Below are 92,312 nucleotides of genomic sequence, written 5' to 3'. Positions count from 1 at the left end.
CCCTCGTACTGGATGTACTTGGGCTTGTGCCCGGTGCGGCGAGAGTGCGTGCCGGGCGTCGCGACGGGGCGAACGTTGCCTGTCGCGGCACTAGCTCGTCACCACTGGACCGTCACCAGGAAGGCCGCCGGGATGACCACGACCGGGACCCGCGAGGCCGAGGACCGCGTCTTCGCCGCGCTCGCCAACGCCGTCCGCCGCGAGGTGCTGCGGCTGCTGCGCGAGCGCGGGCCGCAGCCCGTCCAGGCCCTGGCCGACCACTTCGACATGCGGCGCCCCAGCCTCTCGGAACACCTCAAGGTGCTCCGGGAGGCCGGTCTGGTCTCCGAGCAGCGCTCCGGCCGGCAGCGCATCTACCGTCTGGAGGCGGCCCCGCTCGCCGAGGTGCAGGACTGGCTCCATCCGTACGAGCGGTTCTGGCGCGACCGCCTGAAGGGCCTCGGCGAACTGCTCGACCACATGCCCGACGATGACCACCCATGAACGCCGACGACCGCACCACCATCCGCGTCGACCAGTACTTCCCCCACCCGCCCGCCAAGGTCTGGCGCGCCCTCACCGACCCCGGACTGCTCGCACGATGGCAGATGCCCGGCGCGGAGGGCTTCCGGCTGGAGGCCGGACACCGGTACCGGATGACCTCGGTCCCCCGGCCCAATGCCCGCTTCTCCGGCGTCGTCGACGTGCAGGTTCTCGCCTACGAAAGCGAGCGGATGCTGTCCGTCCGCTGGACGGATGCCGATCCGGCCAATCCCGCGGACTGGACCATCACATGGACGCTGGAACAGGAAGGGCGCGGTACGCGTCTCTTCCTAGTGCACGAAGGATTCGATCCGGACGATCCGGCGCAGCTGACGGCAAGGAAGATCATGGACGGGGGCTGGCGTTCGCATGTCCTACAAGCCCTGGGGCAGACGCTGCAACAGCTTCGGTGAAACGGTCGGTAAAGCACTCGTCAAAGCTGTAACCGGAGGAACACCCCCCGTGCACGTGCATCTGCCCATGCATCTGCACGTGAACGGGGTTATGATCCGGGTCAGTTGACCACCGCATCTATGGCCTCAACAGCCAAGTGCACCACCGGGGAGCGACCTGTGGACCGCGACGTTGACGGCGTGTACGGGGGGTACGACGTGTACAACGGCATGGCTGCCACGCAGCTGGACGGAGTGGCCTGGCAGAAGAGCAGGCACAGCAATTCGCAGGGCTCCTGCGTGGAGTTCGCCCGGCTGCCCGGGGGAGACGTCGCGGTGCGCAACTCGCGCTTCCCGGACGGCCCCGCGCTCGTCTACACGCGCGCGGAGATCGAGGCGATGCTGCTGGGCGTCAAGGACGGCGAGTTCGACCACCTGATAGCCGGCTGATCCGCCCGCACCGGCCGGCCGACCTGCTCGCATCCGCGGAAAGCGCTTGCACGGACGCGCGTAGAAACGCGGCGTCAGGTGACGCCGCGTTTCGTCATTCGGCCGGCTGGAGCCGGAACAACGCCCAGACGACCTTGCCGTTGAGGGTGCCGGCAAGCGGATGCCAGCCCCAGCTGTCGCTGAAGGAGTCGACGAGGAACAGGCCGCGGCCCGACTCCGCCGAGAAGTCCTCCGAGTCGCGCGCGACCGGGGTGTCATGGCTGGGATCGCGCACCGCGCACACCAGCCGCTCGGTCCACCGCATCAGGTGCAGCCGCACCGGCGACGTCTGGTCCTGGCACCGCCCGGCGTCGCCGGGAAGCGCGTGCCGCAGGGCGTTGGTCACCAGTTCGGAGACCACCAGGCATATGTCGTCGAAGCGGTCGCCCACGTCCCACTGGTCGAGCGTCCGGCGGGTGAACACACGGGCTTCGCGCACGGCTTCGTAGCGGGCGGGCAAGGCGCAGGAGGCGGCGCTGGACACGGCCGCGGGATCCAGCGGCGGAAGGCCCTGCCGTAACGGCTCGAGCATGGTCGATCCATTCGTCCCCATGCGAGGCACTCCCGGGAATTCGCGGTCGTTGCGATGCAGCGGTGGCGCTGCACCATGGTTTCGGATGCGCACAGCAGATGCAAGGGCAGATGCACGTGCACGAGACCGAATTGAGCCGCCCCGTACCGCTTGTAGGCCATTTTTTCCGCCAACCTCATCCACGTCCCACACCTCTCTCTTGCAACTTCCTGTGCCAAATCAATGGCGTCTTTCCGTTTCCGTAACCGGACGAGTACTGCTCGAAGTGATTTAGTGGCAGACTGCGGCCCCTGAAGACGGTTGGGGAGGCTGGCGAACGTGAGCGCGGGAGAGCCGGGATCGGTGGTGCGGCGCATGCTGCTCGGATCACAACTCAGGCGACTGCGTGAAGCGCGGGGGATCACGCGCGAGGCGGCGGGCTACTCCATCCGTGCCTCCGAGTCGAAGATCAGCCGGATGGAGCTGGGCCGGGTGAGCTTCAAGACGAGGGACGTGGAAGACCTGCTGACGCTGTACGGCATCACGGACGAGGCCGAGCGCGAGTCCCTGCTCTCCCTCGCCAGGGAGGCCAACGTGGCCGGGTGGTGGCACAGCTACTCCGACGTGCTGCCGAGCTGGTTCCCCACCTATGTGGGCCTGGAGGGCGCGGCCTCCCTGATCCGGGCCTACGAGGTGCAGTTCGTGCACGGCCTGCTCCAGACCGAGGAGTACGCCCGCGCGGTGGTGCGCCGCGGTATGAAGGGCGCGAGCACCGCCGACGTCGAGCGGCGCGTGGCGCTGCGCCTGGAGCGGCAGAAGTACCTCGTCGCCGAGAACGCCCCCGACTTCCACATCGTGCTCGACGAGGCCGCCCTGCGCCGGCCGTACGGCGACCGCGAGGTGATGCGCGGGCAGCTCCAGCACCTGATCGAGATCTCGGAGCGGTCCAACGTGCGGCTCCAGATCATGCCGTTCAGCTTCGGCGGCCACTCGGGCGAGAGCGGGGCCTTCACCATCCTCAGCTTCCCCGAGTCCGACCTGTCGGACGTGGTCTATCTGGAGCAGCTGACCAGCGCCCTCTACCTGGACAAACGCGAGGACGTCGCCCAGTACGAGCAGGTCCTGAAGGAGCTCCAGCAGGACAGCCCCGGACCGGGCGAGAGCCGGGACCTGCTGCGGGGACTGCTCCAGCTGTCCTGACCCGAGGCCCCCTTGACATCTCATGACGTCGTATCCCCAGGTGGCACCCCAACTCACCGGAATCACAAGTACGATGACGTGTGATCAGTCTCATCGGACCGTGAAGTTGATCGGGTGTCTGTCTCGACTGCTTCGGCAGCAAGGGATCGAGGGATCACATGTCGTCCTGCTTCACCGACCTGGCTCAGCAGTACATCGACGGTGAGTGGCGCCCGGGCACCGGCTCCTGGGACATCATCGACTTCAACCCGTACAACGGCGAGAAGCTGGCCTCGATCACCATAGCCACCACCGACGAGGTCGACGAGGCCTACCGGGCGGCCGCCCGCGCCCAGCGGGAATGGGCCGAAACCAACCCCTACACCCGCCGTGTCTTCTTCGAGAAGGTCCTGCGCCTCCTGGAGGAGCGGGAGGCCGAGATCACCGAGATGATCATCGCGGAGCTCGGCGGCACCCGTATGAAGGCGCAGCTGGAGCTGCACCTGGCCAAGGAGTTCCTGCGCGAGTCGGCCCAGTTGGCGCTGCGTTGCGAGGGCCGGTTCCTGCCGTCGCCGGTCGACGGCAAGGAGAACCGTCTCTACCGCGTCCCGATCGGCGTGGTGGGTGTCATCAGCCCCTTCAACTTCCCGTTCCTGCTGTCGGTCAAGCCGGTCGCCGCGGCCCTCGCCCTCGGTAACGCCGTGGTCCTCAAGCCGCACCAGGACACCCCGATCTGCGGCGGCACCCTGCTCGCCAAGCTCTTCGAGGACGCGGGCCTGCCGCCCGGCCTGCTGAACGTGGTGCTCACCGACATAGCCGAGATAGGCGACGCCTTCATCGAGCACCCGGTGCCCAAGCTGATCTCCTTCACCGGCTCAGACAAGGTCGGCCGGCACATCGCCACCGTGTGCGCCGCACAGCTCAAGCGCACGGTCCTGGAACTCGGTGGCAACAGCGCGCTGGTGGTGCTGGACGACGCCGACATCGACTACGCGGTCGACGCGGCCGTCTTCAGCCGGTACGCCGACCAGGGCCAGGTCTGCATGGCCGCCAACCGCGTCCTGGTGGACCGCTCGGTCGCGGACGAGTTCACCGAGAAGTTCGTCGCCAAGGTCAGAACGCTCAAGACCGGCGACCCGAGCGACCCGCAGACGCTCATCGGCCCGGTCATCAACTCCCTCCAGGCGAACACCATCTCCGCCGCGATCGACCAGGCCGTCGCCGAGGGCGCCACGCTCCTGGTGCGCGGCTCGACCACCGACAACCTGGTGGAGCCCTCCGTCCTGACGGACGTGCCGTCCGGCTCCTCCCTCCTGCACAAGGAGATCTTCGGCCCCGTAGCCCTGCTCGTCCCCTTCGACGGCGAGGAGGAGGCGGTCCGCATCGTCAACGACACGCCGTACGGCCTGAGCGGCGCGGTCCACACCGCGGACGTCGAACGAGGGGTGTCCTTCGCCAAGCGCATCGACACCGGCATGTTCCACGTGAACGACGGCACGATCCACGACGAGCCGCTGGTCCCCTTCGGAGGCGAGAAGCACTCCGGGATCGGCCGGCTGAACGGCGAGACGACGCTCGACGCCTTCACCACGCTGAAGTGGATCTCGGTGCAGTACGGGCGGAGCGTGTTCCCCTTCTAGGAACCCTTGAGGACAGAACCTGACCGCAAGGGTCCCTAACGTCGTCGGTGTCAGGCAGCAGGAGCCAACCCGATGAAAGGCGGCCGGTCATGGTCACTCACGTGAGCGCAGAGGTGCGGGGCGACGAGCGGGGAGCGCTGCTCTCCTTCATCGCCGAACAGCGCGGCGGCATCCGGCGGGCGGTGCTCGGGCTGACGGACGAGCAGGCCGCGAGCCGGCCGAGCGCGAGTGAGCTGTCCCTGGCGGGGCTGGTCAAGCACGTCGCCGAGATGGAGCAGGGCTGGGTGGCCCGGGCCAAGGGCGAGGCGCCGGCGGTCAAGCGGGACGAGTCGAACTGGCACGAGTGCTTCCAGCTGGTCGACGGCGAGACCCTCGCCTCCCAGCTGGCGGACTGGGAGAAGATCGCCGCCGAGACGGAGGCCTTCATCCGCTCCGTCCCCAGCCTCGACGACACCTTCCCGCTGCCCAACGACCCCTGGTTCCCGCCGGACGCGGCCGTCTCGCTGCGCTGGCTCTGCCTGCACCTGATCCGGGAGACCGCCCGGCACGCGGGCCACGCCGACATCATCCGCGAGTCCCTCGACGGCAAGACGGCGTTCGAGCTGGTAGCCCTCGCCGGAGACTGAGCTCCGGCCGGAGATCCGGCTAGTGGTGGAACCCGGTGGCCGCCTCCTTGTCCCGTGTCAGCGGATGCGGCTGCCGGCGCAGTTCCGGCAGGAGGCGGCCCAGGTCCTCGACGAACATCTCGGCGAGGTCGGTGGAGAAGCCGTTGCGGCACACCACCCGCAGGACGGCCAGGTCCTCCCGGTTCGGCGGGAAGGTGTACGCCGGCACCAGCCAGCCGCTCTCCCTGAGGCGCCGGGAGACGTCGAACACGTCGTACGCCGTGACGTCCTCGCCGGTGGTGAAGGCGAAGACGGGCAGCTCGTCGCCCCGGGTCAGCAGCCGGAAGTCGCCCAGCGCCTCGATCCGGTCGGCCATCTGGCGCGCGACGTCACGCGTGGCCTGCTGCACCGCCCGGAAGCCCTCCCGGCCCAGCCGCAGGAACGTGTAGTACTGGGCCACGACCTGGGCGCCCGGCCGGGAGAAGTTGAGGGCGAACGTCGGCATGTCCCCGCCCAGGTAGTTGACGCGGAAGACCAGCTCCTCCGGGAGGGCCTCCTTGTCGCGCCACAGCGCCCAGCCGACGCCCGGGTAGACCAGCCCGTACTTGTGCCCCGAGGTGTTGATGGAGGCCACGCGCGGCAGGCGGAAGTCCCACACCAGGTCCTCGTCCAGGAAGGGCGCCACCATCGCGCCGGACGCGCCGTCCACGTGCACCGGGACGTCCAGCCCGGTCCGCGCCTGGAGGTCGTCCAGGGCCGCGCACAGGTCGGCGATCGGCTCGTACGACCCGTCGAAGGTGGAGCCGAGGATGCCGACGACCCCGATGGTGTTCTCGTCGCACAGTTCGGCCGCCGCCTGCGGGTCGAGGTGGTACCGGTCGCCCTCCATGGGCACCAGGCGGGCCTCCACCTCCCAGAAGTTGCAGAACTTCTCCCAGCAGACCTGGACGTTCACGCCCATGACCAGGTTCGGGCGGGCGTCCGCGGACGGGTAGCGGTCGGCGTTGCGCCGCATCCAGCGCCGCTTGAGCGCCATCCCGGCGAGCATGCACGCCTCGCTGGAGCCGGTCGTCGAACACCCCACGGCCGCCGCCGGGTCCGGCGCGTGCCACAGATCGGCGAGCATCGCCACACAGCGCCGCTCCAGCTCGGCGGTGCGCGGGTACTCGTCCTTGTCGATCATGTTCTTGTCCCGGCACTCCGCCATCAGCACCCCGGCCTGCGGCTCCATCCAGGTGGTGACGAAGGTGGCCAGGTTCAGCCGGGCGTTGCCGTCCAGCATCAGCTCGTCGTGCACGAGTTGGGCCGCCGTGGTCGGCGGCAGGGGCCCGTCGGGGAGCCGGTGCTTGGGCGGGGCCTCGGTCATCTCGACGACCGGGTTCGCCTCCCCGAAGAAGGGGTTGACGGACATGGGGCGCTCGTCGGGCTTCCCGGTGCCTTTGTGCAGTGCCATGGAGTGCCTTTCTGCCTTTCTGGAGGAACGGGGATCAGCGGATCGGAGTTCCGTCGTCGTGCAGCTGCATCTGGGGCCGACCCGTCACCAGCAGCCAGGCCGGCAGCGAGGCGATGACCAGCAGGGCGACGATCGTCGGTGAGGCCACGAGGACCGCGGCCGTGAACAGGCTCACCCACCCCTGACGGGTGACGGCGAGGAGCATGCCCAGCACACCCGCCGCCACGCCGACCGCCGGCTGCACCCCGGGCACGAGGGCGTGGGCGGTGAGCCCGAAGGCGGAGCCGATGAAGACGGACGGGAAGACCCGCCCGCCGCGGAACCCGCAGGCGGCGGAGACGACCAGCGCGGCCAGCTTCACCACCGTCATCGTCGCGAACTGCCCCGCCGTCCAGCCGTCGGGACTCTTGGCCAGCTCCTCCACCTCCCCCAGCCCCTTGAAGAGCGTCAGATGGCCGCCCAGGGCCCCCAGGAGCCCCAGGACGAACCCGCCGGCGGGAAGGATCAGCATCGGGTGCCGCAGTCGCCAGAAGACGCTGTGGACGAACGGGAAGGCGTACACCGCGCACATGCCGAACAGCGCGGCCAGCGGGGCGACCACCAGCACGGCCGACAGGTCGCCCCAGCCGGGGTGGCCGCTGACCGCAGGCAGCCCGAGGTCGAAGGTGGGGTGGGCCACCAGGTTGGTGGTCATGGCGCCCACGGCGCCCGCGGCCAGCGGTGCGAAGAGGTTGTCCCACAGAGCGCCCTTGAGCTGCCGGCCGGCCAGCGCCTCGGAGAAGACCAGCGCCGCCGCCACCGGCGTGCCGAACAGCGCGCCGATCGTCGCCGCCTCCGCCAGACTCGGCCACACCGCCCCCGGCATCCGCGGCACCAGCCTGCGGCCGAGCAGGAAGGCGAGCCCCACGTTCACCGCGATGATCGGGTTCTCGGGACCGAGGCTCGGGCCGCCCGCCAGCATCAACGCGGTCGCCAGCAGCAGGCTGGGCAGCACCACGGGAGGCAGCACCCGGGCGCTCATCCCCAGGGTGGCCGGATCGGGCCCCGCATGGCCGGGGACCAGCCACACGACGAGCCCCACGGCGATCCCGGTCGCGGTGAGCATGACGAGCATCCACAGCACGGAGTACCGGCCGATGCCCAGCGCGTCGGGCAGCGGCCCCCAAAGGACACCCTGCAACCGCTCGGCCAGTCCGCTCACCAGCTCGTACAGCAGGCTCGCACCGGCGCCGACGACGACCGCGGGCAGGATCAGCGGCAGCAGGGCACGCGCGGGCGTCGCCGGCGGGGTCGGGGGCGCTTGCGGCGCGGTGTCCTGGGCCACCAGCTCACCATAAGTGGGCAAAGCGGGCGGAACATCCCGAAGAAGCGTGGGCTTGCACCTCACGTGGCGTGAGGGCCCAGCCTGGTGGCCTACCGAGAAGGGAGCGGACGAAGTGAGCTATTCAGTGGGACAGGTCGCCGGTTTCGCCGGAGTCACGGTGCGCACCCTGCACCACTACGACGACATCGGCCTGCTCACCCCGAGCGAGCGCAGCCACGCGGGCCACCGGCGCTACGGCGACGCCGACCTCGACCGGTTGCAGCAGATCCTGTTCTACCGGGAGCTCGGCTTCCCGCTCGACGAGGTCGCGGTCCTGCTCGACGACCCGGATGTGGACCCGCGCGCGCACCTGCGCCGCCAGCACGAACTGCTGACCGCCCGGATCGAGAGGCTGAGCAAGATGGCCGAGGCCGTGGAACACGCCATGGAGGCACGCAAGATGGGCATCAACCTCACGCCCGAGGAACGGTTCGAGGTCTTCGGGGACAAGGACCCCACGCAGTACGCCGACGAGGCGGAGGAGCGCTGGGGCGGAACCCGGGAGTGGGCCGAGTCACAGCGCCGCGCCGCCCGCTACACCAAGGACGACTGGAAGCGCATACAGGCCGAGGTCGACGCCTGGAGCGAGCGGTACGCCGCCCTGGTGGGGGCCGGGGAGCCGCCGGCCGGCGAGGCGGCCATGGAGCTGGCCGAGGAACACCGGCAGCACATCGTCAGGTGGTTCTACGAGTGCCCGTACGAGATGCACCGGTGCCTCGCCGAGATGTACGTCTCCGACGAGCGCTTCAAGGCGTTCTACGACTCCATGCGGCCGGGTCTGGCCGAGCACCTCAAGGAGGCCATCCTGGCGAACGCCGCCCGCCACACCGCGTGACCGTCCTGGCCCGGGTTCACTTCCGGGCCAGGACCACCGCCGTCCCGTAGGCGCACACCTCCGTGCCGACGTCCGCCGCCTCCGTCACGTCGAAGCGGAACATCAGCACCCCGTTGGCCCCACGCGCGCGTGCGTGCTCGACGAGCCGCTCCATCGCCTGGTTGCGGGTCTGCACCAGCGTCTTGGTGAGCCCCTTCAGCTCGCCGCCGATCATCGACTTCAGGCCCGCGCCGATCTGGCTGCCCATGTGCCGGGAGCGCACGGTCAGCCCGAAGACCTCGCCCAGTACCTCCTGCACCACGTATCCGGGCACGTCGTTCGTGGTCACCACGAGCACGTCCGGCTCGGGCCCCTGGCCGCCGCCGTAGTCTTCGATTCCCATGGCTCACAGCTTTGTGCCAGTCGCCGCACAGTGCATCCTGGAGGCACCGGTGGAACCTGGGGCGGACACATCGCGTTGATAGCTTTGTGCGGGCGCACAAGGACGCCGCGATCGACTTCACCCCCTCAGGAGCCCGGACCCGTGATGACACTCGCCCTCGGCCCGAGCTGGCTGGACCCCAACTATCTGCTCGACACGTACAGCATCTGGGGCCTGCTCCTCATCGTCTTCGCCGAGTCGGGCCTGCTCATCGGCTTCTTCCTGCCGGGTGACTCGCTGCTGTTCACCTGCGGCCTGCTGATCACGACGAACGACCTGGACTTCCCGCTGTGGGGGGCCATCGCCCTGATCTGCCTCGCCGCGATCCTCGGCGACCAGGCGGGCTACATGTTCGGCAGGAAGGTCGGTCCGTCCCTCTTCAACCGGCCGGACTCCCGCCTGTTCAAGCAGGAGAACGTCACCAAGGCGCACGAGTTCTTCGAGAAGTACGGCCCCAAGTCCCTGGTGCTGGCCCGCTTCGTGCCCATCGTGCGCACGTTCACGCCGATCATCGCCGGCGTCAGCGGCATGCGGTACCGCTCGTTCCTGACCTTCAACGTCATCGGCGGCGTCCTGTGGGGCGCGGGCGTCACCCTGCTCGGCTCCTGGCTCGGCAAGCACGCGCTCGTCCGGGACCACATCGAGACGTTCCTCATCCTGATCGTCCTGATCTCGGTGATCCCGATCGTCATCGAGTTCCTGCGCGCCCGCTCCAAGGGCAAGAACACCCCGCCCGCCGAACAGCACCAGCCGCTCCAGCAGCCCCCCGCCATGGACGACGCGACGACCCGGCTGCGCCGCGTCGAGCCGGCGTACGAGGAGCAGTCCCACGGTCAGCAGCAGCCGTACGGTCAGCAGCAGTCGTACGGTGCCGACGACCAGTACCACGGTCAGCAGCAGTACCCGCAGGACTACGGCCGGCAGCACCCGCAGGGCTACGGTCAGCAGCAGCAGTACCCGCAGGAGTACGGCCGGCAGCACCCGCAGGACTACGACCAGCAGCAGTACCCGTACGACTACAACCAGGGCAATTACCGCCAGTAGCCCTCAGAAGCCTCGCGTCCTCTTGGCCGCCCGCCGTCCCTCCGCGGAGCCGAACCGCAGGAACAGCCGCGAGATCTCCGAGCCGAGGTTCACCCCGATCGCGATGGCCATGGCGAGCGACGCCGCCTTGGCCAGCGACACCAGGCCCTCGTCCACCTTGTTCTGCGCCATCGACAGCAGCCCGAAGTAGGTGGCCGAGCCCGGCAGCAGGGGCCCGATCGCCGCGGTCGTGTACGGCAGGGCGGAAGCGAACCGGTAGCGGGAGAGCAGCTGCCCGAACAGGCCCACCAGGCCCGCCGCCACGGCCGTGGAGGCCACCGGGGAGATACCGCCGACGGAGTGCATCGCCCCGTACACCGACCACGCGACACCGCCGTTGAGGGTCACCGCCAGCACGGTGGACCGTTCCTGCTGGAGCAGCACCGCGAAGGTCAGCGACAGCAGCATCGACGCGATGATCTGGACCACCGGGCGCTTGGCGATGTTCACCGCCGCGTCCGGATCGAGCTGGGCCCCCACCTTCACGCCGAAGTACAGCACCACCAGTACGCCGGTGACGATGCCGACGAAGAAGTACATGACCTCCAGCAGGCGCGCCGAGGCGGTGATGTAGAAGCCGGTCAGCCCGTCCTGCACGCCCGCCACCAGCGCCCGCCCCGGCAGCAGCGCGAACAGCCCACCGGTGATGACCGCGGAGGCCACCACGTGGACATGGGTCACCGTGAGCGCCACGCCGATCGCCGCGGGCGGCATCGCGGCCACCGTGAACTGGTAGAACTCCGGCAGCCCGCGCCCCGCGCACAGCCAGGCCAGCCGGTCGCCGAGCATCGCGCCCAGCGCGGCGGCCACGAACACGATCGCGTCACCGCCGACGAGCAGGGAGGCCGCCCCCGCCAGCAGTCCCGCGGCCCCGGTGAGCGCCCAGCCCGGGTAAGGGTGCCGGTTCCGGCGGATCTCGGCGAGGCGCCGGTAGGCCTCCTCCAGCGAGATGTGGGTCTCCGGGTCCGACAGCTCGTCCACCAGCCGGAAGACGGCCGACAGACGCGTGTAGTCGGTGCCCCGGCGCCGCACCGTCCGGGACGCCGTCACCGGGTCCTCCACCAGGGAGGGCTGGTACGAGATGGACAGCAGCGTGAAGGTCACGTTCGGCTCGCACCGGTCAAGACCGTAGGAGCGGCACACCGCGAACATCGCGGCCTCCACGTCCTCGGCGTTCTCACCGCCCGCGAGCAGCAGCTCGCCGATACGCAGGGTCAGGTCGAGCACGCGCGGGACGGCCGGACCCTCCTCCTCCGCCTTGTGCACCAGCTCCGGCGCGGGCCGCTCCGCCACCGGCATCCGCAGCATCGCCCGCATCCGGTCCTGCCAGGGCGCGTCCTTCACCAGGCTGACCATCGGTATCCCGGTCGCCGGGGTGAAGGCGGGCGGGGCCTGCGCGGCGCTGTAGGTGCGGGGCGTGCTGAACGCCGAGCCCTCCGGCTCGGCGCTCGGCGGCTGCGGCGTGCCCAGCCCCTGGGGCACGGCGAACTCGGACGTCGTCTCGGACTCACCACCCGTCCTGGGCACGGCGAGCCCGGCCGGAATGGCGAACTCGGACGTGGTCTCCGGGTCGTACGAACTTCTCGCCTCGTCCGACCGAGGCTTGCGGTCCTCCGCCTCCGTCACTCCTCAACGCTCCCTGAACGACACCTTCCGTAAAGCTTCAGTATGCCGATGGGCACGCGAACGGGCCGCGCCACCCCAGGAGGGTGCCGCGGCCCGCGATCATCAAACCAGCAGGTCGGTCAGTGACCGCCCTGCTCCTTGAAGCGCTTGTACGACCGCTCGATCTCCACCTCGGCGTCCGTGCGGCCCACCCAGTTGGCACCCTCGACCGACTTGCCGGGCTCCAGGTCCTTGTACACCTCGAAGAAGTGCTGGATCTCCAGGCGGTCGAACTCCGACACGTGGTGGATGTCCCGCAGGTGCTCCACCCGCGGGTCGGTGGCCGGCACGCACAGCAGCTTGTCGTCGCCACCCGCCTCGTCCGTCATCCGGAACATGCCGATCGCGCGGCACTTGATCAGGCAGCCCGGGAAGGTCGGCTCGTCCAGGATGACCAGCGCGTCCAGCGGGTCGCCGTCCTCGCCGAGGGTGTTCTCGACGAAGCCGTAGTCGGTCGGGTAGGCGGTCGAGGTGAAGAGGCGACGGTCCAGGCGGATCCGACCGGTCTCGTGGTCCACCTCGTACTTGTTGCGCGAACCCTTCGGGATCTCGATCGTGACGTCGAACTCCACCGGTGGCTCCTCCATGATCAGCACATAGTTCTGGTGGTTAAGTGTCCCTCACGCAGGTGTGTGATCGCGAAAGGGGCTGGTGGTCGTGCCAGAACTGAGGCCTTGGCGTGCCGCGAGACCGCACGTGGTGCGGATCGCGGAGGCCGTACGACCCCGACTGGCACGGGCCGTGACGGCCGCGAAACCGCGGGTCGCGCGGGTGACGCGGGCCGTGGGACCACGGCTGGCGCGGATCACGCCGCCCGCGTCCCTCACGCGCATCCCGGCGATCTCCCGGCCGACGGCCCTGAAGCCCTGGCAGTACACCGCGGGTGCCGCCACCGCCGGACTGGCGCTGGCGGTCGGTGTGGTGACCGCCGCGGGTCCCTGGGACGCCGACGGTCAGCGTACGGCCGAGCGGGAGCGGGCGGCCGCCCAGGAGCGGGCAGGTGGCACAGATCACGACGACGGCTCCGGCACGCGGGCCGAAGGCCCCCGCCCCGCCCCGAGCGCCGCGTCCGTCCTGACCGGCCTCGGCGGCGCCGCGACGACCGTGAAGTCCGCGCCCGCCGAGAAGGCCGTCAGGGACCTCCTGGGCCCCCTCCTGGACTCCTCCGCGCTCGGCAAGGTCCACACGGCGTCGGTCGTCGACGTGGCCACCGGCAGACGCCTGTACGACGCCGACGCGGACAGGGCCATGACCCCCGCCTCCACCACCAAGATCGCCACCGCCGTCGCCGCGCTGTCCGCCCTGGGCCCCGACCACCGCCTGACCACCCGCGCCGCGCTCCTGCCGGACACCGGGGAGCTCGTCCTGGTCGGCGGCGGCGACCCGACCCTCACCGCCCGCAAGGATCCGGGCGGCTGGGCGAGCCTGCGCACGCTGGCGCACGACACCGCCGCCGCGCTGAAGAAGCGCGGTGTCCACAAGGTCACCCTGTCGTACGACGCCACCCTGTACGCGGGCTCAGAGCTGCATCCCATCGGGGTGAACGACAACCTCGCCCCCGTCAGCGCCCTGATGGCCGACGAGGGCCGCACCGACGACTCCACCAGCGGTCCGGTGACCCGGGTGACCGACCCGGCGGCGGCCGCGGCGGCCACGTTCGCGGGGTTCCTGGCGGACGACGGGATCAGGACGACGTCCCCCGGCCCCTCCAAGGCCACCAGCCGCGCGACGACCCTGGCCGGCGTCTCCTCGCCGCCGCTGTCCGCCCTGGTCGAACGCATGCTGACCAACAGCGACAACGACATCGCCGAGGCCCTGGCCCGTCAGACCGCCCTCGCGACCGGCAAGAGCCCGAGCTTCGGCGGCGGCGCCGCGGCGATCGGCGCCCGGCTGAGCAGACTCGGCCTGCCGGTCACCGGAGCGGACTTCCACGACGGCAGCGGCCTGAACCGCGACGACAGGATGACGGCGGACCTGCTGACCGCGCTGCTCGTCAAGGCCGGATCCTCCTCCCACCCCGAACTCCGCCCCGTCCTCACCGGCCTCCCGGTCGCGGGCTTCACCGGCACCCTGGCCGACCGCTACACCGACGGCGCGGCCGGCGTCGTCCGCGCCAAGACCGGCACCCTGACCGGCGTCAACACCCTCGCCGGCACGGTCGTCGACCGCGACGGCCGCCTGCTCGCCTTCGCCTTCCTGACCTCCGACACCACGGCCCCGACCGAGGCCCAGTCGGCCCTGGACCACACAGCCACGGCACTGGCGGGCTGCGGCTGCGCCCAGTAGCCACCGCGGCGGCCGCGCCTGCCTGCCCGGCCGCGCCCGCCCTGCCTCCTCCGCCGGCAGCAGTTTCCACTCACCCCGGCACGCCGTCCCCGTTGCCGCGGGCAGTCGTTCCGCCGGCACGGACGGCGGCGCCGGGTGCCTTGCGGACGTGCTCCGGCCCCGCCCACGGAAGCACGCCGTACCACCACCCCAGCCCCGCACCCACACCGTCCCCGACAGCCCCCCCGGCCCCGCCGGGCCCGTACGCCCTGCCCCAAGCGGCAGCGCTCACGTACGGTTGACACATGACGAGCATCGGTGCCTCTTCAGGGATGGTCGACTGGAATCTCGCGGTGGCGACCGCGACCCGGCTCGTGCGGCCGGGACCGGAGGTCAGCCGCGACGAGGCCCGGGCCGTCGTCGCGGAGCTGCGCCGCCACGCCAAAGCCTCGGAAGGACACGTCCGGGGCTTCACTCGTATGGAGACCGAGGAGGCCCACGACACCCCCGTCCTGGTCGTCGACCGGCCCGGCTGGGTCCGGGCGAACGTCGCCGGGTTCCGGGAGATCCTCAAGCCGCTGCTGGACAAGATGCAGGAGCGGCGCGGCGACACCCCCGGCGGCGCGGTCCTCGGCGCGGTCGGCGGCAAGGTGACCGGCGTCGAACTCGGCATGCTGCTGTCCTTCCTGGCCTCCCGCGTCCTCGGCCAGTACGAGACCTTCGCCCCGGCCGGCCGGGAGCTGCCGGCCGGCGCGGACGGCGGCGGCCGGCTGCTGCTGGTCGCGCCGAACATCGTCCACGTGGAGCGCGAACTCGACGTGGAACCGCACGACTTCCGCCTGTGGGTCTGCCTGCACGAGGAGACGCACCGCACCCAGTTCACCGCCGTGCCCTGGCTGCGCGACCACCTCGAGGGCGAAATCCAGTCTTTCTTGGCCGAGACGGACGTCGACCCGATGACCGTCCTGGAACGCGTCAGGGAGGCCGCTCAGTCGCTCGCCGGGGGCCGCCCCGAAGCCGAGGAGGACGACGGCGGCCGGTCCTTCGTGGAACTGGTGCAGACCCCGGCCCAGCGCGAGATCCTCGGCCGCCTCACCGCCGTGATGTCGCTCCTGGAGGGCCACGCCGACTTCGTGATGGACGGCGTCGGCCCACAGGTCGTACCGACCGTCGCGGAGATCCGCGAGAAGTTCCAGCAGCGCCGCGCCAAGGGCGCCTCCCGCCTCGACATGGCCCTGCGCAAGCTGCTCGGCCTGGACGCCAAACTCAAGCAGTACCGGGACGGCGAACGCTTCGTACGGGCCGTCGTCGACCAGGTCGGCATGGACGGCTTCAACCGGGTGTGGACCTCCCCCAACACCCTGCCCACCAAGACGGAGATCGCCAAACCGGCGGACTGGGTCGCGCGGGTGCACCGCAAAGCAGAGTCGTGAACCGCCGCGCCGGAGTCGTGAAACGAATCCGGCCGACGGCAGGCGAACGCCCCTCCAATCACCCGTCCGAGGGACCGTGAGCCGTGGGTAGGCGTGCAATGCTCGGGGAACGGCCCGTCTCTGTCACCATTTACACACTCTGAGTGACCGATCTCGGGCTCACCCCCCGAAAACTTCATGAAGGGAACCGGACATGGGTCCCCATCCTGCGGTCGCGGCGATACGCCTGGCGGTCCGCCGCGCCCTGCACGACATCCTCAACGACGTCCACAGCGACGTCCTCGACGACCACCAGAACTCCGGCCCGGCCCCGGACCACACAGCCGCGCGCCCCCCCTCCCCCCTCGTGCTCGTCGCCTGCTCCGGCGGCGCCGACTCGATGGCCCTCGCCTCCGCCCTGGCCTTCGAGGCCCGCAAGCTCGGCATCCGCGCCGGCGGCGTCACCGTCGACCACGGCCTTCAGCCCGGCTCCGACCTGCGCGCCCAGGAGGTCACCCTCAGGCTGCGCGAGCTCGGCCTCGACCCGGTGGAGTCCGCCGCCGTGACCGTCGGCCGCGAAGGCGGGCCCGAGGCCGCCGCCCGGGACGCCCGCTACGCCGCCCTCGACGCCGCCGCCGAACGCCACGGCGCCACCGCGATCCTGCTCGGACACACCCGCGACGACCAGGCCGAAACCGTCCTGCTCGGCCTCGCCCGCGGCTCCGGCATCCGCTCCCTGTCCGGAATGGCCGCGGTCTCGGGGGCCGGCGGCCGTTACCGGCGCCCCTTCCTCCAGCTCGACCGGCAGACCGCCCGCAAGGCCTGCATGGTCCAGTCCCTCCCCGTTTGGGACGATCCTCACAACGCGGATCCCGCCTACACCCGCTCCCGGCTCCGCCACGAGGGCCTGCCCGCCCTGGAGAAGGCGCTCGGCAAGGGCGTCGTCGAGGCCCTCGCCCGCACCGCCCGGCTCTCCCGGGACGACGCCGACGCCCTCGACGCCTGGGCCCGCCAGGCCGAGGCCTCCGTCCGCGACGCCGCAGGCCTGCTGGAGTGCGCCAAGCTGTACGCCCTCCCGCCCGCCGTGCGCCGCCGGATCCTGCGCCGCGCCGCCATCGAGGCCGGCGCCCCGGCCGGTTCGCTGTTCGCCCGCCACATCGAGGAAGTCGACCGGCTGATCACCGGCTGGCGAGGTCAGGGAGCCATCAATCTCCCGGGCAAAGTCGTCGCCCAGCGGCAGGGTGGCAGACTGGTGATCCGGCAAGGCTGAATCCCGTACCCCCCGGAGAAACCGTCCGGCGGTCTCGGGCAGTCGGCGGCCGTAATTGCGGGACGACCGAAAGTGATGCGGGTGGACGCGAAAGACATGGGTGCCGACCTCAAGCAGGTGCTCATCACCAAGGAAGAGATCGACGCGAAGCTGGGCGAGCTGGCCGCGAAGATCGATGCTGAGTACGAGGGCAAGGACCTGCTGATCGTCGGCGTGCTCAAGGGCGCCGTGATGGTCATGGCGGACCTCGCCCGGGCCCTGTCCACCCCCGTCACGATGGACTGGATGGCCGTGTCGTCGTACGGCGCGGGCACCCAGTCCTCCGGAGTCGTGCGGATCCTCAAGGACCTCGACACCGACATCAAGGGCAAGCACGTCCTGATCGTCGAGGACATCATCGACTCCGGCCTGACGCTGTCCTGGCTGCTGTCCAACCTGGGCTCGCGCGAGCCGGAGTCGCTCAAGGTGTGCACGCTGCTGCGCAAGCCGGACGCCGCCAAGGTCGCCATCGAGGTGGAGTGGGTCGGCTTCGACATCCCCAACGAGTTCGTCGTGGGCTACGGCCTCGACTACGCCGAGAAGTACCGCAATCTCCCGTTCGTCGGTACGCTCGCTCCTCACGTCTACGGCGGCTGAGCCATAAAGGGCCCAAGCACGTAAGACGATCGGGAACCCCAGCGGGTTTCTTACCGTTGGAGCATGCAGAGACGGGACAGCGAGCCGTCCGAGCACCTTCAGGCGGCTTCGGGCAACCAGGCTGGGGTACCGTCAGAAGAACTGTCTTATCAAACTCACTATGGCAGGAGGGACGGGGCGACACCGCTCCGTATGGATGGACGTGAAGCGATACTTCCGTGGGCCGGTCATGTGGATCGTGCTGGCCGTCCTTGCCGTGGTCGTGTTGATGCAGGTCGTCGGCTCGTCCGGCGGCTACAAGACGGTGGACACCGGCCAGGTCGTGGCGGCGATCAATGAGAACAAGGTCGAGTCGGCCAAGCTCACCACCGGCGACGAGCAGACCGTCAAGGTCACGCTCAAGGACGGTGTGAAGGTCGACGGCAGCTCGAAGATCCAGGCGAGCTACATCGGCGACCAGGGCGTGGCCATCGCCAGCACGCTGCAGACCAAGTACCAGGACAAGCAGATTCCGGACGGCTACACGGTGTCGCCGTCCAAGCAGAACCCGTTCCTCGGCGTCCTGCTCTCCCTGCTCCCCTTCGTCCTCATCGTGGTCGTCTTCCTGTTCCTGATGAATCAGATGCAGGGCGGCGGCTCCCGGGTCATGAACTTCGGCAAGTCCAAGGCGAAGCTCATCACCAAGGACACCCCGAAGACGACGTTCACGGACGTCGCGGGCGCGGACGAGGCCGTCGAGGAGCTCCAGGAGATCAAGGAGTTCCTCCAGGAGCCGGCCAAGTTCCAGGCCGTCGGCGCCAAGATCCCCAAGGGTGTGCTGCTGTACGGCCCGCCCGGCACCGGCAAGACCCTGCTCGCGCGCGCCGTCGCGGGCGAGGCGGGCGTGCCCTTCTACTCGATCTCCGGTTCCGACTTCGTCGAGATGTTCGTCGGTGTCGGTGCCTCCCGAGTCCGTGACCTGTTCGAGCAGGCCAAGGCGAACGCCCCGGCGATCGTCTTCGTCGACGAGATCGACGCGGTCGGCCGCCACCGCGGCGCCGGCCTGGGCGGCGGTCACGACGAGCGCGAGCAGACGCTGAACCAGCTGCTCGTCGAGATGGACGGCTTCGACGTCAAGGGCGGTGTGATCCTCATCGCCGCCACGAACCGGCCCGACATCCTCGACCCGGCCCTCCTGCGCCCCGGCCGCTTCGACCGCCAGATCGCGGTCGACCGCCCGGACATGCAGGGCCGTCTGGAGATCCTCAAGGTCCACCAGAAGGGCAAGCCGGTCGCTCCGGACGTCGACCTGTCCGCGGTCGCCCGCCGCACGCCGGGCTTCACCGGCGCCGACCTGTCGAACGTGCTGAACGAGGCGGCCCTGCTCACGGCCCGCAGCGACCAGAAGCTCATCGACAACAAGATGCTGGACGAGGCGATCGACCGCGTGGTCGCGGGCCCGCAGAAGCGGACCCGGATCATGTCGGACAAGGAGAAGAAGATCACCGCGTATCACGAGGGCGGTCACGCCCTGGTCGCGGCGGCATCCCCGAACTCCGATCCGGTCCACAAGATCACGATCCTGTCCAGAGGCCGGGCCCTCGGCTACACGATGGTGCTCCCGGACGAGGACAAGTACTCGACCACGCGCAACGAGATGCTGGACCAGCTGGCGTACATGCTGGGCGGCCGCGCGGCCGAGGAGCTCGTCTTCCACGACCCGACCACGGGCGCGGCGAACGACATCGAGAAGGCCACCGCCACCGCCCGCGCGATGGTCACCCAGTACGGCATGACCGAGCGTCTGGGTGCCATCAAGTTCGGCGGCGACAACACCGAGCCGTTCCTCGGCCGTGAGATGGCTCACCAGCGCGACTACTCGGAAGAGGTCGCCGCGCTGGTGGACGAGGAAGTCAAGAAGCTCATCGAGAACGCGCACAACGAGGCCTGGGAGATCCTGGTCGAGAACCGCGACGTCCTCGACAACCTGGTGCTCCAGCTGCTGGAGAAGGAGACCCTGGGCAAGGAGGAGATCGCCGAGATCTTCGCGGCGATCCACAAGCGGCCCGCGCGGCCCGCGTGGACCGGCTCCTCCCGCCGTACGCCGTCCACCCGCCCGCCGGTGCTCTCCCCCAAGGAGCTCGCACTGACCAACGGTGCGAACGGTGCGACGCCGTCGATCAGCACGGTGAAGTCCACGGCGCCGGAGCCCGCCCCGGCGACCGAGTCGTCCCCGGAGGACCGTCCGGAGAGCTGAGGCACTCCCCGGAGCTCGACCGGCCCGGAATGTAGGCCGCGCCCCCCAGGTTTTAGCCTGGGGGGCGCGGCGTTTCACATGCCCGCCGCTGAGTGACGAAGGAACGAGGCTTCACCATGACCGACCCCGTGACGCTGGACGGCGAGGGCTCGATCGGCGAGTTCGACGAGAAGCGCGCCGAGAACGCCGTCCGCGAGCTCCTGATCGCGGTCGGCGAGGACCCGGACCGCGAGGGCCTGAAGGAGACCCCGGCGCGGGTGGCGCGGGCCTACCGGGAGATCTTCGCGGGGCTGTGGCAGAAGCCCGAAGACGTGCTGACCACGACGTTCGACCTCGGGCACGACGAGATGGTGCTCGTGAAGGACATCGAGGTCCTGAGCAGCTGTGAACACCACCTCGTGCCGTTCGTCGGAGTTGCCCACGTCGGGTACATCCCGTCCATCGACGGCAAGATCACGGGTCTCTCCAAGCTGGCCCGGCTCGTGGACGTCTACGCCCGCCGCCCGCAGGTGCAGGAACGACTCACCACGCAGATCGCCGACTCCCTCATGGAGATCCTGGAGCCCCGGGGCGTGATCGTCGTCGTCGAGTGCGAGCACATGTGCATGTCGATGAGAGGTGTCCGCAAGCCCGGAGCGAAGACCATAACCTCCGCGGTGCGCGGTCAGCTCCGTGACTCGGCCACGCGCAATGAGGCGATGAGCCTGATCATGGCGCGATAGCCCGTTCGGTCACGCCACCGGTTCCGCGCCCGGGTGGTTCTCGTCGTCGTCTTCGGGGAGCTTGCAGACCCGCTCCAGGAACAGGGCAGCCGCTATGACGGCGATGCCGGCCAGGACCGAGAAGGCGGCGTAGATGGCCTGGTCGCGGCGGGCGGGGATGTCGAGGAGTTCCAGCAGAAAGACGCCCGTGCCGCCGTACATGCCGGCGACGAGGGCCGCGACCAGCGCGCTGGACTGGCCGAAGACGACCGCGCGGGCGGCCATCAGGGGGTCGACGCCCTTGGCCTCGGGGTCGCGCTCGCGCTGGGCCTTGAAGCGGGCGCGCAATGAGAACGCCGTGGACAGCAGCACCACGGCGATCAGGGCGAGGACGATGGGCGCGGCCAACGGGACGCTGGGCAGGGTCCCGATCGAATTCCACAGGCGGGCGCCCGCCCAGGACAGGACGCCGGCCACGACGAAAACGCCGGCCAGCAACCTGATGCGCAGCTCTCTCACGGTGTCCCTTCAGCTCCAGCGTGCCGGTGTCCAGGTCGTCTTGACCTTAACGACTACTCGGGCAGTCGGAGTTCCAGGTCCCCCCGGGCCGCGACGCCGTCACGGGTGACGGTGCCGAGGAGGTCGACGACCGTTCCGCGGCCGGGCAGCTGGGCGTCGGGGTCCACGTCGTACCAGGGCGCCAGGACGAAGGCGCGCTCGTGGGCGCGCGGGTGGGGCAGGGTGAGGTACGGGTCGTCGGAGGTGACGCCGTCGTACGCGACGATGTCGACGTCGAGGGTGCGCGGCCCCCAGCGCTCGTCCCGTACCCGGTTGAAGGCCTCCTCGACGGCGTGCGCGCGCTCCAGCAGGGAGGACGGGGGAAGCGTGGTCTTCAGGACCACGACCGCGTTGTAGTACGACGGCTGGCTGCCGGGCTCCACGCCCCACGGCTCCGTCTCGTACACGGGGGAGACCGCCTTGATGCGGAGGCCGGGGGTGTCCTCGAGGGCGTCGATGGCGCCCTGAAGGATCTCCAGGCGGTTGCCGAGGTTGGAGCCGAGGGAGAGCACGGCCCGTTTCGGGTTCTGGAGCGTGGTGTCGGCGGCATCGACCTGCGCCACGACGGAGGCGGGCACCGGCTGTACGGTCGGGTCGGTGGGACCCTGCGTGAAGAAAGCGGTCATACTCGGCTCCGGGTGATGGTGACGGTCACGTCGTCGAAGGGGACAGTGATCGGCGCGTCCGGCTTGTGGACGCGGACCTCGACCTCCTGGACGCCTTGGTGCTTCAGGCAGGCCTGGGCGATGCGCTCGGCGAGCGTTTCGATGAGGTTCACCGGCTCGCCCTCGACGACGGCCACGACCTCCTCGGCCACGATTCCGTAGTGCACGGTCTTCGCGAGATCGTCGGTGGCGGCGGCCGACCGGGTGTCCAGCCCCAGCACGAGGTCCACGACGAAGGTCTGGCCCTTCTCGCGTTCCTCGGGGAACACACCGTGGTGCCCGCGGGCCTTCAGGCCGCGCAGCGCGACACGATCCACGCGAATCACTCCTGCAGTCGTCGGACTGTACATGTCCGGGAACACCCCAGACCCCAGCCGTTCCGTACCGTGTGCGGGCGGCACACCGGCCTCGGACGAATCTACCCGCGGACGCGGACAGAGCCAGGCTGCGGGGGCGTGGACCGACGATGGGACCGGGAGGGTTCATCGCGCGTTTCCCCTGCGGAACCCGGTGGCTCACGGGCTGGTAGCCGCACCTACCCGTCAGTTCGTGATTCCAACCACTTCTTGGCCCCTGCGGCCCGCCTACCCACTCAGGCGGGTGTCTCGTCGTCCTCGTCCTCGTCGTTTTCGGCCAGAACGGGGGAGGCGTGGTGGGACCAGAGTTTCCAGCCGGCGGACGTGCGGCGGAAGACGTTGGTGGCGACGACGAGCTGGCCGACGAGAGGCCCCAGCTCCTCCCCGCCCTCCGGCGCGGGGCCTCCGCTGAGGATGTTCTCCGTGCAGGTCACGAGGGCGGTGTCGCCGGTGACGGAGACATGCACGTCGGTGAGGAAGAACTGGATGTAGTCGGTGTTCGCCATGATCAGCGCGTACGACCTGAGGACCTCGCCGCGGCCGGTGAGCACCGGCCAGCCGGGGTGCACGCAGGAGATCACGCCGGAGTCCGCCGGATCGTGGTACGTCTCGTCGACGCCCAGGTCGGACGGGGTGAGCCAGAGCGAGGACAGCTCTTCGAAGTCGCCGCGTTCCATGGCCTCGTAGAAGGCCGTGTTGGCGAGCTCGACCTGCTCTACGTCGGTGTGGGGAGCGCTCACCGCGCCCCCTCCACCGCCCGCGCCACCCGGACCGCGTCCGCCGTGGCGCGTACCTCGTGGACCCGGACGGCCCAGGCCCCGGCCTGGGCGGCGAGGGCGGAGACGGCGGCGGTGGCGGCGTCGCGTTCCCGGGCGGGGGGAGGGGCGCCCTCGGGCCCGGCGAGGACGCGGCCGAGGAAACGCTTGCGGGAGGCGGCGACCAGCAGGGGGTGGCCCAGGGGGCGCAGCCGGTCGAGGTGGGCGAGGAGGCTGAGGTCGTGTCCGGCCCCCTTGGAGAAGCCGAGGCCGGGGTCGACGACGATCCGGTCGGGGGCGATGCCGCCCGCCAGGACGGCCTCCACGCGCGCGTGCAGCTCGTCGACGACCTCGGTGACGACGTCCTCGTACACGCCCTTGACGTTGCCGCCCTGGAGGAAGCCCCGCCAGTGCATGACGACGAAGGGGGCGCCCGCCTCGGCCACCACGGGGATCATCGAGGGGTCGGCGAGGCCGCCGCTGACGTCGTTGACGAGTGCGGCGCCCGCGGCGAGGGCCTGTGCGGCGACCGAGGCGCGCATGGTGTCGACGGAGACGACGACGCCCTCGGAGGCGAGGCCGCGGACGACGGGAATGACGCGCCGCAGCTCCTCGTCCTCGTCGACGCGGGTGGCGCCGGGGCGCGTGGACTCACCGCCGACGTCCACCAGGTCGGCGCCCTCGGCGACCAGGTCGAGCCCGTGCTTGACGGCGGCCGTGGTGTCGAAGAAGCGGCCGCCGTCGGAGAAGGAGTCGGGGGTCACGTTCACGACGCCCATGACCGCGCAGCGGTCCCATGCCGGAAGGCCCGCCACTGTGCCGCGCCCGCTCTGGTTGCTCATACGTTCAGCCTAGGGCCTGCTGGGAAGGTGGCCTCTGCCCCAGCGGGCCCCGGCCCCAGGTCCGGGGCGGGGCCGTCGGGTCCGGTCGTCGTGCGGCCCGGGCGGAAGCCCCTGCTTCGGGGGGGCGGGGCTTCCACCCGGGCCTGTCGGGGTCATGCCGCCCGGACGTCGCGAACGTCGTGTTCCGCGGTGCTGTGGGAGCACGGACGGGCGGCGGCGGTGCGGCGGCGCAGGAAGCGCGGCAGCGGCAGGGCGAGGTTGACGAAGCCCTCCGCCTGCATGGCGGCGAAGCCGATGCGGGGCAGGTCGCCGGAGGCCCGGTAGACCACGAAGCGCGGCTCCCAGCGTGGCTGGAACTTGGCGTTGAACTTGTACAGGGACTCGATCTGGAACCAGCGGGAGAGGAACACCAGCAGTCCGCGCCAGGCGCGCAGCACCGGGCCCGCGCCGATCTTCTCCCCGCGCGCGAGGGCCGAGCGGAACATCGCGAAGTTCAGGGACACGCGGGTGATGCCGAGCTTCGGGGCCGCCTGGAGCGCGGCGACGATCAGCAGTTCGTTCATGCCGGGGTCGGCCGAGCGGTCGCGCCGCATCAGGTCCAGGGAGACGCCGTCGGTGCCCCAGGGCACGAAGTGGAGGATCGCTTTCAGGTCGCCGTACTCGCCGGGCTCGTCGTCCGCCTTGTGTGCGGTGGCGATCAGGCAGTCGCCGTCCGAGGGGTCGCCGATGCGGCCGAGCGCCATGGAGAAGCCGCGCTCGGTGTCGGTGCCGCGCCACTCCTCCGCCGCGAGCCGGATACGGTCCAGTTCGGCCTCGCCGAGGTCACGGATACGCCGTACCCGGGTTTCGTAGCCGGCCCGCTCGATGCGCTTGACCATCTGTCGCACGTTGCGCATCGCGCGTCCGGCGAGCGAGAAATCCGCGACGTCCACCACCGCCTCGTCGCCCAGTTCGAGGGCGTCCAGGCCGGTCTCACGGGTCCAGACCTCACCGCCGGTCTCCGAGCAGCCCATGACCGCGGGGGTCCAGGAGTGGGCCTTGGCCTCGTCCATGAACCGCTCGATGGCGCCGGGCCAGGCCTCGACGTCGCCGATGGGGTCACCGCTGGCGAGCATGACGCCGGACACGACCCGGTAGGTCACCGCCGCCTTGCCGCTGGGGGAGAAGACGACGGCCTTGTCCCGGCGCAGCGCGAAGTGGCCGAGGGAGTCGCGGCCGCCGTGCTTGTCCAGCAGCGTCCGCAGCCGGGCCTCGTCGTCCTCGGTGAGGCGTGCGGCCGGGTGTTCGGGGCGGAAGGCCAGGTAGATGGTGGTGGCGGCGGTGATCCAGCCGAGGGCGCCGAGGGAGAAGGCGACCGTCCAGGAGGTGTTGCCCTGGTAGTCCACTGGGCCCTCGAAGCCGAACAGGCCGTAGATGACGTGGGTCAGCCGATCGGCCAGGCTCGGGTCGCCGACCATCCGGTCCGGGTGGACGCTGACGATGACCAGTCCGAGTGCGAGGGAACCGGCGCCCATGAGGACGAAGTTGGCGAGCGCGCGCCACCGGCTGCGTGGATCGGGCAGGGCCTCGAACTCGTGGCGGTGGCGCAGCAGCGGTACGAGCAGGGCCAGTGAGATCAGCGCTCCGACGATGGAGTGCCGGTACACGAACTGCGCCACCGCGCCGGCCGGCAGCAGCGCCACCGCGGCCCGCCAGGCCCTGCGCTTACGCCGTTTGAGCCCGTGCGCGAGGAGCAGCAGCAGCACGCCCGCGCTGAGCGAGAGGGCCGCGGCGAAGGGACCGAAGGATCCCGGCAGCACCTCCGCGATGGCGTGCATACGGCTGTGACGGAAGCGCGGGAACACGCCCGCGGCAATGTCCAGGAGCCCCACGACCGCGCCGGCCCTGCCGACCAGTGCGGGAACGGCCTCGGGACGCGGACCGCGGACTATACGCCGCGCCCGGCTTGATCGGCTCGGAACCTCGCCCGACATTTCCCCATCTATCCTGACAGACATCGCATCCCGTAGTTCTGCGAGAGACCTTGAGTCCGGTGCCCCTTTCGGGCATCCGGCGACATTGCGCCCTCTAGGACGGTGTCTCGGGGAAGAAGGTTCCTTCCTCGCCGGAAAGCCGGTTCAAAGCCCAAGGAAAGCCCGGGGCAAGCCAGTGCGACGATCGCGTGGGCGAGCTGGGGCGGAAAGCGCAGGCAGGAACAGCTCATGGGACTCACGAGCAACAAAGTGCTGGTGATGGCGATCGTGCTGGCCGTGCTGCTGTTCGTCGGCACGGTCTGGCAGTGGCCGCGGCTGGCGCGGCGCGACTGGCGGACCGTCAGCGGACGGGTCGGGCTGCTCCTCGCCACCCAGGTGGCGGTCTTCGCCTCCGTGGGTGTCGCCGCCAACCAGGCTTTCGGCTTCTACGCCAGCTGGGCGGACCTGTTCGGCCGGGAGACCGCCCAGGGCGTCGTCGTCGACCACGTGGTGGGCGGCGGCAGCGGCGGCCCGCTACAGGTGCGCAGCACGGCGCTGGTGCAGGGGGTGGACGGGAGACGGCCGCAGACCGCCGGGCAGATCCAGAAGGTGGACATCGTCGGCCGTACGACCCATATCCCCACACCGGCGTACGTGTATCTGCCGCCGGAGTACTTCCAGCCCCAGTACCGCACGCGTACGTTCCCCGCGGCCGTCGTCCTCACCGGATATCCGGGCACCGCGCAGGCGCTGGTGGACAAACTGCGTTACCCGCGTACGGCGCAGGAGCTGGCCAAGGACGGGCGGATGCAGCCGATGATCCTGATCATGCTGCGGCCGACGGTGGCACCGCCGCGCGATACGGAGTGCGTGGACGTTCCGGGCGGGCCGCAGACGGAGACGTTTTTCGCCAAGGATCTCCCCGATGCCGTACTGGCCCACTACAGGGTGGGCAAAAAGCCCGGGAGCTGGGGAATCATCGGGGACTCGACGGGGGGTTACTGCGCGCTGAAGCTCGCCATGCACCACCCTGGTGTGTACGCGGCCGGGGCGGGCCTGTCCCCCTACTACAAGGCGCCGACCGACCCCACGACCGGTGACCTCTTCCATGGCGACAAGAAGCTGCGGAATCGTTCCGATCTGTGGTGGTGCCTCAAGAACCAGGCCGCGCCGGACACCTCACTGCTCGTCAGCAGCAGCAAGATCGGCGAATCCAACTACAAGGCCACGCTGAAATTCATAGATCAAGTACGGGACACGAACCTGACCCGGATCTCCTCGATCATCCTGGACAGCGGCGGCCACAACTTCAACACCTGGCGGCGGGAGATCCCGGCGACACTCCAGTGGATGAGCGGGCGGCTCAGTGACCGCTGAAATGTGAAGACTTCGTCATGGCTGTGTTTTTACGGGGTGGGGCGCCAAGGTTCGCCTACTCGCGGTAAGTTTCTGGCCATGCCACGTGGACGTCATCGCCATTCCCCGCCTCTGCACAGGCTGTTGCCTCCGTCGGCGATCGCAGGCGTCTCCGTCGTCTGCGCGCTGGGCCCCTGGGTGTTCTCGGAGCAGACGATGCTCCGCACCCTGGCCGCCGCCGCCGCGGCGACGGCGGTCGTCGGTGCGGTCGTCATGCGCCGCTGGGACATCTATGCGGGCAAGGAGGTGGCCGACCTCACGCGCGCGCGGGCGGGTGACGAGTGGCGGTTCGAGGAGCGGGTCGCCGAACTGGAGACCGACCTCGAGGAGTCCCGTGAGGTGCGCGGGAAACTGGAGAAGCGGCTGCGGGCCAAGCGGGCGGAGCTGGCGGGCCTGCGCAACGAGCACGCCGCGCTGCTGCGGCGGTACGCCACCGCGGAGACCGAGCGGGCCAGTGCGCTGGAGGGTCGGCGGCTGCTGGAGATAGAGGCCGCGCCGTCGTCGCTGGCGCTTCCGCCGGCGGGTGCGGCGGAGGAGGCCGAGGCCGATACCGAGGCCGACGAGTCGGTAGAGCTCGCCGAGGACGCGCCGGTGGCTTCCGGGGCTTCCGGGGTGTTCTCCCCCGAGGGCTCCCAGCTGTTCCTGCGGGCCAGGGTGGCGCTGGCCCGGTTCGGCACCGGTGACGAGGCGCCCGAGGACGAGGCCGTCGCCAAAGGAGCCGCCAAAGGAGCCGCCAAACGGGCCGAAGGCGGTGAAGTCGCCGCCAAAGGAGAGAGCGTCGGCGAGGGCGTGACGGCATCCGCCCCGGAGCCCGCCTCGGAGTCCGCCTCGGAGGACGAGGAACAGGGGCAGCCCGAGGCGGTCGACGGGCACGAGCACGCGGCCGCCGCCACCACCACGACTGCTCCGGCCGAGCCCGCCCCGGCCGCATCCCAGCCCACGGGTCACTTCACGGTGCCGACCGCGGTGGCCGTCGTGCCCGCCGCCGCGCCCGTTCGGCGCCCGGCGGTCGAGGGTGGCTTCGACTTCTTCGGTACGCAGAAGGAGGCGCCGTCCGGCGCGCTGGACGCGGTGCAGAACGAGGACCTCGCCGATGTGGTCGGCCAGGAGGCCCTCGCGCTCCACAAGGCCGAGTCGGAGGCGCACTTCAAGCCCGCCGACGAGGGGTCCCGTGGCGTCGGCCAGGTCATCGACCTGACGGCCCACGACGAGACGGAACAGATCGACATGCAGGGGCTGCGCAGCGCGGCTTCCTGAGCCTTGCCGAGGGCCTGGACCCCCCTTCGGCCTGAACGGCCTCGTCCTCAAACTCCCCCAGAGGGGGCACCCCCAGACGGACTGATAAGAGCGGGCCGCGCCTTCCAGTCGCCCGCGAGGGGGGAGGGGAGCCGTACCTTCCAGCCCACTCGCACGGGTGGTGGGTGGGCATAGGCCCGGGGGTCTGGGGGCGAAGCCCCCAGTGGCGCCCGCCGGCCGGCACGGGCTAGCTCATCCAGCGTTCCGGGCCCGCGTCGCGGCGGCCCGTGCGGGAGCGCTCGGCCTGGGCGTGGAGGAGGGCCGCGGCCTCGCGGGCGTCGCGCAGGCGGGCCGTGACCGTCTTCCCGGCCCCGGTGTCCACGTGGACGTCGGCGAGGCGCCACAGCCGCGCCCAGGGCCCCTGGGTGAGCCGTACGCTCTGGACCTTGGCGTGCGGAACCAGGGAGAGGCTGCGGCGCAGCAGCCCGTGCCGGGCGGCGAAGACGGCGTCCGTGACCGCGATGCCGTGGCCCCGCCACCACACCGGCAGGCACCATCCGGCCCGGCGCGGCGGCCGTACCGGAGCCGAGGGGACCGTCACCCCGGGCAGTGTCCGCGAGATGACCGACTCGGCGACCGCGCGCGGAGCGACCGGCACCAGCACGGAGTTGGACGACCCGGCCACGTACAGCTCCACCCGCACCCACCCCCGCCGCCGCCACAGCAGCGGCTCCACGATCCGTACGCTCTGCACCCGCCCCGGCGGCACCGTCTCGTGCGTGCGGTCGAGCAGCCCGTGGTCGATCCGCAGCCCGTCCGGGGACTCGGCCACCGTCCAGTCGTACTCACCGACGAACCGCCCCACGGTGTGCGCGCCCGCCGCGCCGAGGAACGGCAGCCCGGTGACGAGCACCGTCCACATGTTGTGGGTGGCGAGCCACAGCACGGGCGGGACGACGAGGGCGGCCGCCAAGGAGCCCCACGTGGCGGCCGTCAGCAGCAGCGAGACCGCGAGCTTGTGCGGGGGGACGCGCACCAGCTCCCGCGCCGGCGCCTCGCCCACCTCGCGTGCCGTCTCCGGTGCGAAACCGGCCGCGCGCGCGAGCAGTTCGGCGCGCAGCGCCCGTGCCTCCCCCTCGCCCAGGAAGGCAAGTTCATCCTTTTTGTCGGCTCCCACGACATCGATCCGGAGCTTGGCGACACCGGCCACGCGCGCGAGCAGCGGCTGGGTGATGTCGACGGCCTGGATCCGCTCCAGCCGGATGTGGGCGGTGCGCCGGAACAGCAGACCCGTGCGTATGCGCAGTTCGGCGTCGGTCACCGCGAAGTGCGTGAACCACCAGGACAGGAACCCGTAGAGGGAGGCCGCCGGGACCAGTACGGCGAGCCCGGCCAGCAGCATGGTCGTGGTCAGCCTCGTCAGCTGCGCCTGCGCCTGGTCCGGGTCGTGCGCGGCCCATCCGGCGAGCACGGCGACCGGCGCCCAGGCCCGCCGGAACGGCGTCACGGGGTGCAGCCGCCGCTCGCCGTGCCCGGCGGGTGGGACCTGTCGTATGCCGTCGGCCGCTTCCGGTGCCGTCACAGTCCCGCCGATCGGGCCTCGCCCAGCTCGCTGAGCCGGTCGCGCAGCCGCTCCGCCTCGGCCGGGTCGAGGCCGGGGATGGCCGCGTCGGTCGCGGCGGCCGCCGTGTGCAGCTGCACGCTCGCCAGCCCGAAGTGACGTTCCACCGGCCCGGAGGTCACCTCGACCAGCTGCATCCGCCCGTACGGTACGACGGTCTCCTCGCGCCACAGCACACCGCGGCTGATCAGCAGGTCGTCGGCGCGCTCGGCATAGCGCCAGGACCGCCAGTTGCGGCCGAGCAGCACCCAGCCCCACGCCATCAGGGCCAGCGGCAGCAGCGCGAACGCGGCCCACCCCGGCCCGGCGAGCAGCCCGAGCAGCAGTCCCACGGCGAGCGCCGCCGCTCCCAGCCACAGCACCAGCAGCAGCCGCCGCATCCGCAGCAGGCCCGGGGGCAGCCCCCGCCACACCGGCTCGGCCGCCGTCGCCGCGCCGATTTCCCCGCTCCCCGTCTCCATACGGTCAGCCTACGTAGGGGAGACTGTGTCCATGACGTCCATGACCCCCGCGACCCCCGAGACGGAGACCACGGTCGGGATCGGCGGCGCCGCGGAGAGCACCGACATGGTGCTGAACATCGGCCCCCAGCACCCGTCCACGCACGGCGTGCTGCGGCTGAAGCTGGTGCTGGACGGCGAGCGCATCGTGCACGCGGAACCGGTGATCGGCTATATGCACCGCGGCGCGGAGAAGCTCTTCGAGGCGCGCGACTACCGCCAGATCATCATGCTCGCCAACCGCCACGACTGGCTGTCGGCCTTCTCCAACGAGCTGGGCGTGGTGCTCGCCGTGGAGCGGATGCTCGGCATGGAGGTCCCCGAGCGCGCGGTGTGGACGCGGACCCTGCTGGCCGAGCTGAACCGGGTGCTGAACCACCTGATGTTCCTCGGCTCCTATCCGCTGGAGCTGGGCGGCATCACCCCGGTCTTCTACGCGTTCCGGGAGCGCGAGGTGCTCCAGAACGTCATGGAGGAGGTCTCCGGCGGGCGCATGCACTACATGTTCAACCGCGTCGGCGGCCTGAAGGAGGACCTGCCGGCCGGCTGGGCCGCACGCGCGCGTGCCGCCGTCGCCGCCGTCCGCTCGCGCATGGACGTCTTCGACGACCTGGTGCTCGGCAACGAGATCTTCCGGGGGCGCACCCGGGACGTGGGGACGCTCTCGCCGGAGGCCGTGCACGCCTACGGCGTGAGCGGGCCCATCGCGCGCGCCTCGGGCGTCGACTTCGATCTGCGCCGCGACGAGCCGTACCTGGCGTACGGCGAGCTCCAGGACGTCCTGGAGGTCGTCACCCGGCGGGAAGGCGACTGCCTGGCCCGCTTCGAGTGCCTCCTGGCGCAGACCCACAACGCGCTGGACCTGGCCGACGCCTGCCTGGACCGGCTCGCCGAGCTGCCGCCCGGCCCGATCAACCAGCGGCTGCCGAAGGTCCTGAAGGCGCCCGAGGGCCACACGTACGCGTGGACCGAGAACCCGCTCGGCATCAACGGCTACTACCTGGTCAGCAAGGGCGAGAAGACCCCGTACCGGCTGAAGCTGCGCTCGGCCTCGTACAACAACATCCAGGTGCTGAACGAGCTGCTGCCGGGGACGCTGGTGGCGGACATGGTGGCGATCCTGGGCTCAATGTTCTTCGTGGTCGGGGACATCGACAAATAGGTCCGGTACGTCCGTGACCCCGATCGGCTGGAGCAGCCACCCGAAGTCCCCGAGACCGCCCGGCGCCGTCAGCTCGGCGGCCTCACCGGCGCTCGCCAGGGCGCGTACGTACTCCGCCGGGTCGGTGGACGCCAGCGCGAGCGGGGGGCGCGCGCCCGTGAGGCCCAGGGCGCGCAGGGCCTCGCGCTGGACGAGCAGGCGTGCGCCGGGGAGTGCGCGCGCCGTGGGGTGCGCCGCGCACGCGTCCAGGGCCACATGCGCGGTGATGTCGCACGACCCGTCCGGCACGGGCGCCGTCTCGCGCCCCTCCCGGAAACCGGTCAGCGTCCCGAAGAGCGGACGCGTGTCCGCGGTGTGCGCGTAGTCCACGGCGACCGCCAGCCCCCGCTCCACGCGCGCGACGGCCGACGCCCACGCGGTGTCCCTGGGCAGCCCGATCTCCGCCCGCAGCCCCTCCTCGGGCGGCAGCGGCCACCACCGCGCCAGCCACTCGGCCTCCGCCCCCGCCACCGGCTCCCCGAGCCGCTCGCGCCCGTCCTCCCGCACGAGCACCCGTCGGGGTACGCCCGCCGGGTCCACCTCCGCGACCTCCACGGGTACGTTGTCCAGCCACTCGTTGGCGAACAGCAGCCCGTGGATCCCCCCGGGCGGTTCGCTCAGCCAGGCGATCCGCTCGTCGAGCCCCGCCGGGCGGTCGGCCAGCTCGACGGCGTACCCCCGCGCGCGTGCGGCCACCTCGGCCGGCAGCGCGGCCAGCACACCCGTGACCAGCTCGCCCCGCCCGGCCCCGAGGTCGACGAAGTCCAGCGTCCCCGGCCGCCCCAGCGCCTCGTCCACCCGGCACAGCAGCCGCGCCACGGCCCGCGCGAACAGCGGCGAAGCGTGGACGGAGGTCCGGAAGTGCCCGGCCGGTCCCTCGGGCCGCCGGTAGAAGCCGCCGGGCCCGTACAGGGCCGTCTCGGTGGCCGTCCGCCAGCCCCGCCACTCACCGGAGTTCTCATCCCTCACCGGGACAGACTAGGCGCACAGGTGATCACGTCCTCCACCTTGCGGAGTATGCCGGACGGGAACGGATCGGCCCTCCGGTTGACCCCTGCACACTTCCCGTTTCCCTACTCTGGGTTACGTGCAGCGCCTCTATGACTTCCTCCGCAGGCACCCGACCGGGGTCGACACCTTCTGGGCCGTCGTCCTGTTCGGGATCTCCGGCGTGAGCGTGACGAGCCTCAACGGGGCGCCGGACCACCACGGATCCATCGCCGCCGGGCTGGCCGTCTCCGCCGTCCTGTGCCTGGTCGTCGCGTTGCGCCGCCTCTTTCCGGAGCCGATGCTGCTGCTGGCCGCCGCGGCCGGCCTCGCCCAGCTGATCCTGGACGTCGAGACGACCGTCGCCGACTTCGCCATGCTGGTGATCACCTACACGGTCGCCACGGTCGGCGCCCGCTGGGCCTCGCGGCTCGCCCTCGGCATCAGCCTGTGCGCGGCGACCCTGGCGCAGATCCGCTGGCCGGTCGACGAACCCGCCGGCGTGGCCCGCATCGCGGTCGTGGTGTTCCAGACGGTGCCGTTCGCCCTCGCCTGGGTGCTCGGCGACTCCATGCGCACCCGCCGCGCCTACTTCGCGCAGCTGGAGGAGCGCGCCTCCCGCCTGGAGAAGGAGCGCGAGGCGCAGGCGAAGGTCGCGGTCGCCGCCGAACGCGCCCGCATCGCGCGCGAGCTGCACGACGTCGTCGCGCACAACGTGTCGGTGATGGTGGTGCAGGCCGACGGCGCCGCCTACGTCCTCGACTCCGCGCCCGACCAGGCGAAGAAGGCCCTGGAGACGATCTCCTCGACCGGCCGTCAGGCCCTCGCCGAGATGCGCCGCCTGCTGGGCGTGCTGCGCACCGGCGAGCACCAGGAGAGCGGCGAGTACGTCCCGCAGCCCGACGTCGAGCAGATCGACGACCTGGTCGACCAGTGCCGCAGCTCCGGCCTGCCCGTCGACTTCAAGGTGGAGGGCACCCCGCGCCCGCTGCCCAGCGGCGTCGAGCTCACCGCGTACCGGATCGTGCAGGAGGCGCTGACCAACACCCGCAAGCACGGCGGGCCCAACGCGGGCGCCAGCGTGCGGCTGGTCTACTTCGACGACGGGCTCGGCCTGCTCGTGGAGGACGACGGCAAGGGCGCCCCGCACGAGCTGTACGAGGAGGGCGGCGCCGACGGCCAGGGCCACGGCCTGATCGGCATGCGGGAGCGGGTCGGTATGGTCGGCGGCACCCTGGACGCGGGCCCGCGCCCCGGTGGAGGCTTCCGTATCAGCGTCCTGCTGCCGCTGAAACCGGCGCACTGACGCCGACGCACGCCCCGCGTTGACACCTGTCACGCCCGCGCACGACCCACTCGCCCCACGACCCCGCCGAAGAACGGAAGAGGCCCCCGATGACGATCCGCGTGATGCTCGTCGACGACCAGGTGCTGCTGCGCACCGGGTTCCGGATGGTGCTCGCCGCCCAGCCGGACATGGAGGTCGTCGCGGAGGCGGGCGACGGCGTCGAGGCCCTTCAGGTGCTGCGCTCCGCCTCGGTCGACGTGATCCTGATGGACGTACGCATGCCGAAGCTGGACGGCGTGGAGACCACCCGACGCATCTGCCTGGAGCCCGACCCGCCGAAGGTGCTGATCCTGACCACCTTCGACCTCGACGAGTACGCGTTCTCCGGGCTCAAGGCGGGCGCCTCCGGCTTCATGCTCAAGGACGTGCCGCCCGGCGACCTGCTGACCGCCATCCGCTCCGTGCACAGCGGCGACGCCGTCGTGGCGCCGTCCACCACCCGCCGACTGCTGGACCGCTTCGCGCCCATGCTGCCGTCCGCCGGCAAGGAGCCGCAGCACCGGGAGCTGGAGCGGCTCACCGACCGCGAGCGCGAGGTCATGGTGCTGGTCGCCCAGGGCCTGTCGAACGGCGAGATCGCCGCCCGGCTGGTGCTGTCCGAGGCGACCGTGAAGACCCATGTGGGCCGCATCCTGACCAAACTGGGCCTCAGGGACCGGGTACAGGTGGTGGTCCTGGCCTACGAGACGGGGCTCGTACGGGCGGGCGGGCACGGCTGAGCCATCGCCCTCACCGGGCACGACGGCGTGGTCATCGCCCCGATGACGGTCACCGACTCCGGCCACTTCGCCGAGACCGTCGGCCGCCTGCGCGAACTCGGCCATGACGTACGGCACTTCATGTTGCTCGCCGAACGCGGGACCGTGCTGAAGCGGCTGCGCCAACCGGAGTTCGCCGAGCACCTCTGGACGGACCACCCCGGCGTCCCGGAGACGGCGGGCCGCGTCGCCGGCCTGGTCGGCCTCGCCCTGCGCCCCAACCACGACGGCCCGCTGCGTGCCCGGATGAGGCAGGTGGGCGTGGGGCTGCGGCACATCCGGTTCGACCGAGACCGCCGCCCCCCGCCCCCGTGCCTCGGGGTTACGTCCCTTCCGGCAGCCGGGCCACGAAGTCCGCGACCGCCGTCTTCACGTCGGCCGCCGTCCACTCCAGGCCGGCGGCGCGGACGTTGACCTCGGTCATGGCCAGGCCCGGCGGCCCGCCGCGGTGCCAGGGGCGTGCGAAGAGCAGCGACCCGGTCTCCTCGGCCTGCCGCACCGCCGTCTCGGCGAGTACGTCGGCGTCGTACGGCAGCCACACCTGGAACTCCTGCGTGTGCGGCTCCTCGGGGTGCACACGTGCCCAGGGCACCCCGGCCGCGGCGAACCCCTCGCGCAGCGCCGCGGCCACCACGCGCGCGTGCCGCACGTACTCCGGCAGCCGGGGCAGCTCCCGCTCCAGCCCGACCAGCGCCGACAGGGCGGTGGGGAACTGCTGGAACACCATGCCGCCGTACCGGTGCCGCCAGGTCTTCGCCTCCTCCACCAGCGTCCTCGGACCGGCCAGCGCGGCGCCGCCGAAGCCGTCGAGGGACTTGTAGAACGACACGTAGACGCTGTCGGCGAGCCCGGCGATCTCGTCCAGGGAGCGGCCGAAGTGGACGGTGGCCTCCCACAGGCGCGCACCGTCGAAGTGCACCACCGCGTCACGCTCGCGTGCCGCCGCCACGACCTCCGTGAGCTCCTCCCAGGTGGGCAGCACGAAACCGGCCTCCCTGAGGGGCAGCTCCAGCATCAGCGCCCCGAAGGGCTCCTCGAAGTCGCGTATCTCCGCGGCCGTGGGGAGCCGGGGTTCGTCGGTCACCCGGACCGGGCGCAGTCCGCTCACCCCGGTGAACGCGTTCCGCTCGTGCACCTCGGGATGCGCCAGCGCGTGCAGGGCGACGGTGGGGTCACCGGTGCGGCCCGCCCAGCAGCGCAGGGCCACCTGCTGGGCCATCGTGCCGGTCGGGAAGAACGCGGCGGCCTCGGTGCCCAGCAGCGCGGCGACGCGCTCCTCCAGGGCCGCCACGACGCCGTTGCCGTAGAAGTCCACCCGCTCGTCCAGGTCGTACACCCCGGGCGCCGCTTCCTGAAGCAGCGCGAGCCGATCGCGGATCGTGTGGTGGACACCGTCGTGGGCCAGGACGCGCCGGGCCTGACGGACGGCGGCCGCGCGTCGCTGTCGTATGTCACTCATGGCATCGGATGATGCCGTGCCCCACCATGGCGGGACACCGGATTTACCGGCCCCGGGCCCGTGTGCGGAAACCCACAGCCTGTGGACAACCGACCGGCCCTCGACCCGATAGCGTTAACATGACGAGAAATCGTCCGGTACCCAGAGCGGACTGGAACGGGAAGGCCGTCGTCGCGTGACCACAGTCCACCAGCAAGACTCCAAGGACCGCCCCGCGCGGCTCACCGTCGGCGTCATCGGCGCCGGCCGGGTGGGTCCCGCGCTCGCCGCGTGCCTCCAGCTCGCCGGTCACCGTCCGGTCGCCGTCTCCGCCGTCTCCGACGCCTCCCGGCGGCGGGCCGCGCTGCTCCTGCCGGACGTGCCGGTCGTGCCGCCCGCCGAGGTCCTCCAGCGCGCCGACCTGGTCCTGCTGACCGTCCCGGACGACACCCTGCCCGGCCTCGTCACCGGCCTCGCCGAGACGGGCGCCGTACGCCCGGGACAGCTGCTCGTGCACACCTCCGGGCGGTACGGCGCCAAGTTGCTCGAACCCGCCCTGCGCGCGGGCGCGCTGCCGCTGGCCCTGCACCCCGCGATGACCTTCACCGGCACCCCCGTCGACGTCCAGCGGCTCGCCGGCTGCTCCTTCGGCGTCACCGCGCCCGAGGAGCTGCGGCTGGCCGCCGAGGCCCTCGTGATCGAGATGGGCGGCGAGCCCGAGTGGATCGCCGAGGAGAACCGCGCGCTCTACCACACCGCCCTCGCGCTGGGCGCCAACCACCTGGTCACGCTGGTCGCCCAGTCCATGGAGCTGCTGCGCACGGCCGGCGTCGGGGCCCCCGACCGGATGCTCGGCCCGCTGCTCGGCGCCGCCCTGGACAACGCCCTGCGCTCCGGCGACGCGGCGCTGACCGGGCCCGTCGCACGCGGGGACGCGGGCACCGTCGCCGCCCACGTCGCCGAGCTGCGGGCGCACGCCCCGCAGGCCGTCGCCGGCTATCTGGCGATGGCCCGCGCGACCGCCGACCGCGCGCTCGCCCACGGACTGCTGAAGCCGGAACTCGCTCAGGACCTCCTCGGGGTACTCGCCGACGGGGCGGCCGGCGCCGAGGGGCCCGGCGGCACCGGGGGATCCGGCGGAGCCGACGGCGCCGAGGGGGACGGCCGATGACCGGGACCGGGTCCAAGACCGCGACGGAGGGCCGCCCGGCGACGTGCGCGCCCGGGAACGGAGACCTGCGATGACCGCCGCCCTGCTGAGCACCGCCGCCGAACTGCACGCGCGCGTGCGCCGGGGCCGCCGCGCCGTCGTGATGACCATGGGCGCCCTGCACGAGGGCCACGCCACGCTGATCCGCACCGCCCGCGAGATCGCCGGGCCGGACGGCGAGGTCGTCGTCACCGTCTTCGTCAACCCGCTTCAGTTCGGCGCCGGCGAGGACCTCGACCGCTACCCGCGCACCCTCGACGCCGACCTCAAACTCGCCGAGCAGTCCGGCGCGGACGCCGTGTTCGCCCCCGCCGTGGACGAGGTCTACCCGGGCGGCGAACCCCAGGTGCGCGTCTCCGCGGGCCCGATGGGCGAGCGCCTGGAGGGCGGCTCCCGCCCCGGGCACTTCGACGGCATGCTGACGGTCGTCGCCAAGCTGCTGCACCTCACCCGCCCCGACGTGGCCCTGTTCGGGCAGAAGGACGCCCAGCAACTGGCCCTGATCCGGCGCATGGTGCGGGACCTGAACTTCGGCATGGAGATCGTCGGCGTACCGACCGTGCGGGAGGACGACGGCCTGGCACTGTCCAGCCGCAACCGCTACCTCTCGCCCCGGGAACGGCGCACGGCCCTCTCCCTGTCCCTGGCCCTGTTCGCGGGCCGCGACCGGCACGTCGCCCAGGAGGCGCTGCTCGCGCGGGCCCGCGAGGTGCCCGCCACGCGCGCGCGTGCGGAGGCGCTCAGCGCCATAGGGGAGTCCCGCGCGGCGGCCGACGCGCACGCCGTCGCCAAGGCGGCCCCGGGCGGCCCGGCGGCCGTCCGCGCGGCGGCCCGCCAGGTCCTCGACGAGGCCGCCCGCCTCGACCCGCCGCTCCAACTGGACTACCTCGCACTGGTCGACCCCTCCGACTTCACCGAGATCGGCGACGACTTCACCGGCGAAGCCGTCCTCGCCGTCGCCGCCCGGGTCGGCACGACCCGGCTGATCGACAACCTCCCCCTCACCTTCGGAACCCTCGGAGCCGCCTCGTGACCAGCACAGGCATACGACTGCACGCGCCCGCCCCCGGGTGGTCCATCGCAGCGGACGTGATCGTCGTCGGCTCCGGAGTGGCCGGCCTCACCGCGGCCCTGCGCTGCGAGGCGGCGGGCCTGACCACGGTCGTCGTCACCAAGGCCCGCCTCGACGACGGCTCCACCCGCTGGGCACAGGGCGGCATCGCCGCGGCCCTCGGCGAGGGCGACACCCCCGAACAGCACCTCGACGACACCCTGGTCGCGGGCGCGGGCCTGTGCGACGAGGAGGCCGTACGGATCCTCGTCACCGAGGGCCCCGACGCCGTACGGCGGCTGATCTCCACCGGCGCCCACTTCGACACCGACGACGAGGGCGACATCCACCTCACCCGCGAGGGCGGCCACCACCGGCGCCGGATCGCCCACGCGGGCGGCGACGCCACCGGCGCGGAGGTCTCCCGGGCGCTCGTGGAGGCCGTGCACGCGCGCGGGGTGCGCACGATCGAGAACGCGCTCGTGCTGGACCTGCTGACCGACGCCGAGGGCCGTACGGCCGGTGTCACCCTGCACGTGATGGGCGAGGGCCAGCACGACGGCGTGGGCGCCGTGCACGCCCCCGCGGTGGTTCTCGCGACCGGCGGCATGGGCCAGGTGTTCTCCGCGACCACCAACCCGTCGGTGTCCACCGGCGACGGTGTGGCGCTGGCGCTGCGCGCGGGCGCGGAGGTCTCCGACCTGGAGTTCCTCCAGTTCCACCCGACCGTGCTGTTCCTCGGCCCGGAGGCGGAGGGGCAGCAGCCGCTCGTCTCCGAGGCGGTGCGCGGCGAGGGCGCCCACCTGGTCGACGGCGACGGCGTGCGCTTCATGGTCGGCCAGCACGAACTGGCCGAGCTGGCGCCCCGGGACATCGTCGCCAAGGGCATCCTGCGACGGATGCTGGAGCAGGGCGCCGAGCACATGTACCTCGACGCCCGGCACTTCGGGGCCGACATGTGGGAGCAGCGCTTCCCGACGATCACGGCCGCCTGCCGCGCGAACGGCATCGACCCGGTCACCGACCCCATCCCGATCGCCCCGGCCGCCCACTACGCCTCCGGGGGCGTACGCACCGACTCCCGCGGCCGGACCACCGTCCCGGGCCTGTACGCGTGCGGCGAGGTCGCCTGCACCGGCGTGCACGGCGCCAACCGGCTCGCCTCCAACTCCCTCCTGGAGGGCCTGGTCTACGCCGAGCGCATCGCCGCCGACATCGCCGACGGTCACGCGGCCGAGGGCGACGCGGCCGACGGCCTTCACGCGCGCGTGCCCGAGCCCGTCCCGGACCCCGGGAGGCCGGCGCACCCCCTGCTCGCCCCCGAGGCCCGTTTCGCGATCCAGCGGATCATGACCGAGGGCGCGGGCGTCCTGCGCTCGGCGGAATCCCTCGACAAGGCCGCCGAGCAGCTCCAGCGGCTGCACTCCGAGGCCCGCGACGCCCTCGACGAGAACGGCAAGACCGCCGAGCCCGGCGTCGACACCTGGGAGGCCACCAACCTCCTGTGCGTGGCCCGCGTCCTGGTCGCCGCCGCGCGGCTGCGCGAGGAGACCCGCGGCTGCCACTGGCGCGAGGACCGGGCCGGCCGCGACGACGCGAACTGGCGCCGCCACATCGTCGTACGGCTGAATCCCGACCGATCGCTGGCCGTGCGCACCACCGACACCGCAGACTTCCCCCCGACCCGGCAGCATCAGCGTCCCCAGGAGCAGTGAGTCACGTGAGCACCCCCGACCTTCCCCTCGCCTCGTCCGGCGGTTGCGGCGACGGCTGCGCCTGCGGCGCGGGCGGAGACGAGGGATACGACGAATACACGGAGTGCGGGCTCGACCCCGCGCTCGCGCAGCTCCTGGCCGACGCCGGACTCGACCCGGTGGAGGTCGAGGACATCGCCAACGTGGCCATCCAGGAGGACCTCGCCCACGGCGTGGACGTGACGACGGTCGCGACCATCCCCGAGGACGCGGTGGCCACCGCCGACTTCACCGCGCGCGAAGCGGGCGTGGTCGCGGGCCTCAGGGTCGCCGAGGCCGTGGTCTCCGTGGTCTGCACGGACGAGTTCGAGGTCGAGCGGCACGTCGAGGACGGCGACCGGGTGGCGGCCGGGCAGAAACTGCTGTCGGTCACCACGCGCACCCGTGACCTCCTGACCGCCGAGCGCAGCGCGCTGAACATCCTGTGCCGCCTCTCCGGCATCGCGACCGCCACGCGCGCGTGGGCGGACGGGCTGGAGGGCACCGACGCCAAGGTGCGGGACACCCGCAAGACCACGCCGGGGCTCCGGGCGCTGGAGAAGTTCGCGGTGCGCTGCGGCGGGGGCGTCAACCACCGTATGTCGCTCTCCGACGCGGCCCTGGTCAAGGACAACCACGTCGTCGCCGCGGGCGGGGTCGCGCAGGCCTTCAAGGCCGTACGGGAGGCCTTCCCGGACGTGCCGATCGAGGTCGAGGTCGACACCCTGCACCAGCTGCGCGAGGTCCTGGACGCGGGCGCCGACCTGATCCTGCTGGACAACTTCACGCCGATGGAGTGCGAGGAGGCCGTGGCGCTCGTCGACGGACGGGCACTGCTGGAGGCTTCCGGCCGGCTGACCCTGGACAACGCCCGCGCGTACGCCGAGACCGGCGTCGACTTCCTCGCCGTGGGGGCCCTGACCCACTCCTCGCCGATCCTGGACATCGGCCTGGACCTGCGCGAGGCGGAGTAACGGCCATGCTCCTCACGATCGACGTGGGCAACACGCACACGGTGCTCGGCCTGTTCGACGGCGAGGACATCGTCGAGCACTGGCGGATCTCCACGGACGCGCGCCGGACGGCGGACGAGCTGGCGGTACTGCTCCAGGGCCTGATGGGCATGCACCCGCTGCTCGGCGACGAACTGGGCGACGGGATCGACGGGATCGCGATCTGCGCGACCGTGCCGTCGGTGCTGCACGAGCTGCGTGAGGTGACGCGGCGGTACTACGGGGACGTGCCGGCGGTGCTGGTGGAGCCCGGGGTGAAGACCGGCGTGCCGATCCTCACCGACAACCCCAAGGAGGTCGGCGCCGACCGGATCATCAACGCGGTGGCCGCCGTCGAGCTGTACGGCGGCCCGGCGATCGTCGTGGACTTCGGTACGGCGACGACCTTCGACGCGGTGTCCGCGCGCGGGGAGTACGTCGGCGGGGTCATCGCCCCCGGTATCGAGATCTCGGTCGAGGCGCTCGGCGTCAAGGGTGCCCAGCTCCGCAAGATCGAGGTGGCCCGGCCGCGCAGTGTCATCGGCAAGAACACGGTCGAGGCGATGCAGGCCGGGATCGTGTACGGGTTCGCCGGGCAGGTCGACGGCGTGGTGAGCCGGATGGCGCGGGAGCTCGCCGACGATCCGGAGGAGGTGACCGTGATCGCGACGGGCGGGCTGGCGCCGATGGTGCTGGGCGAGTCCTCCGTGATCGACGAGCACGAGCCGTGGCTGACCTTGGTGGGGCTGCGCCTGGTGTACGAACGGAACGTCTCCCGCATGTGAGAGCACCGACGCCGCCGCTCGGGTGGGTCACTCGCGCCACACCAGGCTCTTATGCCGAGTTTGTCTGATTAGCGCGTATCTTCGGCGCATGCCCACGCCATACGGAACCCGCGGTGGCATGGCGTTCGGTGTGGAGGAGCTGCGTGTGCTCCGCCGCGCTCTCGCCCTTGCCCTTCATCCCGGCCCGGCTTCGGCCGAGGACGTGCAGGAGTGTTTCCGGCTCGCCGAGTCGCTCGACGAGGCGATGCGTGAGGGGGCGAGGTGGCGTGCCTTCGTGAGGGCGGACCTGGCCAGGTTCCGGGCCGCGCTGCCCGGGACCGCCGCCGGTTATCTGGCGCTCCTGGAGGAGGCGCTGCGCGCGGGGTACCGGCCGACGCCCGACGATCTGGCCGCGCTGGGGGCCCTGCGCGGGAATCCGGCCGCGGCGGCCCTGCTCGAGCGGTGCGCCGTGACCGTACCGGCCTGCCGTACGCCGCTGCCGGTCCTCCCGAGGGGCCGGTCCGCGGAATCGGCGGAATCAGGGGAATCGGCGGAATCGGGCGAGGGGGGCACTGACAAGCCCGCCGAGGAGCCCGCCCGGAAACCCGCCCGGAAGCCCGCCGAGCCCGTCACGCCCGCCGCGCCCCGCCCGTCCCGGCCCATTCCGACCCCGGGTGAGGTCTTCCCGCGCCGCAAGCCCGCCCCGCCGTCCGAAGAGCCCTCCCGGCGGCTCGCCGTCGTCTGAGCGCACCCCTGCCGGTCCGGGTGAATCCCCGTGGCTACCCTGGAGGCATGGACTACGTCTCCGCGCTCGTGCCTCCGGTCGTCATGGCCATCTTCTTCATCGGTGTGGTCAGGGTGATCGTGAAGACCCAGGGCGGCGCCGCCAAGGCCAAGGAGGACGCGGCCGTCGACGCCGCCCTCTCGGAGGCCCCCCGCCAGGCCCCCGCCGGCACCGACGCCTGAGAAGGATCGCGCGGCCGGTCGCGACGTGCGCCCCTTTTGTTCGCGTTCACACCGAAACCGCACGTCCCGCACGCCATTGCCGGGATCTCCCACTATTGTTCTGAGGTGTGCCCCGGCCATTGGGAGAACTCGAAGACGCGGTCATGACGCGGGTGTGGAAGTGGAACCGCCCGGTGACCGTTCGAGAAGTCCTGGAAGACCTTCAGCGAGAACGGTCCATCGCGTACACCACGGTCATGACCGTTTTGGACAATCTCCATCAGAAGGGCTGGGTGCGCCGCGAGGCGGAAGGCCGGGCCTATCGATATGAGGCCGTCTCCACCCGGGCCGCCTACGCCGCCGCACTGATGAACGACGCCTGGTCGCAGAGCGACAACCCGGCCGCCGCTCTCGTCGCGTTCTTCGGGATGATGAGCGAGGAACAGCGCCAGGCCCTCAGGGACGCCGTACGCATCGTCCAGGGCCCCACGGATAGCGCCCCGGCGGATACCCGCCCCGATACCGCCGCCCATACCAGCCCCGATACCGGCCCCGATACCGGCGACGAGAACCCCGGCTCGGTGCGGGAGCGCGGCGGGCGATAGCGTCCGCTCATGTCAGCAGAGCGTCCCGAAGTCACCGCAAAAGCCATCACCGTCCGGCGGGCGAGGACCAGCGATGTCCCGGCCGTGCGCCGGCTCCTCGACGTGTACGTCCGTGACCGCATCCTGCTCGACAAAGCGACTGTGACGCTTTACGAGGACATCCAGGAGTTCTGGGTCGCCGAACGCGACGACAACGCCGAGGTGCTCGGCTGCGGCGCACTGCACGTGATGTGGGAAGACCTCGCGGAAGTCCGCACTCTCGCGGTGAAGCCCGGTCTGAAGGGCGCGGGCGTCGGCCACCAGTTGCTGGAGAAGTTGGTTCAGACCGCCCGCTGGCTCGGCGTTCGCCGGGTTTTCTGTCTGACCTTCGAAGTGGACTTCTTCGGGAAGCACGGCTTCGTGGAGATCGGGGAGACACCCGTGGACACCGATGTCTACGCGGAGCTGTTGCGTTCCTATGACGAGGGCGTCGCGGAGTTCCTCGGTCTCGAACGAGTGAAACCGAACACCTTGGGCAACAGCCGGATGCTTCTGCATCTGTGATCATCGGGCATTGCCCACGCGCCCTATGTCCGAAACGCGCATGTTTCCGGTCTTGAGCGGTCCCTGAGTCTCTCCCAGGGGTTTGTGTTTTTCCGGCAAAAGCGGTTTGCTTTCCGACGTACTGCAGTACTGCATATAACAGGGGGGCGGCGAAACGGCGGGCGCCGCACACCCCCGGCCCTATCGTTATCGATGAAAGGAAATCCGGTGGCACAGAAGGTTCAGGTCCTTCTTGTCGACGACCTCGACGGCGGCGAGGCGGACGAGACGGTGACGTTCGCGCTGGACGGCAAGACGTACGAGATCGATCTCACGACCGCCAATGCGGACAAGCTGCGCGGACTTCTCGAGGCCTATGTGAAGGGCGGGCGTCGTACCGGAGGCCGTTCCGCGGGCGGGCGCGGAAAGGCCCGTGCCGCTTCCGGCGGCAGCCAGGACACCGCGCAGATCCGCGCCTGGGCGAAGGAGAACGGCTACGAGGTCAATGACCGCGGCCGTGTTCCCGCGACCATCCGCGAGGCCTACGAGAAGGCCAACGGCTGAGCGCACAGGCGCCGCAGCCGGACCCGGTGACAATGCGTTGCCACCGTGTCCACCAGTCGTACGAGATCGGGGGCGCCCACGCCGCCCCCCAAGGCCGACAGCGTCGGCACCGAGGCCTCGACCTCGCACCCCGGTTCGGGGGGCCGCAGCCATACGGCGGCCCCCTGAAGGACGGCCGGGACGGCAGGAACACCGGAGCCGCCCGGGGAAAACGGTCGGACTCCGGTGGAAGTCCGCTCGGGAGGAATGGGCGCCTCCATGTGCCCGTCCGCGCCCAGCGCCACCAGATCCAGCGCCAGCGCGCCCCACTCCAGCCAGTCCAGCAGCCCCGGTAGTTCCTCGGCGCTGCCCGCGGCCACCAGTAGCCGCATCCGGTCGCCCCGCACGGCCACCGGAGAGCCCGGCCCCAGGCGTCCGAGCGCGGCCACGCCCGCCTCGGCCGGCACGTCCAGGACGTCGAAGCGCAGGCCCGTGACGAGCCGTACCGGCGATCCCGGCACCGTGGCCCACCCCAGATCGTTCTCGTACCAGTGCCGGATTCCGGCGCTCGAGTCGAACGGTCGACGAGGGAGGGGGACCATGGAGACCACGGGGGCAGTGCCAACCATGACAAGAGCAACCGCCGAAACAGGCTCCGAGTTACGCTGGGTGTACGGACGATTGCGCCTGGTGCCCGAAGTGGGGGCACCTGGGGGGCGCGCAGGGGCGCAAGGTTGTTCGCCCATAGCGGAGCGAACCGGTGCGCGCGGCATGGACTGTCAGTGCGTACGGGTAAGACATCCCTAGTGGGAGGGGGCGACGCGCAGGACGGGCCTGTCTCACGTTCGCCATCGGCGTACTGGCGACAGGGGTAAGTGCCTGGCCTGCGGGAACATCGTCTCGCACCATCGGGTTGGAGCAGATGTCGGCGTCACGGGTCAGGAGGCCATCGACGGTGTCGGCAGTTGGAATGAGCGGTCCCCGCTTGCGGGACTAAGCTGCGGAAGGACAGGGAGGGGAAGTTCCCCCCACTGCCTGACCGCTCTGAGGAGCGATTAACGATGTTCGAGAGGTTCACCGACCGCGCGCGGCGGGTTGTCGTCCTGGCTCAGGAAGAAGCCCGGATGCTCAACCACAACTACATCGGCACCGAGCACATCCTCCTGGGCCTGATCCATGAGGGTGAGGGTGTCGCCGCCAAGGCCCTTGAGAGCCTCGGGATTTCGCTCGAGGCGGTCCGCCAGCAGGTGGAGGAGATCATCGGCCAGGGCCAGCAGGCCCCGTCCGGGCACATCCCCTTCACCCCCCGTGCCAAGAAGGTCCTGGAGCTGTCGCTCCGCGAGGCCCTTCAGCTGGGCCACAACTACATCGGCACGGAGCACATCCTGCTCGGCCTGATCCGTGAGGGCGAGGGCGTCGCCGCCCAGGTCCTGGTCAAGCTGGGCGCCGATCTCAACCGGGTGCGGCAGCAGGTCATCCAGCTGCTCTCCGGCTACCAGGGCAAGGAGACCGCCACCGCCGGCGGCCCTGCCGAGGGCACCCCCTCGACGTCCCTGGTCCTCGACCAGTTCGGCCGGAACCTCACCCAGGCCGCTCGTGAGTCCAAGCTCGACCCGGTCATCGGGCGCGAGAAGGAGATCGAGCGGGTCATGCAGGTGCTGTCCCGCCGTACCAAGAACAACCCGGTGCTGATCGGTGAGCCCGGCGTCGGCAAGACCGCCGTCGTCGAGGGCCTGGCCCAGGCCATCGTCAAGGGCGAGGTGCCCGAGACCCTCAAGGACAAGCACCTCTACACCCTGGACCTCGGCGCGCTGGTCGCCGGCTCCCGCTACCGCGGTGACTTCGAGGAGCGCCTGAAGAAGGTGCTCAAGGAGATCCGCACCCGCGGCGACATCATCCTGTTCATCGACGAGCTGCACACGCTGGTCGGTGCGGGTGCCGCCGAGGGCGCCATCGACGCCGCTTCGATCCTGAAGCCGATGCTGGCCCGCGGTGAGCTCCAGACGATCGGCGCCACGACGCTGGACGAGTACCGCAAGCACCTGGAGAAGGACGCGGCCCTGGAGCGCCGCTTCCAGCCCATCCAGGTCGCCGAGCCCTCGCTGCCGCACACCATCGAGATCCTCAAGGGTCTGCGCGACCGTTACGAGGCGCACCACCGCGTCTCCATCACGGACGAGGCGCTGGTCCAGGCCGCCACCCTGGCCGACCGCTACATCTCGGACCGCTTCCTGCCGGACAAGGCGATCGACCTGATCGACGAGGCCGGTTCCCGGATGCGTATCCGCCGGATGACCGCTCCGCCGGACCTGCGCGAGTTCGACGAGAAGATCGCCGCCGTCCGCCGGGACAAGGAGTCCGCGATCGACTCGCAGGACTTCGAGAAGGCCGCCTCCCTCCGCGACAAGGAGAAGCAGCTCCTGGCCGCGAAGGCCAAGCGGGAGAAGGAGTGGAAGGCCGGCGACATGGACGTCGTCGCCGAGGTCGACGGCGAGCTGATCGCCGAGGTCCTCGCCACGGCCACGGGCATCCCGGTCTTCAAGCTGACCGAGGAGGAGTCGTCCCGCCTGCTGCGCATGGAGGACGAGCTCCACAAGCGGGTCATCGGCCAGGTCGACGCCGTCAAGGCGCTGTCGAAGGCGATCCGCCGTACGCGCGCCGGTCTGAAGGACCCGAAGCGTCCCGGTGGCTCGTTCATCTTCGCCGGCCCGTCCGGTGTCGGTAAGACCGAGCTGTCCAAGGCGCTCGCCGAGTTCCTCTTCGGCGACGAGGACGCGCTGATCTCCCTCGACATGTCGGAGTTCAGCGAGAAGCACACGGTGTCGCGGCTCTTCGGTTCGCCCCCCGGCTACGTGGGCTACGAAGAGGGCGGCCAGCTGACCGAGAAGGTCCGCCGGAAGCCGTTCTCGGTGGTCCTCTTCGACGAGGTCGAAAAGGCCCACCCGGACATCTTCAACAGCCTTCTGCAGATCCTGGAGGACGGTCGCCTGACCGACTCCCAGGGCCGGGTCGTGGACTTCAAGAACACGGTCATCATCATGACGACCAACCTCGGCACCCGGGACATCTCCAAGGGCTTCAACCTGGGCTTCGCGGCCTCGGGCGACTCGAAGACCAACTACGAGCGCATGAAGAACAAGGTCCAGGACGAGCTCAAGCAGCACTTCCGCCCCGAGTTCCTCAACCGCGTCGACGACGTGGTCGTCTTCCCGCAGCTGACGCAGGAGGACATCCTGCGGATCGTCGACCTGATGATCGGCAAGGTGGACGAGCGCCTGAAGGACCGGGACATGGGCATCGAGCTCTCCCAGTCCGCCAAGGAGCTGCTGTCCAAGAAGGGCTACGACCCCGTGCTGGGCGCCCGGCCGCTGCGCCGCACGATCCAGCGCGAGATCGAGGACTCCCTGTCGGAGAAGATCCTCTTCGGCGAGCTGCGCCCCGGTCACATCGTGGTCGTGGACACGGAGGGCGAGGGCGAGACCAAGACCTTCACCTTCCGCGGCGAGGAGAAGTCCGCCCTCCCGGACGCCCCGCCGATCGAGCAGGCCGCGGGTGGGGCTGGGCCCAACCTGAGCAAGGACGCGTAAGCGCTGCGCTCGGCTTCAACCCGAAGGGGGCTGCCCCGGGACCTTCCGTCCCGGGGCAGCCCCTTTTTTACGACGCCTGATCTCAGGACAACTGCCCGTTGTAGTCCGGCAGTTTGAACGTCTTCTCGGCGTGGCCGCCCGAGAGGTCGGTGGTGCTGTTGCCGATGTTCGCGATGATCGTGTAGCCGTCGTTCTCGATGTCGACGCGCTGGGCGGTCTTGTAGGCGGCGACGTCCTTGAAGAGGTCGAACAGGCCCCGGACGTAGAGACCGGAGACGTCGTAGCCGTCGTGCTCGAGGTTCCACTCGGTGGGGGCGGCGATGATGCCCGGGCGGGCGGTGACGAAGAACAGGGAGACGCCGTGTTCCTGGGCGTACTCGGCCACGTTCAGCACGGGCTTGTTGGCCGGCTGCGGGTAGCTGAAGCCGAAGTCGGTCTCCAGCGTGGTGTTGTCGACGTCGAAGACGATGGCCTGCTTCTCGCCCGGCTTGGCGGCCGCGATGCGCTGCTCCAGGTATGGCAGGGCCTGGTCCATGGCCGTCTGGCAGTCCTTCTGCCAGGTGGCGTAGTCGACCTTGGCGGCGGTGGTGCTCGTGCTGCTGGCCGTCGCGGCGTCGGCCGGGGCGGCCATGGCGACGAAGGCGGCCGCGGATACGGCGGTCGCGGATACGCGCAGCGCCCAGGGGCGTCGTCTGTTCATCGGTGGGGGGTTCCTCTCACTCCATACGCTGCCGGTGTCGTGGGCATGATCGTGCGTGAGGGTGGCGCGAGGGGAACCGTAAGGTTACTGGAGGGTAGGCGTACAGAGATGTGCGTCACACTAAGGGAGTTGACCGATGTCGTCGATCGCCTGCTGGACCACCCGCGTCAAGTCCGCTTCCGTTGGCACGAGTTCGCGGTCGGCAGACGAGAGGGTCGAGTAGTTGGCCACGGCGAGCGGGTTGTTGCTCGCGTCGAGGGCGAGTTGGACCGCGGCCCTATTGTGGTGGGCGCCGATCAGGAATCCGATGGTGCTGTCGTCGCGCTGGGGGTCGCGGACCATCCGGTCGACCACGCTTACGTAGAAGTTGAGTTTGCCGACGTGCTCAGGGCGCACATCCTTCGTCTTGAGCTCGAAGACGAAGTAGCGGTGCAGCTTGAGGTGGTAGAAGAGCAGGTCGATGCGGTATTCCTCGCCGCCGATGAGCACCGGGTACTGACGGCCGACGAATGCGAAGCCCACGCCGAGTTCCGTGAGGAAGCGGACCATGTTGGCGACGATCGCCTCTTCGAGTTCGTGCTCCGCGTGGTGCTTGTCGAGGCCGAGGAAGTCGAGGCGGTACGGGTCCCGGGCCAGTTCCTTGAGTACCGCTGAGCCGTCGGGGACCGTCACCTCGAAATTGGTTGCCGCGGAGCCCTGGGTGAGGTGCAGCTCCTGGCGGATGAAGCGGTCCAGCAACGCGCGCGACCAGCCGTTGCGGATGGCTTCGGTGGCGTAGAAGTCCAGCTCGGAGCGGGTGTCGAGCTTGTCCATGAGGACTGTGACGTGGCCCCACGGCAATTGTGCAACACGCTGTTGCACAATTGGCTCCGGCCAGGTGCGGGCCATCTTCTGCATGTACATCAGGTTGCGGCGGGAGAATCCGCGCTGCCCCGGAAAGGCCGCTTTCAGATCCGCCGCGAGCCTGGCCACGACCTTCGTGCCCCAGCCCTCGTCTTCCTGTCGGGCCAGGATCAGCTTGCCGATCTGCCAGTACATCCGGACGAGTTCGGTGTTCACGGCCCGCTGGGCGCGGTGGCGCGCGCCGAGACCGTCTCCTTGACCTCGCCCAGGAGATCGCCGTACCAGGACGGGAGCGAGCCGAGCTGAGTGGGGACGGTGGCGTCGGACGCCTCGGTGTTGCTGTGCATGGCGTGAGCGTCGCGCACGGTGATCTTCGTGCGCGGGTGAATTCGGTCAGGTCATCCGAACGTGTGAGTTTGGGTCGACGGCGCGTATGAGCGCGGCCAGGGCGGCGGGAGTGGTCCTGAGGATCGTCTCGGGGTGGTCGCTCTCGCGGAGGTGGATGGGCCCGGCGGGCGTGGGGCGGCCAGGTTCAGGCAGTTGGCTCCGCCGGCTTCGCTGCCGCTCACCTGCACGCTCTTCACTCCCGCCGTCGCGACCTCTCCCAAGGTCTGCCGGGACTTCGTGCGGTCCACGCTGAACACGCTGGGGCTGGGCGATCTCGCCGACACGGCTGCCCTCTGCACCTCCGAGCTGGTGACCAACGTGCACCAGCACGTTCGGGGCGAAGTGCACCTCAGAGCCACCGTCGAGGCGGCAGGCGTTCGCGTCGCCGTGTATGACGGGAGCCACCGACCGCCCCGCCCGCAAGGGCGGGTCGGCGGCGACGCCGAGTCCGGGCGGGGGCTGCTGCTCGTGGCCTCGCTCGCCGACGGGTTCGGGGTGACCGGAGCCGAGCGGGGCAAAGGAGTGTGGTTCCGGCTCGACAGCGGCCGGGCGCTGCCCCGTTGGCTCGTGCCTGGCGCGTAGCGCAGGTCACATTCGGGGGGTCGTGGATCTCGGGGGCCGGTGACATGCCGCACAGGCGAAATGTCCGATACTAGTGGAGATAGTGGGACTTTGCGGGTGGGAGAGGGGTGGCTTTCGGCGTGGTCTCGGGTGTCAAGAAGTGGGTGAAATAAGGGCCGAATACTACTGATGGCCGTAGTTGGTCCGTTTTGGGATGAATGGGGCTGGGCGGTACCAAGGGATGGCGCCACCCGCTGACGCAGTCGCGTCGCGTCGGGTGGTCTCTCCGTTCCCGAGTTCGCGAGGTTTTGATGTTCCAGCGCGTCACGTCCCGCTCCGTCCGTACGTCCCTGCTGCGCACCCGCGTCGCCGCCCTGGTCGCCGGTGTGGGCGCGTCGGCCGTGCTGGGCGTCGGGGTCGCGAGCGCCGTCGGTCCGCACACCGCCGCAGCCGCCACGACCGCCGCCAAGCCTGTCGCCGCCAAGCCGGCCGCCGCCAAGCCTGCCGTGAAGCCGGCTGCCAAGCCCGCCGCCAACTCCGCCGCCACCTGGGTCGACCCGGTGAAGAAGTACACGCTGTCCGCGGGCTTCGACCAGGCCGGCAGCCACTGGATGCACAAGCACAGCGGGCAGGACTTCGCCGTGCCGAGCGGTACGAACGTCGTCGCCGCGCACAACGGCACCGTGGTCAAGGCCGGCGGCAACGGCGCCGGTGACGGGCCCGCCTACGGCAACGCGATCGTCGTCAAGCACGCCGACGGGCAGTACTCGCAGTACGCCCACCTGTCGCGGATCGACGTCAGGGTCGGCCAGACCGTCGCCACGGGCCAGCACATAGCCGAGTCCGGCAACACCGGTAACTCCACCGGCCCGCACCTGCACTTCGAGATCCGCTCGACCCCGAACTACGGCTCCGCGATCGACCCGGTCCCCTTCCTGCGGGCCAAGGGCGTGATCGTCTAACTCCCCGTCCCGCGGGCGCCCTCGTGCGCCTGCGTGACCAGGTCCACGGCGACCTCCAGAACGGCCTCGCGCCGCTTCTCGGGGTCGCCTTCGACGTCCTGCATGATGAACATGCCCGCGTGCAGCGTGAACAGGGCGCTGACGCAGCGGACCTGGTCGACGAGGGTCGAGTCGGGGTCGATGATGATGTCGCGCAGGCCGCGCATGCGGTCCTTGAAGGTGTCGCCGATGCGCAGTTCCCGTACCGTCGCCTGGTTCTCCTGCATGAAGCGGAAGAGCGGCTCGGCGCCGGTCAGTGCCTGGCTGTAACGCCGTACGATCTCCTGCTTCGTCTCCAGCGTGTGCGGCTGGCGCGCGCCCCACTCGATCAGTTCCTGGATCGGCTGCGTCAGGTCCTCGAAGAGGCTGACGATGATCTCTTCCTTGGTCTTGAAGTGGTAGTAGAGCGCCGCCTTCGTGACGTCCAGGCGCTCGGCGATCTCGCGCAGGGACGTCTTCTCGTAGCCCTGCTCGGCGAAGAGTTCGAGGGCCACGTCCTGGATGCGCTGGCGGGTGTTGCCGCGGCGCTGCTGCTTGGTGCCGTCCATGGTGACGCCCATCCTCGTACTCCTTGCGCTCCCGCGGAAACTTACTTGACGCCCGGCTAGTGACATCGCTACCTTCACCAGTGTAGTGAACTAGCCGGGCGGCAAGTAAGTAGCGGTCCGGGGGGAGTGGGAAAGATGGCGGACACAGAGGGCGCACAAGGCGTGGCAAGCATGGAAACAGAGGGCAAGAAGCCCAGGAGCGTGCGGGTCGTCCTGCTCGCGCTGATGATCGCGATGATGCTCGCGATGCTGGACAACATGATCGTGGGCACCGCGATGCCGACGATCGTGGGCGAGCTGGGCGGCCTGGAGCACCTGTCGTGGGTGGTGACCGGGTACACACTGGCGACCGCCGCGGCGACCCCGATCTGGGGCAAGCTCGGCGACATGTTCGGCCGCAAGGCCACCTTCCTCACCTCGATCGTGATCTTCCTGATCGGGTCCGCGCTCAGCGGCATGGCCCAGAACATGGGTGAGCTCATCGGGTTCCGGGCCGTTCAGGGGCTCGGCGCGGGCGGCCTGATGGTCGGCGTCATGGCGATCATCGGTGATCTGATCCCGCCCCGGGAGCGCGGCAAGTACCAGGGCATGATGGCCGGCGTCATGGCGCTGGCGATGATCGGCGGTCCGCTGGTCGGCGGCACCATCACCGACAACTGGGGCTGGCGCTGGTCCTTCTACATCAACCTGCCGCTCGGCGCGGTCGCGCTGGCGCTGGTCAGTGCCGTGCTGCACCTGCCGAAGAAGCGCTCCAAGGCCCGCATCGACTACCTGGGCGCCGCGCTGCTGACCATCGGCATCACCTCGATCGTGCTGGTCACCACCTGGGGTGGCTCGGAGTACGCGTGGACCTCCGCGCGGATCATGGAGCTGATCGGCATCGGTGTCGCCGCGCTGGTCGGGTTCGTGTTCTGGCAGACCCGGGCCGCCGAGCCGGTCGTACCGCTGCACATCTTCCGCAGCCGCAACTTCACGCTGATGTCCGTCATCGGCTTCATCACCGGCTTCGTGATGTTCGGCGCCACGCTCTTCCTGCCGCTGTACCAGCAGTCCGTGCAGGGCGCGTCCGCGACCAACTCCGGGCTGCTGCTCCTGCCGATGCTGGGCGCGATGCTGGTGACCTCGATGGTCGCCGGGCGGATCACCACCAACAGCGGGCGCTACAAGGTCTTCCCGATCGCCGGCGGTGTGCTGATGATCACCGGCCTGTACCTGCTGTCGACGATGGACACGGGGACCTCCCGGTTCACCTCCGGGGTGTTCATGGCCGTCCTCGGCCTCGGCATGGGCTGCCTGATGCAGATCACCATGCTGGTCGCGCAGAACAGCGTGGAGATGAAGGACATGGGCGTGGCCTCCTCGTCCACCACCCTCTTCCGTACGCTCGGCTCCTCCTTCGGCGTCGCCATCATGGGCGCCCTGTTCAACAACCGGGTCAAGGACGTCATGGCCGAGCGGGTTGGCTCGGCGGCCTCCAAGATGCAGTCCGCGCAGCTCGACGCGGCCAGCCTGAAGAAGCTGCCGGCGGCGGCGCGGGAGGCGTACCAGCACGCGGTCTCCGCCGGTACGCACTCGGCGTTCCTGCTGGGCGCGGTCGTCGCGGTGGTCGTGCTGGTGGCGTCCTTCTTCGTCAAGGAGGTCCCGCTCAAGGGCGGACCGCAGAAGCCGGAGGGCGGCGCGGCGGACAACGCCGACGCGGTGCCGGCACCGGTCGTCGAGGCCGTCTGACCGCAGTGAGCCGAAGGCCCCCGGAGTGTGTCCGCCCCGGGGGCCTTCGCCATGGGCGGCCGAAGTCGCGGCGGCGTCGGCGCCGCCGGCGCCGTTGTCAGTGCCCCGTGCCACCATCCCCGTATGGACAAACTGCGCCAGTTGCGCCTGGCCAAGGACGCCATGGACCGCGACTGGGCCGACCCGGGGCTCGACCTGGACGCGGTGGCCGCGCACGCCGGATATTCGCGGTACCACTTCATACGGGCCTTCAAGGAGACGTACGGCGAGACGCCCGGCCAGTACCTGACGCACCGCCGCATCGAGCGGGCCGAGGAGATGCTGCGCACCGCCAACCTGTCGGTGACCGAGATCTGCCACCTGGTGGGCTTCAGCAGCCTGGGCACCTTCTCCGCCCGGTTCAAGGCGTGGACCGGGCTGACGCCCAGCGAGTACCGGACGAAGCACGTGGGGCGCGGAGCCGCGCTCATACCCGGGTGCTACGCCATGCTGTGGGCGGGAGGGTTCCGGAGGGGCCCGGGTGCCGCAGAGCGCAATTCCGGAGAAGCGGGCTGAGGCCGGCCCTGCCTACGGTTGCTGGGCAGAAGCCGATCGCCGTGGACAGGAGCGCGCCATGATCAAGGGGCTCAAGATCTCGACCGTCTGGGTACTCGACCAGGACCGGGCCAAGGAGTTCTACACCGAGAAGCTGGGACTCGAGGTCCGTACGGACCTCACGATGGGCGAGGGCGGCATGCGCTGGCTGACCGTGGGCGCCGAGAGCCAGCCCGACGTGGAGCTGACCCTGATGGTGCCGGGGCCGCCCGCGATGGACCCCGAGTCCGCCGAGATGGTGAAGAAGCTGGTGGCCAAGGGGGTGCTCGGTGCCGGGGTGCTGACCACCGACGACGTCCACGGTGACTACAAGGTGCTCAAGGAACGCGGTGTGGAGTTCCTCCAGGAGCCGCAGGAGCGTCCGTACGGTACGGAGGCGCTGTTCCGCGACGACTCCGGCAACTGGTTCTCCTTCACCCAGACCCGCGAGGGCGACCTCGACACCTCGAAGGGCTGGGCGAACTGAGCCCGGCCCGGGGCGGTTGCTGAGGTTCAGCGGCCCGTCGCCAGGTTCACCCCGCCCGTCGCCTCCAGGACGACTCCGGTCACGAAGGTGTTCGCGGCCAGCATGTGAACGGCACGGGCGATGTCCTCGGGACGGCCGACCCGGCCCACGGGGGTCGCGGCGGCGAGGGCGTCGAACGTGGCCTGGCGCTGCTCGGCCGGCATGGCGTCCCACCAGGGCGTGTCGACGACGCCCGGCGAGACGGCGTTGACCCGGAGCGGGGCCAGTTCCACGGCGAGCGGCGGGACCATCGCCTCCAGGGCGCCGTTGATCGCGGCGAGGCCGGCGGTGCCGGGCATCGCGGCGCGCGCGGAGGCGGCGGTGATCAGCGTCACCGAGCCGTCGGCGCGCAGCCGGGGCAGGGCCGCCTGGAGGACGCGCAGGTGCGGCCAGAACTTGCCGTCGAACCCCTCCGCGAGCTCCGCCAGGTCGAGGGCGGCGAAGGGGCCGCCGCCCTTGGCGCCGCTGAGGGCGAGGACCAGGTGGTCGACGGGGCCGGACTGGGCGAAGAAGGCATCCACGGCGGCCCGGTCGGCCGCGTCCAGGCGGTGTGCCGAGGTCTTGCCGCCGATACGGGTGGCGGCCGCGTCGAGCCGTTCCTGGTCGCGGCCGGTGATGACCACCTCCGCGCCGTCCGCCGCGAAGGCCGCGGCCGCCGCCTCGCCGATCCCCGAGCTGCCGCCCATGACGGCGACGCGCTGTCCGGCGAAAGCGGGGGAGTTGACGTGGTTCGGAGTGCTCATGAGTGGCTTCTCTCCTGTGACTCGCCGGGTCTCGACCCCTTGCCGAGAACGTCGGTCTCGTCAAAGTGTTGCCGAGACCGGTAGTCTCGTCAAGGGAGTTCCGGAGGGGCTCTCGGAGAGGATGGGCCCGTGGACACGAAAGAACCGCGCCCCGTGGAGTCACGCCCCCACACCGGCCGCCGCCGCAACGAGGCCGTCCGCCGGGCGATCCTCGACGCCGCGCTGGACCTGATCGCCGACGCGGACGGCGCCCCGGTGACCGTCGAGACCATCGCCCGCGCGGCCGGCGTCGGAAAGCAGACCCTCTACCGCTGGTGGCCCTCCAAGGGCGCCGTCCTGCTGGACGCGCTCACCGACTACGCCGCCCAGGAGGTGCCCACGCCGGACACCGGCAGCCTCCGCGACGACCTGCGGGCCCTGGCGACGGCCACCTTCGAGGCGTCCCAGCGCGCCCCCTCCGCACCGGCCCTGCGCACCCTCGTCACCGAGGCCGCCCGCGACCCCCACCTGGCCGAGCTGATGCGGAACTTCACCGAGTCCCGCCGGGCCGCCGTACGCGAGATCCTCCAGCGCGGCCGCGAGCGCGGCGAACTGCCCGCCGACCGGGATCTCGACCTCGTCGTCGACCAGTTCTACGGCTTCTTCTGGTACCGCTTCCTGCTTGGCCACGCCCCCCTGGACGCGGCCACCGCGGAACGGCTCACGGAGTCCCTGCTGCGGTGAGGGCCCATGGCGTCGGCCCTGGGCCGTGCCCGGTGTCGTGGCTCGGCCGGAGGCCTACGGCAGCATCGGATAGCTGCCCGTAGCGGTCGGCGCGTGCTCCGGCAGCCACAGGACCGCGACCGCCCCCTCCGCCGGGACGTGCTCGGGCGCGCCCGCGGGCCGGACGTTGCGGAAGGTCAGGCGGGCGCCCAGCACCCGGGCCTGGCCCGCGGCGATGGTCAGGCCGAGGCCGTGGCCCTGGCCGGCGCGGTCCTTGCTGCCGGTGCGGAAGCGGCTCGGCCCCTCCGCGAGCAGTTCCTCGGGGAAACCGCGGCCGTGGTCGCGGACCCGGATGACCCGGCCCTCGACGCTGACCTCGATGGGCGGCTTGCCGTGCCGGGCGGCGTTGGCCAGGAGGTTGAACAGCACCCGCTCCAGGCGCCGCGGGTCGGTCGTCACCCACGACTCGTGCACCACATGCACGACGACGGCCGGATCCTTGGCGGCCACCCGCCGGGCCACGAACTCGCCCAGCATGATGTCCTGCAACTCGGCCCGCTCGGAGGCGCTGTCGAGCCGGGCGACCTCCAGGACGTCCTCGACGAGCGTGCGCATGGCCTTGGCGCGGTCGAGGACCAGCTCGGTCGGCCGGCCGGGCGGCAACAGCTCGGCCGCCGTCAGCAGCCCGGTCACCGGGGTGCGCAGCTCGTGCGCGATGTCGGCGGTGACCCGGCGCTCGGCCTCCAGCCGCTGCTGGAGCGCGTCCGCCATCGCGTCCACCGCACGCGCGAGGTCGTCGGTCTCGTCCCGTACGACCCCCCCGATGGCGTCCCGCACCCGTACGTCCGGCTCGCCCTGGGCGACCTGGTTCGCGGCGGCGGCCGCCTTGCGCAGCCGGCCCGAGAGCTGGCCGCCGATGAGCACGCCGAGCGCGCTGCCGCCGAGCACGACCGCGATGGACCCGATGACCAGGGCCTGGTCGAGGTCCTTCATCACGTCGGTGCTGCGGTCGGTGAAGCGGGTGTGCAGGGACAGCACATGCCCGTCCTTCATCGGCACGGCCGCCCAGATGTCCGGCGCGTTGCCGCCGTGGTCCGTCACGAAGGTGGCCCGGCGGCCGTCCTCGACCTTCTCCCGCAGCGCCGGCGGCAGCTTCGGGTCGTCGATCTCGGAGCCCGGGAAGTTCGTGTGCCGGTTCAGCACATAGTTCCGCTCGGGAATCTGAAGCCGCTCCAGCGCGAGGTCGCGCGCGTTGTCCAGCATCGACACCCGGGCGGCGTTGTGCACGACCAGGCTGAGCGCGACCGCCACCAGCGCGCCGACCAGTGCGATGGCCGCGCTGAGCTTCCATCTGATCCCCGTGCGCAGACTCGCACGCTCCACGCGCCCCCTGACCCGGCGCCGAATGATCCCCCGCATGCCCCTGCCCCGCTCAGGCCTTCAGCTTGTAACCGAAGCCACGGACCGTCTCGATCCGGTCCTGGCCGATCTTCGTCCGCAGCCGCTGCACATGGACGTCGACGACCCGGGTGTCCCCGCCCCAGCCGTAGTCCCACACCCGCTCCAGCAGCTTGTCGCGCGAGAGCACCGTCCCCGGCGCCGAGGAGAACTCCAGCAGCAACCGCATCTCGGTCGGAGTGAGCGCCACCGGCTGTCCGGCCCGGCGCACCTCCATGCCCTCGGTGTCGACCTCCAGCTCGCCGAAGGTCAGCAGCCCGCCGTCCACCGGTGAATCGGAGTCGTCCCCCCGGTCCCCGCCGCTCGCGTGCCCGAAACGGCGCAGCACCGCGCGGATCCGGGCGACCAGCACGGCACCGTCGAACGGCTTGGTCACATAGTCGTCGGCGCCCGCCTCCAGGCCCAGCACCACGTCGATGGAGTCGGCGCGCGCCGACAGCATGATCACCGGCACCGTCGACTCGTCGCGGATGCGGCGGCACAGGCTGACCCCGTCCAGGCCCGGGACCATGACGTCCAGCAGCGCGATGTCGGGCCGGTTCGCCCGGAACGACTCCAGCCCCGACAACCCGTCGGGCTTCGCGGTGACCGCGAAGCCGTCCCGCTCCAGGGCGAGCTGTGTGGCCTCACGGATGACGTCGTCGTCCTCCACGAACAGGACGTGGGTCTGTTCTGCCATCCCGGTGCTCTCAGTCCTCGTATGAATGTCGTGCTCTCGAACAGGTGACGCAGGGCGCGGTGGAGCGGTTCACTCAGCTGCCCGGCACCGCAATCAGGCGCCCGGCACCGGAGTCAGGTGCTCGGCACCGGAGTCGCGTCGCCCCCGACCGCGTTGCCGTAGTCGGTGTGGTGGAAGTCCTGCTGGACGAAGCGTCCCGCGGTCCAGCTGTACGTGATCACGTTCTCGCCGGACGGGTTCGACACCGGGTCGCCCTTCTCGTACACCTGCTTGGTCACCATCAGGTCGCCCCGGTCGACCTCCGCGTACACCGGGGACTCCTCGGCCTTGAACACATTCTCGTACCTGCCGCTCTGCGCGCGGTACACATACGCTCCGAGCCCCACCGCGTCGCCGCAGGTCAGCACGTTGACGACGACGTCGTCGACGCTGCCGCCGGTGAGGTTGCCGTAGGTCACGTCGACCGGGTAGTCGTCGCCGGAGCACGGCTTGAGGTCCCGCTTGACCGTGTCGGAGACCTTCGGGTCGTCCTTGACGAGCGCGACCGCGTCCACCCGTCGGAAGGTGTCGGAGGGGCTGGGCGCGGGGGAGGCCCCGACGCCGGCCACCGAACCGGCGTGCGCCGGGCCCTCGTCCCGGGCTCCGGTGCCGCCAGTCGCACAGGCGGCGGCGAAAAGGCCGACGGCGGCGAGCACGGCCGTCGCCGTGATCGCCGCCTGCAAGCTCAGTCGGGCCCAGCTGGGCCCGGACCCGGTCAGGCCGCGCAACGCTCCCGCTCCTCACGCTCCAGCGCGCGTGCGTCCAGATCGCGGGCCTCCAGCTCCTCACGGAGCCGGGCGAGCGCCCGGTGCAGCGTGCTCTTGACCGTTCCGGCCGACATGCCGAGGGCCGCGGCGGTCTCTTCCGTGGACATCTGCTCCCAGTGTCGCAGCACGACGACGCTGCGCTGCTTGGGAGCGAGAACCTTCATGATGTCCATCAGCAGGGCCCGGTCCGCGTGCTGCTCGGTGGAGTCGTCCACGGAGGCGTCCGGCAGTTGCTCGGTGGGGACCTCCTCCAGCTTCCGTGCCCGCCACCACTCGGTCCGCGTGTTGATCATCACCCGGCGCAGATAGGCGTCCGCGAGCCGCTTGTCCGCGATGCCCTCCCAGCGGCCGTACGTCCGCACCAGCGCCGTCTGCAGCAGATCCTGGGCGTCGACCGGGTCGGGCACCAGCCGGCGGGCGCTGCGCAGCAGCGCGTCCTGCCGAGTGCGGACGTACTCCTCGAACTCGAGCACCTCGCCCTGCGCCATGATCAACCGCCTCCCGTTCCCCGTTTTCATCTCCGGATCGTGCCTGCCGTGCCGGTGGTCTGCCGGGCACAGGGAAGAAGCTACGGAGCTCGTGTCACGGCGCTGTCCGAGAGAGCCTTCGGGTAGCACTCGGCTGTCCGTCGGTTGTGTAACGGAAATGAGTTCGGGGTAAAGAGAGGGGCTGGAAAGCCCTGGTTCAGGGCGATTTGACGGCCGGGAGCATCCGTAACGGAGCCCCCGGCGCTGTGATGTGTCTGTGCGTCAGCCCAGCGGCAGCCGGTACAGACCGCCCGGCAGCGGCTCCACCAGACCGTCCGCGACGAGCCCGTCCAGGGCGCGCGCCCGCTGCACCGGCTCGTGCCACACCCGGTCCAGCACCGCCTGCGGCACCGGGACATGCGCGTCGCGCAGCACCGCCAGCAGCTTGCCGCGGACCTGGCGGTCGGTACCGGCGTACGTCTGGCCCCGGCGCGGCGGCCCCGCGTGCTCCGGCTTGCCCGCCAGCCGCCAGGCGCACTGCGCCGCGATCGGGCAGCGGTGGCAGCCTTCGTTCTTCGCCGTGCACACCAGCGCGCCCAGCTCCATGGAGGCGGCGGCCCAGCGGGCGGCGGTCCCCTCGTCCTGGGGCAGCAGGGAACGCGCGAGCTTGCGCTCGGCCGCCGTGGTGGCGTTCGGCGGGTACTGCACCCCCGTGACCGCTCGGGCGAACACCCGGCGGACGTTGGTGTCCAGCACCGCGTGCCGCTGCCCGTACGCGAAGGAGGCCACCGCCGCGGCCGTGTACTCGCCGATGCCGGGCAGCGCGAGCAGCTGCGCGTGATCCGTCGGTACGTCCCCGCCGTGCCGCTCCGTTATGGCGACCGCGGCGCCGTGCAGCCGCAGGGCGCGGCGCGGATAGCCGAGCCGGCCCCAGGCGCGGACCGCCTCGCCGGGGGCGTCCTTGGCGAGGTCCGCCGGGCGGGGCCAGCGGGACAGCCACTCCTCGTACACCGGCAGCACACGGCTGACCGGGGTCTGCTGGAGCATGAACTCGCTGACCATCACACCCCAGGAGCCCGCCTCCGGGCGGCGCCAGGGGAGGTCGCGGGCGTGGGCGTCGAACCAGGCGATCACGGGGGTGTGGAGCTTCTCAGTCATGGCACCTCCGATCCTGCCACGGGTTGGATGCGTCCGGTCCGCGGCTTGCCCCGGCCGGGGTGCGCCGGGTTGACGGCGACAGGGCGGGGCGGTGTGCGGGGGAGGTGGAACAGGTGGCCCTGCGTGTGCAGTTACCGGAATGATGATCCGGAAAAGTTGTGTTCCGGGCGGCGGGTGGGGAGAGCAAGCGGCGCGATCTCTCGTAAAGTTTGCGCCGTGGGATCTTTGCGCAATCCGGTCGGGCCGCTCCCCTCCTCCATCTACTGGCGACGGAGGGTCGTACTGGTGTCGGTGGTCGCCGTGTTGGCGCTGCTGGTCACCTGGATAGTCACCTCGGGCGGCTCCGGCGGCAAGAACCACGCCGGAGGGTCCGACGGCAAGAACCCCCCGCCCTCGATCACGCCGGGACCGTCCGACTCGGGACCCGCGATCAGCCAACACCCGGGCGGGCGCGACGAATCGGGGAGCGGGGGCACCGGGAGCGGCGGGTCGGGCGGCTCCGGTGGCTCGTCCGGCTCGGGGGACGGCACGGGGTCCGGGGGATCCGGCGCTTCGGGCGGGAGCGGTTCTTCGGGTTCCGGCTCAGGTTCCGGCGGCGTCGGCGTCGGTGCGGGGGACGCGCTTCCGGCGTCCTCCACGCTGCCCAACTGTTCCGCCGGGGCGGTCACGTTGGGCCTGCGCAGCGTCCACAACACCTACTCGCCCGGTCAGACGCCCGCCTTCGAACTCACCGCGAAGAACACCGCCGGGAGCGACTGCAAGATCGACCTCGGCCCCAAGAAGGCCGTGCTGACCATCACGCAGGCCGACGGCAGCGACGACTACTGGTCGTCCGCCGACTGCCCCGAGGGCGCGGGCGGACTGGTCTTCCGGGTGCCGGCGGGCAGCGCGATCACCTACACGGTGAAGTGGGACCGCAAGCCGAGCGCTCCGGAGTGCGCTACGCCTCCGGCGGGGGCGGCGAAGGCGGGGACGTATCTGGTGGAGGCCAAGGCCACGGGGTTTTCTACGGCGCAGACGTCGTTCGTGCTGTCGGCCGACTAGCTGATCACGGCTCGCCGCCAGGGGGATTCGCCCCCCGGACCCCCTATCGGCCTGAACGGCCTCGTCCTCGAACTCCCCCAGAGGGGGCACCCCCGGACGGGCTGGAAAATGCAGGCCGGCGTCAGACGTAGCGCTCCAGGATCGACGACTCCGCCAGCCGCGACAGACCCTCCCGTACGCTGCGGGCCCGTGCCTCGCCCACGCCGTCGACGGTCTGGAGATCGTCGACGCTCGCGGCGAGCAGCTTCTGGAGGCCGCCGAAGTGCTCCACGAGCCGGTCGATGATCGCGCCGGGCAGCCGCGGCACCTTGGCCAGCAGCCGGAAGCCACGCGGCGACACCGCGGAGTCGAGGGTCTCGGGCGAGCCGGTGTAGCCGAGCGCGCGGGCGACCGTGGGCATCTCGAGCAGCTCGGCGTGGGTGAGGGCGTCCAGCTCGTGGAGGGCCTCGTCGACCGTGCGGGAACGCTTGGCGGTGGGCTCCGGGACGTAGTCCCGCACGACCAGCTCGCGCTCCGGCTCCACGCCCGCGATCAACTCGTCGAGCTGGAGGGCGAGGAGTCGCCCGTCGGTGCCCAGTTCGACCACGTATTCGGCGATTTCGGTGGCGATGCGGCGCACCATCTCCAGGCGCTGCGCGACGGCGGAGACGTCCCGGACGGTCACCAGGTCCTCGATCTCCAGCGCCGACAGCGTGCCCGCGACCTCGTCCAGGCGGAGCTTGTACCGCTCCAGCGTGGCCAGGGCCTGGTTCGCGCGGGACAGGATCGCCGCGGAGTCCTCCAGGACCCGGCGCTGCCCGCCGACGTACAGGGCGATCAGCCGCATCGACTGGGAGACGGAGACCACCGGGAAGCCGACCTGCTTGCTGACCCGGTCCGCCGTGCGGTGCCGGGTGCCCGTCTCCTCCGTGGGGATCGTCGCGTCGGGCACGAACTGCACGCCCGCCCGCAGGATCTTCGACAGGTCGGAGGAGAGCACGATGCCGCCGTCGAGCTTGCACAGCTCACGCAGCCGCGTGGCCGTGAAGTCGACGTCCAGCACGAAACCGCCCGTGCACATGGCTTCGACCGTCTTGTCGGAGCCGAGCACGATGAGTCCGCCGGTGTTGCCGCGCAGCACCCGTTCGAGGCCGTCGCGCAGGGCCGTGCCGGGCGCCACGGCGCTCAGTGAGGCGCGCATCAGGCCATCGGCACGGGAACTCCCACCGGACTTTCCGGGAGCTGCCGCCCGGTCGTTGGCTGCCACTGCACTCCTCCGGTCGCAGGTTCTTGGGCGCTCCCGTTTCGCGCACTCGGTTCGTACGGACGGGCGAGACCAGGGCAAAGTCTACCGGCGCTCCTCCGCCTCCCGTGGGGCCTCTCGGCGACGGGACCGGGGAAGGACCCGCAGCGCGTCTCCTATGTCGGCCACTTCCAGCACCTTCATCCCGGGCGGGACCTTGCCCGGATCGCCCGGTACGAGCGCGTGCGTGAAGCCCAGCCGGTGCGCCTCGGCGAGCCTGCGCTGCACGCCCGTGACCCGTCTGACCTCGCCCGCGAGGCCGACCTCGCCGATGGCGACGAGGTTCTTCGGCAGCGGGGTGTCGCTGGCGGCCGAGGCCAGCGCGAGGGCGACGGCGAGGTCGGCGGCCGGCTCCGAGAGCTTCACGCCGCCGACCGTCGCGGAGTAGATGTCCCGCTTGCCGAGGGCGCTGATCCGGCCCCGCTGTTCCAGCACGGCGAGCATCATCGACACGCGTGAGGTCTCGAGGCCGGACGTCGTCCGCCGCGGGGAGGGGATCTGCGAGTCGACGGTGAGGGCCTGCACCTCCGCCACCAGCGGGCGGCGGCCCTCCAGGGTCACCGTCAGGCACGTACCGGGGACCGGTTCGTCACGGCGGGTCAGGAAAAGTCCACTTGGGTCGGCAAGTCCCGTAATGCCCTCATCGTGCAGTTCAAAGCAGCCGACCTCGTCCGTGGCCCCGTACCGGTTCTTCACGCCGCGCACCAGGCGGAGCCGGGCGTGCCGGTCGCCCTCGAAGTGCAGCACCACGTCCACGAGGTGCTCCAGCAGCCGGGGTCCGGCGATCGCCCCGTCCTTGGTGACATGGCCCACCAGCAGCGTGGACATGCCGCGGTCCTTGGAGGCGCGGATGAGGGCGCCGGCCACCTCCCGCACCTGGGCCATGCCGCCGGGCGCACCGTCGATCTCCGGGGAGGCGACCGTCTGCACGGAGTCGAGGATCAGCAGGGACGGCTTGACCGCGTCCAAGTGCCCGAGCACGGCCGCCAGATCGGTCTCGGCCGCGAGGTACAGATGGTCGTCGATGGCGTTGATCCGGTCGGCGCGCAGCCGCACCTGGCTCGCCGACTCCTCACCCGTCACGTACAAGGTGCGATGCTCGTCACTCGCCGCCTTCGCCGCGACGTCCAGCAGCAGCGTCGACTTGCCCACCCCCGGCTCGCCCGCGAGCAGCACCACCGCGCCCGGCACCAGCCCGCCCCCGAGCACCCGGTCCAGCTCGGGCACTCCGGTCGTGCGCGCGGTCGCCTGCCGCCCGTCGATCTGCCCGATGGGCAGCGCGGAACTGGTGACCCGCCCCGGCGCCGTCGTCCGCACCGCGGGCGCGCCGTACTCCTCGACCGTCCCCCACGCCTGGCACTCGGGGCAACGGCCGAGCCACTTGGCCGTCTGCCAGCCGCATTCGGTGCAGCGGTAGGACGGGCGGTCCTTGGTGGTCTTGGTACGGGCAGCCATGCGGAAACCGTAGCCGAGCCCACTGACAACGCCGACGGGGACAGTTGTGTGGAGTTGGGGCAAGTGGCCTCCCCGGTGGGTGGATCTCCGTACAATCAGCATTCGTCGAGACACGGCGCGTGACGTCGTGGAACGGCCGCACCACGGGGGGAGTGTGGGCCGATGTCAGGCATTGACGCGGTCGAACTGGCGCGGAACGTGTACGGCGGTCTCCTGGACCACGCGCTGACCGCTTACGAGGACGCCGTCCACGTCGATCCGCGACGTGACCGCGCACCGCAGGTCGCCCGCCGGATCACGGCGCTCTTCGACGAGCATCCCGAGTACCGGGGCGTGGCCATCCGCGTCCCCGGCGCCGCCGACGGGCGGGGAGTGGGAATCAGCAGCCGTGCCAGGGCGCGCGACGCCCTCGGCTCCGCGGGCGGCGAGACGCCCGGGGCCGCCGCGGACTGGGGCGCCGGCGACCGCGCCGCACTGCTCGGCACGTCGACGGGGTACCGGGTCCTGCTGTTCGCCTGCCCCACCTGCGGATCGGGCGCGGCGCGCGCGTACTACGACGCCGGAGACCTCCCCCGCTGCGCCGCCCACGGCACGATGGAGCTGGTCCGGTGAAGCTCGGCTCCTCCATGCAGCCGCCCGCCGGGCTCGGCGCCGGACGGCGGTTCTTCCTGGTGGGCTACCTGCCGACGTACGCGGCGGTCTTCTTCCTCGCCCTGCTGTTCTGGGCCGGCGCGCGCGGCTGGCACCCCCCGTCCGGCGGGCGGCTCCGCTTCTCTCAGGCCTGGGCCACGGCGGCCGCGCTGGGCGTGGGGGAGACGGTCCTCCTCGTGCTGGGCGTCACCCTCCTCGCCGTTCTCCTCGCCCCGCTCCAGACCTCCCTGGTCCGCCTGCTCGAAGGAGCCTGGCCGGACCGGCCGGGACGGGCCCACCGGGTACGCGCCCGGCAGCTGCGCCGCAAGCGGTCCTGGGAGCGGCGGGCGGCTCTGCCCGCCGTCGTCGTCCTGCCGCCCGGCCCACCGGCCTCCGGGCCGCCGCCCACGCCCGCCGTCGCCCCGGACGTCGTCCAGCGCGCGGGCGTCGCGGGCACCGAGCTGCGCCGCCGCTACCCGCTGCGCGACCACCTGGTCCGCCCCACCGCGCTGGGCAACGCGCTGGCCGCCGCCGAGGACACCGCGGGCCGGGCGTTCGGGTACGACGCCGTGGTGGCCTGGCCCCGGCTCTACCCCCTGCTGGGCGAGCGGACCCGCACGGTCGTCGACGACCGCCGGGACACCGTGGACACGGCGGCCAGGATGGCGGTGACCACCGCCGTCACGGCCCTGGCCGCCGCGGTCGTCCTGATGCGGACCGGCTGGTGGCTGGCCCTGGCCCTCGTCCCGCTGCTCGTGTCGTGGGTGGCGTACCGGGGGGCGGTGCAGGCGGCCCTCGCGTACGGCGAGTCCGTCCACGTCGCCTTCGACCTGCACCGGTTCGCCCTGCTGGAGGCTCTCGGGGGCCGCCTCCCCGACGCTCCCGAGGACGAACGGAAGACCGCCGAGGCCTGGTGCGACCTCTGGCGTCAGGGCGTGCCGCTGCCGGCCGCCTTCCGCTACACCGCGCACCAGGACCAAGGCACCACCGGGGGACAGGGACAACCATGACGGACGCGAACGACGTGCGGGACGAGTACGACTACGGCTACCGCCACCGCACCGGCGAGGGCGGTACCGAGCCCGGCGAGGACGCCATCGAGCACTCCGCGGAGCACACCGCCGAGCACTCCGCCGAGCACGACGCCGACGCCGCTCACGACGCGGAGCAGGAGGCCGCCGCCCTCGCCACCGTGCTGCCCTACTCGCTGATCGTCGGCCAGGAGGAGCTGCGCACCGCGCTGGAGATCGCCTACGTCTGCCCGGCCGTCGGCGGCGTACTCGCCACCGGGCAGCGCGGCACCGCCAAGACGACCACCGTGCGCGCCTTCACCAAGATGGCGGTGGGCGGGCTGCCCGTGACGATGCCGATCGGCGCCACGGACGACCGGGTGCTCGGCGGCTGGCGCATCAAGGAGCTGATGAAGGGCAAGCCCCGCAAGTCCGACGGCCTGCTCGTCCAGGCCTCCAAGTCCAAGGCCCACATGCTGTACGTCGACGAGATCAACCTGCTCGACGACTACCTGGTCAACATCATCCTGGACGCGGCCTCCACGGGCATCCTCGCGCTGGAGCGCGACCACCGCTCGGAACAGACGCAGCACGTGGAGTTCACCCTGGTGGGCACCATGAACCCGGACGAGGGCGGACTGCGGCCCCAACTCCTCGACCGTTTCGGGCTGGTGGCCGCCGTCGAGTCCGAACCGGAGGCCCTGAAGCGGCAGCTCATCGTGGAGCGGGTGCTCCGGTTCGAGGCCGAACGCGGCGATCCCGGCTCCCAGTTCATGGCGGACGCGGCACGCGCCGACGCCGAGAAACGCGCCGTCCTCGACGCGGCCCGCCGGCGCCTCGCCCACGTCGAGTGCGGTTCCGCCGTCTACGCCGGCTGCGCCGCCCTCGCCGAAGGCTTCCAACTCGCCGGTCACCGCGGCGAGATCGTCCTGGTGAGAGCCGCACAGGCGCTCGCCGCCATCGAAGGCGCCCCCAGCGTGACCCTGCGCCACCTCGCCGACGTGGCGAAACCGGCCCTCTTCCACCGCCGTGGACGGGGCGACACCGGCACCCTGCCGCTGTGGGGTGGCGAGGACGACGCACAGGTGCGGGACCTGCTCGCGGACATCCGGGGCTGATCCATGCAGGACCGCCCCCTGGACGCCCGGCCCGAGCCGGACGGAGAGAAGCCCTCGCCGCCGTACGCCGTACCGGCCCCGGCCGAACGCGGCGCCGCGGCCCCGCCCCCCGGCGCCCCCCGAGCGGGTTCCGCCCGCCCCGGCACCCCGAAGGCCACGGCGCCCGGTGCCGCAGAACCGCCGCCCGTCCCGCTCACCCGCGCCCTGAACCTGCTGGCCTGCCTGGCCACGGAACCGGGCGCGGGCGGCCTGCTCCTCCTGGACCTCGACCCGGAACTCCTGCCCGTCCTGGGCGTCTGGCTGGCCGCGCACCTGGGCGCCGGCGCGGACGTCCGCACCCTGGGCTCCTGGCTGGGCGAGGACGGACTGTGGCTGCGTCCCCGGCTGGACGCCGACGGGCTGCGCCTGGTGCCGGGCCTGCTGGTGGAGGAACCCGGCGACCCGCCCCCGGTGCTCCTCGTCCCCGACCTGGGGCAGGCCGGGCCCGCCGTCGTACGGGCCGCCGTGACGCTGATCGGCGCCGAGGCGGGGCACGTGGAGATGCACGGACACAGCCTCCGCTGGCACCCGCGGGCCCGCTGGCTGGCGGCCGTCGACCGCACCGAGGCCACCCGGCTCTCCCCGCACCTGCTGGACCGGTTCCCGCTGCGGATCGAGGCGGAGCCGCTGAACGACATCCTGTGGGGGCTGGGCACCGACCGGTTCTGGGACCTGCCCGCCGAGCGGGACGGCCTGGTCCGGGCGCTCCCGTCCCTGCCGCCGATACCGGCGGACGGACCCCGCCCCCTCCTGACGCCGGGCGCCGCCGAACGCGTGGCCGCCCTGGTCCCCGCGGTGACGGGCATGCGGCGCGGCCTGGCCCTCGCCCGCGTCGCCCGCGCCCTGGCGGCCCGGACGGGCGCTTCGCGCACCGATGTGCGGCACGTCATGGAGGCCGCCGCCCTGCTCGGCATCACGGCCCCGCACGTCCCGTTCGAACCGCGCCAGGAACCCCCGCCCCGCCCCCACCTCACCCCGGCCGAACCCCAGCCCTCCCAGGAGCCGCAGCCGCCCGTGGCCCCCGCGGTGCCCACCCCCGTGACCGAGCCCGAGCCGCCGCTCCCGCTGTCCCCGACCCCGGTCGCCCCGCGCGTGCCGCCGATGCCCGCCCCGTACCCCGAGGACTCCCCGGACGCCCTGCCCCAGCCGGGCTCGCTGCGCCCGCCGGGCCGCCGCCGCACCGCGGCCAAGCGGCTCACCGGCCGCCCGGTGGGGACGATGCGGGCCCGTGACGTGCACGACATCGCCCTGGTGCCGAGCATGGTCGAGGCCGCCAAGTCCCGGCTGATCGCAGCGGAACCCCTGAACGGCGCGGACCGCCCGGACGGTGTGGACGGCCCGCTCGCCCTGCGGGCGGAGGACCTGCGGCAGTACCGCCGCCGCCCCGAACCGGCGCACGCGCTGGTGCTCGTCCTCGACCACTCCTGCCGCGACTGGGATCCCGCGCCCGCGCTCGCCCCGCACCTGCGCTGGGCCTACGAGTCGAACGCGGCCGTGACGGTGGTGGAGTTCGGCCACCGCGGCGCCGAACTGGAGCTGTGCGCGGAACGGTTCCGGGCGCCCTCGCTGCTCCACCCCGGGCTGCTGGAGGCCTTCGAGCGGGCCCCGGGCGCCGCCAGCCCGCTCGCCCACGCCCTCGACCTCGGCGTCCACGAACTGCGCCGCTTCCTGCGCCGGGGACGCGCGGTGGTCGACGAGGTGCTGTTCGTCGTCGTCACGGACGGCCGGGGCAACGTGCCCCTGGAGGCCAGCCTGCGCGGGCGCCCGCCGAGCGGGGTGCGCCGGGAGGGCGTCGACGACGCCCTGCGCGTCGCGGCCACGGCGGCCACGCTGAACCGGATGCGCGCGGTGATCGTCGCGCCCGACCTCGACCAGTACGCGGAACTGCCCACCGAACTCGCCGCGGCCCTCGGCGCGACGCTCCTCGTCACACCCCGGCGCAGACCGGGGGCACTGTCATGACACCCGAACCGATGAACCTGCGCGGCTGGTTACAGGCGGACCTGGGCAGGCCCGCCCTCGAACGGCCCGAGGGACCCGCCGCCCCCGGCCACGACCTCGACGGCGTCCGGGGCACGTCCGAGCCCACGGGCCTCGACGTCCGGAGTGCCCCCCTGTCGGAGCAACTCCCGGCCGGAACGGCCCTGTTGTGCGTCAAGAGCAGGACGTACGCGGACGAGCCCAACTACCAGCTGGACTTCTACTACCGGGGAACGGCGTACAGCGCCAACCAGGAGACCGATCTCCAGCGGCGACGCCCGCCCGACCTGGGCCTGCACCGCCTCGCCGAACTGGCGAGGGAGATCGGCTGGCGCGCCACCTACCGCAGGGTCAAGGGCTGGTGGAAGACGGAGCCCACCCTGATCAAGTGGGTCGACTGGCTGGAGAGGGCCGAGGACCCCAGGCTGGTGGTCTGGGACCAGACGGCGTTCGAGATCCCGTGGGAGCTGCTCTACCGGCAGCGGATCGGAGGCGCGGCGGTCATGGACGCGGCGGGCGGCACGGGCGGCTGGATCGGCGCCGGCCTTCCCGTCATCCGCTGGACCACCGTCTGGGACGGCGATCGCGCCGAGCGGTACGACCCCCCGCGCAAGGACTGCCGCGGCGGCGTACTCGTGTACGAGGACAAGGAGTTCCGCTCCGAGCACGACGGCGTCGGCCGGCACGAGATCCTGCCCCGCTCCCGCCGCATGGAGGACCTGCGCGTCCGCCTGGAGCGCCCGCGGACCGACTTCGGGCTGCTCCTCCTGCGCTGCCACGGCATCTACTCCGAGGACCCCGACGAGTTCATGCTCGGTGACGTCTCACTCCCCGAACTGTCGGACGACTGGGCGATGCCCGCCCTGTACGACTCCGGGGCGGCCGTCCTCATCAGCTCCTGCGTGTCCGCCCGCACCGTCGAGGACCACCGGTACAACGCGGCCGTGCCCTGCACGTTCGCCGAGGTCTTCCTCAGATGGGGCGCCGGCGCGGTCATCGCCACCCTCGCGAAGGTGAGCAAGGGCCACGCCCACGACTTCGCGGCCCGGCTGCTCACCCAGGCCCAGGGCGGGCCGGTCGGTCTCGCCGAGGCCGTGACGGACAACCGGGCGTTCCACGCGCGCTGGGCCGAGGAGGCCATCAGATACGGCGACGCCACCGGCGCCGAGGAGGCGATCGAGGCCTTCTTCGCCGGCTTCACCTTCGCCTACTTCGGCCATCCGGGGACCACACTGGCCCTGGAGGTGCCGCAGACGCACCCACAGGCCTGCGCGGGGGGTGAGAGCGCGTGACCGTTCCGACGGACCGTCCGTCCGTCCCGCTCCGTCCCCTCGTGAGCTGGCCCGAGGAGGTGGAGGCCGGGCAGAAGTACCTGGTCACCGTCGACGTCGAATTCGACGCGGAGAACGACGCCTGGCCGTACGACACCGAGGAGTACGCCATCGGCTGCATGCTCGAGGGCGGCAACCGCCTCGCCGTCGAGTCGGTCGGCGACACCACCCTCGTGCTGCACCGCTTCGGCGGCACCTACGGCCCTGCCCGCTTCGTCACCTACCCGGTGGGTGACGCGGGCCACGACACGTCACTGCTGCTCACGCTGATCACCGCCGGCGGGGTGCCCTTCCGCAGTGAGCGGCTGCCGGTGCGGACCACCCCGGCCGAGCGGCCGCCGGGCCCGCAGACCGAGGTGCCGTTGCCCGGACCGGTCGATCCGGACGGGCCCGGGGCCGAGGCGGAGGAGGAGACCGAGGAGCAAGCCGGGACCGTGCTGGTCCTGGCCGGGTCCGACGGGCTGTACGCCGCGCTGTCCGGCCGGCTCACCGACCGGACCTGGAGCGCGGACCACACGAGCGGCACCCTGGCGGGCACCGGGCGACGGGTGATCCTCATGTCCGTCGACTGGCAGCTGCCGCACTACCGGCGCGAGGTCATGGCGGCCGGCCGCCGCCACGGCGCGTCGGTGGTGGTGTCCATGGTCCACGGGCGCGGTGTGCGGCGGAGGCTGGAGTACGGCGACGTCGTCGTGGCCACCGAGGTCGAACTGCGCAGCGACATCGTCGTACGGCCCTCCTCGCGCCTGGTGGAGACGGCGCGCGCGGTCATGCGGAGCAGCGCCTACTACGAACCGGTGCGCCCCGACAGCCGGCGGGACGAGGTCTGCCTCACCACCGCGTACGCCACGCCCGCAGCCGAGCACTTCACGATCTGCGCCGTCGGCCGGGCGGCGGTGGACCGCGCCACGGACGTGCTGAGTTCGGTGCTCGGCACCGACGTGCCGCGCACCGACCGGCTGGCCCTGCCGCACGTACCGGCCGCGTTCACCGGACGGGAGACGGAGACCGGCAACCTGCTGGGATTGCTGAACCCCTCCGAGCGGATCTCGGCCGAACGGTTCACCCTGGTGTCCGGCATGCCCGGGATCGGCAAGACCGTGCTCGCGGTGGCGGCGGCCCGCGAGGCCGTGGAACGCGGCTGGTTCCCCGGTGGCGCCTACTGGATCCCGCCCGGCCCGGAGACGGCCGGAGCCGTGGCCCGGGCGGTGTCCCGGCTGCGGAACGAGCGGCGGCCGGTGCTCATCGTGCACGACGGGACCACCTGGACCCAGGCGCAGAGCACCTGGAACGAGGTGCCGGCCCGCAGCCCCTTCCACGTCCTGGTCACCTCCCGCCCCGCGACGGCGGCTCCCGACGAGCGGCGCATGGTGCTGGGCCCGCTGACCCCCGAGGCCGCGACGGCCGTCCTCGACGCCGCCGGCTCCGAGAACGAGGCGGTGCAGCGGCTGGCCGCCCTGTGCGGAGGCGTGCCCCTGGCACTGCGGCTCGCCGTCCAGTACCCCGGCACCCTCGCCCAACTGCTCACCCGGACCGAGTCGGCGGGCGGGGTCTTCCACGTCTTCGACGAGCTCAGGAACGCCTTCGGCGCCGAGTACGAGAGGCTTTCCCCGGCCTCGCGGACGGCACTGCGACTGCTGTCGGCGGCCTCCGGAGACGACCTCGGGGCGGAGTCCGTGGCCGTTCTGTTCTCCGGACACCAGACGGATGTGCGGGATCCGTACGGCGCCGGCCTGATCACGCGGGAGGACCCCGAGGACCGCCTGCGGGTGGAGCGGCTGCCGAAGGCGTACGTCCGTCAGGTACTCGGCAAGGACCCCGCCGTCCGGGAGGAGGCGACGAGCGCGCGACGGCGCCTGCTGGACTTCTGCTCCGGCCGGACGGCCGACGCGGTCAAGGCACTGGGCCTGAGCGCCGACCCCCCGGACGACTACCGCCCCGAGCGGCGCGAGGACGCGCTGATCTGGCTGGACGGCGAGCGCGACAACCTGATCGCGGAGGTCCTGGAAGCGCCCGGGTACGCCGAGGTCGCCTCGCTCGCGAGCTTCGCGCTGAACCTGGGCGTCTACCTGAACTGGCGCCGGGACTTCGAGCGCTGTCTGGACTGCTGCACGACCGCGCTGGAGCAGCCCGTGACCGACCACCTGAGGGCACATCTGCTGAACCTGCGCGGCGCCGCGCTGCGCGGGGCGGGCCTGCTGGACGAGGCCGCCCGGGCGCACGAGGCGGCACTGACCCTGCACGAGGAACTCGGCGACTCCTGGGGGGCGGCGAAGGCCAACGAGGCCCTGGGCCTGGTGGCCGCCGAGCGGGCCGACTGGGCCACCGCTCTGGCGGCGCACACCGCGGCACTGGACGGGATGACCCGCGTCGGCGACCGGCGCGGCGAGGCCGAGGCGAACACGGACCTGGGCGTGGCCCTGCTCAAGACGGGCGCGTACCCGGCCGGGTTCGAGCGCCTGAGCCTGGCCACCGAGATCTGCCGCCAGCTCGGCGACCGGCCGGGCATGGCACGGGCCCTGCTCATCCGCGCCGAGGCCCTGTACGACACCGGCGGCATGCAGGACGCCCTCGCGCTGGCGGAGGAGGCGGCCCCCCTGTTCGAGGAACTGTCCGACGGCCACGGCCGGGCCCGGGTCCTGGAGGTGCGGGCGCGGGCGAGCGAGGAGCTGCGCCGCTACACCGAGGCGCGCAACCAGTGGAAAGCCGCCGCGGAGACCTACCGGCTGGTGGGGGACGAGGAGGGCGCGGAACGGGCCCGCCGGCACTCGTACCGCGTCGGCGCCGGCGTGTACAAGGGTGAGGCCAGGGTCCTGGTCGCGGTGGCGTCCGGGTTGTTCCGGACCTCCTCCTTCCGGTGGGCGGTCCTCATGCCCCGCGGTGACGGATGGGAGACCGGGCGCGAGGGCCGGTCCTGGGTCAAGCTCAGCGCGCTGCCCCGGGACGTGGCGGAGCCGCTGAGCAGGGCGCTGCGCGAGGCCGACTCGCCCCACCGCCCGGCCCCGGTCGAGTTCGCCCTGCCCCTGAACGCCTTCGACCTGGCACCGCACACCTGGCGGAACACCGACTCACCACAGCTCCTGGGCTCGCAGCGCCCGGTGACCATCCGCTACACGGACCGGCGCGGGGCGAGCGGGACGCCGCGGCACTCCGCCTGGCACAACCTGACGAGTACGCAGGACTTCCTGGCCTGGCACCTCCCGCTCCCCTCCGCCGCGGAGCCCTTGGGCACCCATCCGCGCGGGGGCGTCCCGTTCCTGTGCGGCCCCGCCGGCCACGGGCCCGGCCGGGAGATCATGTCCAGGCTGCTGGGGAACGGCCATCGCGTCGCCCTGTGGACGACGGCTCCGCACGCCAAGCAGTGCGGCCCGCGGTGCGAGCGACTGCGCGGCACGGTCGACATCCTGCTCCGCGGCATCGGATCCATCGCGGAGCTCCCCCGCGCCCTGTGGTGGCTGCGTGTGCAGGGCGGCGACGAGCAGCTCTCCCTGCTCTACGACGACCCCCGCTCGCTCCTGCCCACCTTCCATCCGCCCGGCTACTGACCCCGCGTCGGCACGAGCCCCGGAATCCGAGGTTCCTGTCCCCTTATGAGGGATCGTTTCACCCGTACGGATTAAATGTGCTCAAGCCGCCGGAATGGCTCATCCCCCGCCGCCTACGGTCGCACGGGTGATGAGCACCAGTCCGGAGACCTCGACCCGCACCACCGGCGCACACAGAGCGCACCGTGAGGCGCGCGATCGTGCTGCGGCGCACACGTTGGCGCAGCGGCCGCCCGCGCGCTACGAGCCCTACCTGGACGGCCTGTTCACCTACTGCCTGTCCGTGCTGTGCGACCACGAGGCCGCGACCGCCGCCCTGGGCGACGTCCTCGCGCTCGCCGAGCGGCGCGGGCAGCGGGTGCCACAGGCGGTGGACGACCGCAGGGCCTGGCTGTACGCGCTGGCCCGCTGGGCGTGTCTGCGCAAGCTCGCCGAGGCCAAGCAGAAACGTCAGGCCACGCACGCGGCGGGCCGCGCCGGGTCCGGGAAGGGGCACGCCACCGCCCCGCCCGTCTCGGCGGAGGCGCAGGAGCAGCGGCGCGGCGAACTCGCCCTGCTCGCCTGGCCGGAGGCCGCCGGCACCAGCCCGGAGCAGCGCGAGGCCCTCGAACTCGCCGTGCGCCACCACCTCACCGCCCAGGAGGTCGCCGCCGTCCTCGGCATGGACCTCGCCGCCGCCCGCGACCTGCTGGCCTCCGCCGCCTGCGAGGTCGAGCGCACCCGCGCCGCGCTCGCCGTCGTCGAGGCCGGCGGCTGTCCCGGTGTGGACCGGCTCACCGGCGAGCAGCAGCTGGTGCTCAGCAGCGCCCTGCGGCGCGAGCTGGTGCGGCACGTCGACGACTGCCCGCGCTGCCGCCGCACCGCCGAGCGCGCGGTCCCGGGACGCTGGCCCGGCGCCACGGTGACCCCGGCCGAGCTGCCCGTCCTGGAGGCACCCCGCGCGGCCCTGCACGTCGCCCTGGCCCATGGCCCGCGCGCGCGGGGCTCCGCCACGCCCCGCTTCGACCGCCGCGGCTTCCCCATGGACCCCAAGGACCGTGCCGCCCGCCGGGACCGCATCCGCGCGCGTGCCGTCACCACGACCGTCGTGGCCACCGTCGTCGCCGCCCCCGTGCTGGCCCTGTGGGCCGCGTACCGGGGCACCCCGACCGCGGAGGGCCAGGTCGGCAGCGCCGCCACCGCGCGCGAGGCGCACGACCCCGACGGCCTCGACGGCGACCCGGTCGGCGGCTACGAGAACGCCGGGAACGCCACCGTGCCCGGCAGAGGCCTCGCCAAGGACGGCTCCTCCGACGTCTCCGTGGAGGTGGTCAGCGTCCCCGGGGCCGGGCACAAAGGAGCGGGACATCTCACGGTCACGGCCGACACCAGCGGCGACACCACACTCGTCACGCTCACCGCGTCCGGCCCCGCCCCGGTCCGCTGGTCGGCGACCACCTCGGCCGACTGGCTCTACCTCAGCCGTTCCTCGGGAACCCTCCGGCCCGGCGAGTCGTTCACGATCAAGGTGTACGTCGACCAGCTGCGCGAGCCCGCCGGCCACTGGACCGCACAGGTGGCGATCGCCCCGGCAGGCGCCGTCGTCTCGATCGAGGGCTACGGCACCGCCCCCACGGGCCCCTCGCAACCGGCCGACCCGCCCCCGACCGCCCACCCGGACCCGACCCCCACGGCCTCGGCCCCCGCCGACCCCCCACCCTCCGGCCAGCCCCCGTCCACCGACCCGGCCCCCACACCGACCGCCCCGTCCACACCGCCCGGCGCCCCCGGGAACCCGACGCCCCCACCGTCCGACGGCGGCACCCCGCCCCCGCCGGACACCCCGGCCTAGGGCCGGACCCCGGACCGGATCCGCCGGATGCCGAGCCACCAGCGGCAGTCGCGCCGTCAGACACCACGAGCACAGCGAGGCCTGCGGCCCCACCCGCACCGCCCCCTCGCAACCGGCCGCCCCGCCCGGCCGTCAGGCCGTCAGGCCCTAGACCGGATCCGCCGGATGCGGAGCCACCAGCGGCAGCTGCGAGGCGAGGCGCTGCTCGCACAGTTCGGCCAGCCGGTCGTAGCCGGCCTTGCCCATCAGCTCGGTCAGCTCGGCCCGGTAGGAGACGTAGACCGGGTCGCCCGCGCCATGGGCGGAGGTCGCCGAGGTGCACCACCAGTGCAGGTCGTGGCCGCCCGGACCCCAGCCCCGGCGGTCGTACTCACCGATGGACACCTGGAGCACACGGGTGTCGTCGGGCCGGTCGATCCAGTCGTACGTCCGCCGGATCGGCAGCTGCCAGCACACGTCCGGCTTGGTCTCCAGCGGCTCGCGGCCCTCGCGCAGGGCCAGGATGTGCAGCGAGCAGCCCGCGCCGGCCGCGAAGCCGGGCCGGTTCTGGAAGATGCAGGAGCCCTGGAAGGGCCGGGTCTGCCGGGAACCGTCCTCGTCCTCGGAGACCCACCCCCGCGCCAGCCCCTCGTCGTGGTTCTGCCAGATGTCCGGCGTGAGCCTCGCCACGTGCTCGGCGACCCGCTTCTCGTCGTCCTCGTCGGAGAAGTGGGCCCCCAGCGTGCAGCACCCGTCGTCCGCGCGGCCCGCCTGGATGCCCTGGCAGCCGCTGCCGAAGATGCAGTTCCAGCGAGAGGTCAGCCATGTCAGATCACAGCGGAAGACCTGCTCGTCGTCCGCCGGATCAGGAAACTCCACCCATGCGCGGGCGAAGTCGAGCCCCTTCTCGTCGCTCGCCTTCGCACCCGTGGATGATTTGTCGCTCTTCGCCTTTTTCGTCTTTGGCACGCATCCAGGGTAAGTGGCCCGGGGCCGCTCCGGGGCCTGAGCACCGCGGCACTGGCAGTAGCGTTCCGTACATGAGACTCGGTGTCCTGGACGTGGGTTCGAACACGGTGCACTTGCTGGTCGTGGACGCACACCCCGGCGCGCGCCCCCTGCCCGCGCATTCGCACAAGGCCGAGCTGCGGCTCGCCCAGCTCCTCGACGGCAGCGGTGCCATCGGTGCCGAAGGCGTCGACAAACTGGTCGGTGTCGTCCGGGACGCCCTCCAGGCCGCCGAGGACAAGGGTGTGGAGGACCTGCTGCCGTTCGCCACGTCCGCGGTCCGCGAGGCGAGCAACGCCGACGAGGTGCTGACCCGGGTCCAGGACACCACCGGCGTCGAGCTCCAGGTCCTCAGCGGCGAGGAGGAGGCCCGTCTCACCTTCCTCGCCGTCCGCCGCTGGTTCGGCTGGTCGGCCGGGAAGCTGCTCGTCCTGGACATCGGCGGCGGCTCCCTGGAGATCGCCTACGGCATCGACGAGGAGCCCGACGCGGCCGTCTCCCTCCCGCTCGGCGCGGGCCGGCTCACCGCCGGCTGGCTGCCCGACGACCTGCCCGACCCGGAGGAGATAAGGGCACTGCGCCGCCATGTGCGCACCGAGATCGCCCGCACCGTCGGGGAGTTCACCCGCTTCGGCGCCCCGGACCACGTGGTCGCCACCTCCAAGACCTTCAAGCAGCTGGCCCGTATCGCCGGCGCCGCCCGCTCCGCCGACGGCCTGTACGTCCAGCGCGAGCTCAAGCGCGAGTCCCTCCAGGCCTGGGTCCCCCGCCTGGCCTCCATGACCGCGGACCAGCGCGCCGAACTCCCCGGCGTCTCCGACGGCCGGGCCGGCCAGCTCCTCGCCGGCGCCCTGGTCGCCGAGGCCGCGATGGACCTCTTCGGCGTGGAGAACCTCGAGATCTGCCCCTGGGCGCTCCGGGAGGGCGTGATCCTGCGGCGACTGGACCACATGGGGTCGGTGTAGGGCACCCGGGGAGCACCCGGAGACAGGCCACGAACGGCCGGTACTCGCCCGTGGCAAACCCCACAACGGCGAACAGGTACCCCGCGTTCCGCTCACCGCAGCCCGTAACCTGTCCCTCATGGCAGAGCCCGTCCGCGTCCCAGATGCGAAGGTCGCCCTCTCCACGGCCTCGGTGTACCCGGAGTCCACGGCGACGGCCTTCGAGATCGCCGCGCGCCTCGGTTACGACGGCGTAGAGGTCATGGTGTGGACCGACCCCGTCAGCCAGGACATCGAAGCGCTGCGCCGCCTCTCCGACTACCACGCGATACCGATCCTGGCGGTGCACGCACCCTGCCTGCTCATCACCCAGCGGGTGTGGTCCACCGACCCCTGGATCAAGCTCGAGCGCGCCCGTGCGGCCGCCGAGAAGCTGGACGCCGGCACCGTCGTCGTGCACCCGCCGTTCCGCTGGCAGCGGCAGTACGCCCGGGACTTCGTCACCGGGATCTGGCGCATGGCGAACGAGACGGACGTGCGGTTCGCGGTGGAGAACATGTACCCCTGGCGCTACCGCGACCGCGAGATGCTCGCCTACGCCCCCGACTGGGACGTCACCCAGGACGACTACCGGCACTTCACGATCGATCTCAGCCACGCGGCGACCGCCCGCACCGACGCCCTCGACATGCTCGACCGGATGGGCGACCGGCTCGGCCACGTCCACCTGGCCGACGGCAGGGGCTCGGCGAAGGACGAGCACCTGGTCCCCGGCCGCGGCACCCAGCCCTGCGCCGAGGTGCTGGAGCGGCTCGCGCTGACCGGGTTCGACGGCCATGTCGTCATCGAGGTCAACACCCGGCGGGCGATGTCCAGCGCCGAGCGCGAGGCCGACCTCGCGGAGGCCCTGGCCTTCACCCGGCTGCACATGGCCTCTCCGGTGAAGGTGCCCCGGCGGTGACCGGGACGACCGGCGCCCGCCGCCGCGGCCGGCCCCCGCGCACCGAGTCGGCCGGCACCCGCGACCGCATCCTCACCGCGGCCCGCGAGGAGTTCTCCGAGCGCGGCTACGAGAAGACGTCCGTCCGCGGCATCGCCAAGGCCGCCGGCGTGGACTCCGCGCTCGTCCACCACTACTTCGGCACCAAGGACCAGATCTTCGAGGCGGCCATCGCGGTCGCCTTCGCGCCCGCCCTGAACGCCCCCGACGCGGTGGCCGCGGGCCCCCTGGACGGCGTGGGGGAGCGGCTGACCCGCTTCATCTTCGGCGTCTGGGAGAACCCCACCACCCGGACACCCCTGCTGGCCATCGTGCGCTCCGCCGTCAACAACGAGACCGCGGCCGCCGTCTTCCGCCGCCTGGTCGCCGCCCAGCTGCTGCGCCGCATCGCCGCCCAGCTCGACCTGCCCGACGCCGAACTGCGCGCCGAACTGGCCGCCGCACAGCTGGTGGGGTGCGCGATGCTGCGCTACGTGATCAAGGTGGAGCCGCTGGCGTCGGCGGACCTGGAGCAGATCGTGGCGCGGGTGGCGCCGGTGGTGCAGGGGCACCTGACCGGGCCCTGAGCGCAGCCGTTCCCGAGACATCCGTCCCGTAATCCGGACAGCTTGTCCCGATCCCTGGATGACCGGCGTAGGCTCGTTGCAGCCCTACCTGTCTGAAGGAGCGAGCGACGATGCCCGAGCTGAGGTCCCGCACAGTCACCCACGGCCGCAACATGGCGGGTGCCCGCGCCCTTATGCGCGCCTCCGGTGTACCCGGTGCGGACATCGGCCGGAAGCCGATCATCGCGGTCGCCAACTCCTTCACCGAGTTCGTGCCCGGCCACACCCACCTCCAGCCGGTCGGCCGGATCGTCAGCGAGGCGATCACGGAGGCGGGCGGCATCCCGCGCGAGTTCAACACCATCGCCGTCGACGACGGCATCGCGATGGGCCACGGCGGCATGCTCTACTCCCTGCCCTCCCGCGACCTGATCGCGGACAGTGTGGAGTACATGGTCGAGGCCCACTGCGCCGACGCCCTGGTCTGCATCTCCAACTGCGACAAGATCACCCCGGGCATGCTGCTGGCCGCCCTGCGCCTGAACATCCCGACGGTCTTCGTCTCCGGCGGCCCCATGGAGTCCGGCCGCGCCACCCTGGTCGACGGCACGGTCCGCACGCTCGACCTGGTCGACGCGATCTCCGACGCCGTGAACGACAAGATCTCGGACGAGGACATCCTCCGTATCGAGGAGAACGCCTGCCCCACCTGCGGCAGCTGTTCCGGCATGTTCACCGCCAACTCGATGAACTGCCTGACCGAGGCCATCGGCCTCTCCCTCCCCGGCAACGGCTCGGTCCTGGCCACCCACACGGCCCGCAAGCAGCTCTACGTCGACGCGGCCCGCACGGTCATGGACATCACCCGCCGCTACTACGAGCAGGACGACGACACGGTCCTGCCGCTCAACGTCGCCACCTTCCAGGCCTTCGAGAACGCCATGGCCCTGGACATCGCGATGGGCGGCTCCACCAACACGATCCTGCACCTGCTGGCCGCCGCCCAGGAGGCGGGCGTCCCCTTCGGCCTGGACGAGATCAACGAGGTCTCCCGCCGCGTCCCGTGCCTGGCGAAGGTCGCCCCGAACGTCGCGAAGAACCGCACGTACTACATGGAGGACGTGCACCGCGCCGGCGGCATCCCCGCCCTGCTCGGCGAGCTGCACCGCGCGGGCCTGCTCAACGAGGACGTGCACTCCGTCCACAGCCCGTCCCTGGCGGACTGGCTGAAGACCTGGGACGTGCGCGGCGGCTCCCCGTCCGCCGACGCGGTGGAGATGTGGCACGCGGCACCCGGCTGTGTCCGCTCCGCCGAGGCCTTCTCCCAGTCCGAGCGCTGGGAGGCCCTGGACGAGGACGCGGCGGAAGGCTGCATCCGCTCGGTCGAGCACGCGTACTCCAAGGACGGCGGCCTGGCGGTCCTCAAGGGCAACCTGGCGGTCGACGGCTGCGTGGTGAAGACGGCGGGCGTCGACGAGTCCATCTGGACCTTCGAGGGCCCGGCGGTCGTCTGCGAGTCCCAGGAGGAGGCCGTCCAGCGGATCCTCACCCAGGAGGTCAAGGACGGCGACGTCGTCGTCATCCGCTACGAGGGCCCCAAGGGCGGCCCCGGCATGCAGGAGATGCTGTACCCGACCTCGTACCTGAAGGGCCGGGGCCTGGGCAAGACCTGCGCCCTGATCACCGACGGCCGCTTCTCCGGCGGCACCTCGGGCCTGTCCATCGGCCACGCCTCCCCGGAGGCGGCCTCCGGCGGCACGATCGCCCTCGTCGAGGACGGCGACCGCATCCGCATCGACATCCCGAACCGCACGATCGAGCTCCTCGTCGACGAGGCGGAACTCTCCCGCCGCGAGCAGGCCCTGAACGGCGCCTACGCCCCCAAGAACCGCGAGCGCAAGGTCTCGGCCGCCCTGCGGGCCTACGCCGCGATGGCCACCAGCGCCGACAAGGGCGCCGTGCGCGACGTGACCAAGCTGGGCTGAGCGTTCGTACACCGACAGGGGCCGCCTCCCATGGGGGCGGCCCCTTCGGGTGTCACCAGGCCGACGGGTCGTGGCCGGCGACGGCGAAGACGGTGCCGTCGGGCGCGGAGGCGTAGACGCGGCCCTTGACGACCACCGGCTCGGGCAGCGTGGCGACGACCCGGTCGGTGCGCGTGCCGAGCCGGGTCGCCGTCTGCCCGAGGAGCCTGCCGCGCCGGGCGTCGACGGCGAGCAGCCGCCCGTCGGGGATGGTGACGTACACATGGCCGCCGTCGACGACCGGTGCCGAGCCGCGGCTCACGGAGGTCTGCAACTGCCACGACTGCCGGCGCGCGCCCGTGTCCACGGCCGACAGCGAGCCCCCGGTGGCCATGAGGTAGACCACGTCCCCGCGTACGGTGGCGTGGGCGTCCTCGGGATACGCGGACACCGCCACCCGCCGTGTCGTCCGGGACGCGGGGCTGTAGCGGACCACCGCCCGCGTGGCTCCGTAGACCGGGTCGACGGAGAGGAAGTAGGCCGATCCGTCACTGGTGCCGACAGGCCGCAGTGATCCGTCGAGCCGTGCGTCCCAGCGCACGTCACCCGTGTCCGGGTCCACCGCCGTGACCCGGGTGCTCGACCCGTCGGCGGAGGTGCTCGCCGCGTACGCCACCCGGTCCCCGGCGAACCACGTGAACGACGGCATCGTCTGCCCCGGAATCCGGCGGTGCCACTTCGTCCCGCCCGAGGCGCTGTCCACGCCGGTGACCGTCCCGTCGGCCCCGGTGAGCAGGAGGGTGTCCGCCGCGAACCGCAATCCGCCGCCCGTGGGGACCTCCTGCCGCCGGCGCACCTTGCCGGACGCGGGATCGAGCGCCTCCACGTGCCGCCCCTCGTCCGTCAGGATCTGCACCAGGCCACCCGACAGCACGGGCGGTCCGCTGCCGAGCGATGTGGCGGCGGAGTGCCGCCAGAGCAGACTGCCGTCGGAGAGGGAGAGGGCGTAGACCCGCCCCGACTGCGTGCAGACCAACGCGGCGGGGGTGGCGGCGCATTGGGGCATCCCGGCGTTTCCCGACCCGGGCTTCTCCGCCCACGGCATGAACCCGTCGGCCGACGCCCCGGCCGACACGGTGTGCGAGCCGCCCGCGGCCTGGGGACCGGGGTCAGCGAGCAACCGCACCGAGACGACCGCACCGCCGACGACGAGAGCCAGCACCCCGGCAGCCACGGACAACCACCGGCCCCGGCGCCCCCGGCGCCGCCCTTCGGGCTTCCCGACCTCGGGCACGACGGCCTCGGGCACGACGGCCTTGGGCTCCCCGCCGGTCTGTTCGCCGGTTTGTTCGCCGGTCTCCCCGCCGCTCTGCGTCTTGCCGTCAGCAGGGGTGTCGACCGTACGCTGCGACGGTATGAAGGCCTGCGTGTCGTACGAGGCAGCCACCGACCGCAGTTCCCGCATCAGTTCGTCGGGCGTGGGCCGGTCCTCCGGCTCCTTGGCGAGGCAGCGCAGCACCAGCGGCGCCAGGTTCTCGGGTACGCCGGCCAGGTCGGGCTCGTCGTGCACGACCTGGTACGCGACGACGTACGGGCTGTCGGAGTCGAACGGCCCGCGCCCGGTGGCCGCGTGCACCATGACCGACCCCAGGGCGAAGACGTCGGCGGCCGGACCCACCTCCCGCGGACGCCTGAACTGCTCCGGCGCCATGAACGGCGGAGTGCCGATCAACTTCCCCGTCTCGGTGCGCAGTTCACTGTCCTTGGGACGGGAGATCCCGAAGTCGATGACCTTCGGCCCGTCGTCCGCGAGCAGCACGTTGCTCGGCTTGAGATCGCGGTGCACGACCCCCACCCGGTGAATGTCGCGCAACGCCTCGGCCAGCCCGGCCATCAGCCGGCGCAACCGGTCCGGGGGCATGGCCCCGTGCTCCTTCACATGGCCGGCGAGGGTCGGCCCCGGGATGAACAGCGTGGCCATCCACGGCCGTTCCGCTTCCGGATCGGCGTCCACGACGGGCGCGGTGAACGCACCGCTCACCCGCCGGGCGGCGGCCACCTCCTGCCGGAACCGGCCGCGGAACTCGGGATCCCTGGCGAACTGCGCGTGCACGACCTTCACCGCGACCTTCATGCCCGAGGTGCTGCGGGCCAGGTGCACGACGCCCATCCCACCGGAGCCCAGGCGGGACTCCAGTTGGTAGTGACCGGCGTACTCGGGAAGTTCCGCTTCCGCGCCCGCTCCGGCGTTCCGCTGTGGCGCCATGGGACCACCCCCCGTGCTGTTCGTCGGCGCGCGCGACGCACGGAGCCTAGTCGATGACTCGTACGAGACAGAGGCGGCTTGCTAGCGTTCGCGTGCGATTCGTGCACATGTGTTTCGTGGCGCGTTTCCGGGGAATCAACGGGACCCCATGGCAGTCATGGGGATCGAACGGGGGGAGTTTCCACATGTCTGTCACCGATGTCGGAGAAGTCGAGGGCGGGAACGAGACAGTCGCCACCGCCGCGGCAGCCGCGGACACGGGCGTGCGCTACTACTCGGTCGCCCCTGGCGTCCAGCTCCGCGTCCGCAGCGGCCCCGGCACCAACTACAGCCTCGTCCGCACCCTGGCCGAGGGCGCCAAGGTCCCGATCTACTGCCAGACGCCGGGCCAGACGATCACCGGCTCGTACGGCACCACCAACATCTGGGACAACATCGGCGACGGCCAGTACGTGTCCGACGCGTACGTCCACACGGGCAGCGACGGCTACGTGGCCTCCCGCTGCTCCTGACCCGCCACGGAGCCCGCCGCACCGTCCGGCCATAATCGTCTCGTGAGCGACGAAACCGGCACCCCGGACAGCACGGCGGGCTCCCCGGGCGGCACCCCCGGCGACGGCCCCCGCCCCGAACCCCTGCGGTTCTTCGGCACGACCTGGGTGAACCACGACAACGGCTACGCGGCCCGCCGCGCGGCCGTCACCGCCGGCTCGCTGGCGGCGGCCGTCGCCTCCTGCGTCGTCCTGCGCTTCGCCTACCAGGGACTGGAGATCGCGGGCAGCGGAGCCTTCGTGACCGTCCTGGTGGTCGCGATGTTCGCGATCTGTAGCGCGCTGGCCTTCCGCAACACCTGGGACGGCTTCGGCAAGCGTCTCGACCCCGCCCGCCAGGCCTCCCTGCGCGGCCTGCTGGCCATCGGCTTCGTCGGCTCCCTCGTCGCCTACTTCTTCCGCTCCCTCACCGAGGCCCCCGGCGAGAAGCTGCACCGCGCCGAATACGAAGAGGCCCGCGCCCAGCACACCCGCCGTACCACACGCCGCACGGGAAACCCTTCCAAGAAGCGCCGCAAGGGGTAAGCGGAGGGGCAAGCGGAGGGAAGGCATTCCCCGTATCGACGGCATGCCCGGGACCCCGGCAGCCAGCATGACCGTATGACCACAACTCCACCCCCGTCTCCTTCACCATCTCCATCCCTGTCGGTCTTCTCCTCCCGGGCCCACTCCTTCAACGGCGCCGCCGCCCGGTACGCCGCGAACCGCCCCTCCTATCCGCCGGCCCTCTTCGACACCGTCGAGGAACTCGCCGCCCGCCCCCTCACCGGCGCCCGGGTCGTCGACGTCGGCGCCGGCACCGGCATAGCCACGGCGCTGCTGCACGCCCGCGGCGCCGACGTGCTCGCGGTGGAACCCGGCGACGGCATGGCGGCCCAGTTCCGCCGCACCCTCCCCGACGTCCCGCTGGTCCGCGGCAACGGCGACGCCCTCCCGCTGGCCGACGCCTCCGCCGACCTGCTCACCTACGCCCAGGCCTGGCACTGGACCGACCCGGCCCGCTCGGTCCCGGAGGCCCTGCGCGTGCTGCGTCCCGGCGGAGCCCTGGCGCTGTGGTGGAACACCAGCGCCCTCGACGTCCCGTGGATCGACGCACAGGCGGACCGTCTCCAGCGCCACTTCGGTGTCGACCGCGTCGTGGAGAAGAACGGCGACGGCAGCCGCTCGGCCCTCGCCGATCCCTCCGGCCGCCTCGCCTTCGCCCACCGCACGGTCCGCTGGAGCCGCCATGTCCCCCTCGACACCCACCTCGCCAACCTCGGCAGCCACTCGGCCTTCCTGATCCAGGACCCGGCGACCGCCGACGCCTTCCTCGCCGAGGAGCGCACCCACCTGCTCACCACCTTCCCCGACGCCACCGTGGAGGAGGTCTACGACGTGGAGCTGCTGGTGGCCATCGCTTGACGGCACTCGGCGCCGGGCGCATTATTCATCGCATGATGAATTACGCGCCCAGCCCTCCCGGGACCCCCGCCGACCCCCCGTCGGCCCCCGCCGTACAGGCCTCCTCCCTCACCGCCGTCCGAGGCCCCCGCACCGTCCTGCGCGGCCTCGACTTCACCGTCCCGCGCGGCAGGATCACCGGCCTGCTCGGCCCCTCCGGATGCGGCAAGTCGACCCTCATGCGAGCCGTCGTCGGCACCCAGGCCAAGGTCACCGGCACCCTCCAGGTCCTCGGCCGGCCCGCCGGCCACCCCGCCCTGCGCACCCGCATCGGCTACGTCACCCAGGCCCCGTCCGTCTACGACGACCTGACCGTCCGCCAGAACCTCGACTACTTCGCCGCGATCCTCGACCCCGGCCGCGCCGCGGCCGACCGCCGCCACGAGAACGTCACCCGCGCGATCGCCGACGTCGACCTCACCACTCACGCCGACGCCCTCGCCGGCAACCTCTCCGGCGGCCAGCGCGGCCGCGTCTCCCTCGCCGTGGCCCTCCTCGGCACCCCCGAACTCCTGGTCCTGGACGAACCCACCGTCGGCCTGGACCCGGTCCTCCGCCGGGACCTGTGGCACCTCTTCCACGACATCGCCGCCACCCGCGGCGCCACCCTCCTGATCTCCTCCCACGTCATGGACGAGGCCGAGCGCTGCCACCGCCTCCTCCTCATGCGCGAGGGCGAGATCCTCGCCGACGACACCCCCGACGCCCTGCGCACCCGCACCGGCGCCGACACCGTCGAGGCGGCCTTCCTGAACCTGGTGGACGAGGCGGTCGCCGCGGGCCGCGCGAAGGAGACGGCACGATGACAAGTACGACGCTCAACGTCTCCCGCACCACCGCCACGGCGGCCCGCGTCCTGCGCCAACTGCGCCACGACCCGCGCACCATCGCGCTGATGCTCCTGATCCCCTGCCTGATGTTGTTCCTGCTGCGCTACGTCTTCGACGGCAGCCCGCACACCTTCGACAACATCGGCGCGTCACTCCTGGGCATCTTCCCGCTGATCACCATGTTCCTGGTGACATCCATCGCCACCCTGCGCGAACGCACCTCCGGCACCCTGGAACGCCTCCTCGCCATGCCCCTGGGCAAGGGCGACCTCATCGCCGGTTACGCGCTGGCCTTCGGCGCCCTGGCGATCGTCCAGTCGGCACTGGCCACCGGCCTCGCGGTCTGGTTCCTGGGCCTGGACGTCACAGGCAGCCCCTGGCTACTGCTCCTCGTAGCCCTCCTCGACGCCCTCCTCGGCACAGCCCTCGGCCTCTTCGTCTCGGCCTTCGCGGCCTCCGAGTTCCAGGCGGTCCAGTTCATGCCCGCGGTGATCTTCCCCCAACTCCTCCTCTGCGGCCTCTTCACCCCACGCTCCGCCATGCACCCCGCCCTGGAAGCCATCTCCGACGCCCTCCCCATGTCCTACGCCGTGGACGGCATGAACGAAGTCCTCCACCACACCGACATGACAGCCACATTCCTCCGAGACACCCTGATCGTCGCGGCCTGCGCCCTGTTGGTACTGACCCTGGGCGCAGCCACACTGCGCCGCCGAACAGCGTGAGGACCAGGTATTGCTCAGCTCCGGACGCCCTTACTCAGCCTCGGACGCCCTTATTCAGCTCCGGCCGGTATCACTCGGCTCCGGTCCGTATTACCCAGCCCGTCCGGCGTTTGAGGACGAGGCCGTTCAGGCCGACGGGGTTCGGGGGCGGAGCCCCGGCGGGGTTCGGGGCGGCAGCCCTCGGTGGGGTGCAGGGGCGGAGCCCCGCAGGGGTCCTGGGGGCGGCAGCCCCTGGCGGGGTTCGGGGGCGGAGCCCCGGCGGGGTTCGGGGCGGCAGCCCCTGGCGGGGTTCGGGGGCGGAGCCCCGGCGGGGTTCGGGGCGGCAGCCCCGGAGGGGTTCGGGGGCGGAGCCCCGCGGGGGTTCAGGGGGCGCAGCCCCCGGCGGGGTCGAAGGGGCGGCAGCCCCGCGGGGGTTCAGGGGGCGCAGCCCCCGGCGGGGTCGAAGGGGCGGAGCCCCTGGGCACGGGAATGGGTAGGGGCGGCGGGGGCGAGACCACATCCCGTCCACCGGACACCGCCCCCCTCCCCGCACCCCCGGTGCAAAGATGACCCCATGACCCAGAAAGTCGCAGTCCTCGGCACCGGCAAGATCGGCGAAGCCCTGCTCAGCGGAATGATCCGAGCCGGCTGGTCCCCCGCCGACCTCCTGGTCACCGCCCGCCGCCGAGAACGCGCCGAAGAACTCCGCACCCGCCACGGAGTCACCCCGGTCACCAACCCCGAGGCCGCCAAGAACGCCGACACCCTCATCCTCACGGTCAAGCCGCAGGACATGGGCACGCTCCTCGACGAACTCGCCCCCCACCTCCCCACCGACCGCCTGATCATCAGCGGCGCCGCCGGCATCCCCACCGCGTTCTTCGAGGAACGCCTCACCCCCGGCACCCCGGTGGTCCGCGTCATGACGAACACCCCCGCCCTCGTCGACGAGGCCATGTCCGTCATCTCCGCCGGCACCCACGCCACCGCCGAACACCTCACCCACACCGAGGAGATCTTCGGCGCCGTCGGCAAGACCCTCCGCGTCCCCGAGTCCCAGCAGGACGCCTGCACCGCCCTCTCCGGCTCCGGCCCCGCGTACTTCTTCTACCTGGTCGAAGCCATGACCGACGCCGGCATCCTGCTCGGCCTGCCGCGCGACAAGGCCCACGACCTGATCGTCCAGTCCGCGATCGGCGCGGCCATCATGCTCCGCGACAGCGGCGAACACCCGGTCAAGCTCCGCGAGAACGTCACATCCCCCGCCGGCACGACGATCAACGCCATCCGCGAACTGGAGAACCACGGCGTACGGGCCGCCCTCATCGCAGCCCTGGAGGCCGCCCGCGACCGCAGCCGCGAACTGGCCTCGGGCAAAAAGGACTGAGCGCCCCCAACTGGGCGTCCCCAACTGAGCGCCCCCGGCGGAGGCGATGGGCTCAGCCCGCCGCCCCCACCACCTCCTCCGTCGTCACCACCCGCGCGAACCCACCCCCGTGCAGCGACACCGCCGACGCCTGCGCGACCTCCTCCGCACTGCGCCGCCAGCCGAACGGCCCCTCCAGATCGAAGGTGTACGTCGCGTCGTACGGCACCACCACGTCGTACCCGAGGTTCCCGCCCATCCGGGCCGTCGTCTCCACGCACATATTGGTCTGGATCCCGATCACCACGACCTGCCCGATCCCCTCCGCGGTCAGCCAGGCCCCCAGATCGGGCGTGCCGAGGAAGGCCGAGTTCACGGTCTTCGTCAGGAACAACTCGGCCCCCGCCCCCTTCCCGCGCCGCTCCGCCACGTACTCCTTCAGGTCGTTCCCCGCATACCCCGGCCGCAGCGGCGACTGCGGCTTCGGCGAGTCGTGCCGTACGAAGACGACCGGCCGCCCCGTCGACTGCCATACGTCGATCAGCGCCGCGATGTTGTCATCGGCCGCCGGGTTGTTCCGCGGCCCCCAGAAACCGGCCTCCTCGAAGCCCTTCTGCACGTCCACGACCACCAGCGCTGCGTTCTCCGCGATCTCCATGCCTCGATCCTGCCGCCGGAGGCCCGCCCGCCCCATAGGGCGAAAAGACAGCGATCGATGATTAACTGCCACCCATGGCACCCATGGCACCCATGGCACCCGGGCCACCCACGGCACCCACGGCCCGCACCCACCGCATCGCCCTGGTCGCCTTCCCCGGCATCCGCGCCTTCGACGTCTCCGTCATCACCGAGGTCTGGGGCACCGACCGCACCGACCGCGGCGCCCCCGCCTTCGACCTGCGCCGAGTCGCCGCCGACACCACTCCCATCCCCATGCGCGGCGGCCTCTCCCTCCTCCCCGACCGCACCCTCACCTGGCTCGACCACGCCGACCTGATCCTGATCCCCGGCCTCGACGACCACCTGACCCCCGCACCCGCCCCCGTCCTCCAGGCCCTGCGCCGCGCCCACACCCGCGGCACCCCCCTGGCCGCCCTCTGCGGCGGCGCCTTCACCCTCGCTCAAGCGGGCCTCCTCGACGGCCGCCGCGCCATCACCCACTGGAACCTCGTCGACCTCCTGCGTGCCCACCACCCCCAGGTCACCGTCGTCCCCGACGCCCTCTTCATCGAGGACGACAACATCTGGACCGCGGCCGGCACGGCAGCCGGCATCGACCTCTGCCTCCACCTGGTCCGCCGCGCCCACGGCGCCGAGGCCGCGGCCACCATCGCCCGCTCCATGGTCACCGCCCCCTTCCGCACCGGCAGCCAGGCACAGTTCATCGAGCGCCCCACCCCCCGCGCGGACCGCGACGCCGACACCCTCGCCGCCGTACGCGAACACGCCCTGCGCCACCTCCACGAACCGCTCACGGTCGCCGACCTGGCCGCCCACGCGGGCATGTCCCCCCGCAGCTTCGCCCGCCACTTCACGGCGGCCACCGGCACGACACCCCTGCGCTGGCTCCTCGACCAGCGCATCGCCGCGGCCCAGAAACTCCTCGAACGCACCGACCTCCCCATGCCCGAGGTCGCCCGCCGCGCCGGCTTCGGCAGCGAGGTCACGATGCGCCAGCACTTCGCAGCGCGCCTCGCCACCAGCCCACGCGCCTACCGGACCGCGTTCACGACAGCCTCCGCCCCCGAAGGCACCGAAGGCAGCAGCCCGATCGCGCGATAAGCGGCATCCACGGTCGGCCGCGCCATCGCCCGAGCCCGGTCGGCCCCGCGACGCAACACGTCCTCCACATAAGAGGGATCCGCACACAACTCCTTGTGCCGCGCCTGCACCGGCCGCAACACCTCGACGACGGCCTCCGCGGTGTCCCTCTTCAGCGCGCCGTACGACGCGTACCCCTCACCCAGCGCCCCCGGATCCCCACCCGTACAGGCGGCGAGAATCTCCAGCAGATTCGCCACCCCGGGCCGACCCTGCCGGTCGTAGACGACCTCCCGCCCGCTGTCGGTCACCGCCCGCATGACCTTCTTCCGCACCACGTCCGGCTCATCGAGCAGATACACGATCCCCGGCCCGGAGTCGTCGCTCTTCCCCATCTTCGAAGCCGGCTCCTGGAGGTTCATCACCCGCGCGGCCACCGCCGGGCACGTCGCCCTCGGCACCACGAACGTATGCCCGTACCGCTGGTTGAACCGCACCGCCAGATCCCGCGTCAGCTCCACATGCTGCGCCTGGTCGTCCCCCACCGGCACCTCGTCGGTCCCGTACGCCAGGATGTCCGCCGCCATCAGCGCCGGATACGTCAGCAGCGACAGCCGCACGCTCCCGCCCCGCGCCCGCTCCCGCGCGGCCTTCTCCTTGTACTGGATCATCCGCCGCATCTCACCGTCGGTCGCCACGCACTCGAGCACGTACGACAGCCGCGCGTGCTCATCGACATGACTCTGTACGAACACGGTGCACAACTCGGGATCCAGCCCCGCCGCAAGCAACAGCGTCGCCGCCTGGCGGCTGAGTCTGCGCACCCGCGCCGGATCGTGGTCCACGGTCAGCGCGTGCAGATCGACGATGCAGAACAGGGCGTCCGACCTGTGCTGGTCCACCTCGGCCCAGCGCCGCATGGCCCCCAGGTAGTTCCCCAGCGTCAGATGCCCGGTCGGCTTGACCCCGCTGAAGACTCGCGTCATCTCTACTCCACCTCCTGGTCGAGGCCACCGTCCCGGTCGGCCGACCCTCAGGAGCTCTGGAGGGAGAAACGAGAACGGCCGCCGAGGCGGCGGCCGTTGAACGCATACGTGAGCGCGGCCGCCGTCAGGCGGCCCACCACTGCTGGTTGTACGTACGCGTAGTCACGGGCCCAGAGTACGCCGCCGGCCTGCCGTCCCGCCGCGAGTTGACACACCCCGACCCGATCCGTAAGGTTCTCCGAGTTGTCCGACGTGAGCGCCGACTCCGGTCGGTCCCCGGACAGCCATTCCGTAGGTACCAGCCACAGCTCGGCGATCCGTTGCCGTGTGCTTTGGCGCGCGTATTTGCGAAATGAGGAATCCGCGTTCGAAAGGACACGACCCCCGATTAGCTCGGGAGCCGGGAATCCGCTAAAGTCTCACTCGTCGGAAGGGCCCAACAGCCCCGAAGACAAACCCCCCGACTGGGAATCAGACGCCGCGAGGATCTGATAGAGTCGGAAACGCCGGAAAGGGAAACGCGAGAGCGGAAACCTGGAAAGCACCGAGGAAATCGG

At 71.6% G+C, this 92,312-nt stretch carries 88 protein-coding genes and 1 pseudogene; 56 read left to right on the top strand and 33 right to left on the bottom strand.

The genetic code is table 11. The features are described from left to right. The first annotated feature begins 132 nt into the window (after nt 1-132). The 3 genes from ABZ915_RS42895 (at nt 133) to ABZ915_RS42885 (ending at nt 1,364) form a co-directional block, all read left to right on the top strand. Nucleotides 133-483 carry a metalloregulator ArsR/SmtB family transcription factor gene (locus ABZ915_RS42895; RefSeq protein WP_361814983.1) on the top strand — a complete coding sequence of 117 codons (351 nt, stop codon included), beginning with the start codon at nt 133-135 and terminating at the stop codon, nt 481-483. Then, nucleotides 480-935, top strand: coding sequence for an SRPBCC domain-containing protein (locus tag ABZ915_RS42890; RefSeq protein WP_361814980.1), 456 nt, complete (start codon nt 480-482; stop codon nt 933-935). Before ABZ915_RS42895 ends, ABZ915_RS42890 begins: the two co-directional genes overlap by 4 nt. Before the next feature lie 210 nt (nt 936-1,145). Then, nucleotides 1,146-1,364 carry a DUF397 domain-containing protein gene (locus ABZ915_RS42885; RefSeq protein ID WP_235902455.1) on the top strand — a complete coding sequence of 73 codons (219 nt, stop codon included), beginning with the start codon at nt 1,146-1,148 and terminating at the stop codon, nt 1,362-1,364. 94 nt (nt 1,365-1,458) lie between these two features. On the opposite strand, the gene ABZ915_RS42880 is transcribed toward ABZ915_RS42885, so the two are convergent. Continuing rightward, a complete protein-coding gene (locus tag ABZ915_RS42880) occupies nt 1,459-1,935 on the bottom strand; it encodes an ATP-binding protein (RefSeq protein ID WP_361814977.1) in 477 nt (158 codons plus the stop codon). 354 nt (nt 1,936-2,289) lie between these two features. Here ABZ915_RS42880 and ABZ915_RS42875 point away from each other — a divergent pair, with 354 nt between their 5' ends. From ABZ915_RS42875 to ABZ915_RS42865, 3 genes are all read left to right on the top strand, one after another. After that, nucleotides 2,290-3,114: a helix-turn-helix transcriptional regulator gene (locus ABZ915_RS42875; protein ID WP_361814996.1), complete on the top strand. Its 825-nt coding sequence runs from the start codon at nt 2,290-2,292 to the stop codon at nt 3,112-3,114. Nucleotides 3,115-3,272: 158 nt separating this feature from the next. Further along, nucleotides 3,273-4,733: an aldehyde dehydrogenase family protein gene (locus ABZ915_RS42870; RefSeq protein WP_361814974.1), complete on the top strand. Its 1,461-nt coding sequence runs from the start codon at nt 3,273-3,275 to the stop codon at nt 4,731-4,733. A gap of 89 nt (nt 4,734-4,822) precedes the next feature. Continuing rightward, complete coding sequence (locus ABZ915_RS42865; RefSeq protein ID WP_361814972.1) at nt 4,823-5,359, top strand: DinB family protein; 537 nt, start codon at nt 4,823-4,825, stop codon at nt 5,357-5,359. A gap of 19 nt (nt 5,360-5,378) precedes the next feature. Here the strand turns inward: ABZ915_RS42865 and ABZ915_RS42860 are convergent, their stop codons facing one another. Both ABZ915_RS42860 and ABZ915_RS42855 read right to left on the bottom strand, forming a co-directional pair. Then, the gene (locus tag ABZ915_RS42860) at nt 5,379-6,791 is read right to left on the bottom strand and encodes a glutamate decarboxylase (RefSeq protein WP_361814969.1); all 1,413 of its coding nucleotides are present in this window, start codon (nt 6,789-6,791) and stop codon (nt 5,379-5,381) included. Nucleotides 6,792-6,825: 34 nt separating this feature from the next. After that, nucleotides 6,826-8,115 (bottom strand): ion channel protein, encoded by a 1,290-nt coding sequence (locus tag ABZ915_RS42855; RefSeq protein ID WP_361814966.1) that lies wholly within the window; start codon nt 8,113-8,115, stop codon nt 6,826-6,828. A gap of 112 nt (nt 8,116-8,227) precedes the next feature. On the opposite strand from ABZ915_RS42855, the gene ABZ915_RS42850 reads away from it, so the two are divergent. Then, nucleotides 8,228-8,989, top strand: a complete 762-nt coding sequence (locus ABZ915_RS42850; RefSeq protein ID WP_361814963.1) for a MerR family transcriptional regulator — start codon at nt 8,228-8,230, stop codon at nt 8,987-8,989. Between the two features lie 16 nt (nt 8,990-9,005). On the opposite strand, the gene ABZ915_RS42845 is transcribed toward ABZ915_RS42850, so the two are convergent. Further along, entirely contained in the window at nt 9,006-9,371 is a 366-nt protein-coding gene (locus ABZ915_RS42845; protein ID WP_361814960.1) for a YbjQ family protein, read from the bottom strand. Between the two features lie 141 nt (nt 9,372-9,512). On the opposite strand from ABZ915_RS42845, the gene ABZ915_RS42840 reads away from it, so the two are divergent. Next, nucleotides 9,513-10,454, top strand: a complete 942-nt coding sequence (locus ABZ915_RS42840; protein ID WP_361814957.1) for a VTT domain-containing protein — start codon at nt 9,513-9,515, stop codon at nt 10,452-10,454. Nucleotides 10,455-10,457: 3 nt separating this feature from the next. Here ABZ915_RS42840 and ABZ915_RS42835 read toward each other — a convergent pair whose 3' ends face one another. Both ABZ915_RS42835 and ABZ915_RS42830 read right to left on the bottom strand, forming a co-directional pair. Beyond that, on the bottom strand, nt 10,458-12,119 hold the full coding sequence (locus ABZ915_RS42835; protein ID WP_361814954.1) for a threonine/serine exporter family protein: 1,662 nt from the start codon (nt 12,117-12,119) through the stop codon (nt 10,458-10,460). A 119-nt stretch (nt 12,120-12,238) separates the two neighbouring features. Continuing rightward, nucleotides 12,239-12,730 carry an inorganic diphosphatase gene (locus tag ABZ915_RS42830; protein ID WP_046730908.1) on the bottom strand — a complete coding sequence of 164 codons (492 nt, stop codon included), beginning with the start codon at nt 12,728-12,730 and terminating at the stop codon, nt 12,239-12,241. 124 nt (nt 12,731-12,854) lie between these two features. Between ABZ915_RS42830 and dacB the strand changes: the two genes are divergently transcribed. The 6 genes from dacB (at nt 12,855) to folE (ending at nt 20,699) form a co-directional block, all read left to right on the top strand. Then, on the top strand, nt 12,855-14,444 hold the full coding sequence (dacB, locus tag ABZ915_RS42825; protein WP_361814993.1) for a D-alanyl-D-alanine carboxypeptidase/D-alanyl-D-alanine-endopeptidase: 1,590 nt from the start codon (nt 12,855-12,857) through the stop codon (nt 14,442-14,444). 284 nt (nt 14,445-14,728) lie between these two features. Then, entirely contained in the window at nt 14,729-15,856 is a 1,128-nt protein-coding gene (locus ABZ915_RS42820) for a zinc-dependent metalloprotease (RefSeq protein WP_361814951.1), read from the top strand. Between the two features lie 193 nt (nt 15,857-16,049). Beyond that, a complete protein-coding gene (gene tilS / locus ABZ915_RS42815) occupies nt 16,050-17,105 on the top strand; it encodes a tRNA lysidine(34) synthetase TilS (protein ID WP_361814948.1) in 1,056 nt (351 codons plus the stop codon). Nucleotides 17,106-17,180: 75 nt separating this feature from the next. Further along, nucleotides 17,181-17,741 (top strand): hypoxanthine phosphoribosyltransferase, encoded by a 561-nt coding sequence (hpt, locus tag ABZ915_RS42810; protein WP_361814945.1) that lies wholly within the window; start codon nt 17,181-17,183, stop codon nt 17,739-17,741. A gap of 196 nt (nt 17,742-17,937) precedes the next feature. Beyond that, complete coding sequence (gene ftsH / locus ABZ915_RS42805) at nt 17,938-19,977, top strand: ATP-dependent zinc metalloprotease FtsH (RefSeq protein ID WP_361814942.1); 2,040 nt, start codon at nt 17,938-17,940, stop codon at nt 19,975-19,977. 116 nt (nt 19,978-20,093) lie between these two features. After that, the gene (gene folE / locus ABZ915_RS42800) at nt 20,094-20,699 is read left to right on the top strand and encodes a GTP cyclohydrolase I FolE (protein WP_361814939.1); all 606 of its coding nucleotides are present in this window, start codon (nt 20,094-20,096) and stop codon (nt 20,697-20,699) included. 9 nt (nt 20,700-20,708) lie between these two features. Here folE and ABZ915_RS42795 read toward each other — a convergent pair whose 3' ends face one another. From ABZ915_RS42795 to ABZ915_RS42770, 6 genes are all read right to left on the bottom strand, one after another. Beyond that, nucleotides 20,709-21,197 (bottom strand): DUF3180 domain-containing protein, encoded by a 489-nt coding sequence (locus ABZ915_RS42795; protein ID WP_361814936.1) that lies wholly within the window; start codon nt 21,195-21,197, stop codon nt 20,709-20,711. A 53-nt stretch (nt 21,198-21,250) separates the two neighbouring features. Then, nucleotides 21,251-21,862 (bottom strand): 2-amino-4-hydroxy-6-hydroxymethyldihydropteridine diphosphokinase, encoded by a 612-nt coding sequence (folK, locus tag ABZ915_RS42790; RefSeq protein ID WP_361814933.1) that lies wholly within the window; start codon nt 21,860-21,862, stop codon nt 21,251-21,253. After that, the gene (gene folB / locus ABZ915_RS42785; RefSeq protein ID WP_361814931.1) at nt 21,859-22,218 is read right to left on the bottom strand and encodes a dihydroneopterin aldolase; all 360 of its coding nucleotides are present in this window, start codon (nt 22,216-22,218) and stop codon (nt 21,859-21,861) included. Before folB ends, folK begins: the two co-directional genes overlap by 4 nt. Nucleotides 22,219-22,493: 275 nt before the next feature. Then, nucleotides 22,494-22,997 carry a nuclear transport factor 2 family protein gene (locus tag ABZ915_RS42780; RefSeq protein WP_361814928.1) on the bottom strand — a complete coding sequence of 168 codons (504 nt, stop codon included), beginning with the start codon at nt 22,995-22,997 and terminating at the stop codon, nt 22,494-22,496. Then, a complete protein-coding gene (folP, locus tag ABZ915_RS42775; protein WP_361814925.1) occupies nt 22,994-23,854 on the bottom strand; it encodes a dihydropteroate synthase in 861 nt (286 codons plus the stop codon). Before folP ends, ABZ915_RS42780 begins: the two co-directional genes overlap by 4 nt. Before the next feature lie 152 nt (nt 23,855-24,006). Continuing rightward, nucleotides 24,007-25,827 (bottom strand): phosphatidylglycerol lysyltransferase domain-containing protein, encoded by a 1,821-nt coding sequence (locus tag ABZ915_RS42770; protein WP_361814922.1) that lies wholly within the window; start codon nt 25,825-25,827, stop codon nt 24,007-24,009. A gap of 228 nt (nt 25,828-26,055) precedes the next feature. Here ABZ915_RS42770 and ABZ915_RS42765 point away from each other — a divergent pair, with 228 nt between their 5' ends. Next, a complete protein-coding gene (locus tag ABZ915_RS42765) occupies nt 26,056-27,183 on the top strand; it encodes an alpha/beta hydrolase-fold protein (RefSeq protein WP_361814920.1) in 1,128 nt (375 codons plus the stop codon). Nucleotides 27,184-27,261: 78 nt separating this feature from the next. After that, complete coding sequence (locus ABZ915_RS42760; protein WP_361814917.1) at nt 27,262-28,479, top strand: hypothetical protein; 1,218 nt, start codon at nt 27,262-27,264, stop codon at nt 28,477-28,479. A 226-nt stretch (nt 28,480-28,705) separates the two neighbouring features. Here ABZ915_RS42760 and ABZ915_RS42755 read toward each other — a convergent pair whose 3' ends face one another. Both ABZ915_RS42755 and ABZ915_RS42750 read right to left on the bottom strand, forming a co-directional pair. Continuing rightward, the gene (locus ABZ915_RS42755; protein ID WP_361814915.1) at nt 28,706-30,040 is read right to left on the bottom strand and encodes a PH domain-containing protein; all 1,335 of its coding nucleotides are present in this window, start codon (nt 30,038-30,040) and stop codon (nt 28,706-28,708) included. Beyond that, entirely contained in the window at nt 30,037-30,540 is a 504-nt protein-coding gene (locus tag ABZ915_RS42750; protein ID WP_361814912.1) for a PH domain-containing protein, read from the bottom strand. Before ABZ915_RS42750 ends, ABZ915_RS42755 begins: the two co-directional genes overlap by 4 nt. Nucleotides 30,541-30,580: 40 nt before the next feature. Here ABZ915_RS42750 and ABZ915_RS42745 point away from each other — a divergent pair, with 40 nt between their 5' ends. After that, a complete protein-coding gene (locus ABZ915_RS42745) occupies nt 30,581-31,741 on the top strand; it encodes an NADH-quinone oxidoreductase subunit D (RefSeq protein ID WP_361814990.1) in 1,161 nt (386 codons plus the stop codon). Here ABZ915_RS42745 and ABZ915_RS42740 read toward each other — a convergent pair. Continuing rightward, on the bottom strand, nt 31,706-32,749 hold the full coding sequence (locus tag ABZ915_RS42740; protein ID WP_361814909.1) for an SAM-dependent methyltransferase: 1,044 nt from the start codon (nt 32,747-32,749) through the stop codon (nt 31,706-31,708). The two genes, ABZ915_RS42745 and ABZ915_RS42740, sit on opposite strands and share 36 nt — an antisense overlap. A gap of 118 nt (nt 32,750-32,867) precedes the next feature. On the opposite strand from ABZ915_RS42740, the gene ABZ915_RS42735 reads away from it, so the two are divergent. From ABZ915_RS42735 to ABZ915_RS42725, 3 genes and pseudogenes are all read left to right on the top strand, one after another. Then, nucleotides 32,868-34,073 (top strand): sensor histidine kinase, encoded by a 1,206-nt coding sequence (locus ABZ915_RS42735; protein WP_361814907.1) that lies wholly within the window; start codon nt 32,868-32,870, stop codon nt 34,071-34,073. 89 nt (nt 34,074-34,162) lie between these two features. After that, on the top strand, nt 34,163-34,834 hold the full coding sequence (locus ABZ915_RS42730; protein WP_361814904.1) for a response regulator transcription factor: 672 nt from the start codon (nt 34,163-34,165) through the stop codon (nt 34,832-34,834). Between the two features lie 3 nt (nt 34,835-34,837). Then, nucleotides 34,838-35,155, top strand: a pseudogene (locus tag ABZ915_RS42725) (ATP-binding protein); the annotation flags it as partial. Nucleotides 35,156-35,195: 40 nt separating this feature from the next. On the opposite strand, the gene ABZ915_RS42720 reads toward ABZ915_RS42725, so the two are convergent. Continuing rightward, nucleotides 35,196-36,332 (bottom strand): beta-eliminating lyase-related protein, encoded by a 1,137-nt coding sequence (locus ABZ915_RS42720; RefSeq protein ID WP_361814902.1) that lies wholly within the window; start codon nt 36,330-36,332, stop codon nt 35,196-35,198. A 175-nt stretch (nt 36,333-36,507) separates the two neighbouring features. Here ABZ915_RS42720 and ABZ915_RS42715 point away from each other — a divergent pair, with 175 nt between their 5' ends. From ABZ915_RS42715 to ABZ915_RS42670, 10 genes are all read left to right on the top strand, one after another. Further along, on the top strand, nt 36,508-37,482 hold the full coding sequence (locus ABZ915_RS42715) for a DUF2520 domain-containing protein (protein ID WP_361814899.1): 975 nt from the start codon (nt 36,508-36,510) through the stop codon (nt 37,480-37,482). A gap of 70 nt (nt 37,483-37,552) precedes the next feature. Further along, nucleotides 37,553-38,554, top strand: a complete 1,002-nt coding sequence (panC, locus tag ABZ915_RS42710; RefSeq protein WP_361814896.1) for a pantoate--beta-alanine ligase — start codon at nt 37,553-37,555, stop codon at nt 38,552-38,554. After that, nucleotides 38,551-40,287 (top strand): L-aspartate oxidase, encoded by a 1,737-nt coding sequence (locus ABZ915_RS42705; RefSeq protein ID WP_361814893.1) that lies wholly within the window; start codon nt 38,551-38,553, stop codon nt 40,285-40,287. The genes panC and ABZ915_RS42705 overlap by 4 nt, the downstream gene beginning before the upstream one ends. A 5-nt stretch (nt 40,288-40,292) precedes the next feature. Then, on the top strand, nt 40,293-41,279 hold the full coding sequence (nadC, locus tag ABZ915_RS42700) for a carboxylating nicotinate-nucleotide diphosphorylase (protein ID WP_361814890.1): 987 nt from the start codon (nt 40,293-40,295) through the stop codon (nt 41,277-41,279). Between the two features lie 5 nt (nt 41,280-41,284). Next, on the top strand, nt 41,285-42,082 hold the full coding sequence (locus ABZ915_RS42695; protein WP_361814888.1) for a type III pantothenate kinase: 798 nt from the start codon (nt 41,285-41,287) through the stop codon (nt 42,080-42,082). 88 nt (nt 42,083-42,170) lie between these two features. Next, nucleotides 42,171-42,806: a hypothetical protein gene (locus ABZ915_RS42690; protein ID WP_361814885.1), complete on the top strand. Its 636-nt coding sequence runs from the start codon at nt 42,171-42,173 to the stop codon at nt 42,804-42,806. A 47-nt stretch (nt 42,807-42,853) separates the two neighbouring features. After that, complete coding sequence (locus ABZ915_RS42685) at nt 42,854-43,027, top strand: hypothetical protein (RefSeq protein WP_361814882.1); 174 nt, start codon at nt 42,854-42,856, stop codon at nt 43,025-43,027. Nucleotides 43,028-43,134: 107 nt separating this feature from the next. Continuing rightward, nucleotides 43,135-43,611: a BlaI/MecI/CopY family transcriptional regulator gene (locus tag ABZ915_RS42680; protein ID WP_361814879.1), complete on the top strand. Its 477-nt coding sequence runs from the start codon at nt 43,135-43,137 to the stop codon at nt 43,609-43,611. Nucleotides 43,612-43,620: 9 nt separating this feature from the next. Next, nucleotides 43,621-44,154, top strand: a complete 534-nt coding sequence (locus ABZ915_RS42675; protein WP_361814876.1) for an amino-acid N-acetyltransferase — start codon at nt 43,621-43,623, stop codon at nt 44,152-44,154. 207 nt (nt 44,155-44,361) lie between these two features. Then, nucleotides 44,362-44,697, top strand: a complete 336-nt coding sequence (locus tag ABZ915_RS42670; RefSeq protein ID WP_361814873.1) for an Lsr2 family protein — start codon at nt 44,362-44,364, stop codon at nt 44,695-44,697. Here ABZ915_RS42670 and ABZ915_RS42665 read toward each other — a convergent pair. Further along, a complete protein-coding gene (locus ABZ915_RS42665; protein WP_361814870.1) occupies nt 44,676-45,305 on the bottom strand; it encodes an SCO3374 family protein in 630 nt (209 codons plus the stop codon). The genes ABZ915_RS42670 and ABZ915_RS42665 overlap by 22 nt on opposite strands. Before the next feature lie 432 nt (nt 45,306-45,737). Here ABZ915_RS42665 and ABZ915_RS42660 point away from each other — a divergent pair, with 432 nt between their 5' ends. Next, a complete protein-coding gene (locus tag ABZ915_RS42660; protein ID WP_361814868.1) occupies nt 45,738-48,263 on the top strand; it encodes an ATP-dependent Clp protease ATP-binding subunit in 2,526 nt (841 codons plus the stop codon). Nucleotides 48,264-48,345: 82 nt separating this feature from the next. Here the strand turns inward: ABZ915_RS42660 and ABZ915_RS42655 are convergent, their stop codons facing one another. From ABZ915_RS42655 to ABZ915_RS42645, 3 genes are all read right to left on the bottom strand, one after another. Then, on the bottom strand, nt 48,346-48,963 hold the full coding sequence (locus ABZ915_RS42655; protein WP_361814865.1) for an HAD family acid phosphatase: 618 nt from the start codon (nt 48,961-48,963) through the stop codon (nt 48,346-48,348). Between the two features lie 120 nt (nt 48,964-49,083). Then, on the bottom strand, nt 49,084-50,022 hold the full coding sequence (locus tag ABZ915_RS42650; protein WP_361814862.1) for a PDDEXK nuclease domain-containing protein: 939 nt from the start codon (nt 50,020-50,022) through the stop codon (nt 49,084-49,086). Further along, nucleotides 50,019-50,153: a hypothetical protein gene (locus ABZ915_RS42645; protein WP_361814859.1), complete on the bottom strand. Its 135-nt coding sequence runs from the start codon at nt 50,151-50,153 to the stop codon at nt 50,019-50,021. The genes ABZ915_RS42650 and ABZ915_RS42645 overlap by 4 nt, the downstream gene beginning before the upstream one ends. A 193-nt stretch (nt 50,154-50,346) precedes the next feature. On the opposite strand from ABZ915_RS42645, the gene ABZ915_RS42640 reads away from it, so the two are divergent. Further along, the gene (locus ABZ915_RS42640) at nt 50,347-50,775 is read left to right on the top strand and encodes an ATP-binding protein (protein ID WP_361814856.1); all 429 of its coding nucleotides are present in this window, start codon (nt 50,347-50,349) and stop codon (nt 50,773-50,775) included. 290 nt (nt 50,776-51,065) lie between these two features. Further along, on the top strand, nt 51,066-51,716 hold the full coding sequence (locus ABZ915_RS42635; protein ID WP_361814853.1) for a M23 family metallopeptidase: 651 nt from the start codon (nt 51,066-51,068) through the stop codon (nt 51,714-51,716). Here the strand turns inward: ABZ915_RS42635 and ABZ915_RS42630 are convergent. Continuing rightward, on the bottom strand, nt 51,713-52,315 hold the full coding sequence (locus ABZ915_RS42630; protein ID WP_361814850.1) for a TetR/AcrR family transcriptional regulator: 603 nt from the start codon (nt 52,313-52,315) through the stop codon (nt 51,713-51,715). The two genes, ABZ915_RS42635 and ABZ915_RS42630, sit on opposite strands and share 4 nt — an antisense overlap. Nucleotides 52,316-52,474: 159 nt before the next feature. On the opposite strand from ABZ915_RS42630, the gene ABZ915_RS42625 reads away from it, so the two are divergent. The 3 genes from ABZ915_RS42625 (at nt 52,475) to ABZ915_RS42615 (ending at nt 55,091) form a co-directional block, all read left to right on the top strand. Further along, a complete protein-coding gene (locus ABZ915_RS42625; RefSeq protein ID WP_361814847.1) occupies nt 52,475-54,031 on the top strand; it encodes an MDR family MFS transporter in 1,557 nt (518 codons plus the stop codon). A gap of 123 nt (nt 54,032-54,154) precedes the next feature. Continuing rightward, entirely contained in the window at nt 54,155-54,586 is a 432-nt protein-coding gene (locus ABZ915_RS42620) for a helix-turn-helix transcriptional regulator (protein WP_361814844.1), read from the top strand. 58 nt (nt 54,587-54,644) lie between these two features. Beyond that, nucleotides 54,645-55,091, top strand: a complete 447-nt coding sequence (locus tag ABZ915_RS42615) for a VOC family protein (protein ID WP_361814841.1) — start codon at nt 54,645-54,647, stop codon at nt 55,089-55,091. 26 nt (nt 55,092-55,117) lie between these two features. Here ABZ915_RS42615 and ABZ915_RS42610 read toward each other — a convergent pair whose 3' ends face one another. Further along, nucleotides 55,118-55,873, bottom strand: a complete 756-nt coding sequence (locus ABZ915_RS42610) for an SDR family oxidoreductase (RefSeq protein WP_361814838.1) — start codon at nt 55,871-55,873, stop codon at nt 55,118-55,120. Nucleotides 55,874-56,002: 129 nt separating this feature from the next. On the opposite strand from ABZ915_RS42610, the gene ABZ915_RS42605 reads away from it, so the two are divergent. Next, nucleotides 56,003-56,596 (top strand): TetR/AcrR family transcriptional regulator, encoded by a 594-nt coding sequence (locus tag ABZ915_RS42605; RefSeq protein WP_361814835.1) that lies wholly within the window; start codon nt 56,003-56,005, stop codon nt 56,594-56,596. Between the two features lie 54 nt (nt 56,597-56,650). Here ABZ915_RS42605 and cseC read toward each other — a convergent pair whose 3' ends face one another. The 5 genes from cseC to ABZ915_RS42580 all read right to left on the bottom strand — a co-directional run bounded on the left by cseC (nt 56,651) and on the right by ABZ915_RS42580 (nt 61,143). Then, nucleotides 56,651-57,994 carry a two-component system sensor histidine kinase CseC gene (cseC, locus tag ABZ915_RS42600; protein WP_361814832.1) on the bottom strand — a complete coding sequence of 448 codons (1,344 nt, stop codon included), beginning with the start codon at nt 57,992-57,994 and terminating at the stop codon, nt 56,651-56,653. Between the two features lie 13 nt (nt 57,995-58,007). Then, the gene (cseB, locus tag ABZ915_RS42595; RefSeq protein ID WP_361814829.1) at nt 58,008-58,712 is read right to left on the bottom strand and encodes a two-component system response regulator CseB; all 705 of its coding nucleotides are present in this window, start codon (nt 58,710-58,712) and stop codon (nt 58,008-58,010) included. A gap of 113 nt (nt 58,713-58,825) precedes the next feature. Next, nucleotides 58,826-59,479, bottom strand: coding sequence for a hypothetical protein (locus ABZ915_RS42590; protein ID WP_361814826.1), 654 nt, complete (start codon nt 59,477-59,479; stop codon nt 58,826-58,828). Continuing rightward, nucleotides 59,467-60,006: a SigE family RNA polymerase sigma factor gene (locus ABZ915_RS42585; protein WP_067006350.1), complete on the bottom strand. Its 540-nt coding sequence runs from the start codon at nt 60,004-60,006 to the stop codon at nt 59,467-59,469. Before ABZ915_RS42585 ends, ABZ915_RS42590 begins: the two co-directional genes overlap by 13 nt. Before the next feature lie 261 nt (nt 60,007-60,267). Beyond that, on the bottom strand, nt 60,268-61,143 hold the full coding sequence (locus ABZ915_RS42580; protein WP_361814823.1) for an A/G-specific adenine glycosylase: 876 nt from the start codon (nt 61,141-61,143) through the stop codon (nt 60,268-60,270). A 216-nt stretch (nt 61,144-61,359) separates the two neighbouring features. Between ABZ915_RS42580 and ABZ915_RS42575 the strand changes: the two genes are divergently transcribed. After that, nucleotides 61,360-62,187 carry a hypothetical protein gene (locus ABZ915_RS42575; protein WP_361814821.1) on the top strand — a complete coding sequence of 276 codons (828 nt, stop codon included), beginning with the start codon at nt 61,360-61,362 and terminating at the stop codon, nt 62,185-62,187. 121 nt (nt 62,188-62,308) lie between these two features. Here the strand turns inward: ABZ915_RS42575 and disA are convergent, their stop codons facing one another. Together disA and radA are read right to left on the bottom strand one after the other, a co-directional pair. Next, nucleotides 62,309-63,433, bottom strand: coding sequence for a DNA integrity scanning diadenylate cyclase DisA (gene disA, locus ABZ915_RS42570; protein ID WP_361814819.1), 1,125 nt, complete (start codon nt 63,431-63,433; stop codon nt 62,309-62,311). Nucleotides 63,434-63,514: 81 nt separating this feature from the next. After that, nucleotides 63,515-64,924 carry a DNA repair protein RadA gene (gene radA / locus ABZ915_RS42565; RefSeq protein ID WP_361814816.1) on the bottom strand — a complete coding sequence of 470 codons (1,410 nt, stop codon included), beginning with the start codon at nt 64,922-64,924 and terminating at the stop codon, nt 63,515-63,517. Between the two features lie 162 nt (nt 64,925-65,086). Here radA and ABZ915_RS42560 point away from each other — a divergent pair, with 162 nt between their 5' ends. The 7 genes from ABZ915_RS42560 to ABZ915_RS42530 all read left to right on the top strand — a co-directional run bounded on the left by ABZ915_RS42560 (nt 65,087) and on the right by ABZ915_RS42530 (nt 76,408). Next, the gene (locus ABZ915_RS42560) at nt 65,087-65,536 is read left to right on the top strand and encodes a hypothetical protein (RefSeq protein ID WP_361814813.1); all 450 of its coding nucleotides are present in this window, start codon (nt 65,087-65,089) and stop codon (nt 65,534-65,536) included. Then, nucleotides 65,533-66,564 carry a hypothetical protein gene (locus ABZ915_RS42555; RefSeq protein ID WP_361814810.1) on the top strand — a complete coding sequence of 344 codons (1,032 nt, stop codon included), beginning with the start codon at nt 65,533-65,535 and terminating at the stop codon, nt 66,562-66,564. Before ABZ915_RS42560 ends, ABZ915_RS42555 begins: the two co-directional genes overlap by 4 nt. Beyond that, nucleotides 66,561-67,682 carry an AAA family ATPase gene (locus ABZ915_RS42550; protein ID WP_361814807.1) on the top strand — a complete coding sequence of 374 codons (1,122 nt, stop codon included), beginning with the start codon at nt 66,561-66,563 and terminating at the stop codon, nt 67,680-67,682. Before ABZ915_RS42555 ends, ABZ915_RS42550 begins: the two co-directional genes overlap by 4 nt. Before the next feature lie 3 nt (nt 67,683-67,685). Continuing rightward, entirely contained in the window at nt 67,686-69,683 is a 1,998-nt protein-coding gene (locus ABZ915_RS42545) for a hypothetical protein (protein WP_361814805.1), read from the top strand. Next, nucleotides 69,680-70,993 carry a hypothetical protein gene (locus ABZ915_RS42540; protein WP_361814802.1) on the top strand — a complete coding sequence of 438 codons (1,314 nt, stop codon included), beginning with the start codon at nt 69,680-69,682 and terminating at the stop codon, nt 70,991-70,993. Before ABZ915_RS42545 ends, ABZ915_RS42540 begins: the two co-directional genes overlap by 4 nt. Beyond that, on the top strand, nt 70,990-74,577 hold the full coding sequence (locus ABZ915_RS42535) for a hypothetical protein (RefSeq protein ID WP_361814798.1): 3,588 nt from the start codon (nt 70,990-70,992) through the stop codon (nt 74,575-74,577). The genes ABZ915_RS42540 and ABZ915_RS42535 overlap by 4 nt, the downstream gene beginning before the upstream one ends. 127 nt (nt 74,578-74,704) lie before the next feature. Next, on the top strand, nt 74,705-76,408 hold the full coding sequence (locus ABZ915_RS42530; RefSeq protein ID WP_361814795.1) for a hypothetical protein: 1,704 nt from the start codon (nt 74,705-74,707) through the stop codon (nt 76,406-76,408). A 147-nt stretch (nt 76,409-76,555) separates the two neighbouring features. Here ABZ915_RS42530 and ABZ915_RS42525 read toward each other — a convergent pair whose 3' ends face one another. Then, nucleotides 76,556-77,356, bottom strand: a complete 801-nt coding sequence (locus tag ABZ915_RS42525; protein ID WP_361814793.1) for a hypothetical protein — start codon at nt 77,354-77,356, stop codon at nt 76,556-76,558. Between the two features lie 71 nt (nt 77,357-77,427). On the opposite strand from ABZ915_RS42525, the gene ABZ915_RS42520 reads away from it, so the two are divergent. The 4 genes from ABZ915_RS42520 to ilvD all read left to right on the top strand — a co-directional run bounded on the left by ABZ915_RS42520 (nt 77,428) and on the right by ilvD (nt 81,869). Next, on the top strand, nt 77,428-78,360 hold the full coding sequence (locus tag ABZ915_RS42520) for a Ppx/GppA phosphatase family protein (RefSeq protein WP_361814790.1): 933 nt from the start codon (nt 77,428-77,430) through the stop codon (nt 78,358-78,360). A 118-nt stretch (nt 78,361-78,478) separates the two neighbouring features. Continuing rightward, nucleotides 78,479-79,300 (top strand): sugar phosphate isomerase/epimerase, encoded by an 822-nt coding sequence (locus tag ABZ915_RS42515; protein WP_361814787.1) that lies wholly within the window; start codon nt 78,479-78,481, stop codon nt 79,298-79,300. After that, nucleotides 79,297-79,905, top strand: coding sequence for a TetR family transcriptional regulator (locus tag ABZ915_RS42510; protein ID WP_361814784.1), 609 nt, complete (start codon nt 79,297-79,299; stop codon nt 79,903-79,905). The genes ABZ915_RS42515 and ABZ915_RS42510 overlap by 4 nt, the downstream gene beginning before the upstream one ends. A 110-nt stretch (nt 79,906-80,015) precedes the next feature. Next, nucleotides 80,016-81,869 (top strand): dihydroxy-acid dehydratase, encoded by a 1,854-nt coding sequence (ilvD, locus tag ABZ915_RS42505; RefSeq protein WP_361814781.1) that lies wholly within the window; start codon nt 80,016-80,018, stop codon nt 81,867-81,869. 52 nt (nt 81,870-81,921) lie between these two features. Here the strand turns inward: ilvD and ABZ915_RS42500 are convergent, their stop codons facing one another. Further along, nucleotides 81,922-84,114 carry a serine/threonine-protein kinase gene (locus ABZ915_RS42500; RefSeq protein WP_361814779.1) on the bottom strand — a complete coding sequence of 731 codons (2,193 nt, stop codon included), beginning with the start codon at nt 84,112-84,114 and terminating at the stop codon, nt 81,922-81,924. 185 nt (nt 84,115-84,299) lie between these two features. Here ABZ915_RS42500 and ABZ915_RS42495 point away from each other — a divergent pair, with 185 nt between their 5' ends. From ABZ915_RS42495 to proC, 6 genes are all read left to right on the top strand, one after another. After that, entirely contained in the window at nt 84,300-84,626 is a 327-nt protein-coding gene (locus ABZ915_RS42495) for an SH3 domain-containing protein (protein ID WP_361814776.1), read from the top strand. 42 nt (nt 84,627-84,668) lie between these two features. Beyond that, on the top strand, nt 84,669-85,190 hold the full coding sequence (locus ABZ915_RS42490; protein WP_361814773.1) for an EamA/RhaT family transporter: 522 nt from the start codon (nt 84,669-84,671) through the stop codon (nt 85,188-85,190). 75 nt (nt 85,191-85,265) lie between these two features. Next, nucleotides 85,266-86,069, top strand: a complete 804-nt coding sequence (locus tag ABZ915_RS42485) for a class I SAM-dependent methyltransferase (protein WP_361814770.1) — start codon at nt 85,266-85,268, stop codon at nt 86,067-86,069. A 32-nt stretch (nt 86,070-86,101) separates the two neighbouring features. Then, nucleotides 86,102-86,914, top strand: a complete 813-nt coding sequence (locus ABZ915_RS42480; RefSeq protein ID WP_361814767.1) for an ABC transporter ATP-binding protein — start codon at nt 86,102-86,104, stop codon at nt 86,912-86,914. Beyond that, entirely contained in the window at nt 86,911-87,663 is a 753-nt protein-coding gene (locus ABZ915_RS42475; RefSeq protein ID WP_361814764.1) for an ABC transporter permease, read from the top strand. The genes ABZ915_RS42480 and ABZ915_RS42475 overlap by 4 nt, the downstream gene beginning before the upstream one ends. Before the next feature lie 553 nt (nt 87,664-88,216). Continuing rightward, nucleotides 88,217-89,029: a pyrroline-5-carboxylate reductase gene (proC, locus tag ABZ915_RS42470; RefSeq protein ID WP_361814761.1), complete on the top strand. Its 813-nt coding sequence runs from the start codon at nt 88,217-88,219 to the stop codon at nt 89,027-89,029. A 52-nt stretch (nt 89,030-89,081) separates the two neighbouring features. On the opposite strand, the gene ABZ915_RS42465 is transcribed toward proC, so the two are convergent. After that, a complete protein-coding gene (locus tag ABZ915_RS42465) occupies nt 89,082-89,666 on the bottom strand; it encodes a cysteine hydrolase family protein (protein ID WP_361814758.1) in 585 nt (194 codons plus the stop codon). Between the two features lie 83 nt (nt 89,667-89,749). On the opposite strand from ABZ915_RS42465, the gene ABZ915_RS42460 reads away from it, so the two are divergent. Beyond that, nucleotides 89,750-90,790, top strand: a complete 1,041-nt coding sequence (locus ABZ915_RS42460; protein WP_361814986.1) for a helix-turn-helix domain-containing protein — start codon at nt 89,750-89,752, stop codon at nt 90,788-90,790. On the opposite strand, the gene trpS is transcribed toward ABZ915_RS42460, so the two are convergent. Beyond that, nucleotides 90,721-91,755, bottom strand: a complete 1,035-nt coding sequence (gene trpS, locus ABZ915_RS42455; RefSeq protein ID WP_361814755.1) for a tryptophan--tRNA ligase — start codon at nt 91,753-91,755, stop codon at nt 90,721-90,723. The two genes, ABZ915_RS42460 and trpS, sit on opposite strands and share 70 nt — an antisense overlap. Between the last annotated feature and the right edge of the window lie 557 nt (nt 91,756-92,312).

The sequence above is a fragment of the Streptomyces sp. NPDC046915 genome, assembly GCF_040644935.1.
Taxonomy (GTDB): domain Bacteria; phylum Actinomycetota; class Actinomycetes; order Streptomycetales; family Streptomycetaceae; genus Streptomyces.
This window is presented reverse-complemented; position numbering and strand designations above follow the sequence as displayed.

Excerpts from the sequence above, each read along its gene's own strand:
- ABZ915_RS42645 (WP_361814859.1), bottom strand. The coding sequence starts at position 50,153 with ATGCACAGCAACACCGAGGCGTCCGACGCCACCGTCCCCACTCAGCTC.
- ABZ915_RS42620 (WP_361814844.1), top strand. The coding sequence starts at position 54,155 with ATGGACAAACTGCGCCAGTTGCGCCTGGCCAAGGACGCCATGGACCGC.
- ABZ915_RS42550 (WP_361814807.1), top strand. The coding sequence starts at position 66,561 with ATGACGGACGCGAACGACGTGCGGGACGAGTACGACTACGGCTACCGC.
- ABZ915_RS42870 (WP_361814974.1), top strand. The coding sequence starts at position 3,273 with ATGTCGTCCTGCTTCACCGACCTGGCTCAGCAGTACATCGACGGTGAG.
- ABZ915_RS42885 (WP_235902455.1), top strand. The coding sequence starts at position 1,146 with ATGGCTGCCACGCAGCTGGACGGAGTGGCCTGGCAGAAGAGCAGGCAC.
- ABZ915_RS42730 (WP_361814904.1), top strand. The coding sequence starts at position 34,163 with ATGACGATCCGCGTGATGCTCGTCGACGACCAGGTGCTGCTGCGCACC.
- ABZ915_RS42660 (WP_361814868.1), top strand. The coding sequence starts at position 45,738 with ATGTTCGAGAGGTTCACCGACCGCGCGCGGCGGGTTGTCGTCCTGGCT.
- ABZ915_RS42695 (WP_361814888.1), top strand. The coding sequence starts at position 41,285 with ATGCTCCTCACGATCGACGTGGGCAACACGCACACGGTGCTCGGCCTG.
- ABZ915_RS42895 (WP_361814983.1), top strand. The coding sequence starts at position 133 with ATGACCACGACCGGGACCCGCGAGGCCGAGGACCGCGTCTTCGCCGCG.
- ABZ915_RS42610 (WP_361814838.1), bottom strand. The coding sequence starts at position 55,873 with ATGAGCACTCCGAACCACGTCAACTCCCCCGCTTTCGCCGGACAGCGC.
- ABZ915_RS42515 (WP_361814787.1), top strand. The coding sequence starts at position 78,479 with ATGGCAGAGCCCGTCCGCGTCCCAGATGCGAAGGTCGCCCTCTCCACG.
- ABZ915_RS42495 (WP_361814776.1), top strand. The coding sequence starts at position 84,300 with ATGTCTGTCACCGATGTCGGAGAAGTCGAGGGCGGGAACGAGACAGTC.
- ABZ915_RS42500 (WP_361814779.1), bottom strand. The coding sequence starts at position 84,114 with ATGGCGCCACAGCGGAACGCCGGAGCGGGCGCGGAAGCGGAACTTCCC.
- ABZ915_RS42890 (WP_361814980.1), top strand. The coding sequence starts at position 480 with ATGAACGCCGACGACCGCACCACCATCCGCGTCGACCAGTACTTCCCC.
- ABZ915_RS42880 (WP_361814977.1), bottom strand. The coding sequence starts at position 1,935 with ATGCTCGAGCCGTTACGGCAGGGCCTTCCGCCGCTGGATCCCGCGGCC.
- ilvD (WP_361814781.1), top strand. The coding sequence starts at position 80,016 with ATGCCCGAGCTGAGGTCCCGCACAGTCACCCACGGCCGCAACATGGCG.
- ABZ915_RS42520 (WP_361814790.1), top strand. The coding sequence starts at position 77,428 with ATGAGACTCGGTGTCCTGGACGTGGGTTCGAACACGGTGCACTTGCTG.
- folE (WP_361814939.1), top strand. The coding sequence starts at position 20,094 with ATGACCGACCCCGTGACGCTGGACGGCGAGGGCTCGATCGGCGAGTTC.
- trpS (WP_361814755.1), bottom strand. The coding sequence starts at position 91,755 with ATGACGCGAGTCTTCAGCGGGGTCAAGCCGACCGGGCATCTGACGCTG.
- panC (WP_361814896.1), top strand. The coding sequence starts at position 37,553 with ATGACCGCCGCCCTGCTGAGCACCGCCGCCGAACTGCACGCGCGCGTG.
- ABZ915_RS42875 (WP_361814996.1), top strand. The coding sequence starts at position 2,290 with ATGCTGCTCGGATCACAACTCAGGCGACTGCGTGAAGCGCGGGGGATC.
- ABZ915_RS42475 (WP_361814764.1), top strand. The coding sequence starts at position 86,911 with ATGACAAGTACGACGCTCAACGTCTCCCGCACCACCGCCACGGCGGCC.
- ABZ915_RS42770 (WP_361814922.1), bottom strand. The coding sequence starts at position 25,827 with ATGTCGGGCGAGGTTCCGAGCCGATCAAGCCGGGCGCGGCGTATAGTC.
- ftsH (WP_361814942.1), top strand. The coding sequence starts at position 17,938 with ATGGACGTGAAGCGATACTTCCGTGGGCCGGTCATGTGGATCGTGCTG.
- ABZ915_RS42765 (WP_361814920.1), top strand. The coding sequence starts at position 26,056 with ATGGGACTCACGAGCAACAAAGTGCTGGTGATGGCGATCGTGCTGGCC.
- ABZ915_RS42685 (WP_361814882.1), top strand. The coding sequence starts at position 42,854 with ATGGACTACGTCTCCGCGCTCGTGCCTCCGGTCGTCATGGCCATCTTC.
- ABZ915_RS42460 (WP_361814986.1), top strand. The coding sequence starts at position 89,750 with ATGGCACCCATGGCACCCGGGCCACCCACGGCACCCACGGCCCGCACC.
- ABZ915_RS42860 (WP_361814969.1), bottom strand. The coding sequence starts at position 6,791 with ATGGCACTGCACAAAGGCACCGGGAAGCCCGACGAGCGCCCCATGTCC.
- ABZ915_RS42665 (WP_361814870.1), bottom strand. The coding sequence starts at position 45,305 with ATGGTTGGCACTGCCCCCGTGGTCTCCATGGTCCCCCTCCCTCGTCGA.
- ABZ915_RS42540 (WP_361814802.1), top strand. The coding sequence starts at position 69,680 with ATGACACCCGAACCGATGAACCTGCGCGGCTGGTTACAGGCGGACCTG.
- cseC (WP_361814832.1), bottom strand. The coding sequence starts at position 57,994 with ATGCGGGGGATCATTCGGCGCCGGGTCAGGGGGCGCGTGGAGCGTGCG.
- radA (WP_361814816.1), bottom strand. The coding sequence starts at position 64,924 with ATGGCTGCCCGTACCAAGACCACCAAGGACCGCCCGTCCTACCGCTGC.
- tilS (WP_361814948.1), top strand. The coding sequence starts at position 16,050 with ATGGGTCCCCATCCTGCGGTCGCGGCGATACGCCTGGCGGTCCGCCGC.
- folK (WP_361814933.1), bottom strand. The coding sequence starts at position 21,862 with ATGACCGCTTTCTTCACGCAGGGTCCCACCGACCCGACCGTACAGCCG.
- ABZ915_RS42750 (WP_361814912.1), bottom strand. The coding sequence starts at position 30,540 with ATGGAGACGGGGAGCGGGGAAATCGGCGCGGCGACGGCGGCCGAGCCG.
- ABZ915_RS42745 (WP_361814990.1), top strand. The coding sequence starts at position 30,581 with ATGACCCCCGCGACCCCCGAGACGGAGACCACGGTCGGGATCGGCGGC.
- ABZ915_RS42485 (WP_361814770.1), top strand. The coding sequence starts at position 85,266 with ATGACCACAACTCCACCCCCGTCTCCTTCACCATCTCCATCCCTGTCG.
- ABZ915_RS42760 (WP_361814917.1), top strand. The coding sequence starts at position 27,262 with ATGCCACGTGGACGTCATCGCCATTCCCCGCCTCTGCACAGGCTGTTG.
- ABZ915_RS42465 (WP_361814758.1), bottom strand. The coding sequence starts at position 89,666 with ATGGAGATCGCGGAGAACGCAGCGCTGGTGGTCGTGGACGTGCAGAAG.
- ABZ915_RS42690 (WP_361814885.1), top strand. The coding sequence starts at position 42,171 with ATGCCCACGCCATACGGAACCCGCGGTGGCATGGCGTTCGGTGTGGAG.
- ABZ915_RS42845 (WP_361814960.1), bottom strand. The coding sequence starts at position 9,371 with ATGGGAATCGAAGACTACGGCGGCGGCCAGGGGCCCGAGCCGGACGTG.
- ABZ915_RS42720 (WP_361814902.1), bottom strand. The coding sequence starts at position 36,332 with ATGAGTGACATACGACAGCGACGCGCGGCCGCCGTCCGTCAGGCCCGG.
- ABZ915_RS42655 (WP_361814865.1), bottom strand. The coding sequence starts at position 48,963 with ATGAACAGACGACGCCCCTGGGCGCTGCGCGTATCCGCGACCGCCGTA.
- ABZ915_RS42585 (WP_067006350.1), bottom strand. The coding sequence starts at position 60,006 with ATGGCGCAGGGCGAGGTGCTCGAGTTCGAGGAGTACGTCCGCACTCGG.
- ABZ915_RS42545 (WP_361814805.1), top strand. The coding sequence starts at position 67,686 with ATGCAGGACCGCCCCCTGGACGCCCGGCCCGAGCCGGACGGAGAGAAG.
- ABZ915_RS42580 (WP_361814823.1), bottom strand. The coding sequence starts at position 61,143 with ATGACTGAGAAGCTCCACACCCCCGTGATCGCCTGGTTCGACGCCCAC.
- ABZ915_RS42625 (WP_361814847.1), top strand. The coding sequence starts at position 52,475 with ATGGAAACAGAGGGCAAGAAGCCCAGGAGCGTGCGGGTCGTCCTGCTC.
- ABZ915_RS42630 (WP_361814850.1), bottom strand. The coding sequence starts at position 52,315 with ATGGGCGTCACCATGGACGGCACCAAGCAGCAGCGCCGCGGCAACACC.
- ABZ915_RS42675 (WP_361814876.1), top strand. The coding sequence starts at position 43,621 with ATGTCAGCAGAGCGTCCCGAAGTCACCGCAAAAGCCATCACCGTCCGG.
- ABZ915_RS42820 (WP_361814951.1), top strand. The coding sequence starts at position 14,729 with ATGACGAGCATCGGTGCCTCTTCAGGGATGGTCGACTGGAATCTCGCG.
- folP (WP_361814925.1), bottom strand. The coding sequence starts at position 23,854 with ATGAGCAACCAGAGCGGGCGCGGCACAGTGGCGGGCCTTCCGGCATGG.
- ABZ915_RS42480 (WP_361814767.1), top strand. The coding sequence starts at position 86,102 with ATGATGAATTACGCGCCCAGCCCTCCCGGGACCCCCGCCGACCCCCCG.
- ABZ915_RS42560 (WP_361814813.1), top strand. The coding sequence starts at position 65,087 with ATGTCAGGCATTGACGCGGTCGAACTGGCGCGGAACGTGTACGGCGGT.
- ABZ915_RS42635 (WP_361814853.1), top strand. The coding sequence starts at position 51,066 with ATGTTCCAGCGCGTCACGTCCCGCTCCGTCCGTACGTCCCTGCTGCGC.
- ABZ915_RS42865 (WP_361814972.1), top strand. The coding sequence starts at position 4,823 with ATGGTCACTCACGTGAGCGCAGAGGTGCGGGGCGACGAGCGGGGAGCG.
- cseB (WP_361814829.1), bottom strand. The coding sequence starts at position 58,712 with ATGGCAGAACAGACCCACGTCCTGTTCGTGGAGGACGACGACGTCATC.
- ABZ915_RS42615 (WP_361814841.1), top strand. The coding sequence starts at position 54,645 with ATGATCAAGGGGCTCAAGATCTCGACCGTCTGGGTACTCGACCAGGAC.
- hpt (WP_361814945.1), top strand. The coding sequence starts at position 17,181 with ATGCGGGTGGACGCGAAAGACATGGGTGCCGACCTCAAGCAGGTGCTC.
- proC (WP_361814761.1), top strand. The coding sequence starts at position 88,217 with ATGACCCAGAAAGTCGCAGTCCTCGGCACCGGCAAGATCGGCGAAGCC.